The sequence below is a fragment of the Lentzea sp. NPDC020367 genome (assembly GCF_044387305.1).
Classification (GTDB): domain Bacteria; phylum Actinomycetota; class Actinomycetes; order Mycobacteriales; family Pseudonocardiaceae; genus Lentzea.
In genome coordinates this window covers 1-115,343 of the sequence record NZ_JBIRVV010000016.1, presented here as the reverse complement: position 1 = coordinate 115,343, position 115,343 = coordinate 1, and the positions used below count along the sequence as shown (strand labels likewise).

General features: G+C 67.7%; 109 protein-coding genes and 3 pseudogenes (1 of these 112 running past the window's edge). 50 read left to right on the top strand and 62 right to left on the bottom strand.

Annotated features, from left to right (window positions below; translation table 11 throughout):
• Both ACH413_RS40815 and ACH413_RS40810 read right to left on the bottom strand, forming a co-directional pair.
• Positions 1-258: the start of an STAS domain-containing protein gene (locus tag ACH413_RS40815; protein ID WP_360046410.1), read on the bottom strand. It extends 291 nt beyond the left edge of the window; the window shows 258 of its 549 coding nt (coding positions 1-258); its start codon is at positions 256-258; its stop codon lies beyond the left edge, outside the window.
• 459 nt (positions 259-717) lie between these two features.
• A complete protein-coding gene (locus ACH413_RS40810) occupies positions 718-1,056 on the bottom strand; it encodes a DUF1330 domain-containing protein (protein WP_360046409.1) in 339 nt (112 codons plus the stop codon).
• 271 nt (positions 1,057-1,327) lie between these two features.
• Here ACH413_RS40810 and ACH413_RS40805 point away from each other — a divergent pair, with 271 nt between their 5' ends.
• Positions 1,328-1,660 carry an iron-sulfur cluster biosynthesis protein gene (locus ACH413_RS40805; RefSeq protein WP_360046407.1) on the top strand — a complete coding sequence of 111 codons (333 nt, stop codon included), beginning with the start codon at positions 1,328-1,330 and terminating at the stop codon, positions 1,658-1,660.
• A gap of 193 nt (positions 1,661-1,853) precedes the next feature.
• Here the strand turns inward: ACH413_RS40805 and ACH413_RS40800 are convergent, their stop codons facing one another.
• Positions 1,854-3,311, bottom strand: a complete 1,458-nt coding sequence (locus ACH413_RS40800) for an oligopeptide:H+ symporter (protein WP_360046405.1) — start codon at positions 3,309-3,311, stop codon at positions 1,854-1,856.
• A 437-nt stretch (positions 3,312-3,748) separates the two neighbouring features.
• Here ACH413_RS40800 and ACH413_RS40795 point away from each other — a divergent pair, with 437 nt between their 5' ends.
• The 3 genes from ACH413_RS40795 (at position 3,749) to ACH413_RS40785 (ending at position 7,677) form a co-directional block, all read left to right on the top strand.
• A complete protein-coding gene (locus ACH413_RS40795) occupies positions 3,749-5,089 on the top strand; it encodes a hypothetical protein (protein ID WP_360046403.1) in 1,341 nt (446 codons plus the stop codon).
• A gap of 116 nt (positions 5,090-5,205) precedes the next feature.
• Positions 5,206-6,450 carry an alpha/beta fold hydrolase gene (locus ACH413_RS40790; protein WP_360046401.1) on the top strand — a complete coding sequence of 415 codons (1,245 nt, stop codon included), beginning with the start codon at positions 5,206-5,208 and terminating at the stop codon, positions 6,448-6,450.
• Between the two features lie 9 nt (positions 6,451-6,459).
• Complete coding sequence (locus ACH413_RS40785) at positions 6,460-7,677, top strand: alpha/beta fold hydrolase (protein WP_360046399.1); 1,218 nt, start codon at positions 6,460-6,462, stop codon at positions 7,675-7,677.
• Positions 7,678-7,687: 10 nt separating this feature from the next.
• Here the strand turns inward: ACH413_RS40785 and ACH413_RS40780 are convergent, their stop codons facing one another.
• Positions 7,688-9,007, bottom strand: coding sequence for an FAD-dependent monooxygenase (locus ACH413_RS40780; RefSeq protein ID WP_360046397.1), 1,320 nt, complete (start codon positions 9,005-9,007; stop codon positions 7,688-7,690).
• A 30-nt stretch (positions 9,008-9,037) separates the two neighbouring features.
• Positions 9,038-10,915 carry a fatty acid--CoA ligase FadD11 gene (gene fadD11 / locus ACH413_RS40775; RefSeq protein WP_360046395.1) on the bottom strand — a complete coding sequence of 626 codons (1,878 nt, stop codon included), beginning with the start codon at positions 10,913-10,915 and terminating at the stop codon, positions 9,038-9,040.
• Between the two features lie 508 nt (positions 10,916-11,423).
• On the opposite strand from fadD11, the gene ACH413_RS40770 reads away from it, so the two are divergent.
• From ACH413_RS40770 to ACH413_RS40750, 5 genes are all read left to right on the top strand, one after another.
• Positions 11,424-12,482 carry a hypothetical protein gene (locus ACH413_RS40770; protein ID WP_360046393.1) on the top strand — a complete coding sequence of 353 codons (1,059 nt, stop codon included), beginning with the start codon at positions 11,424-11,426 and terminating at the stop codon, positions 12,480-12,482.
• A 194-nt stretch (positions 12,483-12,676) separates the two neighbouring features.
• Entirely contained in the window at positions 12,677-13,969 is a 1,293-nt protein-coding gene (gene nhaA, locus ACH413_RS40765; RefSeq protein ID WP_360046391.1) for a Na+/H+ antiporter NhaA, read from the top strand.
• Positions 13,970-14,014: 45 nt separating this feature from the next.
• Positions 14,015-14,599, top strand: coding sequence for an NAD-binding protein (locus ACH413_RS40760; protein WP_360046389.1), 585 nt, complete (start codon positions 14,015-14,017; stop codon positions 14,597-14,599).
• Positions 14,600-14,703: 104 nt separating this feature from the next.
• A complete protein-coding gene (locus ACH413_RS40755; protein WP_360046387.1) occupies positions 14,704-15,261 on the top strand; it encodes a redoxin domain-containing protein in 558 nt (185 codons plus the stop codon).
• Positions 15,258-16,145 carry a cytochrome c biogenesis protein CcdA gene (locus ACH413_RS40750; protein WP_360046385.1) on the top strand — a complete coding sequence of 296 codons (888 nt, stop codon included), beginning with the start codon at positions 15,258-15,260 and terminating at the stop codon, positions 16,143-16,145. The genes ACH413_RS40755 and ACH413_RS40750 overlap by 4 nt, the downstream gene beginning before the upstream one ends.
• A gap of 92 nt (positions 16,146-16,237) precedes the next feature.
• Here ACH413_RS40750 and ACH413_RS40745 read toward each other — a convergent pair whose 3' ends face one another.
• Positions 16,238-16,915 (bottom strand): response regulator, encoded by a 678-nt coding sequence (locus tag ACH413_RS40745; protein WP_360046450.1) that lies wholly within the window; start codon positions 16,913-16,915, stop codon positions 16,238-16,240.
• Between the two features lie 187 nt (positions 16,916-17,102).
• Between ACH413_RS40745 and ACH413_RS40740 the strand changes: the two genes are divergently transcribed.
• Positions 17,103-17,603, top strand: coding sequence for an isoprenylcysteine carboxylmethyltransferase family protein (locus ACH413_RS40740; protein WP_360046383.1), 501 nt, complete (start codon positions 17,103-17,105; stop codon positions 17,601-17,603).
• Here the strand turns inward: ACH413_RS40740 and ACH413_RS40735 are convergent.
• On the bottom strand, positions 17,555-18,772 hold the full coding sequence (locus ACH413_RS40735; RefSeq protein WP_360046381.1) for an FAD-dependent oxidoreductase: 1,218 nt from the start codon (positions 18,770-18,772) through the stop codon (positions 17,555-17,557). The two genes, ACH413_RS40740 and ACH413_RS40735, sit on opposite strands and share 49 nt — an antisense overlap.
• Positions 18,773-18,929: 157 nt before the next feature.
• Between ACH413_RS40735 and ACH413_RS40730 the strand changes: the two genes are divergently transcribed.
• Both ACH413_RS40730 and ACH413_RS40725 read left to right on the top strand, forming a co-directional pair.
• A complete protein-coding gene (locus ACH413_RS40730) occupies positions 18,930-19,988 on the top strand; it encodes an FAD-dependent monooxygenase (protein ID WP_360046379.1) in 1,059 nt (352 codons plus the stop codon).
• Positions 19,901-20,191 carry a DUF3040 domain-containing protein gene (locus tag ACH413_RS40725; protein ID WP_360046377.1) on the top strand — a complete coding sequence of 97 codons (291 nt, stop codon included), beginning with the start codon at positions 19,901-19,903 and terminating at the stop codon, positions 20,189-20,191. Before ACH413_RS40730 ends, ACH413_RS40725 begins: the two co-directional genes overlap by 88 nt.
• 54 nt (positions 20,192-20,245) lie before the next feature.
• Here the strand turns inward: ACH413_RS40725 and thpD are convergent, their stop codons facing one another.
• Genes thpD through ectA form a run of 4 tightly spaced genes read right to left on the bottom strand, consistent with a single transcriptional unit; the run spans position 20,246 to position 23,355 of the window.
• A complete protein-coding gene (thpD, locus tag ACH413_RS40720; RefSeq protein ID WP_360046375.1) occupies positions 20,246-21,145 on the bottom strand; it encodes an ectoine hydroxylase in 900 nt (299 codons plus the stop codon).
• Entirely contained in the window at positions 21,142-21,543 is a 402-nt protein-coding gene (locus tag ACH413_RS40715) for an ectoine synthase (protein WP_360046373.1), read from the bottom strand. Before ACH413_RS40715 ends, thpD begins: the two co-directional genes overlap by 4 nt.
• A gap of 10 nt (positions 21,544-21,553) precedes the next feature.
• Positions 21,554-22,801, bottom strand: a complete 1,248-nt coding sequence (gene ectB, locus ACH413_RS40710; protein ID WP_360046371.1) for a diaminobutyrate--2-oxoglutarate transaminase — start codon at positions 22,799-22,801, stop codon at positions 21,554-21,556.
• 26 nt (positions 22,802-22,827) lie between these two features.
• Positions 22,828-23,355, bottom strand: a complete 528-nt coding sequence (gene ectA / locus ACH413_RS40705) for a diaminobutyrate acetyltransferase (RefSeq protein WP_360046369.1) — start codon at positions 23,353-23,355, stop codon at positions 22,828-22,830.
• A 274-nt stretch (positions 23,356-23,629) separates the two neighbouring features.
• On the opposite strand from ectA, the gene ehuB reads away from it, so the two are divergent.
• From ehuB to ehuA, 4 genes are read left to right on the top strand one after another with little or no spacing between them, the layout of a single operon-like run.
• A complete protein-coding gene (gene ehuB / locus ACH413_RS40700) occupies positions 23,630-24,511 on the top strand; it encodes an ectoine/hydroxyectoine ABC transporter substrate-binding protein EhuB (RefSeq protein WP_360046367.1) in 882 nt (293 codons plus the stop codon).
• A gap of 21 nt (positions 24,512-24,532) precedes the next feature.
• Positions 24,533-25,213 (top strand): ectoine/hydroxyectoine ABC transporter permease subunit EhuC, encoded by a 681-nt coding sequence (gene ehuC, locus ACH413_RS40695; protein ID WP_360046365.1) that lies wholly within the window; start codon positions 24,533-24,535, stop codon positions 25,211-25,213.
• The gene (ehuD, locus tag ACH413_RS40690) at positions 25,210-25,869 is read left to right on the top strand and encodes an ectoine/hydroxyectoine ABC transporter permease subunit EhuD (protein ID WP_360046363.1); all 660 of its coding nucleotides are present in this window, start codon (positions 25,210-25,212) and stop codon (positions 25,867-25,869) included. Before ehuC ends, ehuD begins: the two co-directional genes overlap by 4 nt.
• Positions 25,866-26,648 carry an ectoine/hydroxyectoine ABC transporter ATP-binding protein EhuA gene (gene ehuA / locus ACH413_RS40685; RefSeq protein WP_360046361.1) on the top strand — a complete coding sequence of 261 codons (783 nt, stop codon included), beginning with the start codon at positions 25,866-25,868 and terminating at the stop codon, positions 26,646-26,648. Before ehuD ends, ehuA begins: the two co-directional genes overlap by 4 nt.
• 17 nt (positions 26,649-26,665) lie before the next feature.
• On the opposite strand, the gene ACH413_RS40680 is transcribed toward ehuA, so the two are convergent.
• The 4 genes from ACH413_RS40680 to ACH413_RS40665 form a co-directional block, all read right to left on the bottom strand.
• Positions 26,666-27,280 (bottom strand): NAD(P)-binding protein, encoded by a 615-nt coding sequence (locus tag ACH413_RS40680; RefSeq protein WP_360046359.1) that lies wholly within the window; start codon positions 27,278-27,280, stop codon positions 26,666-26,668.
• Positions 27,281-27,337: 57 nt separating this feature from the next.
• Entirely contained in the window at positions 27,338-27,703 is a 366-nt protein-coding gene (locus tag ACH413_RS40675; RefSeq protein ID WP_360046357.1) for a hypothetical protein, read from the bottom strand.
• 3 nt (positions 27,704-27,706) lie between these two features.
• Positions 27,707-28,324, bottom strand: a complete 618-nt coding sequence (locus ACH413_RS40670) for an NAD(P)-binding protein (RefSeq protein ID WP_360046355.1) — start codon at positions 28,322-28,324, stop codon at positions 27,707-27,709.
• Positions 28,325-28,557: 233 nt separating this feature from the next.
• The gene (locus tag ACH413_RS40665; protein WP_360046353.1) at positions 28,558-29,349 is read right to left on the bottom strand and encodes a DUF4142 domain-containing protein; all 792 of its coding nucleotides are present in this window, start codon (positions 29,347-29,349) and stop codon (positions 28,558-28,560) included.
• 553 nt (positions 29,350-29,902) lie between these two features.
• Here ACH413_RS40665 and ACH413_RS40660 point away from each other — a divergent pair.
• From ACH413_RS40660 to ACH413_RS40645, 4 genes are all read left to right on the top strand, one after another.
• Positions 29,903-30,586 carry a response regulator transcription factor gene (locus ACH413_RS40660; RefSeq protein ID WP_360046448.1) on the top strand — a complete coding sequence of 228 codons (684 nt, stop codon included), beginning with the start codon at positions 29,903-29,905 and terminating at the stop codon, positions 30,584-30,586.
• 2 nt (positions 30,587-30,588) lie between these two features.
• Positions 30,589-31,950, top strand: a complete 1,362-nt coding sequence (locus ACH413_RS40655) for a sensor histidine kinase (RefSeq protein ID WP_396425733.1) — start codon at positions 30,589-30,591, stop codon at positions 31,948-31,950.
• 276 nt (positions 31,951-32,226) lie between these two features.
• The gene (locus ACH413_RS40650; RefSeq protein WP_360046349.1) at positions 32,227-32,646 is read left to right on the top strand and encodes an SRPBCC family protein; all 420 of its coding nucleotides are present in this window, start codon (positions 32,227-32,229) and stop codon (positions 32,644-32,646) included.
• Positions 32,647-32,677: 31 nt separating this feature from the next.
• Positions 32,678-33,160, top strand: coding sequence for a MarR family transcriptional regulator (locus tag ACH413_RS40645; protein WP_360046347.1), 483 nt, complete (start codon positions 32,678-32,680; stop codon positions 33,158-33,160).
• On the opposite strand, the gene ACH413_RS40640 is transcribed toward ACH413_RS40645, so the two are convergent.
• Positions 33,161-33,553 (bottom strand): hypothetical protein, encoded by a 393-nt coding sequence (locus ACH413_RS40640; RefSeq protein ID WP_360046346.1) that lies wholly within the window; start codon positions 33,551-33,553, stop codon positions 33,161-33,163.
• A 159-nt stretch (positions 33,554-33,712) separates the two neighbouring features.
• Between ACH413_RS40640 and ACH413_RS40635 the strand changes: the two genes are divergently transcribed.
• The 4 genes from ACH413_RS40635 (at position 33,713) to ACH413_RS40620 (ending at position 35,742) form a co-directional block, all read left to right on the top strand.
• The gene (locus ACH413_RS40635; protein ID WP_360046344.1) at positions 33,713-34,006 is read left to right on the top strand and encodes a hypothetical protein; all 294 of its coding nucleotides are present in this window, start codon (positions 33,713-33,715) and stop codon (positions 34,004-34,006) included.
• A 128-nt stretch (positions 34,007-34,134) separates the two neighbouring features.
• A complete protein-coding gene (locus tag ACH413_RS40630) occupies positions 34,135-34,428 on the top strand; it encodes an iron-sulfur cluster biosynthesis protein (protein ID WP_360046342.1) in 294 nt (97 codons plus the stop codon).
• A gap of 10 nt (positions 34,429-34,438) precedes the next feature.
• Positions 34,439-35,389 (top strand): universal stress protein, encoded by a 951-nt coding sequence (locus tag ACH413_RS40625; RefSeq protein ID WP_360046340.1) that lies wholly within the window; start codon positions 34,439-34,441, stop codon positions 35,387-35,389.
• 107 nt (positions 35,390-35,496) lie between these two features.
• Positions 35,497-35,742: a hypothetical protein gene (locus ACH413_RS40620; protein ID WP_360046338.1), complete on the top strand. Its 246-nt coding sequence runs from the start codon at positions 35,497-35,499 to the stop codon at positions 35,740-35,742.
• Between the two features lie 31 nt (positions 35,743-35,773).
• On the opposite strand, the gene ACH413_RS40615 is transcribed toward ACH413_RS40620, so the two are convergent.
• From ACH413_RS40615 to ACH413_RS40570, 10 genes are all read right to left on the bottom strand, one after another.
• Positions 35,774-36,985, bottom strand: a complete 1,212-nt coding sequence (locus tag ACH413_RS40615) for an alpha/beta fold hydrolase (protein ID WP_360046336.1) — start codon at positions 36,983-36,985, stop codon at positions 35,774-35,776.
• Between the two features lie 87 nt (positions 36,986-37,072).
• Positions 37,073-38,686 (bottom strand): FAD-dependent monooxygenase, encoded by a 1,614-nt coding sequence (locus ACH413_RS40610; RefSeq protein WP_360046334.1) that lies wholly within the window; start codon positions 38,684-38,686, stop codon positions 37,073-37,075.
• Positions 38,687-38,753: 67 nt separating this feature from the next.
• Complete coding sequence (locus ACH413_RS40605) at positions 38,754-39,596, bottom strand: class I SAM-dependent methyltransferase (RefSeq protein ID WP_360046332.1); 843 nt, start codon at positions 39,594-39,596, stop codon at positions 38,754-38,756.
• 29 nt (positions 39,597-39,625) lie between these two features.
• Positions 39,626-40,237 (bottom strand): dTDP-4-dehydrorhamnose 3,5-epimerase family protein, encoded by a 612-nt coding sequence (locus ACH413_RS40600; protein WP_360046330.1) that lies wholly within the window; start codon positions 40,235-40,237, stop codon positions 39,626-39,628.
• A 32-nt stretch (positions 40,238-40,269) separates the two neighbouring features.
• Positions 40,270-41,379 carry a DegT/DnrJ/EryC1/StrS family aminotransferase gene (locus ACH413_RS40595; protein WP_360046328.1) on the bottom strand — a complete coding sequence of 370 codons (1,110 nt, stop codon included), beginning with the start codon at positions 41,377-41,379 and terminating at the stop codon, positions 40,270-40,272.
• On the bottom strand, positions 41,376-42,344 hold the full coding sequence (locus ACH413_RS40590; RefSeq protein ID WP_360046326.1) for an NAD-dependent epimerase/dehydratase: 969 nt from the start codon (positions 42,342-42,344) through the stop codon (positions 41,376-41,378). The genes ACH413_RS40595 and ACH413_RS40590 overlap by 4 nt, the downstream gene beginning before the upstream one ends.
• Position 42,345: 1 nt before the next feature.
• Positions 42,346-43,779, bottom strand: a complete 1,434-nt coding sequence (locus ACH413_RS40585; protein WP_360046324.1) for an NDP-hexose 2,3-dehydratase family protein — start codon at positions 43,777-43,779, stop codon at positions 42,346-42,348.
• Positions 43,776-44,966: a cytochrome P450 gene (locus ACH413_RS40580; protein ID WP_360046322.1), complete on the bottom strand. Its 1,191-nt coding sequence runs from the start codon at positions 44,964-44,966 to the stop codon at positions 43,776-43,778. Before ACH413_RS40580 ends, ACH413_RS40585 begins: the two co-directional genes overlap by 4 nt.
• Entirely contained in the window at positions 44,954-47,986 is a 3,033-nt protein-coding gene (locus tag ACH413_RS40575; protein WP_360046320.1) for a ferritin-like domain-containing protein, read from the bottom strand. Before ACH413_RS40575 ends, ACH413_RS40580 begins: the two co-directional genes overlap by 13 nt.
• The gene (locus tag ACH413_RS40570; protein WP_360046318.1) at positions 47,983-49,458 is read right to left on the bottom strand and encodes an NAD(P)/FAD-dependent oxidoreductase; all 1,476 of its coding nucleotides are present in this window, start codon (positions 49,456-49,458) and stop codon (positions 47,983-47,985) included. Before ACH413_RS40570 ends, ACH413_RS40575 begins: the two co-directional genes overlap by 4 nt.
• A gap of 287 nt (positions 49,459-49,745) precedes the next feature.
• On the opposite strand from ACH413_RS40570, the gene ACH413_RS40565 reads away from it, so the two are divergent.
• Together ACH413_RS40565 and ACH413_RS40560 are read left to right on the top strand one after the other, a co-directional pair.
• Positions 49,746-51,044 (top strand): glycosyltransferase, encoded by a 1,299-nt coding sequence (locus ACH413_RS40565; protein WP_360046446.1) that lies wholly within the window; start codon positions 49,746-49,748, stop codon positions 51,042-51,044.
• On the top strand, positions 51,041-52,264 hold the full coding sequence (locus ACH413_RS40560) for a cytochrome P450 (protein ID WP_360046316.1): 1,224 nt from the start codon (positions 51,041-51,043) through the stop codon (positions 52,262-52,264). The genes ACH413_RS40565 and ACH413_RS40560 overlap by 4 nt, the downstream gene beginning before the upstream one ends.
• A 17-nt stretch (positions 52,265-52,281) precedes the next feature.
• Here the strand turns inward: ACH413_RS40560 and ACH413_RS40555 are convergent, their stop codons facing one another.
• The 8 genes from ACH413_RS40555 to ACH413_RS40520 all read right to left on the bottom strand — a co-directional run bounded on the left by ACH413_RS40555 (position 52,282) and on the right by ACH413_RS40520 (position 61,980).
• Positions 52,282-54,903, bottom strand: a complete 2,622-nt coding sequence (locus ACH413_RS40555; RefSeq protein WP_360046314.1) for a LuxR C-terminal-related transcriptional regulator — start codon at positions 54,901-54,903, stop codon at positions 52,282-52,284.
• A gap of 441 nt (positions 54,904-55,344) precedes the next feature.
• Positions 55,345-55,944 (bottom strand): NAD(P)-binding protein, encoded by a 600-nt coding sequence (locus ACH413_RS40550; protein WP_360046312.1) that lies wholly within the window; start codon positions 55,942-55,944, stop codon positions 55,345-55,347.
• Between the two features lie 371 nt (positions 55,945-56,315).
• Positions 56,316-57,182, bottom strand: coding sequence for a hypothetical protein (locus ACH413_RS40545; protein ID WP_360046310.1), 867 nt, complete (start codon positions 57,180-57,182; stop codon positions 56,316-56,318).
• A gap of 47 nt (positions 57,183-57,229) precedes the next feature.
• Positions 57,230-58,882, bottom strand: coding sequence for a choice-of-anchor B family protein (locus ACH413_RS40540; protein ID WP_360046308.1), 1,653 nt, complete (start codon positions 58,880-58,882; stop codon positions 57,230-57,232).
• Positions 58,883-59,034: 152 nt separating this feature from the next.
• Complete coding sequence (locus tag ACH413_RS40535) at positions 59,035-59,832, bottom strand: hypothetical protein (protein ID WP_360046306.1); 798 nt, start codon at positions 59,830-59,832, stop codon at positions 59,035-59,037.
• 10 nt (positions 59,833-59,842) lie between these two features.
• Positions 59,843-60,082 (bottom strand): hypothetical protein, encoded by a 240-nt coding sequence (locus tag ACH413_RS40530; protein WP_360046304.1) that lies wholly within the window; start codon positions 60,080-60,082, stop codon positions 59,843-59,845.
• Positions 60,083-60,090: 8 nt separating this feature from the next.
• Positions 60,091-61,302: a cation:proton antiporter gene (locus tag ACH413_RS40525; RefSeq protein ID WP_360046302.1), complete on the bottom strand. Its 1,212-nt coding sequence runs from the start codon at positions 61,300-61,302 to the stop codon at positions 60,091-60,093.
• 207 nt (positions 61,303-61,509) lie between these two features.
• Positions 61,510-61,980 carry a hypothetical protein gene (locus ACH413_RS40520; RefSeq protein WP_360046300.1) on the bottom strand — a complete coding sequence of 157 codons (471 nt, stop codon included), beginning with the start codon at positions 61,978-61,980 and terminating at the stop codon, positions 61,510-61,512.
• Between the two features lie 66 nt (positions 61,981-62,046).
• Between ACH413_RS40520 and ACH413_RS40515 the strand changes: the two genes are divergently transcribed.
• Positions 62,047-62,655: a TetR family transcriptional regulator gene (locus ACH413_RS40515; protein ID WP_360046298.1), complete on the top strand. Its 609-nt coding sequence runs from the start codon at positions 62,047-62,049 to the stop codon at positions 62,653-62,655.
• Positions 62,652-63,902: a glycosyltransferase gene (locus tag ACH413_RS40510; protein WP_360046296.1), complete on the top strand. Its 1,251-nt coding sequence runs from the start codon at positions 62,652-62,654 to the stop codon at positions 63,900-63,902. Before ACH413_RS40515 ends, ACH413_RS40510 begins: the two co-directional genes overlap by 4 nt.
• Here ACH413_RS40510 and ACH413_RS40505 read toward each other — a convergent pair.
• Genes ACH413_RS40505 through ACH413_RS40495 form a run of 3 tightly spaced genes read right to left on the bottom strand, consistent with a single transcriptional unit; the run spans position 63,890 to position 66,428 of the window.
• A complete protein-coding gene (locus tag ACH413_RS40505) occupies positions 63,890-64,669 on the bottom strand; it encodes an ABC transporter permease (protein ID WP_360046295.1) in 780 nt (259 codons plus the stop codon). The two genes, ACH413_RS40510 and ACH413_RS40505, sit on opposite strands and share 13 nt — an antisense overlap.
• On the bottom strand, positions 64,666-65,577 hold the full coding sequence (locus ACH413_RS40500; protein WP_360046293.1) for an ABC transporter ATP-binding protein: 912 nt from the start codon (positions 65,575-65,577) through the stop codon (positions 64,666-64,668). Before ACH413_RS40500 ends, ACH413_RS40505 begins: the two co-directional genes overlap by 4 nt.
• Positions 65,574-66,428, bottom strand: coding sequence for an SAM-dependent methyltransferase (locus ACH413_RS40495; protein WP_360046291.1), 855 nt, complete (start codon positions 66,426-66,428; stop codon positions 65,574-65,576). Before ACH413_RS40495 ends, ACH413_RS40500 begins: the two co-directional genes overlap by 4 nt.
• A gap of 240 nt (positions 66,429-66,668) precedes the next feature.
• On the opposite strand from ACH413_RS40495, the gene ACH413_RS40490 reads away from it, so the two are divergent.
• Positions 66,669-67,040 carry a MerR family transcriptional regulator gene (locus ACH413_RS40490; RefSeq protein WP_360046289.1) on the top strand — a complete coding sequence of 124 codons (372 nt, stop codon included), beginning with the start codon at positions 66,669-66,671 and terminating at the stop codon, positions 67,038-67,040.
• Positions 67,041-67,044: 4 nt separating this feature from the next.
• Here the strand turns inward: ACH413_RS40490 and ACH413_RS40485 are convergent, their stop codons facing one another.
• A complete protein-coding gene (locus ACH413_RS40485; protein ID WP_360046287.1) occupies positions 67,045-67,275 on the bottom strand; it encodes a hypothetical protein in 231 nt (76 codons plus the stop codon).
• An 80-nt stretch (positions 67,276-67,355) separates the two neighbouring features.
• Complete coding sequence (locus ACH413_RS40480; RefSeq protein WP_360046285.1) at positions 67,356-67,484, bottom strand: hypothetical protein; 129 nt, start codon at positions 67,482-67,484, stop codon at positions 67,356-67,358.
• Positions 67,485-67,748: 264 nt separating this feature from the next.
• On the opposite strand from ACH413_RS40480, the gene ACH413_RS40475 reads away from it, so the two are divergent.
• The gene (locus ACH413_RS40475; RefSeq protein ID WP_360046283.1) at positions 67,749-69,245 is read left to right on the top strand and encodes a SulP family inorganic anion transporter; all 1,497 of its coding nucleotides are present in this window, start codon (positions 67,749-67,751) and stop codon (positions 69,243-69,245) included.
• Between the two features lie 199 nt (positions 69,246-69,444).
• On the opposite strand, the gene ACH413_RS40470 is transcribed toward ACH413_RS40475, so the two are convergent.
• On the bottom strand, positions 69,445-69,708 hold the full coding sequence (locus ACH413_RS40470; protein WP_360046281.1) for a metal-sensitive transcriptional regulator: 264 nt from the start codon (positions 69,706-69,708) through the stop codon (positions 69,445-69,447).
• 350 nt (positions 69,709-70,058) lie between these two features.
• On the opposite strand from ACH413_RS40470, the gene ACH413_RS40465 reads away from it, so the two are divergent.
• The 4 genes from ACH413_RS40465 (at position 70,059) to ACH413_RS40450 (ending at position 73,967) form a co-directional block, all read left to right on the top strand.
• Positions 70,059-71,414 (top strand): MBL fold metallo-hydrolase, encoded by a 1,356-nt coding sequence (locus ACH413_RS40465; RefSeq protein ID WP_360046279.1) that lies wholly within the window; start codon positions 70,059-70,061, stop codon positions 71,412-71,414.
• On the top strand, positions 71,414-72,202 hold the full coding sequence (locus ACH413_RS40460) for a sulfite exporter TauE/SafE family protein (RefSeq protein ID WP_360046277.1): 789 nt from the start codon (positions 71,414-71,416) through the stop codon (positions 72,200-72,202). The genes ACH413_RS40465 and ACH413_RS40460 overlap by 1 nt, the downstream gene beginning before the upstream one ends.
• A gap of 113 nt (positions 72,203-72,315) precedes the next feature.
• Positions 72,316-72,795 carry a cation:proton antiporter regulatory subunit gene (locus ACH413_RS40455; RefSeq protein WP_360046275.1) on the top strand — a complete coding sequence of 160 codons (480 nt, stop codon included), beginning with the start codon at positions 72,316-72,318 and terminating at the stop codon, positions 72,793-72,795.
• 2 nt (positions 72,796-72,797) lie between these two features.
• Positions 72,798-73,967: a cation:proton antiporter gene (locus ACH413_RS40450; RefSeq protein ID WP_360046273.1), complete on the top strand. Its 1,170-nt coding sequence runs from the start codon at positions 72,798-72,800 to the stop codon at positions 73,965-73,967.
• 52 nt (positions 73,968-74,019) lie between these two features.
• Here the strand turns inward: ACH413_RS40450 and ACH413_RS40445 are convergent, their stop codons facing one another.
• Positions 74,020-74,454: an SRPBCC family protein gene (locus tag ACH413_RS40445; protein WP_360046271.1), complete on the bottom strand. Its 435-nt coding sequence runs from the start codon at positions 74,452-74,454 to the stop codon at positions 74,020-74,022.
• 134 nt (positions 74,455-74,588) lie between these two features.
• Between ACH413_RS40445 and ACH413_RS40440 the strand changes: the two are divergent.
• A pseudogene (locus tag ACH413_RS40440) lies at positions 74,589-74,804 on the top strand (SulP family inorganic anion transporter); the annotation flags it as partial.
• 79 nt (positions 74,805-74,883) lie between these two features.
• Here the strand turns inward: ACH413_RS40440 and ACH413_RS40435 are convergent.
• The 4 genes and pseudogenes from ACH413_RS40435 to ACH413_RS40420 form a co-directional block, all read right to left on the bottom strand.
• A pseudogene (locus ACH413_RS40435) lies at positions 74,884-74,979 on the bottom strand (hypothetical protein); the annotation flags it as partial.
• A gap of 257 nt (positions 74,980-75,236) precedes the next feature.
• Complete coding sequence (locus ACH413_RS40430) at positions 75,237-75,599, bottom strand: HPF/RaiA family ribosome-associated protein (RefSeq protein ID WP_360046269.1); 363 nt, start codon at positions 75,597-75,599, stop codon at positions 75,237-75,239.
• Positions 75,600-76,016: 417 nt separating this feature from the next.
• Positions 76,017-77,858 carry a glycoside hydrolase family 15 protein gene (locus ACH413_RS40425; RefSeq protein ID WP_360046267.1) on the bottom strand — a complete coding sequence of 614 codons (1,842 nt, stop codon included), beginning with the start codon at positions 77,856-77,858 and terminating at the stop codon, positions 76,017-76,019.
• Positions 77,758-78,291 carry a Na+/H+ antiporter NhaA gene (locus tag ACH413_RS40420; protein WP_360046265.1) on the bottom strand — a complete coding sequence of 178 codons (534 nt, stop codon included), beginning with the start codon at positions 78,289-78,291 and terminating at the stop codon, positions 77,758-77,760. Before ACH413_RS40420 ends, ACH413_RS40425 begins: the two co-directional genes overlap by 101 nt.
• Before the next feature lie 438 nt (positions 78,292-78,729).
• Here ACH413_RS40420 and ACH413_RS40415 point away from each other — a divergent pair, with 438 nt between their 5' ends.
• From ACH413_RS40415 to ACH413_RS40405, 3 genes are all read left to right on the top strand, one after another.
• Positions 78,730-79,902 carry a helix-turn-helix domain-containing protein gene (locus ACH413_RS40415; protein ID WP_360046263.1) on the top strand — a complete coding sequence of 391 codons (1,173 nt, stop codon included), beginning with the start codon at positions 78,730-78,732 and terminating at the stop codon, positions 79,900-79,902.
• Positions 79,903-80,082: 180 nt separating this feature from the next.
• Complete coding sequence (locus ACH413_RS40410; RefSeq protein ID WP_360046261.1) at positions 80,083-80,514, top strand: NfeD family protein; 432 nt, start codon at positions 80,083-80,085, stop codon at positions 80,512-80,514.
• Between the two features lie 3 nt (positions 80,515-80,517).
• Positions 80,518-81,600 carry an SPFH domain-containing protein gene (locus tag ACH413_RS40405; RefSeq protein ID WP_360046259.1) on the top strand — a complete coding sequence of 361 codons (1,083 nt, stop codon included), beginning with the start codon at positions 80,518-80,520 and terminating at the stop codon, positions 81,598-81,600.
• 20 nt (positions 81,601-81,620) lie between these two features.
• On the opposite strand, the gene ACH413_RS40400 is transcribed toward ACH413_RS40405, so the two are convergent.
• From ACH413_RS40400 to ACH413_RS40350, 11 genes and pseudogenes are all read right to left on the bottom strand, one after another.
• The gene (locus tag ACH413_RS40400) at positions 81,621-81,833 is read right to left on the bottom strand and encodes a hypothetical protein (protein WP_360046257.1); all 213 of its coding nucleotides are present in this window, start codon (positions 81,831-81,833) and stop codon (positions 81,621-81,623) included.
• A 581-nt stretch (positions 81,834-82,414) separates the two neighbouring features.
• Positions 82,415-83,035 (bottom strand): hypothetical protein, encoded by a 621-nt coding sequence (locus ACH413_RS40395; RefSeq protein ID WP_360046255.1) that lies wholly within the window; start codon positions 83,033-83,035, stop codon positions 82,415-82,417.
• 2 nt (positions 83,036-83,037) lie between these two features.
• On the bottom strand, positions 83,038-83,724 hold the full coding sequence (locus ACH413_RS40390; protein ID WP_360046253.1) for a hypothetical protein: 687 nt from the start codon (positions 83,722-83,724) through the stop codon (positions 83,038-83,040).
• Positions 83,721-84,857, bottom strand: a complete 1,137-nt coding sequence (locus ACH413_RS40385) for a hypothetical protein (RefSeq protein ID WP_360046251.1) — start codon at positions 84,855-84,857, stop codon at positions 83,721-83,723. Before ACH413_RS40385 ends, ACH413_RS40390 begins: the two co-directional genes overlap by 4 nt.
• A complete protein-coding gene (locus tag ACH413_RS40380; RefSeq protein WP_360046249.1) occupies positions 84,854-85,183 on the bottom strand; it encodes a hypothetical protein in 330 nt (109 codons plus the stop codon). Before ACH413_RS40380 ends, ACH413_RS40385 begins: the two co-directional genes overlap by 4 nt.
• Positions 85,184-85,193: 10 nt before the next feature.
• Positions 85,194-85,703: a YbaB/EbfC family nucleoid-associated protein gene (locus tag ACH413_RS40375; protein ID WP_360046247.1), complete on the bottom strand. Its 510-nt coding sequence runs from the start codon at positions 85,701-85,703 to the stop codon at positions 85,194-85,196.
• Positions 85,704-86,251: 548 nt separating this feature from the next.
• Complete coding sequence (gene tatA, locus ACH413_RS40370) at positions 86,252-86,521, bottom strand: Sec-independent protein translocase subunit TatA (RefSeq protein WP_396425730.1); 270 nt, start codon at positions 86,519-86,521, stop codon at positions 86,252-86,254.
• A 374-nt stretch (positions 86,522-86,895) separates the two neighbouring features.
• A pseudogene (locus ACH413_RS40365) lies at positions 86,896-87,144 on the bottom strand (GlsB/YeaQ/YmgE family stress response membrane protein).
• Positions 87,145-87,204: 60 nt separating this feature from the next.
• The gene (locus tag ACH413_RS40360) at positions 87,205-88,266 is read right to left on the bottom strand and encodes a sporulation protein (RefSeq protein WP_360046243.1); all 1,062 of its coding nucleotides are present in this window, start codon (positions 88,264-88,266) and stop codon (positions 87,205-87,207) included.
• A gap of 28 nt (positions 88,267-88,294) precedes the next feature.
• Positions 88,295-89,347, bottom strand: coding sequence for a hemolysin family protein (locus ACH413_RS40355; RefSeq protein WP_360046241.1), 1,053 nt, complete (start codon positions 89,345-89,347; stop codon positions 88,295-88,297).
• On the bottom strand, positions 89,344-90,642 hold the full coding sequence (locus ACH413_RS40350) for a hemolysin family protein (RefSeq protein WP_360046239.1): 1,299 nt from the start codon (positions 90,640-90,642) through the stop codon (positions 89,344-89,346). Before ACH413_RS40350 ends, ACH413_RS40355 begins: the two co-directional genes overlap by 4 nt.
• A gap of 132 nt (positions 90,643-90,774) precedes the next feature.
• On the opposite strand from ACH413_RS40350, the gene ACH413_RS40345 reads away from it, so the two are divergent.
• Entirely contained in the window at positions 90,775-91,173 is a 399-nt protein-coding gene (locus ACH413_RS40345) for a MerR family transcriptional regulator (RefSeq protein WP_360046237.1), read from the top strand.
• 3 nt (positions 91,174-91,176) lie between these two features.
• On the opposite strand, the gene ACH413_RS40340 is transcribed toward ACH413_RS40345, so the two are convergent.
• Positions 91,177-92,445, bottom strand: coding sequence for a hemolysin family protein (locus ACH413_RS40340; RefSeq protein WP_360046235.1), 1,269 nt, complete (start codon positions 92,443-92,445; stop codon positions 91,177-91,179).
• Between the two features lie 104 nt (positions 92,446-92,549).
• Here ACH413_RS40340 and ACH413_RS40335 point away from each other — a divergent pair, with 104 nt between their 5' ends.
• Positions 92,550-93,464, top strand: a complete 915-nt coding sequence (locus ACH413_RS40335) for a cation diffusion facilitator family transporter (protein WP_360046233.1) — start codon at positions 92,550-92,552, stop codon at positions 93,462-93,464.
• A gap of 951 nt (positions 93,465-94,415) precedes the next feature.
• On the opposite strand, the gene ACH413_RS40330 is transcribed toward ACH413_RS40335, so the two are convergent.
• The 3 genes from ACH413_RS40330 to ACH413_RS40320 form a co-directional block, all read right to left on the bottom strand.
• Positions 94,416-95,282, bottom strand: coding sequence for a helix-turn-helix transcriptional regulator (locus ACH413_RS40330; protein WP_360046231.1), 867 nt, complete (start codon positions 95,280-95,282; stop codon positions 94,416-94,418).
• Between the two features lie 7 nt (positions 95,283-95,289).
• Entirely contained in the window at positions 95,290-96,126 is an 837-nt protein-coding gene (locus ACH413_RS40325; protein WP_360046230.1) for a helix-turn-helix transcriptional regulator, read from the bottom strand.
• A 646-nt stretch (positions 96,127-96,772) separates the two neighbouring features.
• Positions 96,773-97,114 carry a hypothetical protein gene (locus tag ACH413_RS40320; RefSeq protein WP_360046228.1) on the bottom strand — a complete coding sequence of 114 codons (342 nt, stop codon included), beginning with the start codon at positions 97,112-97,114 and terminating at the stop codon, positions 96,773-96,775.
• A 686-nt stretch (positions 97,115-97,800) separates the two neighbouring features.
• On the opposite strand from ACH413_RS40320, the gene ACH413_RS40315 reads away from it, so the two are divergent.
• Positions 97,801-98,820: a hypothetical protein gene (locus tag ACH413_RS40315; protein WP_360046226.1), complete on the top strand. Its 1,020-nt coding sequence runs from the start codon at positions 97,801-97,803 to the stop codon at positions 98,818-98,820.
• Here ACH413_RS40315 and ACH413_RS40310 read toward each other — a convergent pair.
• Positions 98,784-99,845: an NAD-dependent epimerase/dehydratase family protein gene (locus ACH413_RS40310; RefSeq protein WP_360046224.1), complete on the bottom strand. Its 1,062-nt coding sequence runs from the start codon at positions 99,843-99,845 to the stop codon at positions 98,784-98,786. The two genes, ACH413_RS40315 and ACH413_RS40310, sit on opposite strands and share 37 nt — an antisense overlap.
• 279 nt (positions 99,846-100,124) lie before the next feature.
• On the opposite strand from ACH413_RS40310, the gene ACH413_RS40305 reads away from it, so the two are divergent.
• Positions 100,125-102,464 carry a LuxR C-terminal-related transcriptional regulator gene (locus ACH413_RS40305; RefSeq protein ID WP_360046222.1) on the top strand — a complete coding sequence of 780 codons (2,340 nt, stop codon included), beginning with the start codon at positions 100,125-100,127 and terminating at the stop codon, positions 102,462-102,464.
• Positions 102,465-102,491: 27 nt separating this feature from the next.
• On the opposite strand, the gene ACH413_RS40300 is transcribed toward ACH413_RS40305, so the two are convergent.
• Positions 102,492-103,709: a cytochrome P450 gene (locus ACH413_RS40300; protein WP_360046220.1), complete on the bottom strand. Its 1,218-nt coding sequence runs from the start codon at positions 103,707-103,709 to the stop codon at positions 102,492-102,494.
• 565 nt (positions 103,710-104,274) lie between these two features.
• On the opposite strand from ACH413_RS40300, the gene ACH413_RS40295 reads away from it, so the two are divergent.
• From ACH413_RS40295 to ACH413_RS40260, 8 genes are all read left to right on the top strand, one after another.
• Positions 104,275-106,707 (top strand): LuxR C-terminal-related transcriptional regulator, encoded by a 2,433-nt coding sequence (locus tag ACH413_RS40295; RefSeq protein ID WP_360046218.1) that lies wholly within the window; start codon positions 104,275-104,277, stop codon positions 106,705-106,707.
• An 832-nt stretch (positions 106,708-107,539) separates the two neighbouring features.
• A complete protein-coding gene (locus tag ACH413_RS40290) occupies positions 107,540-108,844 on the top strand; it encodes a hypothetical protein (RefSeq protein WP_360046216.1) in 1,305 nt (434 codons plus the stop codon).
• 340 nt (positions 108,845-109,184) lie between these two features.
• Complete coding sequence (locus ACH413_RS40285; protein ID WP_360046214.1) at positions 109,185-111,128, top strand: S53 family peptidase; 1,944 nt, start codon at positions 109,185-109,187, stop codon at positions 111,126-111,128.
• Between the two features lie 142 nt (positions 111,129-111,270).
• On the top strand, positions 111,271-111,585 hold the full coding sequence (locus ACH413_RS40280) for a hypothetical protein (RefSeq protein ID WP_360046212.1): 315 nt from the start codon (positions 111,271-111,273) through the stop codon (positions 111,583-111,585).
• A gap of 75 nt (positions 111,586-111,660) precedes the next feature.
• Positions 111,661-112,710, top strand: coding sequence for a DUF3558 family protein (locus ACH413_RS40275; protein WP_360046210.1), 1,050 nt, complete (start codon positions 111,661-111,663; stop codon positions 112,708-112,710).
• Positions 112,707-113,444 carry a hypothetical protein gene (locus tag ACH413_RS40270; RefSeq protein ID WP_360046208.1) on the top strand — a complete coding sequence of 246 codons (738 nt, stop codon included), beginning with the start codon at positions 112,707-112,709 and terminating at the stop codon, positions 113,442-113,444. The genes ACH413_RS40275 and ACH413_RS40270 overlap by 4 nt, the downstream gene beginning before the upstream one ends.
• 32 nt (positions 113,445-113,476) lie before the next feature.
• Positions 113,477-114,097, top strand: a complete 621-nt coding sequence (locus ACH413_RS40265) for a hypothetical protein (RefSeq protein WP_360046206.1) — start codon at positions 113,477-113,479, stop codon at positions 114,095-114,097.
• The gene (locus tag ACH413_RS40260; protein ID WP_360046204.1) at positions 114,094-115,173 is read left to right on the top strand and encodes a hypothetical protein; all 1,080 of its coding nucleotides are present in this window, start codon (positions 114,094-114,096) and stop codon (positions 115,171-115,173) included. The genes ACH413_RS40265 and ACH413_RS40260 overlap by 4 nt, the downstream gene beginning before the upstream one ends.
• Positions 115,174-115,343 lie beyond the last annotated feature (170 nt).

The following is a 115,343-nucleotide window of genomic DNA, read 5'->3' as shown; positions in this document are numbered from 1 at the left end:
GGCCCCCACCCGTGCGGAACACACTCGCAGGGCCGGAATACCCGCCGGGACGTTGGGAGCCGTCAGACCTGGTTGGGCGCGGTGCACGGGTACCTGACCAGATACCAGGGCAGGCGGATGGACCAGGTGGTCGTGCATGGGCCACCCGTCTCGAGGAACGGCGATGAACTCCGCCGGGAGATTCCCGGTGGGCGTTGTGGCAGCGTCCAGGATGCGGGCGCGGGGAATGTCGCCGGGGACGAACTGATGCTCAGGCACGGGCCAGTGCTCCGGTGGTCGAGTCCAACAACGTCGACTGCCGGGGGCCGGGGCAGCTCCCAACCAAATGAGAGGGCATCAGTATGCGCTGCGTGAACATCCCCGACAAGACTGGCGGTCGCGCACGGTAACCATTCGGATTCAGCGCGGGTTCAGTCCAGAGGTCGGTCGGCGAAGCGTCGGCGAGTATCCGCACCTGGAAAGCCCGAACGTCCGAAGCACACGGATCAGTTCATCCACAGTGGACCCTTTGTGTTCGGCAACCGGCTCGGTGGCACCCCGACGTTCACTCTCGTGCCCAGGGCTGGCCGTCAGGCGGGCGACTCGGTGAACGAACGCTCCTGCGGGTTCGATCACCGGCCGCGTCGCGACTTCCCTTCTGTCCCAGCGTTGTCACGCCCTTCAGCCCTCTGGCCGCATGCTGAACGCCACCTTCGCCCGTGAGCGACCGAGTTCGGATCAGCTCCAAGGGGTCGTGGCCTGGAGGACCGCCTCGGTCAGCGCCGCCGTGCGCAAGCGCGTCACCTCCTGGTACTCGGGATCGGCCACCATACGACTGAACGCGGTCCTGTCCGGATAGCGCACGACGATCACCGCGTCCCAGCTCTGCCCTTCATCAGCCACCAGCACCGTGGATCCCGTTCCGGCGTAGAGGACCTCGCCGCCGTGACGAGGCAGGAAGGTCTCGCTCAGATGGCGCGCGTATTCGCGGTATGAGTCGGCACCGCCTTCGGCGAACCGCAGCAGGTTCAGCATCACCACCGGCCCGCCCGAGTCCTCGGCGAGCAGTCGTTTCAAGTCCGCACCACGTGGATCAACGGCCATGTGCACAGCATGCCTCGCGGTTCGACGACCCGCATCGGTTGATCCGCCTGTCTGAACTCGCGGCATCGCGAGCGGACGCGGCCGATCGCCGGAAACCGGAAGGCTTCACCCCGGTTCGCAGCGTGATCACCGCTCAATCTTTCGTCTGCCCAACATTTGTACCGACCGCGTATTCAGCCGCAGGCTCGGGGTATCCGGTGTCGAAGGTGAACCAGTCAGAGCCAAGCCGACATCAGGAGCCAGGATGCTCGACGTCAGCCTGCGAGCGAGTCAGGCGATCAGCACACTCATCTCGCTGCACAGCCGCAGCTCCGCGGGCGGGCTCAGGATCTCGCTGGCCAGGAGGCGCCCTGAGCACAGCGCAGGCTTCGCGCTGTCGGTCAGGGAACGGCCCGTGCAAGGAGACCAGGTCGCGGCGGGAGACCTCGGCTCACGGGTGTTCCTCGACCCCACCACCGCTCGCTGCCTCACGGATCAGGTGCTCGACGTCCAACCCGACGACAACGGGAAGTTCCGCTTCACCGTGCGCCGCAAGTCGCGAGGTGGACGCCGGGTGTGCCGCAGACCCGTCCGCTGAAGTGCGCAGTCGGGGTGGGTGGTCGTCGGTTCGACGGTTCCGGCCATGCGGGACACTGCCCTGTCCGGCGCGATCAGCCGCACAGTGCTCGAACACGCATCGTGTGCCGTCGCTGTTTCCAACACTCCAGCGACCAGGGCGCCCATCAGAAAGCAACCTGCTGTCCGCGCCGGCGTGCCTTGGCCCGTAGCGATCAGCGCACCCCGCTCATCAGCTTGCGGATGAACGGGCTGGCCAGTGCGAGCAGCACTCCGAACACGACCGCCGTACCACCGACAGCGCTGAAGTACGCCGCCTCGTTGTCGACGCTGTAGTAACTCGCGAGTGCGCCCGCGGTAGCGGTGCCCAGCGCGATCGAGAGGAAGTTCAACGCGACCATCTGCGTGCGGAACGCCTTTGGCGCCAGCTTCGTCGACAACGACAAGCCCACCGGGGACAGCAGCAGCTCCGCAACGCTGAAGGTCAGCAGGATCAGCACGAGCATCAGCAACGGCGTGGTGTTGCCGGTACCTGTGGCGAAGGGCAGGAACATCAGGAACGCGACACCCATGATCACCGTGCCGAGCGCGAACTTGACCGGTGCGGACGGCTGACGCGGCCCGAGCCGCGTCCACATGGCCGCGAACGCTCCCGCCAGCAGGATGATGAAGATCGGATTGATCGAGTTCGCCCACGCCACCGGCATCTCCCAGCCGAACAGCGTGCGGTCGAGCCGCTGGTCGACGTAGAGGACGACGACCGTGAACTGCTGCTGGAAAAGGGAGAAGAACACGAAGCTGGCCAGGAACATCGGGATGAAGCTCAGCACCCGCCGCCGTTCCACCCGCGTGATCTTCTTGCTGCTCAGGATGACGGCGAAGTACGCGACCGCCGCCACCGCCACGACCAGGACCGTCACCGAGGCGAGGTTCCCGGCCGTGATCACCCCGGCAAGTACGAACAGGACCACACCGGCGACAACAGCCACCGCACCGGCACCGGCGACCGCGCGTCCCTTCGCCGGCAACGGGTTCGGCACGACGTTCGCGTCCTGCGGCAGGTTCTTGCGGCCGATCGTGTACTGGACGAGCCCGGCCGCCATGCCGATCGCGGCCAGTCCGAACCCGAAGTGGAACCCGAGCTGCTGCTGTGCGAGGCCGGTGAGCAGCGGCCCGATGAACGCCCCGAGGTTGACGCCCAGGTAGAACAGCGAGAACCCGGCATCGCGCCGCTCGTCACCCTCGGCGTAGAGGGAACCGACAAGCGCGGTCGCGTTGGCCTTCAGCCCACCGCTGCCCAGCGCGACGGCGCACAGACCGAGGCCCACACCGGCCAGCCCAGGTATCACCGCCAGCGAGATGTGCCCGAGCATGATGAGAACGGCGCTGTAGAAGAGTGTCCGCTCCGAGCCGAGCACGCGGTCGGCTGTCCAGGCGCCGACGATCGTGGACAGGTACACCAGACCGCCATAGGCGCCGACGATGCTGGTCGCGGTGGTTTCAGAGAGGCCGAGACCACCTTCCGTGGCCGAGTAGTAGAGATAGATCGTGAGAATGCCCTGCATCCCGTAGAAGGAGAACCGTTCCCACATCTCCACACCGAACAGGTTCGCCAATCCGCGTGGGTGTCCGAAGAACGCGGTGCCCGTGTTGTCACGGGTGGAGGTGCTCATCGTCCCTGCCGTCCTTCCGTTGGGCTGCGTGTCAGCCGACCCCGTGGTCCGCGGCGCGAACGGCGAGTCCATGTCCGGGTAGCTCGGCCCGGGGTCGCAGAAACCCGTCGAGGGGACGGACTCGACCGGCGAGCGGTTTTCGCCTGCCTGCCGGTGATGCCGACGCAGCGGGTGGCGCCGACCTGCGGGCAGCCCGCCATGTTCAGGCGGCACGGCGTTGCCCGGACCGCAATGAGAATCCCGGTTGTTCCAGACATTCGGCCAGCTGACGGACATCCTCCTCGAGGACCACGAGGTGGTGGGACGACCCGCATCGGCTGGTGGACCCCTTGCCCAGGTTGGCGGTTGCCGCCTCGAACAACACAACCACACCAGGACCACCACGATAATCCCAGCCACACCACATCGACTACATCTCGCTCATTTCCGCTCATATATTGCCCAGAGTTCGCTCATGTGCCGAACACCGAGTTGCACCTACGATTATCTCTAGCAAACAGATTTCATCTCGCCTAAAAGCGCAAGCGAACGGAAGGAATGTGTCGAGAATAATGCGCGAAAGCATTATAAGTGGGCGACAGAAGGACAGCGGACGCCGACTCTTCAGGCCCACACGCTGGGTAGCGGTGGTGGCGGCGCTCGGGGTCGTGAGCGCAGGCACACCGGCGTTCGCAACGGCGCCACAGGCAAGCGAAGAGGGCACGCACTGCGTCAGAACCGCGTCCGGCTATTCCGACCAGATCACACGTTGCTTCACGAGTCTGCGGACCGCGATCAGCCTCGCGACCGACGGGCGGGTCGCCGATGGGCCCGAGAGCGGGGCCGAACTTCTGGACGACAACGCGTGGAACGCGCTCCTGGCGAAGGTCAACGTTGCCGGGAACCAGGCGAAGCAGGCCGGCGGATCGAACCACTTCCTGACCGGAATCGTCTTCGTCGGCGAGGACTTCAGCGGGACGAGCCACCTGATGTCGACAACGCCCTCGTTCGCGACGCTGTCGGGCCCGGTTGCACCGTGCAAGAACTACACCCAAACAGCGACTTTCTCGCTGCCTCACGTCATTCCCAAATCGGTGGCGACCTTCAACGGCTGCTACTATAACACCTACGGTATCGAGTGGTACGCCAACGACCGCCTTCGCCGTCTCGGCTCCCCCGTCATCACCCCTATTCCGAACAACCGCTTCGTCCGGGTCGAGGGCGGTCCGACGAGGCTCGAACTGCTCCAGAAGTGCGGCAAGAGCTGCAAGTTCAAGTTCGACGACGAGGGCCGGCCTTCTGAGCGTTACGGCTCATGGCGTGCGGGCGACGGATTGGTCAACTGCTCGACGTCAGTGGGCACCTACGGCACGGGATGGGAGGACACGGTCGGTGGCGCGATCGACATCGGGGTCGAGATCGGTGTCTCCGCGAGCGGCGGGTTCCCCGGTGCGGTGCAGGTCGAGGCATCGATGAGCACCAGCTTCAACCAGCAGTGGAACTGGTCGTCGACCCTCTCGAAGTCGGTCGAGGTGACCGTGCAGCCCGGTGACTACGCGCAGCTGTGGGTCCGGCCGTTGCTCCTGGACTACAAGGGCCACTACGAACTGAAGTTCAGCAACAACTTCCACGGCCGGAAGACCTGGAACATCCAGGACGTCACGGTGACCCAGCCTGGGCCAGAACGTGCTCTGCAGCATCGCATCGACGGCAGCGCAATCGCCGGAAGCCCGTTCGAGAGTTGGTGTGGCGACACTTCCAAGGCAGGCCGCGTCGGCGGAATGACCATCGTCAAGTGACCGGTCGGGTGGGTCGTGCGAAGGCGTGGCCCACCCGGCGTGCGTCGCGGACGCAGCAGTGCGCATCCGGCATCCGGCGGACGAGTCGGCGACTGCCGAGACAGTAGGCTTGGGTGGTGAGCTCGGCGATCTACCGTTTCGGACGGTTCGACCTCGACCCGGGCCGTGGCCGGCTCCGCCACGACGGGCAACCCGTCCGCATCGAGCCCAAAGCCTTTGCCCTGCTGTGTTATCTGGTGGCGCATCGCGACCGGGTGGTGTCCAAAAGGGAACTGCTGACGACCGTGTGGAGTGGCGAGCCGGTCTCCGACGCGGCTCTCGCCACCGGACTGCGCACCGTTCGCTTGGCCATCGGTGACACCGGCAGTCAACAACAGTTGATCCGCACCGTACACCGGCGCGGCTACCAGTTCGTGGCTTCGACGAACACAGAGGTAACCGAGCCCCCTGCTTTGACCGATGCCGCTGTCGACACCTCTTGGTCCCGCGACGTCATCCGGTTCTGCCGGACGGCTGACGGCACGCGCCTCGCCTGGGCCGTCACCGGCGAGGGACCTCCTCTCATGAGAACCGCCAACTGGCTGAGCCAGATGGATCTGGAACGAACCGTGCCCGAGTTCGCGCACTGGTTCGAGGGCCTCACTCGTGGTCGCCGCCTGATCCGGTACGACGAGCGGGGATACGGCTTGTCCGACTGGACAACGACTTTCACGCTCGAGGAGTGGATCGAGGACATCGACGCGGTCGCCGACGCGGCGGGGCTCGGCCGCTTCCCGCTGCTCGGCGTCTCCCAGGGTGGTCCTCTGGCGGTGGCCTATGCCGCGCTCAGGCCGGAGAGAGTCAGCCGTCTGGTGCTGAACGCGGCCTACGCGCGTGGCCGGCTGGCGCAGGCACACGACGCCACCGAGCAGGGCGAGGCCGCTCTCGACCTGAGGCTCACCCTGGCCGGCTGGCACGCGCAGAACCACAGCTATCAGCGGTTCTTCGGTTCCCAGTTCTTCGCCGACGACTCGCCTCAGAAGTGGGACATGTTCACGAACTTGCAGCGGCGCTCGGTGTCGGCGGCCAACGGTGCCCGGTTCCTGGAAGAACAGTCCCGCCTCGACGTCGCCGATCTGGCGCGGCGGGTCCCCTGCCCGACGTTGATCGTGCACTCCCGTGACGACACGCGGATTCCGCTCTCCCAGGCGATGGAACTGGCCGAGCTCATCCCCGACAGCAGGGTGGTCGTGCTCGACGGACGCAACCACCTGCTGACCGCCGATGAACCGGCGTGGCCCCGTTTCCTGGACGAGCTCCACACCTTCCTCGCCGAGGAGGACTCCCACCGCGGTGGGGGCTCAGCCGGGCAAGATCAGTAGGCTGGGCTGATGGCTGGGGAAGTGGTGCGCTTCGGCGAGTACGAACTCGACGTCACCGGCCACCAGCTGCGTCGCGCGGGCGCGCTGGTGCACGTCGAGCCGCGAGCCTTCGACCTGCTGTGCCACCTGGTGACGCATCGGGATCGGGTGGTGCCGAAGAACGAACTGCTCGACCTGGTGTGGGGTGACCGCTTCGTCAGCGAGGCCGCGCTCACCACGGCGTTGAGGACCGTGCGTCTCGCCATCGGTGACACCGGCGAACAACAGCAGTCGATCCGCACCGTGCACCGGCGCGGCTATCAGTTCGTCGCCCCCGCCGCGGTGTTCGGGCCTACGCCCGCGGAGAAACCCGAGGGTTCCGCCGACCCGTACGCGCCCGTACGCCCCCATCGTCAGGTGATCCGCTTCTGCCGGTCCGAGGACGGCACGCGGATCGCTTACGCCACCACCGGAACGGGACCGCCGCTGGTGAAGGCGGCGAACTGGATGAGCCACCTCGACCTCGAGTGGACCACCCCGGTCTGGTCCCACTGGTTGTCCGGACTCGCCCGCCACCGCCAGCTGGTCCGCTACGACGAGCGGGGGTGCGGGCTGTCGGACTGGGACGTGCCCAGCTTCACGTTCGACGACTGGGTGGACGACCTCGACACCGTGGTCGAGGCTGCCGGACTCGACCGGTTCCCGCTGCTCGGGGTGTCCCAGGGCGGCGCGGTGGCCATCGCCTACGCGGTACGTCGTCCCGAGCGGGTCAGCCGGTTGATCCTCGCCGGGGCGTACGCCCGAGGCCGTCAGGTGCGCGCCCGCGACGACGCCGAACGCGAGGCGGCGGACATCGACCTGGAGGTCGCCCGAGTGGGGTGGAGCCACCAGGACCCCGGCTTCCTGCGGATCTTCGCTTCACAGTTCCTGCCCGACGGCACGACGAGCGACTGGGACGACTTCACCGCGTTCCAGCGGCAGACGACCTCGCCCGCCAACGGAGTCCGGTTCCTCGAGGAGTTCGCGAAGATCGACGTCTCGCACATCGCCCACCGGGTGCAATGCCCGACGCTCATCCTCCACTCCCGCGACGACTCACGCGTCCCGGCCTCCCAGGCCAGCGAGCTCGCCGCGCTCATCCCCCACAGCCAGCTCGTCATCCTCGACAGCAGCAACCACCTGCTCACCGCCTCGGAGCCCGCCTGGCCGGAGTTCCTGTCCCACATCGACGACTTCGTGGGTGGATGACCGTCCGGCACTACCTCGTCCGAGCCGGTGAGAGGTACCCCGACAGCAGGACCCGAAGGATCATGGCCGGAGTCATCAGCGTCGCCGGGCTGGCGCGCAGTTGCCGCACCCGCAACGCTTGGCGCGCCACAGGAACACAGGTGCGGCCGGCTCGAAGCGCCCGGCCGAGGTAGCGGTCGAGGAGGTCGGTGCCGGCCGGTTCCGATGCGCCGTCTCCGACGGCTGCCTCCTCCTGCGCCGCAATCCGCCAGGGCACGTCGATGATCCTGGCGACCCGCCGGTAGAAGTCGCGGGGCAGCGCGGCAGAGGACGGGCCGTGCCGGGCGACGGCGTTGCCGAGGGCTTGTGCCTGAAGAGCCGCGGACGACACCCCCTGCGCGTGCAGGGGGTTGAAGCTGCAGACGGCGTCGCCGAGCACGAGGAACCCGGCAGGAGGTCGTGTCAGTCGTTCGACGTGGCGGCGCCTGCTGACCGGCATCCGGTAGGTCATGACCGGTGTCACCACCTCGCCCCGCGCGAGAACCTCGGCGATCAGCGGCAGGGGCATCGACCGGGCGAAAGCCTCGAAGGCCGAAGGTTCCGCCGAGGGCTCTTCACTGTGGGAGGACGCCAGGGAGACGATCCACAGGTTCCCCTCCGCCGGGACCATCATGCCGATCCGGTGGCCGGCCACCGGATCGTCGACCGCGACGGCGAGCGCGCCGCGGAAGTCGTCCGGCCGCCGGGACACGACACACGTTCCGCACGTCACGCCGATGTCCACTTCGGACATCGGCGGCGCCGAGAACCCCTTTTCGGCCAGCTGGTCGAGGAAACGGGTGTGGCGGCCGGTACAGGCGACCACAAGATCCGCCCGGTGCCGCACGCCGTCGACCTCGACACCGGTCACCCTGCCGTCCTCGACCAGCAGTCCGTCCACCGCTGTCTCGTCACCGACCGACACGGCGTCCCGCTGAGAGGTCAGCAGTGCGCGGATCGTCCCCTCCAGCAGAGGCCGACTCGTGGACAACGAGAACGATCCGGGATCGGCGAGGACCCGTCGCCCGCGGCTCTGGTGTCCCAGCAGGGCAGCGGCGTTCAGCGTGACCGCGCCGCCTGCCTCCAACTCGGCGGTCAGTCCCGGAAACCAGGTGTCCAGCAGCCGTTCCCCGACCTCCAGCAGTGCATGGGCGTGGCGTCCCTGCGGGACACTCGGGCGGGGGACCCTCCGCTGGGGCAAGCGGTCCCGTTCCAGGATCCGCACTTCGTCGACGTGGTCGCTCAGGACGCGTGCGGTCGCCAGTCCCGCGATGCCCGCTCCGATGATGATCGCGCTGGTTCGCGCACGCATGCCCATCGTGTCCACCCCTCCAGTACGGGCTCAGGCCAGCGCGGGCGTCACTGCGGGTTCGTGCACAGCTGTTCCCTGCGAGTCCGCGTACAGCGAGTCGATCTCGGCCGCGTATTTCTGTGCGATGGGCTTGCGCCGCAGTTTCGAGGTCAGGGTGAGTTCGTCTCCGCCCGGCTCCCAGAAGACGGGCAGGATCTGGAACCGCTTGACCTGTTCCGATCGGGACAGCCGGATGTTGCCTTCGGCGATGCCCGACCTGATCCGGCCGATCACGTCCGCGTCGGCCGACAACGCCGCGGCGGAGGAGTCCGGAAGCCCGCACCGGGCGGCGTGAGCGGCGGCGCTCTCGGCGTCCAGCACGATCAGCGCGGTGTTGTAGGGACGCCGATCACCGATGGTGGCGATGCCACCGATCAACGGACAGGCCCCCTTCATGACGTTCTCGATGTGCGCGGGTGACATGTTCTTGCCCGCGGCGCTGATGATGAGTTCCTTCTTGCGATCCACGACGGAGAGGTAGCCGTCGCCGTCCACGGTCATCACGTCACCGGTGTGCAGCCAGCCGTCGCCGTCGACCGCCTCGGCGGTCTTCGCCGGTTCCTTGCGGTAGCCCTTCATCACCAGTGGCCCGCGCACGAGGAACTCACCGTCCTCGGCGATCCTGCCCTCCATGCCGGGGAGCAACCTGCCGACCGTGCCCAGCCTGTGCTCGGCGGGCGACACCACGCTCGCCACGCAGCTCAGCTCGGACATCCCCCACAGCTCCGAGATCGGGACCCCGAGCCCGCCGAAGAAGGCCAGCACCTCCTTGGGAATCGGTGCCGCTCCCGACACCGTCCACCTCACCTGGTCCAGTCCGATCCTGGCGCGCAGCCCGGACAGGACCAGTTCGTCCGCCTTGGCGTAGGCCGCCCGCTCCTCGGCGGACAGCTCCACGCCGATCAGGTCTGCGTCCGCCTTGCGCGCCGCGATGTTCAGTGCCCACTGCAGGCCCTGTCGCCGCGTCTCGTCCTGCTCGGCCGCGACCGCAGCCTCGATGCCGGCCTTGAGCTTCTCCCACACCCGCGGCACCGCTCCCCAGATGGTGGGACGGCAGTCCGGCAGCGCGGCGGCGATCTGCCGCGCGTCGGGCACCACGGTGATCTGGCTGCCCATCACCTCGTGGAGGTAGAGGCAGAACACCCGGTCCGCGATGTGCGCGGAGGGCAGGAAGGACGTGATTCGATCACCGAACTCCACCGGCAGCACACCGGTGAGAGCGTGCACCTCGTAGAGCAGGCTTTCGTGCGTCATCTCGACGCCCTTGGGTTCACCCGTCGTGCCCGAGGTGTAGATCAGCGTCAGCACGTCCTCCGAACGCACCGATCGCCAGGCCTCCTCGAAGTCGAACTCCGGCGCACCGCGACCGATCAACTCCTCGACGGTGATGGTGCCCGCAGGTGCGCCGTCGACACACACCACGTGCTCGACCTCGACCCCGCACCGCCGGACGAGGTCGACGTACTGCTCCTCGCACAGCACCACCTTCGCGCCGGCGTTGGCGAGCACGTGGGCCAGCTGCTCGGCGGACACCGTGTTGTACACGGAGAACGAGGTGGCGCCGAGGTGCTGTGCACCGACCTCCAGCGGGTAGAACTCCATCCGGTTGGCCATCATCAGTGCGACGGTGTCACCGCGGCCGACACCGAGCGCGCTCAGCCCCGCAGCGACCGCTCGCACTTCCGCGGCGTACTGCTTCCACGTCATCGACCGCGTACCGCCTACCGTCCGCAAGGCCACCGCGTCCGGGTCCACCGCGGCGGTCCGCTGGAACGCTTCGCAGAAGGTGCTCGCCCGCCCCGAATCGTGTGCGGGTTCCGGCATCGCCGTCCCGGCTCCGGCCGCCGTCGCACCGATGTCCGTGTACATGCTCAATTCCAGCCCTCTCGTTCAACGCCCTGGACCTGCCTGGTCCGTGCAGGCCCATCCTCGGACCGCACGTGGGGTCGTGGCTTGGTCGAACTCTGAGGAATCGATGAGCGATGTGAGGAGGGAGCGCGGACTCGTCGGCCTTGCTCGGCGCGATGTGATCGCGCAACACCAGGTTCACACGCCTGGACGTTTGCGTTGAGCACACTTTTACGGCATCTTGATGGGTGGAGCGCCGGGAAGCCTGGTCGGCCCGCTCGTCACAACACGGTGGCGGCGGATACGCGACTAGAGGTGCCATGCCCCGGCTTCGATCAGTCTCCGCATCCCCCTTTCCCCAGTCCGGCAGGCCAGGACACCCTCCCGAAAGCTGACACCCGCGTCGGTTCGGTTCTTTCTGGGCGCCCGAACACCGGCAGCCCGGATTCCGCCTGTCCAACAACGCTTTTTCGTCGTTGGACCACGTTGGGTGAGGTGTGCTGTAGTGCTTGTTCCCCGCATGATTCCGATGATCGACAACCCTCAGGTCGCCATGGCACTGGCAGCCAGGTGGCGTCACGCCAGGACCTTCGTCCTCACCGCGATGGTCGGGCTTCCGCTGGTGCTCGGCCTGGTGTGCCTCGCGTTCGCGGCGCTACCGCACTTCCAGATCTCGGAGGTGCCCTGGTGGTCGGCGATTCCCGTTCTCGTGGCGGCGGCCGCGGGCATTTCGCTCGTGGCGTGGTTGCGCCACGACGGCTTGACAGATCCCGCGTCGTGGTTTCCCGCCACCGTGCTGATGACCGGCACGCAACTCTTCTTCGGCGTGGTGCCCGGTTTCGGCATCGCCGCGCGCACCGCGACAGGCACGGCCGTGGTGATGAAAGCGTTGCTGGCACTGGGATTCCTGAGCGCGGGCTCGGCGTGGACGCTCGCCCGGCGCGCGTGCCGCTCCCTGCTGGCCTCCCCCGTCGCGGAGTTGGGTTCCACCCCTCTCCAGTTGACGTTCCGCGGTTCGTCGTCCCGCGTCGTCATCGGCGTGGACCGGGTCGACTGGGAGTTTCGCGCGGCAGGCGGACGTCTGGAGGCCGGAGTCTCATTCCGTCACCTCCACGAGGTGTCCGTCACGGTCGACCGCGCCGACGGCGGCACCGCGCTCGCGCTGCACACCTCTACTGGGACCTGGGCCGTGCCCTCGGAGGACGCGGTCGTGGTGTGCGACGTGCTGCGGCTGCGCAAGGCCAGGTGGGAGCAGCGCGTCGAAGCGGCGGTCGAGCAGGAACGCGAGCGCTACCACGAGATGGCACTGCTGCTCGCTTCACTGCACGCGACCTCCTCCACAGATGACGGCTCCGTGTCAGTCACGGTGAACGCGGACGGGATCACCACACACGTCGAACTCGGCGAAGGCACTCGCGACAGGAACCCGCAGGCCCTCTCCGCCGAGCTCATGACATGCCTGGACCAGGCGAGGACCACCGTCCGGGCCCAGGCCCGGGATCTCGTGCTGGACGAGTACGTCACCAGACCGACGAAGGAGGATCTCGCCCGCATCGCCGGGCAGATGCCTGAGCGGTTCGCCGCCTGAGAAACCACAAAGGACGGTGAGCGGACGCAAGCAGGAACAGCCGAGGCCACATCGGGGAACGCTCGCGGACAAGATCACACGACCGGCCCGCAATCCCCGATCGTGAGGTACGGTCGGTGAGTTGCCGCGCCCCAGCGGCATGGTGTGCCGGGAAGTCTGGTCGGCGTCGCGGCCGACGACACCCGGAGTGCGCTGTGAACCAAGTGAAGACCCAGCTGTTCAGCCGCGGTTCCTGGCCGGAGACCCGGCGCATCGCCGACCTCCTCCGCCTCGAGACCGTCGGCGGCGTCATCATGCTGGTCGCCGCGCTCGTCGGGCTCGTCTGGGCCAACTCCCCCTGGGCACCCGCCTACGAGACACTCCGTTCGGTGGAGTTCGGTCCCGAATCACTCCACCTGCGGCTGAGTCTCGCCGAATGGGCGTCGGACGGGCTGCTCGTGATCTTCTTCTTCGTGGCGGGGCTCGAGCTCAAACGAGAGTTCGTGGCCGGCGACCTGCGCGACTCCCGACGTGCCGCGATCCCGATCGCCGCCGCTTTCGGCGGAGTCGCCGTCCCAGCGCTGATCTACACGGTGGTCAACCTCGGTGGCCCCGGCCTGTCCGGCTGGGCCATCCCCACCGCGACGGACATCGCGTTCGCGCTCGCGGTGCTCGCGGTGATCGGCCGCTGCCTTCCGTCCGCCCTGCGGACGTTCCTGCTCACCCTCGCGGTGGTCGACGACCTCATCGCGATCGTGATCATCGCCCTCTTCTACACCGATCACCTGTCGCCGCTGCCGCTGGTGTTGATGTTCATCCCGCTGGGCGTGTTCACGGTCCTGGTCCAGCGCAGGGTCCGGGCGTGGTGGCTGCTCGTTCCCCTGGCCGTGGCCACATGGGCGCTGATGCACGCTTCGGGCGTGCACGCGACCGTCGCCGGTGTGCTGCTGGGATTCGCCGTGCCGGTGATCCGCAGGTACGGCGAGGGCCCCGGACTCGCCGAGATCTTCCAGCACCGCTGGCAACCCCTGTCCACCGGAGTAGCCGTCCCCGTCTTCGCCTTCTTCGCCGCAGGTGTGTCGGTCGGTGGCCTGAGCGGCTTCGTCAGCTCGCTGACGGACAGCGTCACGGTGGGCATCGTGCTCGGCCTGCTGGTGGGCAAACCGATCGGCATCACCATCGCCACCTACCTCATGGCCCGGTTCACCAAGGCAACGCTGAACGAGGACTTCGCGTGGATCGACGCGATCGGCCTCTCGATCCTCGCCGGCATCGGCTTCACGGTCTCGCTGCTGGTCAGCGAACTCTCGTTCGGTGAGGGCAGTGACAACTACAGCAACGCCAAGGTCGCCGTCCTGCTCGGCTCGGTGCTGTCGGCTCTGATCGCGACGGTGATCCTGCGCGCACGCAACAGGGTCTACCGCCGCATCTACGACGAGGAGAACCGCGACTCCGACAGAGACGGGATCCCGGACGTGCACCAGCAGAACGCAGCGGAGAACAGCTAGCGCCTCGTCAGCGCTCGAACTGGCACACCGTCACCTGGGAGCTTCGTGATCTCACGGACCGTGATCATCGGGCTGGGCCGTCGCGGCCACGAGGTGCTCGACAGGATGTCCAGTGCACAGCGCGCGGCCACCGTGGTGATCGACACGGACCTCGCCGTGGCCGCGCTCGGCACGTACCACGGGGCACGCCCCGTCATCGGCAACGGCGCTGACGTCGCGGCTCTGCGCGATGCGGACGTCCCGCGGGCCACGCGGGTGATCGTGACGGTCGCGGACGACGTGGTGGCCCTGCGAATCCTGTCCGCGGTTCGCTGGATCAACGAGCAGGCCGTCCTCGTGGTCGCCTTGCACGAGACTCAGTGGGAAGAGGTGGCCCGGTATCTCGGCGCCGACCACGTCGTGGCGCACAAGGCTCCTTCGGAGTTGGTCACGTGTGATGACGGTGGCCTCAGGCTCGTCGACAGGGCGGTTCGATGGAGCGAGATCGGCCAGTACCTCGTCGAGTGCGCACCAGCGGTGCTCGCCGCCGTGCGCGGCGATGCTCATCGTTGGCGGGATCAAGAAGAGCCACACGTGCTTCGTGCCGGAGATCGAGTGCTGGAAGTCGCCTGTGCCCAGGAGAACACCTGACCTCGTCGCCGACGCACGTCAGCACTTCGTAATGTGTCATCACCCGCCGCTTCTGTCCGTTTGAGGCACTATGTCGGTCACACGCAGCCGACGAAGGGCACTCGATGTTCGCCAAACGCGTGGCCACTGCAGCAGCAGTGATCGCACTGATCACCGGGTGCGGCACGCAGACCGCCGCCCCGCAGACCGGTCCCACGTCCAGCGCCGCATCGGCCACCTCCACGTCGGTGAGCACGCCGGCTCAGTCCAGTGCCGCGGTGCCCGAACAACTCGACTTCACCGCCAGAACCGTGGACGGCGCGGAGTTCTCCGGTGCGAGCCTCGCCGGCAAGCCCGCAGTGCTCTGGTTCTGGGCGCCGTGGTGCCCCAAGTGCCAACGCGAGGCTCCCGGCATGGCGAAGGCCGCCAAGGAACTCGGATCCTCAGTCACGTTCCTCGGTGTCGCTGCGCTCGACCAGGTTCCCGCGATGCAGGGCTTCGTGGACAGGTACGACCTGAAGTCGTTCCAGCACCTCGCCGACACCGAAAGCGCGGTGTGGAAGCGGTTCGGTGTGACCGCCCAGCCCGCCTACGCCTTCGTGTCCAAGGACGGCAAGGTCGAGGTGGTCACGAGCCAACTGTCCGAACAGGACCTGCGCGACCGCCTGTCCAGGCTCGCGTGAGCGAGATCCTGCTGCTCGCCGTGGTCGCCGGCATGGTGGCCACGGTCAATCCCTGCGGGTTCGCCATGCTGCCCGCCTACCTGGCCCTGGTCGTCACCGGGTCCGCCGATCGCACGCAGCGCCAGCAACTCGGACGCGCACTGGGTTCCAGCGCTTTGATGACAGCGGGCTTCGTCACGGTGTTCGGCTTGTTCGGAGTGGTCATCGCGCCGATCTTCGCCTCGGTGCAGCGCTACCTGCCGTTCGTGACCGTTCTCATCGGTCTCACCCTCCTCGTGGTGGGCGCGTTCCTGATCACCGGACGTGAGATCAGTCTGCTCGTGCCCAAGCCGCGCAAGGGTGCCCCGGATCAGCGGCTGAGCACCATGTTCGGCTACGGCGTGGCCTACGCGATCGCCTCGTTGTCCTGCACGATCGGGCCGTTCCTCGCGGTGTCGGGAGCCGCGTTGCGCAGTGGTGAGGTCGGCGAGGGTGTGCTCGCGTTCGTCGCCTACGCCGCCGGAATGGGTCTGGTCGTCACCGCACTCGCGGTCGCCACCGCACTCGCCAGCGCCGGTCTTGTCAGCCGCGCACGTGGCCTTCTCCCCCACGTCTCGCGTCTGGGCGGAGTGTTGCTGGTGCTCGTGGGGCTCTACGTGACCTACTACGGCGTCTACGAACTGAGGCTGTTCCTGGGCGAGGCCGATCCCGCCGACCCCGTCATCGACGCCGCGTCCGCCTTCCAGAGCACTCTGGTCGACTGGCTCACCGCGATCGGACCGCTACCGGCGCTGATCGTTCTGGCAGTCCTGCTGGGGCTCGGTTTCGCTGCGGTTCACCTCCGGCGCGTGGCACGTGGGCGCTACGATCGAACGCACCACCGTCGTTCCCAGGAGCAGGAGTGACGCCGATGTCCGGCCTCGCCATCGCGCTGCTGATCGTCGCGGGTTTCGCGATCATCGCACTGGCAGTACGCGCGCTCGGGCGGCGTTGACCGTCACGGCTCGAAGCGGTGCCCCAGTCCCGGCTCGGTGATGAGGTGCTGAGGATGCGAGGGATCGTCCTCCAGCTTGCGGCGCAGTTGCGCCAGATACACCCGCAGGTACTGGAGTTCGCCGGTGCGGGACGGCCCCCACACGTCGTGGAGCAGCCGCCGGTGGGACACCAGCCGGCCTCCGTCACGAACCAGGACCTCGAGGACGGCCCACTCGATGGGAGTGAGATGCACCTCGACGCCGTGCCGGTGCACCTTCTTCGTGGCGAGATCGACCGTGAAGGCCTTCGCGACGACGACCGGATCCTTCTTCGCTCCTGATGTCGACCTGCGTACGAAGGCCCTCAGGCGAGCCAACAACTCGTTGAGGTCGAAGGGTTTCGTCACGTAGTCGTCCGCGCCGGCGTCGAGCACCTTCACCTTGCGCCGCGACTGCGCGTGCGGCGACAGCACGATCATCGGCACTGGAGTGCGTTCACGCAGACCCGCGACCAGCTCGACGGGATCGGCCGACGAGAGCGCGGGGTCGACGACCACGACGTCCGGCCTGCCACTGGCGGCGACATCGAGGGCGGTCTGCTCGTCCACTGCCACCAGCACTTCGTGTCCGCTGGCGGTGAGAGCCTTCTTCAGGGTGCGGACAGTCCTCGGCTCACGATCGACCACCAGGACCGTGACCATGTCGAGCACTCCTCGCGAACAGCGCACCGACAGCGCCGTGGTGAACGACATACCGTAGCCGATCATCGCGCACAGGAGTCGGCGGACCTCCCGATCCGCCGCAGCCTCCGTCGAACGGGTGAAACAGAGCCGGGTTGTGCGACACAGCCCTACCAAGAGTGGGCAGCTTCCACGAACAATCGCCGCCATGCAGATCCGAAGAGCCGCACTCGGTTCCGCCGTCTTCCTCGTCATCGCGCCCGGAACGGTGGCGGGGCTGATCCCCTGGCTGCTGACGGGATGGCGGACGGCAGATGCTCCCACCTCGTGGCTGCCCGCCCAGGCGCTGGGAGTCGTGGTCCTGGTGGTGGCAGTGGTGGTCCTGCTGTCGGCGTTCACCCGTTTCGTCGTCGAGGGTTTCGGCACCCCGGCGCCGATCGCGCCGCCGGACAGGCTGGTCGTCGGCGGCCTGTACCGCCACGTGCGCAACCCGATGTACGTCGCTGTGCTCGGCGCGATCGCCGGCCAGGCCCTGTTGTTCGGCCAGCTCGTTCTGCTCGGCTACGCGGCACTGGTCGCGGCGGCATTCGTCACGATGGTGCGTCTGCACGAGGAACCCGCTCTGCGGCGCAGCTTTGGCGACCAGTACGTCGCCTACCGTCAGGCAGTACCGGGGTGGATTCCCCGCCTCACGCCTTGGCGTCCATGATCCTCACGCTCGCAGCGAGCGAACAGGTCGTCGGCGACGGGAGTCGCCGATCGGACCATCATCTTGTTCAGGAACCTCCATCGGGACAGGCGGAGGAGCCAGTCGCGCGCCAAGATCCGCCATCGGGTAGACGGCGCCATCCACTCGGTGAAGCGACGGCCGAACTCCTGCGTCCGCACCACAACAGGCTTCATCCGCATCTCGTAGTTCACCAACGCGGAGATCATGTCCTTTTCCCGAGTCAGCTCCTGAGCGAGCACACAGGCCCCGGACATGGCGAGTGAAGCGCCGTGCCCGGCGAACAGCGACACCGCTCCGCAGGCATCGCCCACGAGCACCACCCGTTTGCGGTGCCACAGATCTACCTCCACCTGAGCGGCCTGGTCGAAGTAGAGGTCGCCCGGCAACGCGCGCAACAGGGCCGGCGTCACCCAGCCCAGATCGCCGAACTCGGATCGCAGCGCGCCCACCGGGTCCGGGGGAAGCACACTGTTCTCGTTGCGGTACAGGAAGTACGCGGAGACGTCGTCCTGTCCGGCCGAGTGACAGCCGACCGTTCGGTTCGGCGTGGTCAACACCTGGTAGCTCTCCCCGAGACGGTCGCTGAGCGTGCGGTCCCGCACCGAGACGGCGGCCACGTGGAACCCCAGGTACCTCAGGAACCGCTGCTCTGGACCGAAAACGAGTTCACGCACCCGTGAATGGACCCCGTCGGCACCCACAAGAAGGTCCGCTTCGTGGACCGTGCCGTCGGTCAGCAGCACGCGCACTCCGCTGCCCGTGTGCTGCCACGCCTCAACGGTCATGCCGTAGCGAACCTGGGAACGCACGGCACCGGCGAGCACCTGGACGAGATCTCCGCGGAGAAGGCTGATCACGTCGCCGGTCTCGTCCTCTGCCACGACCAGCTCGCCACGTCGCCGACCGCGCTCGTCGACGGCGGTGACGCCCCTGATCGGCGCACGATGCCGCTCCAGAGCGGGCACGATCCCCATCCGGGCGACCACCTCACGCCCAGGACCGAAGAGATCGATCATGTACCCGTCCAGGCGGACACCTTGGGCCTTCTCTATCAGCAGCACGTCCCAGCCTGCCCGTTCCAGCCACCAGGCCGTCGTCAGCCCGGCGACGCCGGCACCCGCCACCACTGCTCTCCTCGACCTGGCCACGGCTTCAGCCTAGGTCCGACTATTGCACTCTGCAAATGTTGTGGACCGTCATCACCCGTCCTCCGGCTTTCGGAAGTGAGCTCCACGACCTACCATGGTGCTCAGGTGTGCCGGGAAGTCTGGTCGGCGTGATGTCGTCGACTCGAAAGGATTTTCCGTGGCCGCCAGAAGAGCCCTTGTCGTCGGCGCGAGCGCCGTCGGCCTGGCTTGCGCGTACCGCCTGCTCAGAAGCGACTGGGACGTCGTTCTGCTACCCGGTCCATCCTCGCCGCCCGATCTTCCCGAGGTGCTCACCGGGACCGGCCTGGACGCCGCCCGTCGGCTCGGGCTGCTGCCTGAGCTGTCCGAACGCCGGCAACCACGCCGTGACCTGGTGCGAGTCGACACGGCCGGGGTACCTCTCGGAGTCAGACCCAGACCCAAAGCGCACCAGCTCGTGCTACGCCAGGCGGACGTCGTGGAGGTGCTGCGCGGCGCAGTCCGGGACTCGGTGTTCCGGCGCGACGCTGACTTGGCCGCGCTCTCCTCCGACCGCTACGGCACGACCGTCCAGTTCACCGACGGCGATGACGACTGGTTCGACCTCGTCATCGGAGCGGGCGGGAACGAATCCGGAGTCGGAGCGGCCATTCCCGCCGCACAGCACACATCCGAGTGGTCGCTGGCCTCCGGCGTCATCGACGTCCCGTCGACCTGCGCCGTGGCAATGGACACCTCCACCAGGTCGGTGCGGCTGCATCCGTTGCACGAAGGCCGATCCGCGGTGTCGTTCGCGTGGCAGCACGGACCCGGCACGTCCTGGCCCGGGACGTTCGCGGATCTCGGTTGGCTGGTTCCCGAGTTGGTGGCTCGCGTGGACGCCAGTGAAGCCGTCCACCGCCACACCGTTTCGCTGGCCGAGACGAATCGTTGGACAGAGGGAAGTGTCGTCCTCTTGGGAAACGCCGCCTGGTGTCTTGGCCCTCACTCCGGCCAGGAGATCTCGCTCGCCCTCGGCGCCGCCGAACTGCTGGGCGACGCCCTGGACATCCACAACGACACGAACGAAGCGCTGGCGTGGTGGGAACGAGTCCTCGTCCCGTTCGTCCGGCGCGCACGTGCCCGCAACCAGTACGAACGGGAGGCGACGTGGGACTTGCCGAGCACGAGAAGCGAGAACTCGACGCGATCGCGCACCATCTCAAGGAGGACGATCCCCAGTTCGTCACCAAGCTGAGCAAGCCTTCCTGGCACGTTCGGTTGTCCGGCAACGCGTTGTTCGTCCTGGGCCTGCTCTCGACCTATCTCGTCGGCCTGACGATGGTCGTCACCGGCGTCACCATGTCTTTGTGGCCGTTGCTGGTCGCCGGGGCAGTCGTCACCGCGATCTACCCGGCGAAGACCATCATCGGACAGTTGCGGAAGAAGAGGCCCTCCTGACGAACATCGGCTGCCGGGCGTCCGCTGTGGACGTCCGGCAGCCGACGGACCCGGTCAGCGTCGCGCGACCGGCTCGAAGTCCCGCGACGCGACGAAATCCGGTCGCGGTTTCGCCGACGCGAACGGCTCCGCAAGTGTGTTCTCCACGCTGTTGAAGACCAGGAAGATGTTCGACCGGGCGAACGGCGTGATGTTGCTGCCGGATCCGTGCATGCTGTTGCAGTCGAACATGAGCGCGGCCCCCGCTGAACCGGTGAACTGGTCGATGCCGTGCTCCGCGGCGAGAGCCGTCAGGTGCGCCCGGCTCGGCACACCGATCTCCTGCTCCTTCAACGACTCCTTGTAGTGGTCGTCGGGAGTCTCTCCCGTGCACGGCACGAAGGTCCGGTGCGCACCGGGCATGAGCATGAGCCCGCCGTTGTAGGCGTGGTTGTCGGTCAGCGCGATGGAGATGCTCACCGCCCGCATCAGCGGCATGCCGTCCTCCGCGTGCCACGTCTCGAAGTCCGAGTGCCAGTAGAAGCCGGTGCCGGTGAAACCCGGCATGAAGTTGACGCGACTCTGGTGCAGGTACACGTCGGAGCCGAGGATCTGCCGCGCCCGGTTGGCGACCCTGCTGTCGGCAGCCAGGGCGGCGATCATCTCGCTGGTGCGGTGCACCTCGAAGATCGAACGCACGTCGTTGGACTTCTTCTCGATGATCGTCCGCTCGTCCGCCCGCACGGCGTCGTCCGCCTTCAACTGGGCAAGCTCCTGCCGGTACGCGAGGACCTCGTCCGGGCTCAGCAGTGCGTCGACGGTCAGGAAACCCTTCTCGTCGTAGGACTCCAGGGTCGCCGGCGCGATCGGCCCGTCGGCGTTCCCCCTCCACACCACCGGATCGGTCCTCGGCAGCAGCGGGGACTCCGACGCCGTGCGCGTGGGGTACCGGTCCTCGGTCGTGGTCGCAGTCATGCGGGTGTCTCCTCCTCTAGTACCAGCGGGTACACACCGTTCTCGTCGTGCACCTCGCGCCCGGTCACCGGCGGGTTGAACACGCAGATCGCGCGGATGTCCGTGCGTGGCCGGACCTGATGCCTTTCGTTGCCGTCCAACAGGTAGAGCGTGCCGGGACGGAGCTGGTGCGTTTCACCGGTCTCCTTGTCCGTGAGCTCGCCCTCGCCTTCCACGCAGAGCACGGCCTCGACGTGGTTGGCGTACCAGAAGTCGTTGGTGCTGCCCGCCTTCAGCACCGTCTCGTGCAAGGAGAACCCGACGCGATCCCCGGCGAGGATGATGCGCTTGCTGCGCCACTTCGGCGTGACGACATCTCGGTCGGTGCCGTCCAGGTCGCTCAGCGTGCGAACGATCACGATGTTCCTTTCAGGCCGCCGTGCAGGCGAGCACGGCATCGGCGAACCGGGTGAGCCCGTCCTCCAACTCCCCGTCCGTGACGGTCAGCGGCGGCATCAGCTTCACCACCTCGTCGGACGGTCCCGACGTCTCGACCAGCAACTGCCGTTCGAACGCGGCGGCTGCCACCCGCCCTGCCACCTGCGAGTCCTCGAACGCAAGGCCGCGAGCGAGCCCTCGCCCACGCGGCGCCACTCCCCCGACGGAGGTCGCGATACCTTCCAGCACCGTCTCGATCTGCTCCCCCTTGGCCAGGGTGCCCTTCTCCAGACGGTCGTCCGTCCAGTAGGTGTCGAGCGCGGCGGCCGCGGTGACGAACGCGGCGTTGTTGCCGCGGAAGGTCCCGTTGTGCTCGCCGGGTTCCCACATGTCCAGGTGCGGGCGGACCAGCGTGAGCGCCATCGGAAGCCCGAAGCCTCCGATGGACTTGGACAGGCACACGATGTCCGGCTTGATCTCCGCGGGTTCGAAGCTGAAGAACGGGCCGGTGCGGCCGCAGCCCATCTGGACGTCGTCGACGATCAGCAGGATCTCGTGTTTGCGGCACAACTCGGCGAGACCGGCCAGCCACTCGAACCGCGCGACGTTGATGCCGCCCTCACCCTGCACGGACTCCACGATCACCGCCGCGGGCTTGTTCAGCCCGCTGCCGCTGTCACTGAGCAACCGTTCGAAGTACAGGAAGTCCGGGTAGCGCCGATCGAAGTAGTTGTCGTACGGCATCGGCGTCGCGTGCACGAGCGGAATGCCCGCCCCACCGCGTTTCATGGAGTCGCCGCTGACCGACAACGCTCCGAGTGTCATGCCGTGGAACGCGTTGGTGAAGTTGACGACCGACTCCCGCCTGGTCACCTTCCGCGCGAGCTTGAGCGCCGACTCCACGGAGTTCGTCCCGGTGGGGCCGGTGAACTGCACCTTGTGGTCCAGGCCGCGGGGCGTGAGGACGAGCTCGTCGAACTTCTCCAGGAACTCACGCTTGGCCGCGGTGTGCATGTCCAGGGAGTGGATCACCCGGTCTTCCGCGAGGTAGTCCATCAGCGCACGTTTGAGCACAGGGTTGTTGTGCCCGTAGTTGAGCGCCCCCGCGCCGGCGAAGAAGTCCAGGTAGCTCTGTCCGTCCTCGGTGTGGAGCCAGCTGCCCTCGGCCCGGTCGAACACGACCGGCCAGCTCCGGCAGTAGCTGCGGACTTCGGATTCGAGGCTGTGAAAGATGTTCACCAGGTTCCACCAGAGGTTCGAGGTCGTCAGCGGCCCGGCCAGGGCCCGAGGCGGTAGAGCGTCTCCGTGTCGTGCCCGTCGGGGAACAACTCGGAGGGGAAGAGCAGGTGGCGCTCCAGCCTGACGCCGGCGTCACGAGCCAGCGCCGTGAAGAGGCGGATCGAGGCGGAGTTCGCCGTCGTGATCGTGGTTTCCAGGAAACGGGCGCCCTGTTCTCGCCCGCGTTCGACGAGAGCGTCCAGCATGGCTCTGGCCACTCCTCTGCCACGATGGGAGCGATCCACCGCGACCTGCCAGACGAACAGGACCTCACGCTCGTCCGGCCGGAGATACCCCGTCACGAACCCGATCGGTCGTCCGTCCTGCCTGGCCACCACGGAGGTGGCCGCGAAGTCGCGCACCCACATCAGGTAGGAGTAGGACGAGTTCAGGTCGAGCACACCCGTGTCACGGGCCAGCCGCCACAGCTCTGCGCCGTCACCGGGCCGCAGGTGATCGATCGTCGTCGCGGACGACAGGGCGTCGTCGCCGTGTTTCGTTCGATTGCCGAACATGCTGCTGGAACGTAACAGCTGCCGTCCGGCGCGAACACCATTGCTCTGTGCAACATTTGCCTGATCCACCCGATCGGCCCATCTGAGCTGCGAAGAGATCACGACTTGTGATGCCCGCCATAGACTTCCGCCATCTTGACTGTCCTTTGAGGATTATCTTGCGTTCACCTTTCTATGTCGGACTTCCCTCCGCACAAGTCCGTTTTGGATTGCGCGGCCCGGCATGGTGCCGTACGTTCGGGCCGCCCTGTAGTCGAAGTTGGGACACCGCTTCGTGTCTTCACCTCACCTGAGCCGCCGCTTGTTCCTCGGAGCCGGACTGCTGGCGGTGACCGGTTGCAGCACGATCGATCTGAGCACCGAACGAAACGGCGGCAACCTGCTCGACCGGCTCCGCGCGAGCGGGCAGGTGCGCATGGGGTTCGCCAACGAGGCCCCCTACGGGTACATCGACCGCGACGGCGAGCTCACCGGCGAGGCTCCCGAAGTGGGCAAGGCGGTCTTCCGCAGACTGGGCGTGGAACGCTTCGTCCCGGCGCTGTCCGACTTCGGCTCGCTGATCCCGGGGCTGCGCGCCGGCCTGTTCGACGTCATCGCGGCCGGCATGTTCATCACACCGGCCAGGTGCGAGCAGATCCTCTTCTCCGATCCCGACTACAACGCTCCCGAGGCGCTGCTCGTGCGCTCGGAGGACGGCGCACCGCGCACCCTCGAAGACTTCGCCCGGCAGGACCAGGCACGTCTGGGAGTGCTGCTCGGCAGCGTCGAGGTCGACATCGCCGCCGGCTACGGCATTCCGGCGGAACGGGTCGTCACCTTCGCCTCGCAGGCGGGCGGCATCGACGGCGTTCTCGCCGACCGTGCCGACGGTCTCCTGCTCACCGCGATCTCACTGCGGGACGCGCTGTCGCGCCGGCCTGGAGTGGCCCTGGAGCTCACCGAACCGTTCGTCCCGGTCGTCGGCGGCGTTCCCCGGTACGGCGCTGGAGGCTTCGGGTTCCGGCCCGATCAGCACGACCTCCGCGACGCGTTCAACCGGGAGCTCACCGAGCTCAAGGCGAGCGGGGAACTGCTGAAGATCGTGCAGCCCTTCGGGTTCACCGAGTCCGAGATGACCGACCTGACGGCCGAACGGCTCTGCCGTCCCGGCTCCTGACTCAGGAAGGACGTCATCGACGTGTCCTCTGGCCTGTGGCTCCGTCTGCTCGACGGTCTGCTCGTCACGCTGCAACTGACCGCCTACGGCGCTGTCCTCGGTCTGGTCTTCGCCTTCGCCGCGGGCATCGCCCGGCTCAGCTCGAACCGGTTCGTCCGCGGCATCTCCTTCGGCTACACCGAGGCGTTCCGCGGCCTGCCCGCGCTCGTGGTGCTGTTCTGGCTGGTGTTCGCGCTGCCCGGACTGGGTTTCCAGCTGGTTCCCCTGTTCGCGGGCGTGGTGGCGCTGTCTCTCAACATCGGCGCCTACGGCGCGGAGGTCGTCCGCAGCGCGATCCTCGCGGTACCAGCCGCACAGCTCGAAGCCGCCACCGCGCTCAACTTCACCCCGTGGCAGAGAATGCGGCTGGTCGTGCTGCCCCAGGCCGTGGTGACCATGGTGCCCCCGTTCGGGAACCTGCTCATCGAACTGCTGAAGGCGACCGCGCTGGTGTCCCTGGTCTACCTGCAGGATCTGACCTTCCAGGGGCAGATCGTCCGGGCCGCGACGGGGGACACGGCGATGACCTTCCTCGGCCTGCTCGTCGGCTACGGGGTGATCGCGCTCGTGCTGACCGTCCTCATGCGACTACTGGAACGACGGGTCGCCGCGTCGATCGGTCGCGTGGCGCGGCCCGGTCTGTTCTCGGGGAAGGCGTCATGAACTTCGACTGGAACACCGTGTGGGACTCCCTGCCCCAGTTGCTGCGAGGACTTCTGACAGCACTGCAGGCGACCGCGCTCGGCTACCTGATCGCCCTGGCGCTCGGGCTGGTGTTCGCCCTGTTGCGCCGGTCCGACCTGGCGTGGATCAGGCTGCCGGTGGCGCTCGTGATCGAGTTCATCCGCTCGACCCCGTTGCTGGTCCAGCTCTTCTTCCTGTTCTTCGTGCTCCCGACGATGGGCGTTCAGCTCTCACCGCTGGCCACCGGCGCTATCGGGCTCGGAGTCCACTACGCGACCTACACCTCGGAGGTGTACCGCGCCGGCATCGACGGGGTGCCCGCCGGGCAGTGGGAGGCCGCAACGGCGTTGAGCCTGCCCAGATGGCGTGTGTGGACCAGGATCGTGCTGCCGCAGGCCGTCAAGCGGATCCTGCCCGCCCTCGGCAACTACGCGATCTCGATGTTCAAGGACACGCCGCAGCTGACCGTGATCACGGTGATCGAGGTCCTGAGCGTGGTCAAAGGCGTCGGAGCGCAGAACTTCCGCTACCTCGAACTCATCACCGCGGCCGGTGTGCTCTACCTGGTGGCCGCGCTGCTCATCGCCTGGCCGGTGCGGATCGTCGAACGCCGGTACCGAAGGGAGACCGCATGACCACCGGACGCGACCAGATCGAGTTCCGCTCCGTCACCAAGAGGTTCGGGGACACCGTGGTGCTCGACGACCTCACGTTCGGGGTCGGCACGGGCGAACGCGTCACGCTCATCGGACCGAGTGGTTCGGGCAAGACGACGATCCTGCGCATGCTGATGACGCTGGTCCGGCCGGACGACGGCGTGATCACCGTCGAAGGGGATCCGCTGTTCCACGAGCAGCGCAACGGTTCCCTGGTCCCCGCGACCGAACGGCACCTGCGGGTGATGCGCCGCAAGATCACGATGGTGTTCCAGCAGTACAACCTCTTCCCGAACATGCGAGTCCTGCGCAACGTCACCGAGGCGCCCGTGCACGTGCTCGGGATGGGCAAGGACGAGGCCGAAGCGAAGGCACGCCAGTTGCTGGAGCTCGTCGGCCTCTCCGACAAACTGGACGCCTACCCCGCGCATCTCTCCGGAGGTCAGCAACAGCGCGTCGCGATCGCCCGTGCCCTCGCGATGAGCCCGGAGGTGTTGCTGCTCGACGAGGTGACGTCCGCCCTGGACCCGGAACTCGCCGCCGAGGTGCTCGACGTGCTTCGCGACGTCGCGAGCAGCACGGACGTCACGATGCTCTGCGTCACGCACGCGATGAAGTTCGCGAAGGACGTGTCCGACCGCGTGCTCATGTTCTGCGACGGCAGCATCATCGAGTCCGGCCCGCCCTCACTCCTGCTGGAGTCACCGGAACACGAGCGCACGCAACGCTTCTTGCGTTCGGTACTCGGCGAGAGCTGACGTACCGCGTCTGCGGGTCAGGCCGGAGACTCCCGGTTGAGGACGACCAGAAGGTCACCTTGTCGCAGGCGGTCCGCCGACGGGTCCTCCGTCCACACCCGCCTGCCGTCCCTGATGACGGCGAGCACTTCGGGTCCGCACTCGTAGGGCAGCAGCCCGATCTCGTGGTGCTGGACCGCTCGTTCCAGCACCACGATCTCGTTGTCGTCCGGCAGCGGCTCGACGGGATCCGGGTTCAGCTCCGCGAACCACACCTCGACCTCGTCCTCGGTGAGCACGTGATCGGCGCCGAGGTAACGGAGCAGTTCCACGAGGTCGGGGCTGCGCACCACCGTCGTCACGGTCATCTCCTCGTTCAGGCTTCGCACGACCGACGTGATCCGCAGCGCGAGCGCGTCGTCCGACACCGCGACCACCGCGTGACTCGCCTCCTGGACACCGGCCTGGCTCAGCGTCTCCAGCCTCCAGCCGGGACCGGCCACGGCGTCGGCACCGTCCACTCTGGCCTGTTCGGCACGCGCCGGGTTCGCGTCGACCACCGTCGGCCTCGACCTCCGCGGATCGAACCGCAACGCCCTGAGCACCACCCGCCCGCACTCGCCGTACCCGATCAGGACGACGTGTGAAACCATCCGAACTCCCGTGAGGCGCAGGTACGACCGTTCCGTTGGCCGGTTCGGTCCGCTGGATCAACGAATCGGCGCTGGTCTCAGGGACACGGCCGCCACCGATCCGAGCGCGATGGCGAACCCCACCACGACCTGGTTCATCTGCACCAGCAGGCTACCGCCACCCCACCGCGACACCATCGGCTCGACGACCAGGACGGCTGCGAGCGCGACTGTCGCGACGCTCAAACCGGGTAACCGCAACGGTGCGGAAGCACGAACACCTCCGGTCACCGCGATCAACGACCCGAGGAGCACCGCCGCCCAGTAGGAGCTCACTCCGTCCGGGTCGAGCAGCAACGCTCCTGCGGCGATCCACAGACCCGCCAAGCAGGTGGCGACTCCGGCAAAGCTCTCGATCCTCCTGGCACGAACGAGCACGTCCATCGTTCAGCCTTCGTCCTCGCTGCTGAGCACGAGCAACCTGTCGTCATCGCGCAACGTCGCCACCGACGGGTCCTCCGCCCAGATCCGGCGTCCGTCGCGCACCACCGCGAGCACCTGGTTCCCGCATTCGAACGGTGAGCACCCGATCTCCTGACGTGCGACCGGCCGTTCCGCCACCACCCACTCGAGTTCCGGCAGTCCGCCGTCCTCGGGGAGATGTCCGGACGTCCCGAAGCCCCACTCGGCCGCTTCCACAGGACCGAGTACGTTGTCCGCTCCGATGCAGCTGACCAGTTCGTACAGCTCCGGGTCGCGGACCACGCAGATCAACCGCACGGTCTCGTTGAGAGAGCGCACGACCGAGGTGATCCGCATCGCCATCACGTCGTCTCTCACGGCGATCACCACGTAGTCGGCGGTGTGCACACCGGCCGCCCACAGCACGTTGAGACGCCACCCGAGGCCCACCACCCCGTGGACACCGTCCACTTCGGCCTGTTCCACCCGCTCGGGGTCGGCGTCCACCACGGTCAGGTCCGTCACGAACCCTTCACAGCGCAGCGCCGAGACGACGGCACGCCCGCGGGCGCAGTAGCCCACGAGCACGGCGCGCGAACTCATCTCAAACTCCTCGGTCTGTCCACTTCACGGCGGTTCACCCCGTGCGACATGCCGAGCGAGTGGCTCTGCCGCAGACGGCGCCGGGCGGGTGCCGGCCGCGCCGATCCCGCCGGCCGGCACCCGATCTCCCCGGTGTGGTTGGCGCGGACATCCGCCCCGACCGGTGATGTCCGCGTGTTCAGTCTGCGGTAAAACCGCATTCCACGACCTTGCGAGGTCCTTTCGAAGATGTGTTATTGCCGTGAAGAACGCCGAGGCCTGCCACCGGTCCACAGGTAGATCCCGCCCGCGACCGTGGCGAGCACGAGGAAGCCCAGCAGACCGTCGGAGAAGCCGTCACTCTCGTCCTGCTGGGCGATGTTCTGCGTCCTCGGCACGTTCGGCACCGCCTGAGGCACCGTGGGGACGGGCGCCGGCGTCGAGGCCGGTGCGGCGAGCGCGGCGAGCGGAATCGCCGTGGTGTCCTCGAAATCGACCATGCCGCTGGCTTCGAGGACCTGGATGTGGTCGAGCACGACCTCCATGCAGCGTTTGGCGAAGTCGCGGATAGCGGTGTTGCGGGTACCGGTGCGCACGACGGCGAGGAACTTGTAGACGCCGCCGTGCGCCGCGCGGAGACGGTTGGCGAAGACGCGGTCGAACTCCTGGCTGCCCGCCGGGGCGTTGGTCATCTCGGCGATCCAGCCCTGCTGATCGGTGTTGGCCTGGGTCGGCAACGGGACGTTCAGCGTGCGGCCGAGTTCGAGCACCTTGGCGTCGAGTTCCGCATGACCACCGATCAGGTGCCTGCCCGCTTCCTTGATCTGCGGGTTCGACGACTTCTCCAGGCCAAGGCGGCCCGCCGGGCCTTCCCACAACCCGGCGAGCCGCACCTTGACGAGCATGTCCCGGCCAGCCGGCCCCAGTGGTCCGAACTGGGTTGGCGTGTAGTCCGGACCGAAGTCCGGCTGCGCGGAGGCCGGGGAGAACGAGAGCGAACAGATGACCGCCAGCGCCGCCACCACCTGGGCGAGACGTGTGGGCACGGTGAGACTCCCTTCGCGAAACAGCGGCGAACTTGTGCTCCGACGCGGAGGGATACGGATGTTTCGGACGAGCAGGATCATTGCATTGTGCAATGGTTATCTATTCGTTACCCACGCACACAACGCAGTAGTGCGGACCGAGCGGCCGGTCCGAACCCGTCCAGCCGGCGAGGTCGGCCTGGGTCCACAACAGGTCCCAGGCGATGGGGCCGGTACTGCTGGTCCTGCGCGAACGACCGCAGCTGTCGCACACGAGAATCGTTCCCGTGACGCCTTTGTCAGTGGTCGGCATGCCTGTCACGACTGTGCAAGTCCTTCGTTGCTCGGCGGCAGGAACCGGCCGCGGATGACGACGACCGGACCTGACCTTCCCCGGAAACACCGTGGGCGCGCGCCCACACAGGGCGCGCACCCACCGTGACAAGAATGCCGGACGCATGCACTGTGCAACCTTACGAGCTCCTTCCGAAGCCAACCGTTCCGTTCCGAATGCGGTGACCATGAGAGCGTGATAGAAGCAGCAACGCAGAAGCCCTACGACGAATTGCAGGACATGGATTTCTCCGTGCTGCTCGTGGACGACGACGAGCGAATCCGCCAGGCTCTCGGGCTCGCCCTCGCCGACGAAGGTTTCGCCGTCGACGAGGCAGTGTCCGGAGAGGACGCCATGCGACGGCTCGGTGACAACGAGTACGACGTCGTGCTGCTGGATCTCATGCTTCCCGGCGTGGACGGTCTGCAGGTCTGCCGAACCCTGCGTACCCAGGGGGATCTGCCGATCATCATCGTCACCGCGCGCACGGACACCCCCGACGTCATCGCGGGCCTGGAGGCGGGCGCTGACGACTACGTGACCAAACCGCTGGTGGCCAGCGAACTCGCCGCCCGCATACGAGCTCTCCTGCGCAGACGCGGAGGTTCGAAGCAGAACATCTCCTACCGCGTGGAAGATCTGGAGATCTGGCCGGACGAAGGTGTTGTGCACCGGGGTGGCGAGGAGATCCGCCTGACCCGCACGGAGTTCCGCCTGCTCGCGGAACTGGCTGCGGCGGGAGGGCGCATCGTCACCAGGGAGCAGCTGTTGCAGAAGGTGTGGGGCTACGACTACTACGGCGACACGCGACTGCTGGACGTGCACGTCCGCAGGTTGCGCATGAAGGTGGAGCACAACCCCGACGACCCGGTGTTCGTGCTCACCGTGCGCGGTTCCGGCTACAAGTTCGGACCCCCTCGGTGACGGTGCCACGTCCGTCGCTGCGCTGGCGCGTGGCCGCCGCGCTCGGCATCGGTTCTCTGCTGGTGACCAGCCTGCTGGCGCTCGCGACCTGGAATCTCGCCTCCGACTACATGCTGCGCCAGCGCGTGCAGGCGACGACCCGGCAGGCCGAGGTCAACCTCAGGCTGGTCGACGAGACCCTGCGGAAGGGATCCGACGGGCTCACCGAACTGCTGACCGGCCTGACGACCGACCCGGACTCCACGATCATGCTGTTCCGCGCCGACAAGGTGCTGACCAGCGGACGTCAGGTCGACCCGGCGGTCCTGCCGGCGGATCTCCTCTCCATGGCACGAGATGGTGTCCCCGCCCGCCAGCGCCTTCGTGCCGAGGGCATCCCCGTGATGGCGGTCGCACAGCCCCTCGCGGACGCGCAAGGGTTGTACGTCGAACTCTTCCCCCTGGTGCAGCTCGACCGCACGTTCAGGTTCCTCAGCGGCGTGCTGATCGGCGTCACCGTCCTCAGCGGCCTCATCGGCACCACGCTGGGATCGTGGGCCAGCAGACGGGCGCTGAGACCCCTGATCGCACTCACGGCCGCCGCATCGCGCATCGCCGGCGGCGACCTCAAGGCCCGTCTGCCGGACCAGGCCGATCCGGACCTCGCACCGCTGGCGACCACGTTCAACGCGACCGCAGACGCACTCGAGCAGCGAGTTCTGCGCGACGCCAGGTTCGCGAGCGACGTCAGCCACGAACTGCGGTCGCCGTTGACGACCATGGTGAACGCCGCGGCCGTCCTGCGTCGCAGACAGGCTGAACTTCCCGGGACTGCCGGAAAAGCGCTCGGCCTGCTGACCTCCGAGGTGGACAGGTTCGCCCGCATGGTGATTGATCTGATGGAGATCAGCCGGGCCGACCAGGTGGGCGACCAGGAGGACTTCGAACCGCTGAACCTCGGCGACCTCGTGCGCGGCGCGGCAGGTCATCGACTCGGCGGTGAGGTGGAGGTCGTCGTCGCCTCACCGCCTCCGGTGGTGTTCGCCGACCGTCGCCGGCTGGACCGTGTGATCGGAAACCTCATCGAGAACGCGGAACACCACGCGGGAGGTGCCGTGCGGCTTGCTGTTCTCCATCACGACGGCCAGGTCCGGCTCGAGGTCGACGACGCTGGTCCCGGAGTTCCCGAGGACATGCGCACGCAGGTGTTCGAACGGTTCACCCGTGGCGTCAGGGCCGGCAGCAGGGGTGCGGACTCCGGTAGCGGCCTCGGCCTGGCGCTGGTGGCCGAACACGTGCGCCGGCACCACGGCAGGGTGTGGGTGGAGGACCGCCCGGGCGGAGGAGCGCGGTTCGTCGTCGAGATTCCCGGGATCACGCCATGAGAAACTCGTTCACCGCCTTCATAGTGCTTCTGTCGGTCTCCGCCTGCGGCGTGTCCACACAGGACGAACCAGAGCCACTCGGTCCGCACACCACGAGCGGTGAGGCGCCGACTCCGGTCATCACGCAGCGGCCCCATCCGTCGTCCGCGACGAGCACCCCGTCCACCTCCACCGCGCCCACTCCGACGCCGTCGACGAGCGATCGTTAGCGACTCGTCAGGTACGTACGAGCTCTCTTGCCAAAGGATTGGGAGAAATCCGCCGGAAGGATCAACCTTGACCCGCAGCCGTTCCATGCCCGCCGACGCCGAAACCGTCTTCGAAGTGGTGTCCGACCTCGAGGACGCGAACACCTGGCTCCCTCACCCTGTCGAGATCGAACTGTCCAGCCCGGGGCTTCTCCGCGTGTGGTTGTCCGGTCGCACCGACGAGCTGAGCGCGGAACGCCGGGTCGCGATCGACTGGGAGTCGCTGCGCATCACGTGGGGCAGCGACCCGGCGGCCAGCTGCTCGGGAACGCTCCAGGTGCTCAGGCTCACCGCGACCCGCAGCGCGGTGACCGTGCGGATGACCGGTCCGCCGGGTGTGGCGTCCAGCCGGGTCGACACCTGGATCGAGACCGCTCTCAACGCCCTGGAAACGGTCATCGCCACCGAATACGACAGAAAGCAGCAGGCACTGCCCGCTGCGACGTGATCAAAGCCCGCGGCTGCGGTAGAAACGTCGCATGTCCAGGCTCAGGGTCGACACGACCGACGTCGACGCACTCACCGACGCGGTGCTCACCGCGTCGCGGCTGCTGGTCGCGGTCTCCGCGCGCTCGCTCGCCGCGGTCGAGGAGACCATCACGCTGCCGCAGTTCCGGATGCTGGTCCTGCTGGACAGCAGAGGCGCGATGAAGCTCACGACCATCGCTGACCTGCTCGACGTCAACCCGTCCACCGCGACCCGCATGGTGGACCGCCTCGTCACGACCGAAATGGTTGCGCGCCAGCAGAACCCCGTGACGCGCCGGGAGGTCGTGATCGAGCTGACCTCGGAGGGCCGCCGGGTGGTGCGCGGCGTGACACGCCGCCGCCGGACCGCGATCGGCCGGATCGTCGCCAAGATGTCCGTGGAGGAGCGCCGTGACCTGGTCGACGCACTCACCGCCTTCACAGAGGCAGGCGGCGAACCGTCCGTGACCGCGGGAGACCTCGGCTGGATCTGATCAGTGCTGGGTCCGGTCTGCCCTGTGCAGCCAGTCGCCGCTGTCGACGGCGACCACAAGTGACACCACGGCGATCACTCCGCCGACCAGGACCTGGTTGATCAGGACCTCGGTGCTGACCTGCGCGCGGGACAGGAGGACGACGGCGACCTGCCCCGCGGCGAGCAGCACGGTGAGCGTTCTCAGCCACGGCACGTCGAGTGGTGCCACCGCCCGCAACATCCCGGCCAGCAGGATCAGCACGGCGATGCCGAGCGCCGCCCAGTACGGCCGGAACAGGTGCGCGGACGCGCCGAAGTCGAGCAGGGGCGGCGCCATGACCAGCCAGAGCCCGGCGAGGAACGTGAGCACACCAGTCCTGGCTTCCGCTGAGCGGCGTTGCTTGTCGCGCACAGCGCAATCTTTGTCCTCTGCAACCTCGACATCGCCGTCTCACGCGCTTTGTAGGGAGTTCGAAAGGACGAACACCGATCCGCGCTTGTCCGACCGTCGACAGGCGGGTGTTCACCTCCTACCGTGACGAGCAAACCACAGCAGCTCCGTGGAGAGGTCATGCTCATCGTCACGAGGTCCGTGGAGGTGGCGGCTCCGTTCGCCCGAACGGTGCGACAGTGGTCAGAGCACGAACGCACATCGCGGTCGCTCTCCGGTTCGCTGGCGAGCTTCCAGCGGGTCACCGACGAGACGACCAGGGTCATCCTCGCCAAAGATCTTCACGTCGTCACGGCCGCTGACGTCGTGAAGCTGATGCTCGACAACGATCTGCGACGGTTCAAGCGGGCGGTCGAGAGTCGACGGTCGTTCCTGCCGGGTGTGGTGGACTGGATTCGCACCCACCTGTCGTGAACCGGCACCCGCCAACCTTTCGTCTGGACAACATTTGCTCTGAACAAGGATCTGGGCCGTGCGCCGGAACACCATCGGCACCTACCGTGGGCTGAGAGCAACCACCGTCGACCGAGCGAGGAGCGATCGTGCTCGACATCAGCCCACAGGCGAGTGAAGCCATCAACTCGCTCACCGCGCAGGCCGGTCACGCAGGCCTGGGTGGCATCAGGATCTCCACAGCGGACGAGCCCTCGACGAACTCCGGCCTCACCTTGATGGTCGCCGATCGCCCGATCCTGGGCGACGAGATCGTGGCCGGCGCCCTCGGCTCACGGGTCTTCCTCGACGACACCGCCGCGCACGTGCTCACCGACCTGGTGCTCGACGTCCGGAGCGGCGACGACGGAATTCTCCACTTCACCCTGCGCGACAAGCTCTGAAGGCCTCCTCATGAGCCCTTTCACCGAGTTCTCCCGCCACACCGGCCGCGGAGGACTGGTCGTCGGCTTCGACGGCTCGGACAGCGGCCAACGAGCGATTCAGTGGGCGACGGCGGAAGCCCACCTCCGTGAGCACCCGCTGCTACTCGTCCACGCTCATCTCGCGGGCAGCACGTCCGGCTGGGGAACGATCGCGGCACCCGGCTGGGGTGTCGCGGCGGCGGCGTTCGACGACGCCCACGTCCGCAGCGAGATCCAGGCACAACTGGACCGAACCGCCAGGGAATGCCGGATGCGGGCGCGGGCACTGGACGTCGCCGCCGTTGTGGCAGAAGGACAGTCACCGTTCGCACTGGTCGACGCCGCGAACACGGTCGACGCCGAACTACTGGTCGTGGGCAGTTCCGGTCTCGGCCCCCTGCTGCGCGCCATGTTCGGTTCCACCGCGGCAGACCTCACCGACAGGACGGACCGGCCGGTGGTGGTGGTTCACGATCACCCCGCCGCGGAAGGCCCCGTCGTCGTCGGTGTGGACGGCACCGGCGCGAGCTTGCCCGCCCTGCGGTTCGCCTTCGACCACGCGCTTCGCCATCGGTGCCGCCTGCACGTGGTGCATTCGGTCTCCGGGGTCACATCGGACCTGATCGCCTCAACGCGCTTCTCACACAATGGATCCGTTGCCCAGCCGCTGAGCGATGAGTTCCTCGGCGCCTGGCGGGACCTCTATCCCACGGTGCCCGTCGAGGTCGACGTCGTCGACGAGCGACCTGTGGATGCCCTTCTCAGGCGGTCCGCGCAGGCGCGGCTGCTCGTGGTGGGTGGCCGTCGTTCGACCCGCCGGAGCTTCTCCCGTTCGGTCAGCCGCGCCGCGATCCACCGGGCCTCCTGTCCGGTCGCGGTGATCCCGGGAACCCGGCTCGCCACCAGGACACAGAGCGTCCCAGCACCTCGTGGAGGGTGACTTGGGAGAAACCTTGCTCACTGCACAGATAGTCAGTGAGTCGTTAGGTCATGCGGGCGGCGACCGGCGGACGATGGAGAAAGAAGACCGTGCGAGGAGGACTCGGAATGCCTGCCGAAGTGGCGAACGCGGAAGAGCACGTGCTGGAAGTGACGAACGGACTCGCCGCGGAGTTCAGCGAGACGATCTCCAAGCCGATCGTGTCGAGGACGGTGCTCGAAGCGCGGCGAGACCTGGAAGGTCAGATCGTGCCCGAGGCTCTCGGCGAAATGCTCCACCATCTCGCCCGGCACCGCCTGACCACACTGCGCGCGGCCCGGAAGTCGTTGGCCAGGTCCATGCGCGGTTCGTGATCAAGACGGCGGACCGCGAACCGTCGCCAGGTCATTCGGCCAGGAAGGCGTCGACCTGGGACAGGAACTCGGACCAGGCAGGCTCGGACGAGGTGAGCAGGTGGTTCCCGCTGTCCAGCAGGGCCAGCCGGCTGTCCGGGATCATCGCGGCCAGTTCCAGCGCCTGCGACACCGGCACTCGTGCGTCCCGACGTGAGTGCAGGATCAGCGTCGGGCAGCTCACCCGGTGTGCGATGCCGGAGACGTCGATGCGGGCGAACTCCTCCAGGAAGCGCACTCCGTTGGCGGGCGACGTGGTCCGGCGCTGCAACTCGGTGAAGTCGTCCCATTCCTGTGCCGTACCGGTCTGGAGGAACTGAGAGGCGAACACGCGCAGGAAGCTCGGGTCCTGATGGGTCCACCCCACCCTGGCCAGGTCCAGGTCGAGAGCTGCCGCATCGCGTTCGGCGTCGTCGCGGGCACGGACCTGTCTGCCCCTCGCGTAGGCACCCGCGAGGATCAACCGGCTCACCCGCTCGGGATGACGCGCCGCGTACGCCACGGCCACCGCACCGCCCTGGGAGACACCGAGCAGGGGGAACCGGTCGAGTCCCACCGCGTCGACCACGGTCTCGAGGTCGTCGACCCAGTCCTCGAACGTGAAACCGGGCACGTCCCAGGAGGAGAGCCCGCAGCCGCGCTCGTCGTAGCGCACCAGTTGCCGGCCTCGGCCTAGACCGCTCAGCCAATGCGCCCACACCGGTGACTTCCACTCCAGGTCGAGGTGCGTCAACCAGTTGGCCGCCTTGAGCAACGGCCTGCCCGTGCCCACCGTCGCGTACGCGATCCGCGTGCCGTCCGCGGCGTGACAGAACCTGATGACCTGTCCGCCTGGGCCCGGCCTGCTGGACGGACCTCCGGCAGGTACCGGACGGGGGTCGCGTTCGGAGACGGTGCCGGTACCGACGAACTGGTAGCCCCGGCGGTGCACGGTGCGGATGAGGTGCTGCCTGCTGCCGGAGTCACCCACCGCGAGGCGAGCCGTGCGCAACGCCGTCGTCAGCGCGGCCTCACTCACAAACCTGCTGCCCCACACCGCATCCAGCAGTTCGGCCTTCATGACCACCCGGTCGCGATGCGCCACCAGATGACACAACAGGTCGAACGCCCGCGGTTCCACCGCCACCGTCGCCCCAGCCTTGCGCAACTGGTGCCGGACGGTGTCCAGTTCGTAGTCTGCGAAGCAGTAGATCTTCCTGGCCATCAGAAGCAGCGTACCGCTCGTAGCGGACGAAACGAGTCCGTCGTTCGGACCCGGCGCCCTTCCGCGAACGGTGACGAAATTACTCCGTCACACCGGTATCTGAAGCCGGTCACCTCGCACTGTGTCGACGAAGGACAGTGGGTCCGCGGGCAGCTGGTCGCCGCGCCAGGCCACGTGGCCGTCCGGACGCACCAGAACGAAACGCCGGCGGTACAACCGCGCGATCTCCTGGTCGTGGCCGCGGTGCACGGTCAGCGGCACGACGCGCTCGGCGAACGCGTCTCGCAGCGCCCCCAGTCCGTCCTCCTCCCCGAAGCACAGCAGGACGAACCCCTGGCCGAAGAGGTCCAGGGTCGAGGTGCGGCCGTCCCACCAGGCGTGTGCGGCCCGGCTTCCTGGTTCGCTGCCGGGACGCCACCGCGCTCCCGGCTTGCCCACGTGCGCTGGCTCGTCCGGATCGTCGAGCACCAGCGGCGATCGGTAGCAGAGTCCGAAGTGGATCTCCGGAGCGTCGAACTCCCGTTGTGCCCCGGATTTCTCCAGTTGCCGGGCCATCTCCGCTCTCGCCTGTTCACCCTCCTGCCCGTCGAGGTGGATCTCGGGTGACACCGGCCTGTCCAGGGTGCGCCGCAGGTTCTGGTTGGCCTCCCGCAGGCTCTCGACCGCGATGGGACGTCGTTCGGCCTCGTAGGTGTCGAGCAGGTGGTCCCCGCCCCAGCCCCGCAGCGTTGCGGCGAGCTTCCAGCCCAGATCGGCGGCATCGGCGATGCCCGTGTTCAGACCGAACCCGCCCGAGGGCGAGAGCGTGTGCGCGGCGTCCCCGGCGAGGAAGATCCGGCCGGACCGATAGCGGTCGGCGACGCGATGTGTCAGGTGCCAGTCGCCGTCGCTGACCAGCTCGACGGGGGTGTCGAGCGCGATCGCCTTCGCGACGAGGGCCAGGGCGTCGGTCTGTTCAAGGCCGGGATCGGCACTGACGACCAGGTTGTAGAGGTCGCTGCCGTTCAGCGCACGCATCGGGAAACGCAGCGTGGAGGACAACATGAGGAAGTGCACGAGCGCGGCCCGGTCTCCGAGCTGACGCCGGAGCTCGGGAGCCCGGAACAGGATGTTCCGGAAGACCTGGGTCTCGTGCCGCGGCGGTGCGTCGATACCGCAGGCCTGCCGGATCGGCGAGGAGGCACCGTCACAGGCGACCAGGAACCGCGCCCGGACGACGCTGGTCTCGCCCGTGTCGAGGTTCGTGATCGTCGCCTCGACGTGGTCGTCGGACTGCCGCACGTCCCGGACCGAGGTCCGGAGGCGGAGCGGGCCGGCCGGGTGGACCCCGACCGCCCCCATCAGCACCGGATTGAGCCAGTGAGCAGGACAGACCTGGTCCGGTTCGGGGGTGTGCGTGTGGTCCGGCCGCTTCGCCCCGGTGCCGCGGTGGTACCGGTGCACCTCGTGTCCGCCGACCCTGGTCACCCACGCGACGTCCAGCGGGTGGTCGGACGGCCATCCCGCGTGGCGAACGGCCTCGCCGACGCCCCAGCGGCGGAACAGCTCCATCGAGCGGGGGCCGATCGTGCTCACCTTGGGGTGCCGGACCTTGCCGTCCCCCGCGTCGGCGACCACGCAGTCGATCCCGCGGTAGGCCAGGTCGAGCGCCAGAGCCAGCCCGACGGGGCCGCCGCCGACGATCAGCACTTCGGTGTCCATCGTGTCGTCCTGTCCTTCTCGGGGGTCGTGGGTGGTGGCCGACAGGTCGGCCACCACCCACCGGGGGCTAGCGGGGGCGTTCCGCGGTCACCAGCAGGCAGCCGAAGTCGTCGACGCCCGCCAGGTCGGACGGCTTGAAGTCGTCGTCGGAGAAGTGGAAGTTCCCCTCGTCCAGCGCGGCGGGACGCTCGCCGCCGAGGGCGAGCTTCGCGAGTTCCTCCGCGAGACGCAGGGTGGTCTGCTCGGTGACGTCGAGGACCTCGCGCACCCGGAGCCCGGCGCGGTGCAGCATCGGGACGTAGTCGTCGATGTCGGCCGTCGTCGACATGAGGTCGCGGCAGAACTTGTCGATCCCGCTGTGCCGGACCTCCTTGCGCGGGAAGCGCTCGAAGATGTCGGTCAGCACGAGCCGGCCACCAGGGGCGAGCACACGGCGAACCTCCCTCAGCACCTGCTGCCGGTCGGGCATGTGGCACATCGACTCCAGCGCCATGACGACGTCGAACGAGGCGTCCGCGAACGGCAGCTTCATCGCGTCGCCGTGCTCGAAGACGGCACGGGCGGCCAGTCCCGCCTCGGCCGCCAGCCGGTTCGCGGTCCTGATCTGCTCCTGGCTGATGCTGATGCCGGTCACGCGCGCACCGGTGCGTTCCACCACGCGCAGAGCGGGTCCGCCCACTCCACATCCCAGGTCGAGGACGCGGGAGGTGGAGTCCACCTTCATCCTCTCGATGAACACGTCGGTCAGGCGGTCCATGGCCTCGTCGACCGTCGCCTCGGAGTCCGGCGAGTCCCAGTATCCGATGTGGACGTTCGGGTTGAAGCTGCCGTCCTTCATCGCACTGAGCGTCAGCCGGTCGTAGAGCTCACCGACCGCGTTCGGCACAGGGAGGGTCTGGGCGCTGTTCATCGTTGCAGCCTTTCGGTTCGTTGATCGGGTCATCCGGCCAGCGGGACGGTTTCCCGCTCGAGGCGCCGGCATCGGTCGTAGTCGGGCAACAGGCCTTCGGCCCGTGCCTCGGCGAGCGTGATCGCCGCGCGATCACGCTGGGAGAGAACAGGTTCGAGGTCTTCGGGGAGTTCGAGCCGGAGGTCCTGGTCGAACACCGACAGCGCCAGTTCGTTCTCGGGCACGTAGCTGCCCGAGAGCATGTAGGACATGACGGTGTCGTCCTCCAGAGCCACGAACGCGTGGCCCACTCCCACGGGGAAGTAGGTCGCGCGGTGGTCGTCCTGGTCCATCGTCACCACGTCCCAGCGTCCGAACGTCGGTGAACCGATCCTCAGGTCGACGACGTAGTCGAGCGCCCTGCCCCGCGCGCAGTAGACGTACTTGGCCGAACCCGGAGGCGTCGCGGTGTAGTGGACGCCGCGCACGACGCCACGGCGGGATACGCTGTGGTTCGTCTGCGCCACGCGGAAGATCGGGTGGCCGAGTGCCTCGACGAAGGCGTTCTCCTGGTACGGCGAGAGAAACCGGCCCCGGTCGTCGGGGTGGAAGGTGGGCGTGAACTCGAACGCCCCCTCGACGGCGAGCTCGCGGGTTTTCACATCTGCTCCTGTGGGCTTGACGGGACGGTGGTTCAGAGAGTCGCCAGCACGTCGAGGACGGTGTCGATGACGCGGTCCTGCACGGCGGGGTCGAGCGAGGGGTACATCGGCAGAGAGAAGATCTCGTTCGCGAGCGCCTCGGTGACCGGCAGCGAACCCCTGGCGTACCCGAGGTGGGCGAAGCCGCTCATGGTGTGCACCGGCCACGGGTAGCTGATGTTCAGGTGGATGTCGTGGGCCTTGAGGCGTTCGATGATCTCGTCACGCCTGGGGTGGCGCACCACGTACACGTAGTAGACGTGGTCGTTGCCCGTCGTGGTGCGGGGCAGGACGAGGTCGGTGCCGGCGAGGCGCTCCGCGTAGCGGTTCGCGACGGCGCGGCGGCCGGTGACGTAGGCGTCGAGACGGGTGAGCTTGCGCCGCAGGATCTCGGCCTGCACCTCGTCCAGCCTGCTGTTGTGGGCAGGTGTCCGGACCGTGTAGTACCGGTCCTTCATCCCGTAGTACCGCAGCAGCCGCAGGCTTTCGGCCACCGCCTCGTCCGAGGTGAGGACCGCGCCGCCGTCGCCGTACGCGCCGAGCACCTTCGTGGGGTAGAAGGAGAACGCCGCGGCGTCTCCGGTCGAGCCTGCGAGGGTGCCGTCCTGCCTGGCTCCGTGGGCCTGGGCGCAGTCCTCCAGAATGGACAGTCCGTGTCGCTGGGCGAGTTCCCTCAACGGGGCCATGTCGACGCACTGCCCGTAGAGGTGCACCGGCAGCAGGCAGCGCGTGCGTTCGGTGATCGCCGCCTCCACCTGGCCGGTGTCCATCAGGAAGTCCTCCTCGCGGACGTCGACGAAGATCGGCGTCGCGCCGACCGAGTCGATCGCCACCACGGTGGGGGCGGCGGTGTTGGACACCGTGATCACCTCGTCGCCCGTCCCGACTCCCAGCGCCTGCAGCCCGAGCTTGATCGCGTTCGTGCCGTTGTCGACGCCGACGCAGTGCCGCACACCGTGGTAGGCCGCGAACTCCTCCTCGAAGCCGCGCACACTCGCCCCGAGCACGAGCTGGCCGGAGTCGAATACCGTCTCCACGGCGTCCAGCACGTCCTGCCGCTCTGCCTGGTACTCCTCCAGGTAGTCCCACACCCGCACGGTCATGCGCGCACCTCTTCCTCGCTGTGGTCGGTCAGAGCGGCCACGACGCGGCGCACCCCTTCGGAAAGCGGAACTCGGGGACTCCAGCCGGTGAGTGCCTGGAACGCCGAGGAGTCGATGGTCACGCTGAGGAAGTCGGTCACCGGCGCGTGCTCCGGTGGCGTCACGGAGGTCACCTCGACCGGGCGACGGCCCGTGCGCTCGGAGACGGCCTCGGCGAGCAACCGGAAGACCTCGCCGAGCTCGTCTCCCCTGCCGGCGCCGATCAGCCAGCGGCCGCCCACCAGGGAGTCCGGGTGGGCCAACGCGGCGAGGAAGGCGGTGGCGACGTCGTCGACGTGGACCAGGTCGCGCCGCACCGTGCCGTCGTGCCACATGGTGATCGGGTCGCCGTCGAGTGCCCTGCGCGCCATCGCGCTCACGACGCCGTTGCCGTGCGGGCCGAAGACCGTCGGCAACCGCAGGCTGATGCCGTGCACCCGGCCCTGCGCCGTGGCCTTCATGAGGATCTCCTCGGCCATGAGCTTCTGACGGTCGTACGCCGTCTCCGGGTGGTCGGGCTCCGTGCCGTCGAGCGGTTCCCGCGGCGGGGCACCGACCTGGGAGGCCGCCCCGGCGTACAGGACCAGCGGCGGGGAGTCACCGCGAGGGCGCAGCACGTCCACCATGTCCCGCATCACCCCGACGTTGACCCGCTCCGCCGTGGGATCGGTCTCGGCCGCGCGCCAGCCGCCGTCGCCCAGCACCAGGTACAGCACCGCGTCGGAACCCGCGACCACCTCCGCGAGTGCCGCTCGATCGGTCAGGTCGGCGGTGACAACGGTCGTCTCGGCCTGGCCGGCGGGTGGCGTGATCGTGCCGCGCGCCACCACACGCAGGTGGATCCGCAGCTCCGCCAGCAGCGCGGTGACGGCCGACCCGATGAACCCGGACGCGCCGAGCACCGTGACGACTGGTTTTCCGTCCACTTCAGACTCCTTTCTTCGACTGATCGACGGTGGCGTTCAGGCAGGCCAGCAGGGTGCGTGCTTCCACGTTGAGGTAGTGCCCGTGTCTGGTGAGCTGGGTCAGCTGGGCGACGCTCGCCCAGGCGTAGCCGGGTAACGGTTCCAGCGGCGTCTCGGCGTCGTTCGTGTCGACGAGGAGGTAACGGCTGCTGGCGTTGAGGAACCGCCCGCCCTCCTCGGAGTGGACGGCCTCGTAGCGGATGTTCCGCGCGGAGGCGTTCCGCACGAGTTCGAGGTACGGCGGCTGGTCCACGGTGGACAGATGGGCGTAGTTGCGGGGCGTGCACTGGACGGTCGGCGCGAGCTCGACCGTGTCCAGGAATCCGCCGTCCGCACGTGCGTGCACCAGCACGTGCGGGGTGCCGCCGAAGTCGCGCAGGAGGAACGCGACCACGCCAGGCCCCACGGCCTCGAAGAGCGGTTGCGTCCACTGGACCCGCTCGCGGTTGCCGGCCCGGACCTCGACCGCCACCGCCTTGAAGTAGCGGCCTTCCTCGTGCTCGATGCTCTCGGGCCCCTGCTTCCAGCCGAAGACCGACGTCAGCGGGACGCGCTGGGCCCGCACGTCGTGGCGGCACCGTTCACCGGTGAACCACGACAGGAGCTCGGTGTCGGAGCGCAGGGCCGCGGGCGCGTCGTCCCGGTGGGGCAGGCAGGACAGCACGCTCCTGGCGTTCATGTTGACCGTCAGGTCGTCACGCAGCAGCGCGGAGATCTGTCCCAGGGTGAGCCATCGGAAGTCCTCGTCCGCCTCGATGTCCTCGAAGGTCTCGACGATCATGTTGCGGTTGACCTTGCGGAAGAACCACGACCCCTGCTCGGACTGCAGCACGTCGGCGATGACGTGCCCGGGGCGGAAGAAGTGCTCGATCAGCTTGACGTCCGAACCTCCGTGCGCCCCGGTGTAGTTGCTGCGGGTGGCCTGCACGGTCGGGGAGAGCTGGACGAGGTTCGGGTTGCCCGGCTCCATCTTGGCCTGCATCAGGAAGTGCAGGACCCCGTCGAACTCCTTGCACAGGATGCCGAGGACACCCGCCTCCGGTTGCCTGATGACGGGCTGCCGCCACTCGCGGTGCGGCCCGTCCCCGTGGGGCCCGTCGCGTTCGACGACGTGCAGGCCCTCGATGGTGAAGAACCGACCGCTGCGATGCCCGAGGTTGCCGGTGCCGGGTTCGAACCGCCACTGGTCCAGGGCGGCGAACGGGATGCGTGCGACGTGGAAGTCGCCTGCGTGACGGCGTTCCTCCAGCCAGGCGCGGACGTCCTCGGTGCGCAGATCCGCCCCGTGCGTGGTCGCCGCCGAGAGAGCCAGGCGGTCCGCCTGACCGTGGTCGACGCGGGGACGCACGACCGACCGTGACGACGCGAGCCGGGGCGCGGTGGCCAGCTGGGTCATGGTTGCTCTCCTTCCGTGCCGGACAGGTCCAGGACCAGGCGGGAAGGCCCGTGGAAGACCATGTCGTCGGCGTACTCGACCTGCTGGTCTCCGCGTCCCAGTCCGGGAACGCCGTCCAGCAGCGCCCGCAGCCCGATCTCGAGTTCGGCGCGCGCCAAGGTCGCGCCGAGGCAGTAGTGGATGCCGAAGCCGAAGCCCAGGTGGCGGTCGGCGGGTCGGCGCACGTCCAGGGTGTCGGGGTCCGGGAAGCGCGCGGGGTCCCGGTTCGCGGAGCCCAGCAGCGCCACGACCCGGCTGCCGCTCGGCACGTCGTGCCCACCGAGGCGCACGTCCTGACGAGCCCATCGCGTCACGGCCTGCACGGGCGGGTCGTACCGCAGCAGTTCCTCGACCGCGGGTCTCGTCAGCTCCGGGTCCTCCCGCAGCGCGGTGAGCACCGCGGGGTGGGCCCGCAGCGCCAGCACCGCCTTCGTCAACGAGTTCGTCGTCGTCTCGTGGCCGGCCGTGAGCAGGTGGACGCAGGTCCCCACGATCCCTTCCTCGCTCAGCGGCACGCCGCGGTCCTGAGCACGGACGAGAACCGAGAGGAGATCGCCCCGGTCGTTCCCTCGCCGCAGTCGCACGAGCTCGCCGAAGTAGTTCGTGAACTCCTGGGCCGCGGCCTCCGCCCGTGCCTGGCCCGCTGGGTCCCTGCGCGAGGTGCTGCCTTCCTGCAGTGCCACCGCCGTCTCCCGAAGCCAGCCGCGGTGCTCGGCGGGAACACCGAGCAGGGCGGAGATCACGAGAATCGGGAACGGCGCGGCGAACCCCTCGACGAGATCGGCCTCTCGCCGCCCGCGCAGACGCTCCAGCAGGTCGTGCGCGATCCGTGCGACGCGGGGCCGCAGCGCCGTCACCACCGCCGGCGAGAACTCGCCGGCGAGCTGGGATCGCAGCTCGGTGTGGCGGGGCGGGTCCATGAACACGAGCCAGTTCTCGACGATCGACCGCAACGCGGTCAGCTCGGCGGGGACCGGGACCTCCCTGCCGAAGCTCCTGTTCGTCAGCACCCGGACGACCTCGTCGTGGGAGAACGCGTAGAAGGTGCCGGACTGTCCTCTGTGGACCGCGGCGGCCTCGCGGTGGCGCCGGTAGACCGGGTAGGGGTCGGCGATGTCGTCCCGGCTCCAGCCGGTCAGCTCGAACACGGTGTCGCTCCCTCCACACGGAAGTGATCGGCCCAGAAAGCGCTCATCTCCCCGACTCGCACGGGGACCAGCGGGCACTTGGCGCAGTCCGTCGCGAGGTCGTCCAGCCGCCGCACGAGCGCACGCCTCGCCACGTCCGGTCGCGACACTGCGGCCGGCTGCTCGGTCAGTTCGAACGACGGCCCCGCGGTTCTGCCTCGCCGCCCCGACGGCATGGTGACCAGCAGCTCCGCCAGCGGGCGCATCAGGCCGGTCATCATGTCGATCGCCGCGTTCATGAGGTCGGACCGCCGCAGGCTGCCGTCCGGGCGCTCGCCGAAGTGCTGCGCCATGAGCTGCAGGGTCAGGAAGTACGCGCGGTTGAACAACTCCATGACCGTCCGCGCGTCCGGGTCGGTCACCGTCTCGAGCGCGTGGTCCCCGTGCCGCAGCGTGGGGTTGCGCATCACCGGGTACGCCGGGCTCCACGCGCCCGCTCCGTTGGACGGTCCTTCCCGCAGCAGTTCGGCGATGCGCAGGAACGACCGGTAGTGCGACGCCTCGTCCGCTCCGGGATCGGACCCACCGCCCTCGCCCTGCTCGGTGATGACGTCGATCGCGAACAACGCGCTGGGCAGGTCGTCGACCTCGAGCTGGTAGTCGGGATGACGCTGGTCGACCGACTCCCGCAGGAACAGGTGGTGTTCCCCTCCCCCGCGGCCCTTCTCGACCAGGAAGAGGTCCGGAACGTCCCGCAGCCCGTCCCGGATCGCGGCGTACAGCTCGCTCAGCGACGCGTAGGGGTGCGTTCCGGTCGCGGTCGCCAGGTCGCCCCGGCGCACGTCGTCGACGAGATCGTCCGGCTGCTCGATCAACGTGAACCGCTCGACGCTGCCGAGCCCCAGCCGTTCGAGGGAGAAGTCCAGCGGCACCGGCAGTTCGTGGTTGATGGTGCCGAAGTCGACGCGCGGCACGGGGAAAGGTTCGCCCAGCGCCATGAGGATGTTGCCGACCAGCAGGAAGTGGATCATCTCCTCGCGGGCGATGCCGAGCAGCATGCTGCGCAGGCCCTCGTCGAGCGTCTCCCCGCCGTCGCCACACGCGAGCCGGAGCTGCTCGGGCGTCCAGAGACCTCGCCGCACGTACTCCGCGCCCGCGCCGTAGGTCGGCACCGAGTAGGCGGCGTAGAGGTACTGGAGCATGACCGCGAGCTCGACGGTGGCGGCCTCGCGCAGAAGGCGGACGAGCTCGTCCCTCGTGCTGATCCTGGGGCCGCCGCGTTCCGCGCGAGGAACCTTCAGGAGGACCTCTTCCGGTTTCTGCTGGGCGCGCAGGTACTTCAGCAGCAGTCGCGCCTTCGGTTCGGACAGGTCGCGCGTCGGCGGCATGTAGTAGGTCATCGCCTTGTTGCGCGGATCGCACATCTGCCAGATGAGCTTCGCGTAGGTCTCGACCTTGCACTGGTCGGCCAGGCTGAACACCTCGGCCTTCATGAACGAGAACAGGTGCTCGTAGAAGGCGAAGACCTCCCGGTGCACCAAGTCGAAGGTGACGTCGGCGGCGTCGATCGCGTCCAGTTCCCAGTCGTCGGGCAGGACCCTGACCGACGACGCCCCCGCGCCGTCCAGCAGGATCGTCGTGGTACCCGGCTTCGCTCCGCGCAGGGCGAGCCGCGCCTGTCCGATGTGGTCGGTGCTGACGAGACAGGTGTCCGACCAGGTCCCGCGTTCGTCCGACAGACGAATGGCGCCGATGTCCTCGCACCGCACCTCGATGTCGTGAACGGCCTGGGAACGGCCGCGGACGTACGAGCGCACGAGCACCTCGGCGTCGTGCTCCGAGTCGTTCTCCGCACGCGGGTGTTCCAGGATCAGGCTCGCGTCGTCCGTCTGGACGTTGATCTCCCTCTCCCGCAACGGCTTCGACCGGTGCGCGGTCAGCACCAATCCCTCGTCCGGCGTGGCACTCGCGGGCACGGTCACCAGGCCGGAGGTGAGGTCGTACTGCTCCCCGAGATAGGCCTCGGCGGGAACGGTGGCGACGAGCGTGCCCCCGGTGGTGCGCAGTTCGAGATCACCGAGGTCGACCGGCGCGCCGCCGGGAGAGGTGGGCAGGGCGGTGATCAGGTTGAGCGTCACGTGATCGCCGGTCGTCCGGACGGACGCGATGTGCAGTCCGCCGGTCTCCTCGGCGTCCGGGACGAGCAGCCGGCCGGCGGGGTAGGTGCGCAGTTCGTCGGGGTACCAGGGCGCGATCGTCCCGCGCAGCCGCCAGCGGGAGGGCTGGTCGGGTGCGGCCGGGGCGGTCAGGCCGCTGAGCGCGAACTGCACCACGAGCCCGTCCGCTCCGGACGCCCGCAACCGTTGCGCCGCTGGGGAGATCGCGGCGTCGTCGAACCACCGGAGGTCGTCCTCGGTCACGACGAACTGGTGGACGACGGACCGGCGCAGCACCGTGGCGAGCCAGTGGTCGCCCGCGTCCGGGCCGTGGAAGTCGTTGAGCCACCTGGGCGGCTGGAACCCTCGCACGGTTCCCGTGGCCAGATAGCCGATGTCGTGGGACCGTCCGGCACGGCCGAATCCGAACTGCCCGACGACGAGCGTCGTGGTCCGGTCGGAGGTCGGGTCCACGTCGAACACGCGGGCGCGGTTGACCGTCGTCGCGAGGTACGGGTTGTGGTGACCCCAGAGGTCGACCGCGCGTCCGATCAGCGGGTCCGCGGTGTCGATCGCTCCCGCCGCCAGCTCGGTGGCGACGATCCGCGCCTGCACGGCGAAGTGCCCGCTGCCGGAGAAGTTCGTTCCCCTGGTCTCGCTGAACGGGCCGTCCGCTTCCGGCAGGCCGCTGACGCCGAACCGGCGTCCCGTCCGCTCCAGCAGGTCGTGGTACTCCCCCGCCGGGCGTTCCGGGGGGAAAGGCGTGCCGTCCGGGGTGAGTGCGGTGTTGGTGGTCAGGTCCACGAGTCCGCCGCGCGGTCCGGTGGGCAGGTGCGACACGGCCGTTCCGCCGAAGTGCAGCCTGGGCAGGTCGAAGACGCTCATACGGGCCGCTCCCAGCTGCTCGCGAACACCCGGCTCGTCGCGGGCTCGTACCACTCGATCTCGTGCGCCGCGTCGATCGCCGACTCGATCGCGCCCTCGATCCACGCCGGCTTGGACGAACAGTGCTCACCCGCGAAGAAGAGCCGGTGCTGCGGACGGGTCGCCTCACGCCGTTCGGCGTCGCGCACCGCGGCGTCCTGGCCCCAGCGGACGGTGGCCGCTCCCAGGGACCAGCGGTGATCACCCCACGAACGCTGGGCGGCACCGAGGATCATGCCGGGCCTGCGCAGCTCGGGGTGCATGCCGCTGAGCTCCTCGATGACCAGCGAGGTCCGGTCCGGCGCGCTCAGCGCGCCGAGCGCGTCGGCGTCCGGCCCGATGCTGTAGCTGGCGAGCAGCACCGCGCCGAGCCCACGATCCCCCTCGACGGGCGGGTAGTAGGTCTGTCGCACGTGGCCTCCGGTGAAGGATCCGCCACCGCTGATCCCGTCGGCCTCCCAGAAGGCCTCGCGGCAGTGCAGGGCGATCTTCGTGGCCGCCCAGTACTTCGTCTGCTGGACGATGTCGAGCTTGTCGCGGTCGAAACCGTTCAGGCGCATGGTTCGCAGCACCGTGAACGGCACGGTGCAGACCACGTAGTCGCAGACCCTGGTGGACGTCCGGCCGCCGTGCCGCAGCTCCAGCACCACGGCGTCGTCCCTGACGTCGATGCCCTCCACCACCTGACCGGTGGAGATGGGGCCCTTGATCCGGGCGGCGAGTCCCCGCGGCAACTGGTCCATCCCGTCGCGCAGCCGGACGATGCCCGGCCCGGTCTCGTCGAGCACGTCGTCGAGGAACCGCTCGAGGTGCGACGGGCAGAGCTGCCTGATCAGGGGGTTGGCCGCGTAGAAGGCCGACAGGTCGATCCGGTTTCCGTTGCTGCCACGGAGGAAGGGCGAGAGGTCGAGGCCGTCGATCAGGTCGAGCAGTTCCCTGCCGATCTCGTTGTGCATGCCCTCGTAGAACCGGCGGGGAGCCACCGCCTTGATGGTCGCGTCCAGCCAGGCACCGAAGAGCAGCGTGTTCTCCTTGTACCCCAGTCCTTCGAGGCCCGCGGCGAACTCCCGGACCAGGCTCTCGCCCGCGTCCCTGACCCGGACGTGGCCGGTGGGGCCCGGCAGGTACGCGGCGTCGTCGGAGAACAACGTCCGGAACGGCAGAACCTGCTGCTGCAGGCCGAGTTCGGCGATGTAGTGCCTCGTCAGCCGGTGCCCGGCGGGAATGCGCATGGCCCCGAGTTCGGCGAACGGCCCCGCACCGCCTCCGACGGCGAACCGGTGCGTGGCGATGCGTCCACCCACGTCGTGACTCGCCTCGACGACCTCCACCTGGTGCCCGAGCCGCTCCAGCTCGTAGGCGGTCACCAGTCCGGCGATGCCGGCACCGATGACGGTGACCCGCTTTCGCCCGTCACTCTCCTTCAGGGGCATCACTCAGATTCCTCCGGTAAGCGCTGCTAAGCCTTGAGCGGCTTGGGAAAAGACGTTCCTGGAACGGCCTGCCCACAATCCTTCGCGCCGCGAGCACGCGCCCACATCACCTGCCGGACGGGGAAACAGGTGATTCAACGCAGGCTCGACGGCGTTGCGGAGGCTGCTGCCGCGCGTTCACCTCACCTGGTCGCATGAGGTTTCACCGCGGCTGCTTCCGCCGGCGGCGCGCGCGGTGAAACTGGCCCAGGACAAGCCGAATCCCGACGGAGGCGACGTTGACGCGAGTGTTGATCGCGACCACCCCGGCACCGGGCCATGTCGTCAGCATGGTGGAGGTGGCACGGGAGCTGACCCGGCGCGGGCACGAGGTCCGCTGGTACACCGGCAGGGCCTTCCAGCGGCAGGTGGAACAGGCCGGGGCGACCTTCGAACCGATGACCGCAGGACTGGACTTCGGTGGCAGGAGCCGGGAAGAGGCCTTCCCGGAGCACGCCGGCCTGACCGGGCTCGCCAGCTTCAAGATCGGTGTCCGGGACATCTTCTACCGGACGGCACCCGGCCAGCTGGACGACCTGCTCGCGCTCCTCGACCGGTTCCCCGCCGACTGCATCCTCTCCGACGACATGTGCTACGGCGCCTGCTTCGCGAGCGAGCGCACCGGAGTTCCGCTGGCCTGGCTCAGCAACTCCATCTACATCCTCGGCAGCAGGGACACCGGCCCGCTGGGCATGGGTCTGCCTCCCAGTTCCTCGCCGCTGCGCCGGTTGCGCAACGCAGTACTGCGGTTCAGCGGAGACCAGGCGGCCCTGCGGGACCTCCGCCGGGAGGCGGACCGGACCAGAACCGGGGTGGGCCTGCCGCGGCTGAGGACGCACGCGATGGACAACATCGCGCGGCCACCGGACCTGTACCTGGTGAGCACGGTCCCCTCGTTCGAGTTCCCCCGCCGCGATCTGGCGCCGGGCACGCACTTCGTCGGAGGTCTCTTCGGCCTTCCGCCCGAGAGCTTCGACCCGCCCGGCTGGTGGGAGGACCTGCGCGGCGACCGGCCGGTGGTGCTGATCACCCAGGGCACCACGGCCAACGACGTCGAACGCCTGCTGATGCCGGCCGTCAGGGCGCTGGCCGAAGAGGACGTGCTCGTAGTCGTGACCACCGGCAGCGATCTCGACGTGGACCTGTTGCGACCGCTGCCCCCCAACGTCCGGCTGGAACGGTTCGTCCCCTACCACCACCTTCTGCCGCACGTGGACGTCGTGGTCACCAACGGTGGCTACAACGGAGTCAACGCCGCCCTCGCGCACGGCGTGCCTCTTGTCGCTGCACCGGCCACCGAGGAGAACCCCGACGTCGCGGCGCGGATCGACTGGTCGGGCACCGGTGTCGTGCTGCCGAAGCGAGCGGTGTCCGAGAACAGCCTGCGGCACGCGGTGAAGACCGTCCTGCACAACGACAGCTATCGGCGGCGGGCACGCGCGCTGGCCGAGCAACACCAGGAGCTCGACGCCCCGCAGCGGGCCGCCGAGCTCGTCGAGTCCCTGGCCGATCGAGGCCGAATCCCCACTGGAGGTACCGCACAGTGAGCGTCAGCACCAACGCCGATCCGGCCGAAGCCCCCGAGACCACGATGCCGATCGATCCCGGTCCGTTCGACTGCATGCCACAACTGCTGGCGGCGGCCAGGGTGGCTCCCGTCGTGCGAATCCCCTACCTCGACCAGCACGCGTGGGTCGTGTGCGACCGCGAGCTCGTGAAGGCCGCGCTCACGCATCCCCTGATGGGCAAGGACATCACCCTGGTCCCCGACTGGATGCGCAAGCCGGGCCTGATGGTCGGGTCGCAGCCGCCGCCGGAGTACGCGCGCGCCATGATCATGAGCGACGGCGCGGACCACGCGCGCATCCGGCGGATCCACGCGCCGGTGCTGAGCCCCCGCAACACCGAGCGGTGGGGCGAGCGGGTCGCCGTCAAGGTGGAGGGGTTCCTCGACGAGCTCGAGCGGATCGACGCGACCGAGGTCAACGTGGTCACGGAGTTCACCCACAAGATCCCGCTGGCCTTCATCTCCGAGATGCTGGGACTGCCGGAGGAGGCGGAACGGCGGCTGCGCGGGATCACCGACGTCATGCTGTACTCCTCCGACTACCCGGCCCGCCGCGAGGCGATCGGTGCCCTGTTCGGTGCCGTGGAGGACTGGGTGCGTGATCCGTCCGCGCTGCGCGACGGCGTGATCACCGGGCTGCTCGCCTCGTCCGGCGGGCCGGACGCCGCCGTCACCGAGGGCGAGGTGATCGTCTGGACGCTGGGAATGATCATCACCGGCTACGAGACGACCGGCAGCCTGATCTCCGCCGCGCTGTACGAGGCGCTGCGCCGCCCCGCGGGCGAGAGGCCGGCGACCGAGGAGGAGATCCGGTCGTGGATCGAGGAGACGCTGCGGGTGCATCCCCCGTTCCCCCATCCGACCTGGCGCTTCCCGCTGGAGGACATCGAGCTCGGCGGCTACCTCATCCCCAAGGGCGCCCCCGTCCAGGTCAGCATCGCGGCGGCGAACCGCGAGCCGGGAGAGGGCGCCGACAGCTTCGACTCCGCGCGCGGAGGGATGGGGCACCTGTCGTTCGGGCTCGGCGCGCACTACTGCATCGGTGCCTCGCTCGTGCGGCTGGAGGCACAGCTCGCCGTCAGCGGCTTCCTGTCCCGGTTCCCGAAGGCGCGGCTGAGCACGGACACCGCCGTCGAGTGGGAGTCCGAGTGGATGATCCGCAGGCTGAACATCCTGCCGGCGCTGCTGAGCGGCGCCTGAACCAGGACGGCAACCGACTACGTCGCGGCGCCGGACATCCGTGAGGTCTCCATCCTGATCAGCGCCGATCGGGATCGGATGCCCAGCTTGCGGTAGACCTGACGCAGGTGGGTGCCGACGGTGTTCGGCGAGACGAACAGATGGCGGGCGGCCTGCTGGTTGGTGAGCCCGCCCGCCACGACCTCGGCCACCTTCCGCTCGGTCTCGGTGAGGCTCTCCCAGCCGGAGGTGGGGCGCGTCGCATGCTTCCAGTGCCGCCGCGACACCCCAAGAGCACGGAGGCGCGCACGCACCCTGACCACGTCCCGTTCTCCGCCGAGCGCGGCGTAGTCGCTCATGGCGCGGTCCAGCTCCAAGATCGCGCTTCGGTGCTCCCCTCGGCCGGAGAGGAGGTCGGCGTGGTCTTCCGCGGCCGCGGCCCGTGCCCACGGATCACAGTACGACCGGGTCGCCTCGGCAACGGCTTCCACGTCTCCGTCGACGAGGGCGCGGACGTGCTCCGCCGCCACGCGCACGGCGGAGAGCTGGGGGTTGCGCAGGCTGATGTCCGCCATGGCCTCGATCACGGCGTGGGCGACGTCGCGCCAGCCCACCTCCAGAGCACAGCGGGTCAGCCAGGCCGCGCTACCGGATTCCTCCAGCACCAGCCAGCGCAGAACACCCTCCCGCACGCCCGCCGCGAGCAGTTCGACCGCCGCCGCCGGACCTTCCTGCGCCGCGGCGACTCGCATCCTGAGCCACAGGCAGGCCGCCTGCCAGGGATCGGTGCGAAGCTGCCAGGCTCCCTCTTCCACGGTGCGCAGGCAGTTCTCGGCCTCGGCCGGAGTCCCCCGGCGCAACGCCAGGTGGCCCAGCGCCAGCCACGCCTGCGGAGCGAGCAGGGACGGTTGACGATCGTCCGTGCCGACCACGATCCGCGCGGCCGCTTCGACCTCGTCGAGGCGACCGGTGACGAGGTGCACCCTGGCCTTCAGCGCCGCCTCCGCCACCGGGGTCGCGGCCTGCGCGAATCCCCGCACGACAGCCTCGGCCCTCTCGTGCTCGCCGATCTTCGCCAGGAACAGCGCCAGGTACCACCGCGGGTCGAGGATCTGTGCCTCCCCCTCCGCGTGGTTGAGCACGACGGCATCGTGGAGGACACCCAGCGCGTCCGCCAGCTGCCCGCTGCCCCACCGTTCCAGCCCGAGAACCGTCATGGCGCCGACGCGCACCGCCTTCTCGTGACGATCCGGAGCTCTCACGATCTCCCGGGCGAGGTCGACCGCCGCGTCGTCCCCGTTCAGGTGCGAGGCGGCGAGGTGAGCGATCACAGTCTCGCGGGACTCGGCTCCCGACCGCACCAACGCCTGGTCTGCGGTGCGCGCGGCGGAGTGCGTGTCGCCCTGAAGCAGGATCGCGGTCGCCAGAGACGCGCGCAGTCCCGCCACAGCTTCGACCGGGGCACGGCCGGCCGGTACCGCGGGATTCGTCGCGTCCTCGATCACGTTCTCGGCCAGGGCGACCGCCTCTTCCAGGTCACCCGCCCTGGCCAGGGCCTCGACGGCGGTGCTTGCCATGCGCATGCGTTCCGCGCGCGTGGGTTCGAGCAATCGCACGCAGCGGGTCGCCAGCGACGCCGCGGCGGCCGGATCACCGACGATCATCCGGCGAGCCCCTTCTGCGATGACCTCCAGGTCGTCCGCGTCCCCCGGCCTCACCACGTGCGCGAGCTGCACCGCGGCCCGGGTCACGCCGTCCGAACGCGTCAGCATCAACGCCGCCGCCTGCCTGCGCAACAGGGCCCGGACAGGAGGAGGCACCGAGTCGAGCAGCACCCGCCAGATCGGCTCGGCCCGGAACGCGAAGGTGTCCTCGTCACAGACCAGAAACCCTTGTCGCACCGCCTCGTCGACGGCCGACAGCAAGACCGCCGGCGACTCACCGAGCATGGCCGAGAGCTCTTCGGGAACGACCGGAGACCCCAGCACCGCCGCCAGCCGGAGAGTTTTGACAGTGCGCTCGGACAGTCGCCGAAGGCTGTGCTCGATCCGCAGGGACACACGTCTCGGCACGGGCGAAGGCCCGCCGAGGTCACACGCGGATGGCGTCGCCACCGCCCGCGCGTGACCGTCCGCAACATCGATGTCACCGTCCTCCAGGAGGCCCCGCACCACCTCGATCACCGCGCAGGGCGTCACGTTGACACTCTCCACCAGGGTGAGCAACGCTGTGTCGGGTCTGGCGTCGACGTGGTCGGCGACCAGCTGCGCCAACGCATCGCCGCTGACCGGCCCGAGCCTTCGGACCGGCTCCACCGCAACCCTGCCGCGAAGTCTGTCCAGACAGATCGACACCTGGCTGGACGACGCGTCTCCCGGTTCCGACGTGAATGCCAGCAGCCACACCACCGGGCGGTCCGCTGCCGCGAGAACGAGATCGCACAACACGGCGAGAACGGAGTCGGCCGACAGGTGCAGATCGTCCAAGGCGACTAGAACGGTCCGATGTTCGTGTACCTCGCCCAGCAGCTTCTGGATCGACTCGACCACGTCCGTCGCCGTGGCGCCGGCGACGGCGAACCCCATGCCACGTGCGACCTCGGCCACCTCGGCGAGCAGCCGGGTCTTCCCGCCCCCAGGAGCGGCCTTGACCAGCAGCACCCTGCTCCGCCGCTCGGAACCGGCTTTCCTCAGGTTCGCCTTGATCTGCTCGAGGTGCTCCTCGCGCCCACGTAGCGCCCATCTGTCACGGCTGACCGCGGCAGCGGCAGCGCGCTGTGCTGAACGCCGGACCGTGTGTGGCGCCTCGGTCCGCCTGGCATCGGCCCTCCCGCAAGGACGGCCGGTCACCAGTGCACCACGTTGTCCAGGTACAGCCTTGTTCACAGCGTTGTCTCCCCTTGTGCCTCTGCCGTTCCCGGGATGCCCCTGATCCGCTGGGGGAACGGTCACCGGTCACCGATGCCTTCATCTTCTGGCACGGGAACCGGGAAGACTTGGGGGATTTCTGAGCGAGATGTCGGGACCCGCTGAGGGGCTGGTGGACCGAGGCCTGCCACGAACTGAGACGACGTGCGACCTGCCGGAGGCAGACGCGTCGTGCTATACGTCGCGCAGCACGAGAAGCCGGTCGTTCTCGACGAGCCGCGCGACCGCGGGATCCTCCGCCCAGAGACGCTGACCACGCCGCAGCACGGCGAGCACCTGATGTCCGCACGTGCGCGGCGAAAGACCGATCTCTCGCTGCTCCACCGCCCGTTCCACCACGGACCACTCCGGGTCGCCCGACTCCTGTCGGCGGTGTCGCCCGCCAGGAACCCATTCGGAGACCTGACGAACGGCGACGACGTGGTCCGCTCCGGTGCGTGTGGTCACCTCGTGCAGTTCCGGGTTCGACACGACGGTGATGACCGTCGCGAACTCGTTCACGGAACGGACGGCAGAGGTGACCCGCAGCGCCAGATCGTCGTTCGTCACCGCGACCACGACGTGATCAGCGTCGTGGACGCCGGCGAGCCACAGCGTGCGCAGCCTCCAGGCCGGCCCCACGACGGCGCGCAGGCCGTCCATCACGGCCTGTTCCGCCCGTACCGGGTCAGCGTCGACGACAGTGCAGGAGTGGGTGCATCCGCTTTCGCGCAGGGCCGTCACGAGGACTCGACCCCGGACGCTGTAGCCGATGAGAACGGTCTTCGAACCCATCCACACTCCTGATCACGGCCTCTGCTGGCACGGTCCCGTTCCCGAGGCGCAGACCTCGACCGATTCGGATCCGTACCAGCAGTGTGCAGGACTCGTGCACACTGCAACCTTGCGAGGTCCTTTCGATCCGGCACCGTCATCGAGAGCGTCCACAAAGGACTTCTTCACTCGCCGCGCAGCTACGGCGCGCCGTAGCGGTCGACTGTCGTCTCGGCGAAAGCGGCGATGGTGTCCCTTTCGCACTTCACCAGGGCACCATGCCTGCGCCCACCTTCGTTCCGCGGGGAATTCCGCACTTTCGCAAACACTCGACTCGGGCGAATCGTCGGCAAGCCCGCAAGAGCGCGGACATAGGCGTGCGAGGTGCGAGGTCATGCCACCGCGAAGGTGAGCGCGGCGGTGTGCAGGGCTCCGCCGTGGGAGAACTCGAGGAACAGCCGGTACTCGCCGCGTTCGGCGAACACCGAGCGGAAGGTGAGTTCGCCGTCGATGAGCGGTGCCCCTGCCGGTTCGACGGGGTGCAGATGGGTGGCGGAGAGCAGCATGGTGTGGAACCCGGTCATGTGCCCGTTGGAGCCCAGGTGCGGTTCGAGCTTCTCCACAGGTTTGCCGTCCGGGGTGCGGATCGCCAACCTGATCCGCCGCTCGGCCATCAACGGCAGCACGGCGGGTTCATCGACGCGGGTGACGGTGTAGCCGGACGTGGTGACGGTGCTCGCGTCCGGTGCCGGCACGGGAACCAGGTCGGTGTCGCCGGCGAGACTGAACGGAACACCGAGTACCACCGGGTGCAGCGGATCCTTGGTGTCCAACGGGATGAACTCGGAGAACATCCGGTACGCGCCGCCGTCGGGAAGGTTGACCGCAGTGTGCCAGGTGTCGCCCTCCAGCACCGGGTGGACGTGGCGGAACACGTGCATGTCGTCGCGGACGACGAAGAAATGCATCTGCTTGGTCTGGTTGTCCATGAACCGGGTGACGGGTTTGCCATCCTTGCCGAGGATCCGGAACGCCACTGCAACCGAGTCGCCGCGTTCGGCGGGCATGACGACACGTTCGATCCGGTAGTCGCCCTCCACTTCGGACAGTCCGTCGCTGTGGCTCGCGGGCACGACGGCGGCGGCCTGCTGGTGGTGCACTGGAGCGGAGGTGGAGCGGAACAGCATCACTCCCCCGCCCACCACGACCAGGACGGCCACCAGCGCGAAGATCAGGTCGGTGGGGCTCGGCTTGCGCATGGTCGGCTCCTGGGTGGGGTGCCCCGGTGAAGGGGCACCCCGGCCGGTCAGAACTGCAGGCTCCACGAGTCGATGTAGCCGGTGTCGGCGCGGGCGACGTCCTGGACCTTGAGCTGCCAGGTGCCGTCCGCGGTCCTCGCCGAGGCGTCGACCGTGTAGGTGGTGATCACGTTGTCCGCCGAGTCGTTGCCCGACCCCTTGAGCCGGAACGAGGTGCCGTCCGGCGCCACCAGGTCGATGACGAGGTCACCGCGGTAGCTGTGCTTGATGTCGACGTTCACCTTCAGCGCCGACGGGGCCTTGCCCGTCACGCCGGACACGGTGACCGGAGAGGTCACCGCCGCACCGGCGTCCGGGATCTGCACGTCCGCCGTGTTCTCGAACTTCTTGCCGGCGGGCGGCGGTTCGGTGGTGCCGAGGTTGGGCTTGACCACGACCAGGCCCTGCTCGATGCCGTTGACCAGCACGATGCCGCTGGCGAAGTACGGGTAGTTGCTCCACGCCCCGTTGAACTTCGCCTCGTTCGCCGCCGGGTAGATGTCGAAGTACCCGGCCTCGGACAGCTGCGCGTTCGCGACGCCGCTGACGTCGAGGATCCGCAACCCGGCCTGGTAGTTGGCCTGGTAGGAGTACTTGCCCTTGATGTACTGGTTGTGGTCGATCGCGCTCGCGGGCGAGTTGTAGACGCCGGTGTGCACGGGGTTCGCCAGCGACGCGAGGTCCCAGATGTAGGTCTTGGTGCGCTTGTCGGTGCCGCGCGACTCGTCCAGCTCGTCGTCGAGCAGGAAGTAGCGCTGGTCCTCGGTCAGCCAGCCCTGGTGCGAGTACTGCGCGCCGGAGTAGCCCTTGCGCGAGATCTGCTTCGGGTTGGCCTTGTCGGTCACGTCGACGATCGTCAGCGTGTCCTCGTTGGAGTTGAAGCAGATCTCGCGTCCCTTGTAGGTGGCGTCCGGGCCGCGGTAGACCACGCACTGGTTGTCGTGCGTGTAGCCGTCCTGCGACACGCAGCCCGCGTTCTTGGGCTGTTTCGGCGTGCGGATGTCCACCATGTGCGGGCCGCCGCTGCACGTGTTGGAGCCGATCGCGTACGCGTACCCGGTCTCCTCGTTGATGGCGATGTTGTGCGCCGGCCCGAAGTCCTTGTACAGCGCGTCGGTGGTGAACGTCTGCGGGCTCGTCACGGTCCGCAGGCGCGTCAGGTCGAACACCTGCATGCCGTGGCCGGTGATGAAGTCCGCGACGATGAACGCGTGGTCCTTGTAGACCTTCATGTCACGCCACGAACTGCTGCCGCCGTTGGACGGCAGGTTGCCCAGGAACCTCGGCGCCGTGGGCGTGCTGACGTCGACGAACGCCGTGCCGTTGGTGCGGCCGACGATCGCGTACTCCTTGCCGGAAGACGGATCGGTCCAGCCCCAGATGTCGTTGCCGTTGCCGCCACCGATCTGGGCCAGCGGCAGGACGCTGAGCAGATCCACGTTCTTGCACGGGTAGATGTCGGCCTTGCCGTTGACGCACGGCACACCGGCCGCGGTACCGGTGACGGCATGCCGCTCGGCGGGCAGGAAGTCGGCCATGAACGTTCTGGCCGCCGCCTGTCCCTCGGGAGTGTCCGGGTCGTGCGCCGAGGCGCCCGACATCGTGAGGGCGATCGCCGATGCCGTCAGCACCGCGAGCGCCCCCAGGCGCAGGGTTTTCATGAAGTTGGGCTCCTCACGGAAATCCCGGCCGCTCAGGACGCGGTCGGGTGCAGGGTTTCCGATCAGTCACCGACGGTAGAACTACCTGCTGCCTGACGTGCACCGTCGTTCGTCTGGTCTGTGTTACAGCTGGGCAACACCCAGGCCGGTGTTCAGTCCCGGCCCTGCGACCACAGCGCTCTGCGGCGGTTGATCAGTTCGGCGACGAGCTCGGCGTCGTGGACCGGCATCAGCCGTTGATCGTGAGTGGCTGTCAGCAGAACGGCGGGTCCGGCTTGTGCGTACAACGTGATCCCGCCTGGCAGGGTGATCCACGGCCGCTGTTCCGGAACGACGGGGAGCTGCACTGGCGTGACTTGCAGGAGTTCGCGGAACGGAACGGACATGTCGATCTTGGCTTTGCCGTCGCCGCTCACGGGCAGCCGCACCGTCCACTCGACACGGTCGCGCTCGATGGTGATCCGAGCAGACACGAGTTCGGATCCCTCGACCACGGCGCGTACAGGGAGCGTCAACCGCAGGTCTGCCGATCCCAGTTCCGGTACCAAGGGAACGAGAAGGGCTTGGGCGGCGAGGTGGGCGGACAAGCCGGTCGCCACCGCCACCACCCAGCACAGGCAGAACAGGATGGACGGCGTGACCTGTGCTTCGGACGTAATGCTCGTCGCGATGCCGTAGGCGGGGATCGCGCTGGACAGCAGCTGCACCCCGGCGGTGAAAGCGGCCGCGAGAAGCCAGACCGACGGGTCGAGGGGCGCTTGGCGCCGGAGCCACTGGCGCAGCGCCACCGCCGCGATCGCGACCGGAATCAACGCGATCGCGGACGACGACACGATGTCGTCCTCGTTCAGCATGACGATCGCCGTGCACAGCAGCACTTGCAGCCCCGGCAGGATGACGGAGAACGCCGTGATGTACCGCCGGCTGCGTGACCACCGTTCACGCAGCACCGCATCAGCGTCAAAGGTCACGTCGATCTTTTCGCTCGACGTCGCCGGACGGAGTGACGAACCACAGCCCCAGCATGCTGACCCCGGTGACGGCCAGTCCGAGGGAGTCCGTCCAATGGCCGGTGAACTCGCCGTCGAACCACACCAGCACCCAGCCGAGGACGGCGGGCAGCTGGAAGCGCCAGTGGCGTCGCGGAATCGCGAAGAAGGACAGCAACACGAGCGCTGCCCACACCCAGGTCAAGTTCACTGATGCCGTCACAACTGCTCGCGTTCACGCCGATCGTCGGGCCGGCCGGTGGGCAGCCCGTCCGGGGGTTCGAAGCTCAGCGCCTTGGCCACCGGCACGTCGGTCGAGGAGTGCAGCACGATCGACAAAGCGATGGTGATCGCGACGAGATCGAATACGTGCTCACCCGCGGGTATCCCGGCTTGCAGCACGAGAAGCCCGTAGACCACGGACGCGAAGCCCTTGGGACCGAACCACGCGGCGGCGGAACGCTCACGTGCGGGTAGCGGAGTGCGCAGCAACGACAACATCATCGCGGCAGGCCGCACCAGCAGGATCGCGATGACCGCGACCGCCCAGTCCCCCACGCTCAGGTGCGAGATTCGTTCCGGTGTGATCAACGCGCCGAAGACGAGCAGGGCGGCGAACTTCGTGATCTCGGACAGCAGATCGCCGAAGTGCTCGAAGTGCTCTGCCGCGACACGGTCCAGCGTCGCGATCGTCGACCCGGCGGCGAACGCGGCGAGATACGGGTTGGCGTGGGTGAGATGGCAGGTGGCGTACAACATCACCGCGATCGCCAACGGTCCAAGAGCCTGCAGGCGAGGCTCGGCGGTGAAGATCCGCAGCCGCCAGGCCAGCACCACGACAGCGGGGATCACCACACCCAGCACGAGGCCGGCCGCCAGTTCGATGCCGATGGTGAGGAAGTCGGTGTCCCTGTTCACCGCGGTGGCCAGGAAGATCAGCACGAACGGCAGCGCCAGGCCGTCGTTGAGACCGGACTCGATGTTGAGAAGCCGCCGCAGCCTCATCGGCACGTCGGTGCGGCCGACGATGGCTGAGGCGAACACCGGGTCGGTCGGCGAGAGGATCGCGCCGATCAGGAACGAGGTCGTCCAGTCGAGTCCGGTGAGGAAGTGCGTCGGCACGGCGATGCCGATCATGGTCAGCGGCATCGCGAGGCCCAGAGCCCTGCCCGAGAGCCGCCACCCCTGTTTCAGGTCGGGCAGGCCCGCGCGCTGGCCGTCGGTGAACAGGACGGTGAACAGCGCAAGATCAGCCAGAACGGTGACGAACGTGCTGTTGGACGGGATGGCGACGAGCCCGAACCCGCCCTGTCCGATCAGAGCGCCCGCGACCAGGAACATCAGGGCGGTGGACAGGATCGTGCGGGCGGCGAGCCCGGACAACGAGACGCTGATCAGCAGGACCAGTCCGAATGCCAGCACCAGCGCCATAGAGGAATCCCGTCCACGTCGTCCAGGCCCACCACGAGGTTCGTGACGGGCGTTGCCGACCAGACTTCCCGGCGCACCGCGCGCAAAGATGCCGCAAAGCCGCGCTCAAAGCAAACCGGGGGCCGCGCCTCGGCACTCTGCCGTGACGCACGGCGTGAACGTCGGTCGAAGCACAGTGCTCCGCACTCCGTCCACAGCAGACTCACATCAAACAGCCGCAGGCTCGACCGCGGAGGTCCGTCCGGCCACGACCAGGACATCTCTCCTGTTCACCACGGTGTCGGCGGTGGCCTGGGTGAAGCTCTCGCCTTGCCGCTTCACCTTGACCACCATCGCCGCGTACTTGGACTGCGGCCGGCTCTGATTCAGCGGCGACCGATGGTCTCTTCCAGGGCTCGGGGTCTTGATCATCACGTAGTCGTCCTCGAACTCGATGTAGCCGAGCAACCGTCCGGTGACCAGGTGAGCGACCCGTTCGCCCATCTCGTGCTCCGGCAGCACGACGTGATGCGCGTCAATGCGTTCCGGGATGCCGGCTTCCAGGTCGGTTCCATGCCCACCACCGCTCGGCGGGACTGGTCGGCACCGAGTCGCCGCATCACTACTAGATCGGTCGCGTCGGCTACGACCACGTGGGTGAGCTCGCGCGCGAGTCGTTCCTCCCGCGATCAGCGCCATCAGGACCAGCTTCCTCGCGACACGGCGGCCTGGACAACGACTAAACAGTTGTTCAATACTCTGTACATGCGTTCAGCATCAGACTTGACCGCTCGTGCTCGCATCCGCGATGCCGCGCTGACCCGATTCGGCATGGACGGCATCGCGGGCACCTCCGTGCGCGCGGTGGCCTCTGATGCCGGTGTGTCACCTGCGCTGGTCGTGCACCACTTCGGTTCCAAGGACGGCCTTCGAGCAGCGTGCGATGACTACGTCCTCGATGCGATCCGTTCCGGAAGCGACGCGGCAACCGATGCACTGGGCGAGGTTCTGCATGCCGCGACGCCGGTCCGGCGTTACCTGGCACGAGCGTTGCTCGACGACACGGCGGCGGCGGGTGCGTTGTTCACCGAGATCGTCGAGCGCACCGAGCAGTGGCTCGCGCAGGGCGAGTCGGAGGGCTGGGCACGACCTGCCTCCGACACCAGGGCCCGGTCTGTCACCTACGTGTCCTGGTTGCTGGCGCCGCTCCTGCTCGGCGATCACGTCGGCCGCCTGCTCGGCGGAGATCCGGCCGAGACCCCGACTGCCGTGCGGGGCGCGCGGGCCGGGTTGGAGATGCTGACCGACGGCCTGTTCGTGGACGACCGCTGGCTCACCGCTTTCGCGGCAGTCGAGGAAAGGTCAAGCCGGTGAGGGTTCTGCTTGTCGCACACGGCACGCGCGGCGACGTGCAACCGTTGCTCGCGCTCGCCGTGGCGCTCAACGACGCCGGGCACGAAGCGCTGCTCGCGGCGCCGGCGTCGTTCGGCACGAGCGTGCTGGCACAGAACGTCGAGTTCGCGCCGTTGGACGACGGGCCGAACCGGCTGCTGGACGACCCGCTGTTCAAGGAGGCGATCGAGGGCGGGTACCGCGGCCTGCGGGGCAAGATCACCGCGCTGTCCACGATCAACCGGATCAAGCCGTTGATGGGCGACGTGTTGCGCGATGTCGGTGCGGTCGCCCGGTCGTCCGGCGCGGACGTTGTGGTGCACACGCCGAGCGTGCCGGCGCAGCACGCGGCCGAGATGCTCGGTGTTCCCGCGGTGCTGGCCGCACTGCAACCAGGCTGGGTTCCGACCTCCGCGTTCCCCTGCCCGATGGTGCCGTTGCCGCGCCTGCCGAGATTTCTCAACAGGGCGACCTATCTGACCGTGTCCGCGACGCTGCGCGCCTACGCCGGCGTGATCACCAAATGGCGCACGGAAGAACTCGGCCTGCCGCAAAGCAAAGGCCCCGGCGACGCGATGGTGTTGCAAGCGTTCAGCTCCAGCGTCACACCGGTCGACCCGCAGTGGCCGGACTCGGTGCGCACCACCGGTTTCTGGTACCTGCACAGGGCTTCGAGCTGGACGCCGGATCTCTCCCTGCACGAGTTCGTCGCGGCCGGACCGGCTCCTGTCTACATCGGATTCGGCAGCATGGCAGGGCGGGACGCCCAGCGGACGGGTGACATCGTCGCCGCGGCGGTGAGCCGTGCCGGGGTGCGTGCGGTCGTCGCCACCGGGTGGGGCGGACTTGCCGCGCGCTCGTCGAGCGATCTGCTCGTCATCGACCAGGCGCCGCATGACTGGTTGTTCGGCAAGGTGAGCGCGGTCGTGCACCACGGCGGCGGGGGAACGACCGCCGCGGCTCTGGCAGCAGGAACCCCTCAGGTCGTCTGTCCTTTTGTCGCGGATCAACCGCACTGGGCTCAGCGGATGCATGTCGTCGGTGTGGCTCCGGCGCCGTTGTCGCACAAGAAGCTCACGGCGGAGACGCTGGCGAACGCGCTCAGCCAAGCCGTCCACGATCCCGCGCTGCGCCGACGCTCCGAAGAACTCGGCGACCAGATCCGATCCGAGAACGGCACCACCGCGGCCGTACGTGCTCTCGAAGCCTTCACACGTCAACGATCCTGATCAGCTTGCCGCCACCACAACGCGGTCGCCGCCACCCCCGCCACACCCATGAACAACACGAGGAGATAGCCGAGCAGTCCGGGAGCAGGATGGTCAGGACCCGCCAGCCCGCTCAGCAACGCGGGCACCGACCACGGGAAGAACTCGCCGTAGCCCAGAGCGGCGATGATCTGAGCGCAGAACACCGCGACGATCATGACGCCCACTCCGGGCAGGTAGCCACGGCCGACGCAGGCCGCAAGCGCCACGGGCGTGGTCAGCAGGACGGTCATGACCGCGACCACCGCGATCCTCCCGAGCCCCGTCAGTACGACGGCCGAGGACCAGCCCGACAGCCCGAGCACGGACCCGATCACCATTCCCAGCACGAAGAGCTGCGCCGTCAGCACGAGGCACCACGACGTCGTCACGGCGAACTTGGCCGCCACGATCGCGACCCGGGGAGTCGGCAACGCCAGCAGGTCCTTCACCGTGTTCTGGCTGAACTCCCGGCCGAAAGCCCAGATGGATACCAGACCGAACACGATCATCCCGCCGACCGCGGTGGTCTGGGACAGGAACGCCAGGTAGGTCGGCCAGTCCGCCTCGCCTCCCACCAGCGATGCCTTGGTGCCGATCAGACCGAGGGATCGAGCGCGGTCCTGGTCCTGCAGGATGAACATGAACAGGCCGCCCACCAGTGCAACGACCGTGAACGCCACCACCGTCATCCACGGCATGTGCGAACGCCGCGCCTTGATGATCTCCGTGACCAGGGCGTCGATCACGACCTCACCACCCGCAGGAAGAACGTCTCCAGGTCGTCCTGCTCGACCACCAGACGGTAAGGCGGACAGCCCGCCGCCACGAGCGCGGTGACCACCCCTTCCGGCTCGCCAACCGACCGGGCGTCGGTCAGCACGATCTGGTCACCATCGCCCCTCAGAGGGCGAAAACCGGCCGCCAGCAAGGCGTTCTTCGCCGTAGCGGAGTCACGAACGGACACGGTCAACCTCTGCTGGGCGTGCTCGGCGAGGTGGTCGGCGGCGAGCTCACGGACAAGTCGTCCCTGGTCGATCACCCCGACACGGGTGGCCAGTCGCGCGACCTCGGTGAGGATGTGACTCGACAGCAGCACAGTCACACCGTGCTGCTGATTCAACTCCAGCAGCAAGTCGCGGATCTCGACGACTCCCGCGGGGTCGAGGCCGTTCGCCGGCTCGTCGAGGATCAGCAGTTCCGGTTGGTGCAGCAGGGCTTTCGCCAGTCCCAGACGTTGGGCGTTGCCCAGCGACAGAGTGCCAGCGCGCTGCCCCGCGTACTGCGTCAGCTTCAACCGGTCGATCACGTCGTCGACCTGCCCGCGGCCGCGCAACCCGCGCAGACGCGCCGCGACCACCAGGTTCTCCACCACCGTGAGCTCCGGATACGCCGAAGGCGTCTCGACCAGATAGCCGACGCGCGACCACATCGCATGAACGCCCGGACCCACAACAGACCCCAACACGGTCACACTGCCCGCGGTGGGCCGCACCATACCCAGCAACATCCGGATCGTCGTCGTCTTGCCTGCCCCGTTGAGTCCCAGCAACGCGTAGATCTCACCAGGAGCAATACAGATCGACACGTCGTCGACCACGGCGACAGTGCCGTAGCGCTTGGTCAAACCCTGCACCTCGATCACGGCGACGCTCATGCTCCGACTTTCACGCAGTACACGGTGCGTTCGATCTCCGACACCGGCAGCCCACGGCCGGACGGCTCCACGTATCGGGCGGTGAACTCCTGCGGGCCGAGCTGCTCCACCTGCGCCCACCCGTACGGTTCGAGGAACTCCGCCACCTCGTCCGGCATCAGACCGAACTTCCACATGCGCCGCTTCGTCACGAACTCGCGGTAGCCGGCCTCGGCACCGAACATCGCGGTGCCGTCCAGAAAGTCGTTGCGCAGGTAGGTGAACACCAGTTCACTGCCGGCCGGGGCACTGGAAAGGAAGTCGAAGGTGGCGCGAACGGCGTCCTCGGTCAGGTACTGGGTGACTGCCTCCCACACGAAGAACACCGGCCCATCACCGCCGTACCCGTGCTGCGCCAGTTCCTCGGCGAGGTCCTGTTCCTCGAAGTCGACCGGCACCAGAGTTAAACCCGAAGGCAGAGAACCGAACACCGCCAGCAGCCGATCCCGCTTGGCTGTCACGTTGCCCGGCAGATCGACCTCGAACACATGGCCTTCCCACCCACCACAGCCCCGCGTGTCGAAACCGGCACCAAGCACGACCGCCGTACGGGCATCCGTTGCGTCAAGACGATCGTCGATGTAACGCTTGCGGCACAACATGCTCGCCCACAGGCCGGGGATCTTCTTCTCCGTGGCGGAGACCAGCATGGCGCGAATCGGCCGCCACCGGGCAGCCGCGACGGCCCAACGGCCGGACGCGGGCAGGACTCTGGCAGCGAGCTCGTCGTGCACCAATCGGTGTTCTTCGAACTGGTCGACGGCAGCGATGACCATGGGGCCGATAGCCGTACCGGTGACAGCGGTGTCCACGAAAACTCCTCGAAGTCAGCGTCGTACAACACGCCGACCAGACTTCCCGGCACACCTTGGGGAAAGTCTACCGCCACGGCTTCCTCTGGCCAGCGCGAGTTTCTTCCGCTTCGACCTGCCGTACCCGTCTCGGTCACGTCAACGCGCGTGCGCCGAGGTTCACGGCTCGCAGCAGGACCCGCCTGACATGCCAGAATGGGGGATCAGGTCCAGTGCGGAAGGGACGTTGTGGGCGAACACATGCAGATCGGTGAGGTGGCAAAACGGACCGGTCTGTCGTTGCGCACGATCCGCTACTACGAGGAAGTCGGCCTGGTCGTGCCCAACGCCCGCAGCCAGGGTGGGTTCCGCCTCTACACCGAGCCTGACGTGCAGCGGCTGGGCGTGATCATGCGGATGAAGCCGCTGGGCTTCCAGCTCGACGAGATGCGCGAACTGCTGGGCATCCTCGACGCGCTGGCCGTCGGTGACGCCCCGGACCGCGACGAGCAGTTGCATCGCCTGACGAGGTTCTGGACCGCCGCCGAGGAACGCTGCCAGGCGTTGCGCACGCAACTGGGCATCGCGGAGGCCTTCGCCGCTGCGCTGCGCTCGCACCTGTCGGCGAACTGAGTGCTCAGTCCAATCGGGCGATCCCCTGCGGTGTCCGGTCGTGCTCCAGTCGTGTCCACAGGGCGGCGTACGCGTCGGCACGGGCGAGGCCATTCGAGCGTGGCGGATCAGGCATCCGGTCGAGCACCTTCGTGGGGTCGCACACCCACACCGGCACCCCGGCCAGTTCCAGCCGCGATACGCCTTCCTTGAGCCGGGTGTAGGTGCCGGTGAGATTCGGCGGGATGCCGACCATGCCCAGCCGGGTGACGAACAGATGGTCCAGCTGTTCCAGCGTCAGCGGTTCCGATCACCATGTCCCGCACTGCTCGACCGTCACCCCCTGTGCCGGCTCGGATCGCGGGCGGGCACGGACTCCAGGCTCACCAGAAGGTCCGCGAGTCGTCGCAGGTTGGCCGGGTCTGGTGGCGGCACGACGTCGAGGTCGTTGGGTTCCACGTCCACGCCGTAGACGGCGAGGACCGTGGATCATGCACGCCGCCCAGGCCAAGGGGTCCCGGCGACAGGTTGGAGACGTTGCTCACGATCAGTCCGATCACCCACAACTCTACTCTCACGTTACGGTAGGATTTGGTTCCGTTGCGCCGGAGTAGCCGCAACCACTCCCACGACCACACTTCCTGGGCAGTTCGACAGCACCAGGACATTGGCCCATGCTCATCACACGAGCAACCGCCGCGCGGTCTCGTGCCATCTCCTGAGGTGTTGATGTCCTCGTTCCAGGCTGCCCCGCGGCCGTCCCTGCTGCAGCGCGTCCGCACGACGTGGTTCGCGAACCCGCGCGCCGACCTGCTGTCCGGCTTGGTCGTCGCGCTCGCGCTGATCCCCGAGGCACTGTCGTTCTCCGTCATCGCCGGCGTCGACCCCAAGGTCGGCCTCTACGCCTCGTTCACCATCGCGATCATCATCGCGTTCACCGGCGGCCGACCGGCCATGATCTCCGCCGCGACCGGCGCCATGGCGCTGGTTCTGGTGCAGTTGGTGCGTGATCACGGCGTCGAGTACATGTTCGCCGCCACTGTCCTCACCGGTGTGTTCCAGATCCTGTTCGGACTGCTCGGCGTGCACAAGCTGATGAGGTTCGTGCCGCGCACCGTGATGGTCGGCTTCGTCAATGCTCTCGCGGTCCTGCTGTTCGCCGCGCAGATCCCGCACATCACCAGTGGCGGCTGGCCCGTCATCGCCCTGGCCGTGCTCGGCCTCGCGATCATCTACCTGCTCCCCCGCCTCACCAAGGTGATCCCCGCGCCGCTGGTCGCGATCGTCGTGGTCACCGCACTCACGGTGTTCCTGCACATCACCGTGCCCACCGTCGGCGACCAGGGCGAACTGCCCACCGCGCTACCCGGATTCGGCCTGCCGATGGTCCCGTTCACGCTGCAAACGCTGTACATCATCGCCCCCTATGCGCTGACGCTCGCCGCGGTCGGCCTGATCGAGTCGCTGCTCACCGCGCAACTGCTCGACGACATCACCGACACCGGCTCCAGCAAGGGCACCGAGGTCCGCGGCCAGGGCATCGCCAACATCGCCACCGGCTTCCTCGGCGGCATGGCCGGCTGCGCCATGATCGGCCAGTCGATGATCAACGTGAAGTCCGGCGGCCGCACCCGCCTCTCCACCCTCGCGGCTGGCGTGTTCCTGCTGGTCCTCGTCTTCGTCCTCGGCCCGGTCGTCTCGCTGATCCCGATGGCCGCGCTCGTCGCGGTCATGGTGTTCGTGTCGGTCAGCACGTTCGACTGGAGAAGCATCAAGATCTCCACGCTGCGCCGCACCCCGAAGAGCGAGACCGCGGTGATGGTCGTGACCGTCGGCACCGTCGTCGCCACCCACAACCTCGCACTCGGCGTGCTCGCCGGCGCGCTGCTCTCCGCGATCTTCTTCGCCCGCCGCGTCGCCCACCTCGTCGACGTCTCCAGCGTCCTCGACCCCGACGGCGACATCCGCGTCTACGCCGTCACCGGTGAGCTCTTCTTCGCCTCCACCAACGAACTCCTGCACGCCTTCGACTACACCGACACGGTGTCCAAAGTGGTCATCGACCTCTCCGGCGCCCACGTCTGGGACAGCTCCGCCGTCGCCACCCTCGACGCCGTCACCGCGAAGTTCACCTCACGCGGAATCGACGCCGAGATCATCGGACTCAACCAGCACAGCGAACAGCTGCACACCAAGCTGTCCGGACAGCTCACCGGCTCCCACTGATCCGCCCGACAGACCCGGCTTCGCAACGGGGCCTTCACGGCAATCCGCCGACCCCTTCGACGATGTGGGGCATCCGCAACGTCGGGACGCTCGCGGTCGGACGACCGGCGCCTCCGCGTCCCTCTTCGCCGATCCCGGATTCGCGCAGGCCCTGTCACCTGCGCGTCTTCACCGAAACCCGAAGCTCCCGGCCTCCGGGTCAGGCCAGCGCGAGGAAGAGTCTCTCCAGTTGCGCGCGGTCGGCCAGAGCCTGCTCGGAGCCGTCGGAGATGCACTGCTCCAGCCCGCTGGCAATGAGCTTGAAGCCCGCACGGTCCAGCGCCCGGGAGGCGGCGGCCAACTGCGTGATCACGTCCTTGCAGTCCCGCCCGGACTCGATCATCTGCACGATTCCGCCTACCTGTCCCTGGACGCGTCGCAGTCGCTTGACCACGTCCGCGAGGGTGTCCTCGTTCAGCTCCACCCGAACCTCCTTCGATACCCCCTAGGGTACCCGGACCACGGCGCCACGTCCGTCAGCGACGCCCGAAAGGCCACCACGACCGACGCTGCGGCGATTCGGCCGGGCAGGAGCAGCGCCGGGCGGCGGGCACATCACCCAGCACCTGCTCGACATGGTTGCCACAACCCCGATAGGACGGCTTGCCACACCGGGAACAGGTGACCCGTTGACACACGACGATCCTCTTTCCTCGATCCGGGAGCTGGATACCCCCTGGGGTATGCCAGGTTTATCACATACCCCCAGGGGTAGTCGAGACGAGCCGCTACGGTAGAACCGTAGATACCCCCGGGGGTACAAGGAGTGAGGACATGACTCAGGTCATCGCGATAGACACAACGAGTTTGGGTGATCGCAGCTATCTGGTCGGCGATGGCTCGGTCGCGTTCGTGGTGGATCCGCAGCGCGACGTAGACCGAGTGCTGGATCTCGCCGCGCGACACGGACTGCGGATCACCGACGTCTTCGAGACGCACATCCACAACGACTACCTCACCGGCGGTCTGGCGCTTGCTCGCCTGACCGGCGCGGCCTACCACGTCAACGCCGCCGATCCGGTGTCGTTCGACCGGACACCGATCCACGACGGTGGCATCGTGGAAGTGGGCGACCAGATGCGCGTACGGGCCCTTGCGACGCCGGGGCACACGTTCACGCACCTGTCGTACGTGCTCGAGACACCTGATCGCGCCCCGATGGTCTTCACGGGCGGATCGCTGCTGTTCGGGTCGACTGGACGCCCTGACCTGCTCGGTCCCTCGCACACGGACCGGCTGGCGCGGGCACAGTACGCCTCAGCGCACCTGCTGGCCGACGTACTGCCCGACGACGCCGAGGTCTTCCCCACCCACGGATTCGGCAGTTTCTGCGCGGTCACGCAGTCCGCGGCCGACCGGTCGACGATCGGCGCGGAGAAGCGGACCAACCCGGTGCTGACCAGCGACGAGAAGTCCTATGTGGATGCTCTGCTCGCAGGCCTCGACGTCTTTCCCGCCTACTACGCCCACATGGGTCCTGCCAACACGGCGGGACCGGCCGCTGTCGACCTGACCGAGCCCAGGGCCGCCGAACCGGCCGAACTGCGCGCCCGCATCGACGCCGGAGAGTGGGTGGTCGACCTGCGTTCCCGCACCGCATTCGCGGCAGGGCATCTCGTGGGCAGCCTGAACTTCGGCCTCGACGGCAGCTTTGCCACCTACCTGGGATGGCTCATCCCCTGGGGTACTCCCGTGTCACTGCTCGGCGACTCCGCGGCACAGGTGACCAAGGCCCAGCGGGAACTGGTGCGCATCGGCATCGAGCGGGTCGAGTCCGCCGCGACCGGCACGCCCGAGGAATGGTCGGGCCCGGCACCACTCGGGACCTTGCCTCGGGCGAGCTTCGCCGATCTGGCCGCGGTGCGGCACCACCGGCCAGTCGCGATCCTCGACGTCCGCCGCAACCTCGAGTGGGCGGGCGAGCACGTCAACGGCGCGGTGCACGTGCCGTTGCACGATCTGCTGCATCGCCTCGACGCGGTGCCCCGGGGCGAGGTGTGGGTGCACTGCCAGTCCGGTTACCGCGCCTCCATCGCCGCATCGGTGCTCGCCGCCAACGGCCGCCGCGTCGTCGTGATCGATGACGAGTTCGACCAGGCCGCTCGTGCCGGTCTGCCCATGGTCGCCTGATGCTGCCGGCGGCGATCTTCGGACTGATCGTCGGCGCCGTGCTCGGTGTGCTCGGCGCCGGCGGTTCGATCCTCACCGTTCCCGCGCTCGTCTTCGGCGTCGGGATGCCCTTCTCCACCGCCGTGCCGACATCCCTGGTCGTGGTCGCCGTCTCCGCGCTGGGCGGACTCGCCGCGCGCTGGCGGACCGGTGCCGTCCGCTGGCCCGTGGCGCTGGTGTTCTCCGCAGGAGGCGTGCCCGCGGCGTTCGCCGGAGCCACGCTCGGACGACTGATCCCCGAACGCTGGGCGTTGCTCGCTTTCAGCGTGTTGATGGCCGTGGCGGCCATACGCATGCTGACCGCTCCCGCCGAGTCCGGGAGCGCGTGCCGCACCCGTGGTGGCGCGGTCGACTGGCGCGGCTGCCTGCCCAAAGCGCTGGCCGCAGGAGCCGCCGTCGGCGCGCTCACCGGGCTGTTCGGTGTGGGCGGCGGGTTCATCGTCGTGCCGGTGCTGACCGTGTTGCTCGGCTTGACCGCTCCCGAAGCCGTCGCCACCTCCCTGGTCGTCATCACGATCACCGCGCTGGCGGGCCTGACCGCACACGCGACCACCGCTCCCAGCCTCGACCTCGGCATCACGACGATCTTCGCGGGCGCAGCCCTCGTGGCCGCCGTGATCACCGGACGCCTCGCCCACCGCCTGCCCGCCGACACGGTGCGCCGCGTGTTCGCCTGGACGGTACTGATCATCGCAGTTGGCACGGCCACCTCCGCGGCTTTGTTCCCCTCCGCACTCCACGCCACGTGAAGCCGCACCGCCCCACTTTTCTTCACAGTGGACAAGCTCGGCCTCCGGCTGAGCACCGGCCGGAGTTGCCTGGGCCCGTTGGCGAGGCACGTCCGGGCGGACATGATGATCCGATGGACGTGAACGAGGTTCTCCTGCCCGGAGTGGGACTGCGCTACGAGTTCACCAACGCCGACGGTGACCACATCGGCATCGTCGCCCGCCGGGAAGGCAGCTTCGAGGTGATCCGCTACGCCGCGGACGACCCGGACGAGGCACAGCCTCTGTTCAGGCTCACCGTCGCCGAGGCCGACACCGTGGCCGAGATCCTCGGCGCTCCGCGCATCGCGGAGCGGTTCGCGGACCTCACCAAGGAGGTACCCGGTCTCGGCGCGGCGCAGGTGGTCGTGCCCGCCACGTCGTCCCACGCCGGCAAACCGCTCGGCCAGACCCGGGCACGCACCCGTACCGGGGCGTCGATCGTCGCGATCGTGCGCGGTGAAGACGTGCTCGCCTCTCCCCCGCCCGACGAGGTGCTACGCCCAGGAGACGTGCTGGTCGTCATCGGCACCCACGACGGCATCAGCGGCGTGCGGCAGATCATCGAGACCTGACGATGCGCACCTCTCTCGCCTTGCTGCTCGAACTCGGCGTCATCCTCGTCGGGCTCAGCGTGCTCGGCGCGGCCGCGAGACGCTGGTCGTTCTCCCCCATCCCGCTGTACCTGCTGGCAGGCCTCGCACTCGGCAACGGCGGCCTCGCCCCCGTGCCGGCGGCCGGCGAGTTCGTCGAGGCAGGCGCCTCCATCGGCATCGTCCTGCTCCTGCTCACCCTCGGACTGGAGTTCAACACCGCCGAGTTCACCCACAGCCTGCGCCGGCACGTGCCGTCCGCGGTGCTCGACCTCGTTCTCAACGCGACCCCCGGCGCGCTGGCCGGCTGGCTGCTCGGGCTGCACTGGACGGGGATCCTCGCTCTCGCCGGAGCCACCTGGATCTCCTCCTCCGGCATCATCTCCCGGCTGCTGAGCGACCTGCGCCGGCTGGGCAACCGCGAAACACCGGCCGTCCTGGCGATCCTCGTCATGGAGGACTTCGCCATGGCGATCTACCTGCCGGTGCTCGCCGTCCTCGCCTCCGGTGGTACCTGGTGGCAGGCGGCAGGCGGCGTGGCGGTCGCGATCGCCAGTGTCGCGGCGGCCTTCACCGCCTCGCACCGCTGGGGCCACCACGTCAACCGCTGGCTCGCCCACCCCGACGACGAGCAGCTCATGCTCCGCGTCCTCGGCACCACCCTCGTCGTGGCCGCCCTGGCCGAACTCGTCTCCGTCTCCGCCGCCGTCGGCGCGTTCCTCGTCGGGCTCACCCTGACCGGACAGACCGCCGAGCGAGCGCGCGCCGTGCTCGCGCCTCTGCGCGACCTCTTCGCGGCCGCGTTCTTCCTCGCCATCGGCTTCGCTGTCAGTCCGGCCGACCTCCTGCCTGTTCTGCCGGCCGCCTTCGCGCTCGCCGCCGCCGGAGCCGCCACCAAGCTCGCCACCGGCTGGTACGCCGCCCGCCGCGACGGCATCGCTACCCGCGGACGACTACGCGCAGGGACCGCCCTCATCGCACGCGGCGAGTTCTCCATCGTGATCGTCAGCCTCGCCGCGGCCGCAAGCCCAGAACTCGGACCTGTTGTCACCAGCTACATCCTCATCCTCGCCACCGCGGGCCCGCTGCTCGCACGCTGGTCCGGCGACTGGTTGCGCAAAGTTCCGAGCCCCGAACCGCCTCCGATGCGATGACCGGGTCGCAGTGAACATCACGAACGAAGCCTCTGACCGGAGCGAGAGCCAATCAGAGCCGCTCGAGCCGGTCACGCAGACGTTCAAGGTCCGCGGTGATGCTCCTGCTCACCTGGCGGGCCATCAGTGGCGTTGCCCAGCCGAAGAACCTCCCCGGCGAGCCGGTCGCCCGGATCGCGACGAGCGTGCCGTCCAGGGCGTCAGCCAACTCATAGCGCACGGCCATCGGAAACGGCCGCTCAACCTTCATCTCCACGAGCCGATCCGGTTCGTACTCGGTCACCACGTAGCAGTAGACGAACTCGCGGCCGAGGAACCTGGCGGTGCGTGCAACTTTCGCGTCCTGTGCGAGCGGACCAGGCTGGGACGGCTTGCTGGCCGTGATGCCGCCGGTCCATTCAAGGTCGTGCGCGGGGTCGAACATGAACGCGGCCACCTCAGTACGTGGGCGGCGCACAAGTATCTCGGGACGAACGTCAACCGCCACCTGTCACCGCCTGACCTGTTTGCTGGTGCGTTTCGCGCCACTGCCCACATCATGCCCGGCGAGGCTCGAGCCCGCGCGGGAGCAACCAGTCGCGCCTTGCGGGAAACGGCCCCCACGGGCTCGGCACCGCGTTGGTGTTCGCGCTCATCGCCTCGGCGGAAAGTCTCTTCGGTGCCACCGCGGTCGACCGGATGCACGACGGACCGAAGACCAAGTACGGTCAAGAACTGATAGCGCAAGGGACCGGAAACATCGTGTCCGGGTTCCTCGGCGGTGTACCACTGGCGGCTGTCGTCGTCCGCAGCGCCGCCAATGTGCACGCCGGCGCAAAGTCAAAGCTTTCCCGTGTACTACACGGGGTATGGATGCTCGCGTTCGCCGTGCGTCGAACGCCTCCTCTGCAGACCACGAACGTATCAACATCAACATGCCTTTTGCCTGCTCAATCGTGGGCTGGCTCGCTAGCGCCACTTGCAGCTGCTCGACCCTACGAACCGGATCAACGGACTCATCGCGGCCTCGCATCAGTCGATTCCACTCGAACTACCCCCATGACGCCAGCCGCATCTCGTCAACACGGTCCTGGACGAAGTCCGCGGGACCTGACCGACGCCCCGGTGCCGATTCTTTGACGTCAGAAGTGTCTCCACGCGCAGGGGAGCAGATCACCGGGCACGCTCGGCACGCGGACCTGTACCGCGATGTGCCTCCCGCGTCCCGGCGTCCGTCTCATGTTCGTCACTGGTCGAGGCAGTTTCAGGGGCGAGCACGGGGTGCAGCGCTCATGCCAGTTCCTCGTCGACCGCCATGGTGCGGATCGTCTGGCCGCCCTTGCGGTGGTCCGAGCGGTCGTACTTGCTGTCGAGCAGATGAGCGAGTTTGTCCGCCGCGCCGCGGCAGGCCTCGTCCACCGACGCGGCGTGGTGGGTCACGGCGACTGGCCGTTGCCCGGCGGAACGAGCCTCCAGCACACAGCGTTTGTCGGTGTCGTCGGACTGGCCGGCGGTGTCGTCGCTCAGATGAACCTCGACGCGGGTGATCCGGTCGCTGAAGCGTGACAGGGTGGCATCGAGTTCACGTTCGACCCACTGGATCAGATGCTCACTGCCGTGGACGTTGTTGTCGGTGTTGACTTGAATCTGCACGTGTATCCCCTGTCATCAGTGAAATCGGCCGGCCGCTTCGCCGTGGTTGTGGTCAGGCGTACTCGCGTTCGTCGAGCTCCGGGAGCGCACTGTGCAAGATTCGAGAAGATGTCGTCCCTCCCATGTGGACCGTTCGCCGGCAACGGTGGCGCTGCCTGATGGTTTCAAGTCGCCGTGTTCTGGCGTTCCGCCGATCTCATGACGACGGCCTCGGTCAGAGCGAGCGGCGCCGTCCAACACGGTGATGGTCGGGAGACATGTGACACGACGAATGTCCGTTCCCGCTGTTCCTGAACAGTAGGCAAGGCCAGGCCGTGGTCGAAGGGGCCCATCGGGCAGAGGCGGACGATGTCGAGTTGCCCGGATCCGGAAACAGCATGGCCAACGGGCGTGCTCGATCCCGGTCGGGCCGCACCGTCAGCCGGGCCGGGCGCGAGTGGACAGTTCGGAGCGGGCGCCGTGCAGCGCTCGGGTCAAGGCCACCCCGCTCGAGATCACCCCGATGTGGCTGAACGCCTGGGGATAGTTGCCCAGGAAAGCCCCGTCCGCGGGGTCGATCTGCTCGGGCAGCAGCCCGAGCGGGTTGGCCCTGGCGCACAGGCCTTCGTACAACTCGGCTGCCTCGTCGACACGTCCTTGGCCGATCAGGTTGTCGACCAGCCAGAAGCTGCACAGCAGGAACGCCCCTTCACTCCCCGGCAGCCCGTCGGGTGAGTCGCCGGGCAGGTACCGGAACAGCAGGCCACCCCCGGCTCCGAGCCGGTCCCTGATCGCGCGGGTGGTTGCGAGCATCCGCGGGTGGTCGGCGGGCAGGACTCGGCGCAACGGCAGGGCGAGCAGACTCGCGTCCAGCCCACCTCCGGGCCCCAGGTGCTCGGTGAGGCTGCCGAGATCCTCGTCCCACGCCTCGTCCAGAATGCGTTTGGTCAGTTCGTCGGCAGTGGCGGCCCATCCGGTGGCGTCGCCAGGCAGGTGCAATCGGGTGGCGAGCCGGGAGGCCCGGTCGAGCGCGACCTGGCACATGGCCACGGAGTAGGTGAACGGGCGGGCGGTGGAGCGCACCTCCCAGATGCCCTCGCCGGGCTGCCTCCACACCGTGTCGGCGGTCTCGGTCAGCCCCACCAGGTGGGCCCAGAGCGTGTCGTCGACGGTGCCGCCGCGGGCGGCCCACTGGTAGGCGCAGTCGAGGATCTCGCCGTACACGTCGTGCCGGACCTCGCCGGCAGCGCCGTTGCCCCAGCGGACGGGCCCCGATCCCCGGTAGCCGGCCAGGTCGTGGTCCAGGCGCTCGAGCGGGGGTTCCCGTCCGTCGAGGTCGTAGAACACCCTCGGTTTGCCGCCCTCGACAGCATCCAGGACCCAGCCCAGGAAGCTGTCGGCTTCGGTGGTCAGCCCGATCCGGCGCAGCGCGTACACGGAGAAGGCCGCGTCGCGGATCCAGGTGTAGCGGTAGTCCCAGTTGCGGGCGCCGCCGATCGATTCCGGCAGCGAGGAGGTAGGAGCCGCGACGATGGCACCGTTCTCGATGTTGTCGAGCAGCTTGAGGGTGATCGCGGAACGCCGCACCAGAGCAGCCTGCGGCCCGTCGTAGGAGATCCCGGCGGTCCAGCGGCGCCACGCCGCCGCCGTCTCGTCCAGCAGCCGGCGGGGGTGGACAAGACGAGCCCTGCGCGCGCCGGGTTCCCACCGCAGCAGCAGCCACAGGTCCTGGCCGGCCTCGACTCGCACGGTCGTGTCGAGACCGGCCAGTGGCTGTTCGGAGAACAGGTGCAGTTCCAGGTCGGGCCGCGAGCAGCGCAGCCGCAGACCGCCGCCGTGGCGGTCGACGCCGACGCCGCCGCGTGGACGAACCGCGATCCGGAGCGCGGCCCAGCCCTGCAACACCCGGACCGAGCGCAGCAGTTCACCGCTCGCCGCGGGCACGTCGGCGGCGAGGTCGGCGCCGACGCGCAGGACGAACGCGTCGGTCACCTCCACCAGGCCGGTCGCGCAGCGCATCTCGGTGACCAGCACACCGGTGTCGGGCAGGTAGTACTGGCGGCTCGACACCACTGCCTCGGGGGCGAGGAGGAACTCGCCCCCGAGGCAGTGGTCGAGCAGCCCGCAGAACAGCGGATCGCTGTCGAAGCGGGGAACGCACATCCAGCTGATCGCTCCGTCACGGCCGACGAGGGCGCTGCCTCGCCCATCGCCGATCAGGCCGTGGTCGGCCAGCGGCAGGTAGCCGCCGTGGCGCAGCAGTGGCCGGGACGCGTTCATGTTCTCGCCTTCTCGGGATGTCTGGTGGATTGGAGCAGCGGCGTGACGCCCAGCGCCGCACCGACCTCGGATCCGACGAAGGTGCCGATCTCGGCCATGTCGACCGATGCCGGGTGGCATAGGCGAGTTCGGCGATGAAGAGCGAGACGATGAAACCGATCCCGGCCAGCGCAGCCAGTCCCCACACATGCCTGGTACTCACGCCTGTTGGCAGGCTCACGATCCGCGTGCGGTGAGCCAGCAGGGTCACCACGGCGATGCTGAGGATCTTGCCCACGACGAGTCCGGCGGCCACTGCCCAGGCGACGCGGGAGACCACCGCATCGGCGAGGACCCCACCACCCAGGTCCCCTCCGGCGTTGGCCGGCGCGAACAGCGGCACGACGAAGAACGCCGTCGCCGGGTGAAGCCAACGCTCCGGAGTGAGCAACACCTCGCGGCCGTGGCTCGGCCGGGATGGGACAACAGGCTCGGGCCCGCTGGCGACCGGCCACGACCTGCGCACGGCGGCCAGCCGGCGGACGGGTTTCCCCACTGCCCCGGTAGCCGCTGGTGAACGGGCTCTTCGACCACACCAGCGTGAGAACCGCAGCCACCGACAGGACCATCCGGCCCGCGGACTCCGCGTGCAGGAACTCCCGCAGCGGTTCGACGACGGCGTTGCGGGCCCGTCGACGGATGGGCCACCTTCGGGACATGGGCGACCTCCACGTTCGCGACGGGTCTGTGCGCGTGTCGCGGAGAGCCTGCACGCACCTGCCCACCTCGACGGTTCACCACGCACTGGAGGAGTGACAAGACACGAGTCTGGCTACCCTGAGCAGACCGGATTGCCGAGATCTGGCAACGGCGGTGCGGAGGGAGCGGTCCGATGGCGACCGAGCGTGAGCTCACGGCCGCGGACGTGGCCGCCATCGCCGCCAAGGCCGCCGTCCGCTCCGGCGTCGAGTCACCGGCGTTTCTCGACGGCTACATCGAGATGCTGGTCTCGGTGAGCGTGACCAATCGCAGGCTGGCCCGTGACGAACTCGACACCCGGCGTGTCCTCGGGGCCACCGCAGCAGAGCGGAATGTCCCTCTGCGTGCTCTGGTCGACCTCTACCTCACCGCGAACTTGCTGGTCTGGCCAGAGCTTCCCAGTGTCACCGGCGCGAGCGGCAGTACAGTGCGCGCCATCACCGACAGCGTGTTGCGCGCCTGCGCCGACGCCGTCGTCGCACTCGCCGAAGGCTACGAAGGAACCCAACGACTGGTGATGCGCCAGGAGGAGACGCGGCGCCGGGAGTTCATCGACGACCTGCTCAACGGCCGCAGCGACCTCGGCCGGCTGGCCGAAACGGCGGAACGCTTCGGTGTTCAGCTCGCCGGTCACCTCGCCGTCGCCGTCGCCATCACGGACCACGGCTTCGTCGACGGCGATCCCGTGACCCGCCGCGTCGAGTCCGCCATGCTGGCGCGCTTCGGCACCCGTGATCTCTTGATCACCACCAAGGACGAGTTGCTGATCTGCATCGCCGCAGGCACGGCCGACGACCTGATCGAGGAGTTCGCCCGGCAGGTGGAGTTCGTCCTGGGAGCCGACACCCGCTGGCGCCTCGGGGTGGGCCGCACCCACGCGGGTCCGGGAGGCGCGATGCGCTCCTACGAGGAAGCGCGCGGAACGCTGGACCTGGCCGAGTCGCTCGGCCTCACCGCCAAGGTGTTGCTAGCCGCCGACCTGCTCGTCTTCCAGGTACTGCTCCGTGACCGCGTGGCCATCACCGACCTGGTCACCACCGTGCTGGGCCCGCTGGAGCAGGCACGAGACGGCGCGCAACCGCTGCTGGACACCCTTGCGGCGTATTTCGCGTCGGGTGGTGTCCACGCCGCCGCCGCCCGCCGTCTGCACCTCAGCGTCCGAGCCGTCACCTACCGCCTCGACCGGATCAAGCGGCTCACCGGACACGACGTCTCCGACCCGACGCAGCGGTTCACGCTGGAAGCGGCCGTGCTCGGGGCGCGGTTGCTCGACTGGCCGCGTCACCCGTTGCCCCCGGTCGACTGAGCAGACGAGCACAGGACGATCCGGCGGTGGCTCACCACCACTGCGACATTGCCGGAATCCGGAACGTGGAACCAGGCCAGCGTGGCCGACCAGGTGCCTTACCCGTAGGTGGCGGGCCGAGCACGCTGGGGGCAGAGCGGAATTGCCCCTACGTTCCCGCACCCGGCAGGAGGCCGTCCCATGAGCCTGTGGCTGATCTGGTTGATCCTGGCCGTGGTGCTGGGTGTGGCTGAGGTCCTCACTCTCACCGCCGCGCTCGGAATGCTCAGCGGCGCCGCACTGGTCACGGTGGGCTTCGCGGCCATCGGACTTCCGCTGCCCGTGCAGCTGCTCGTGTTCGCGGCCGCCGCCACGACCGGTCTCCTGCTCGTCCGCCCCATTGCACTGCGGCACATGCTCCGGCCCCAGTCGCAGCGGTTCGGCGTGGACGCCTTGGTCGGCACAGCCGCCCACGTCGTCTCAGAGGTCACCGCCACAGGTGGCCGGGTCCGCATCGGCGGGGAGGAGTGGACCGCCCGCACCTACGACCACATCCTCGTGATCCCCACCGGAGCGACCGTCGCCGTGATGGAGATCAACGGCACCACCGCACTCGTCTACCCCCAGGAGTAACCGATGGAAATCTCCGCGCTCCTCATCGCCGCACTGCTCATCGCCCTGTTCGCGGTCTTCACCGTGCTGCGCGCGGTGCGCATCGTGCCCCAGGCACGCGCGCGTAACGTCGAACGACTAGGCCGCTACCTTCGGACGTTGAAGCCCGGCCTCAACTTCGTCATCCCCTACGTCGACCGCGTCTACCCGGTGATCGACCTGCGGGAACAGGTCGTCTCGTTCCAACCGCAACCGGTGATCACCGAGGACAACCTGGTCGTCGAGATCGACACCGTTCTCTACTTCCAGGTCACCGACCCGCGCGCCGCGGCCTACGAGATCGCCAGCTTCCTGCAGGCGGTCGAACAACTCACGGTCACCACTCTGCGCAACGTCGTCGGCTCCATGGATCTGGAACGCACGCTCACGTCCCGCGACACCATCAACAACCAGCTGCGCGGCGTTCTCGACGAGGCCACCGGCAAGTGGGGCCTGCGGGTCAACCGGGTCGAGATCAAAGCAATCGACCCGCCGCAGTCCATCAAGGACGCGATGGAGAAGCAGATGCGCGCCGAACGCGACAAGCGCGCCGCGATCCTCGGGGCCGAAGGACAACGCCAGTCCCAGATCCTCACCGCCGAAGGTGACAAGCAGTCCGCCGTGCTCCGCGCCGAGGGCAACCGGACCGCGACGATCCTCAAGGCGGAAGGGCAGTCCCGCGCCATCGACGAGGTCTTCCAGGCCGTGCACCGCAACGACCCCGACCCCAAACTGCTCGCCTACCAGTACCTCCAGATGCTGCCCCAGCTCGCTCAGGGTCCTGGCAACACGTTCTGGGTGATCCCCAGCGAGGTCACCTCCGCACTCCAAGGCGTGTCCCGCGCCTTCACCGAGGCCCTCCCCCAATCACCCGCCACCCGCGAGACCCCCTCCGACGACCAGACCGACCACACCGCCAACGACACTGCCCAGGCAGCGCAAGCCGCCGCCGAGGCCCTCGCCGCCGCGGCCCAGGCCGACCGCCCCGGCATCACCAGCCCAGTTCCCAACGGGGACAAGGGACACCAGAACGACAACAACCCGAACGCGGTGCCGGCTCGCCCATGATCTTGTACAGCTGACTCATGTCACCGGTTTCGAACGGAGGCTTCCCGGTGCGAACGTTCCAAGTTGGTGCGGTCGTCGTCGATCATGACGTCGAAGGTGGGCGACGAGCGCAGCAACTCTGACGTGTACTCCTGGACGGAGACAGCCCCACAGTCCTCTCCCTGCGACTCGACGGTGCGGTCGACGCCGTGGTTCGAGGGGCCGGTCGTCAGGCGACAGAAGACGATCGCCAAACACGAACAGGTTGGTGGCCAAGGCGAGTTTTCAACGACCCGGTGGTGTTCGTCGGAGACGGCGTGAACGACGCACCCACATTCGCGACTGCACATGCCGGAATCACTTTGGGACGCAGGGGTTCCGCGTCGGCGGCGAACACATCGACTCGGTGGTGATCGGTGACGACCTCACGTTGTCCCGGCGGTGGTGGCGCTGGCCCGGCCATGCACGGCAAGTCGTGATCGCCAACCTCGTGATCGCGGATCGTTCATCCTGGTGCTGCCGGCTTGGAACCTGTTCGGAACGCTGCCGTTTCGCCACGGCGTCGCGGGCCACGTAGGCTCCGCGATCCTCGTCGCACTCAACGGCGTGAACTGGTCACCCTTCGCACGGCAAGACCGCCGTAGGTTCGGGTCAGTAGCGCACGCGGTCCGTCGCGCAGCCCACCAGAATCATCATCGTGACGACTGCGAGCACGTGGTCACCGCTGAGCGCGCACATGCACGCCAGCATGAACCACAACAGCAGCCTCATGAAATGAGGCTAGAGGTTGCGTGATGGCAAGAACAGCGGACTTGGCCAACGCTTGAGGGAGCGGCTACGAGTCCACCAGGTTGTCGTAGGCCGTGCGGACGGACTGCTCCGCCTGTGGATCGCGGAAGTCGAACGTGGAGCCGTCGGCGAACTCGATCCGCACGAACCATTCAGGCTGGACCTGTCTGCCCAGCGGCACGGCCACGAATCGCCGGGCCGCGCTCACCGGCGCCTCCCACCACGTGACCAGCGGCGGGACCTCGCGCTGTGGTCCGCGCACTCGGCCGAGCAGACCACCACGCGCCGGCCCGAGCACCTCCCCCTCCACCACGAGACCGAGGCGCTGGTTGCTCAGCAGCAGCCAGCACTCATCACGTCCCGCGGTGAACAGGTCAGCCCACCGCACGGAGATCTGCTCGGGACTTTGCGCGTGCGCCCAGCCCCACACTGCGGGGTCGTGCGCCCACTCGTCGGTGCTGAACTGGGCGCTGCTCACCGCCGCGGTCGGCAACGGCCACTCGGGCTCGGCGATGTCGGCTTCCGGTACGCCACCGACAAGCGTGTGCGGCGCCCTGCCCGCCGAGCCGACGTGTCCCTTGCGTTCGACGGCCCACACGATCTGCTCGCCGGTGCGCACCCAGTGCTTCTGGGCGATCTCCGCGAGTTTGAACCTGTCCCTGGGCATGATCACCCTTGTCCGTTGGCCATGGCGAGCAACCGGTGTGCGTTCCCGGCCGACGAGGTGAGCACGTCGATCCCGGATCCGTCCACAAGAGACACACGAAGAGCGTGCACGTCCCGGACTTGATACTGCCGAGGCAGTTTCCGCTCAGCGATCGACACGGACCCGATGTGTTCTCGCGCCGCCTCAGCGACCGTCGTGATCCCGGAAGTCACGATGGGCTGATGAGGCGGGTACGGGCTCTTGCCGCCGAACACGTCACGAGCGCTCTTCGCGAAGCCGCTCACACGATCGAGCAGGCTCCTTTCCTCTTCGGGCGCTGCGGGTTCCTCCACCAGGGTGACCTGGGCGAGCCTGTACGGCGTGAGCACCAGCCAGGAGATCGCGGACACCGGCTGACAGAGCCGGGTGGCAATCCCGGCGGCGTGGGGTCCCCAGGCCACCACGTGCGGCGCGTCGGCCCCACCGTCCTCAGGACCGCTCCCCGCGAACGCGGCGTCCACGACGCCCGCGGCCGCGTTGCCGAACGCCCCGGCGACCTTGCCCAGAGCGCCACGTTCCGGTCGGCCCTGCCAGTCCAATCCGGCGAGAGCGAACCTGGTGCTGCTCGGATCGACACCCACGCACAGCAGGATCGGTTCGCCGGGTCGGCACCAGGACTGCCGGATGGCGAGAACGCCGTCGAGCTTCACCAGTTGAACCCGCGTTCCTGAGCGTCGCGACGCTCCTCTTCGGACGGTGTGTTCTGGGCGGCGTCGTAGGCCTCTTGGCTGCCGAACTTGATGGCGCCGTCGACCGCGGAGTCGACGCCGGCGCTGAACAACGCACCGGTGATCCTGGTCTGCCCGCCGAGCGCGCCGGTGAGCACGGTCTGCGCGACGTTGCCCGCCAGCGCACCCTCGCCGGTGACGCCCTGCATGAACCGGTTGGCGGTGGTCGACGCGAGCGAGGTGCCGTCCGCTCGGGTGAGAACGTTGACGATCGGGTTCGAGCCGAGGTGACGGCCTGCGAACTGCTGGGCCATGTTGCCGCCGCGAAGGCCGTTCATCCTCTGGATGACCTGGCGCAGCGGGCCACGCAGGCGCACCAGGAGCTTCTCGATCTGCTGGACCGCCTTGAACAGCTCCATCTGCAGCTTCGTCACGCGCATCGAGATCCGCACACCGGTGCTGCCGACCTGCACGGTCGTCGTCGCGCCCGCCGCTGCCACCGACCCGCCAGCGGTGATCCATGACGCTGCCAGCGCCGCGAGCCACTGCACGATCAGGCCGATGATCAGCTCGGTGAGGACGTCGATCACGAACTCGACGAACATGTCGAAGAGCTCGGCGATCGTGTCCAGGGTCTGCTTCAGGCCGCGGATGTCCTCGGCCAGCGCCTCGACTCCGCCGGCGAACTCGTTGATCTGCTTGCGGAACCCGTCGCCCGCCGCGCCCGTCCACATGCCGGTGGTGGTCTCGGCACGCTTCTTCTCGGACTCGGCGACCTCGTCGAGCCACTTGGCGACCTCGTCCCAGCCCTCGCCGGTCGCGCGCATCTGCTCGGGGTCACCGATCGCCCACTCCGCGAGCTCGATCAGCGGGCTGAGCACGATCGAGACCAGGAAGCCCAGACCGTTGTCCATCAACGCCTGACCAGGGCTCGCCAGCGTCTGCAGCAGCTCCAGGCGGCCGGAGATCGTGGCCGCGGTCATCTGCGGCGGCGAGGTAGCGTCCGCCAGGTCTGCGATCGCGCTGTAGGCGGAGCTGCCACGGCCCGCGGCCTGCTCGAACCAGTTCTTCTGATCACCGTCGTTGAGATCGGCGAACGTGCCGGGACCGGTCACTGGGCACCTCCCCCGAGGCCCTTGCCGAGCTGCCCGAACCCCTGTGAGAGGCCCTGGTCGACGCCCTGGTAGACGTCGAAGCTCTCCTGCAGCTGCTCACCGGTCTGCTTCAGGAACCCCTGCGCGTCGGTCGCGAGCTGCTGGCACTCCTGCAGACTCTTGAAGTAGCCGCTGCTCAACCCGACCGCGTCACCGATCGGACCGAAGCACTGGTCGTCAACCCTGGCCTGCTCAAGCAGCTTTGCCAGCGATCCGAACTTCTCCGCGAGGCTGTCGCTGCCCTTGGCGAACGCGGTCAGTGCCTCCGGCTGAACGTGGAAATTCACCTGACTCCCCCTACCTCAGGTATGTGCTGGGTGGTTCCTCGTCTTCGACGTGATCTTGGACCGGACGGTTCCGCGGCGCGGGCCCTGGTGCGGCAGCCGGCGGGAACGGTGACTGCGCCTGCGGCGGTGACGGCTGCTGCGGTGCACCGGGCGGAGGCGGCGCCGATGGCATGATCGGCTCGACACCCGAGGCAGCCATACCGTCCTTGAACTGCTGCAACCGGTCCCCCAGGATCGGCGCGACGACCTGCTCCAGCTGCTGCGCGGCGTTCTGCGTCGCCATCCTGATCGCGTCGAGGATCTCCTGCTGCAACTGCACGTGCGAGCGGTTCATCGCGTTCGGCGCCAACTGCAGCCCGAGCACCGCACCCGAGGTCGCGGCAGTCACGGTCACAGCACCGTCGCGGCTGCGGCCGACGCCACGCAGGTCTTTCATGGCCTCTTGCAGCGCGCCTGCCTTTTTCGCCTGTTCCTCGAACGAACGCATCAGCCCCTGCATCCGCTCCTGGCGGTCTGTCACAGCGCTTCCCCCGAAAAACTCATCGACTCGACGCGCCGAGGCTACGCGAAGCGGCGGTAGGCTTTGGCGCGCTGGGAACATTTCGTGGTGAGCCTGGCATCGCGGACAGGTTCCCGTTACCACTCCCGAGGTGTGCCGGGGGCCTGTCCGCATCCTTCAGTTGGCGCAGCGAACCCCGTCGGTTGTGATGAGGCTGCAGCTCGTCGCGGTACCCGCCGCCGCAGTGGTCGCCGCCTGTTCGGTGAGCCCCGCACCACCGCAGGTCCGCGCCCATGCGGAAGCGGCAGGTATCAGCCCGCAACTGTTGATGGGGAATCCTCTGCAACGAGTCCTGCAAGCCGCACGATCCCGCACCCGAACGGGCCTGGCAGAAGAGTGAACCCGGAAGCCCGCATTCGGTGTGGCGAACATGCACAAGGCCGCGTTCGACGACACCGAACAGGGACGCGACTTCGCCGACCCTGGATGACACCTGCGCGATCTCGCCGCACAGCTCCCACAGTCATGATCGCCGCAGGTGCGAGCACCCTCCACAGGACGGCACGGGCTCAACTTGTTGGGTTCGTGCCCTGCTGGGCGTTTTTCAGTTGCCGCTGAAGATCATCGATCTGCTGCTGCAGCCGGTCGACCTGCGAGACGTCTGCCGGCGTCGCCTCCATCCGGGTTTCGTCGTCCTGCCGCAGTCCCGAGGACTCGGCTTTGAGGATCTTGGCCGAGCGACCCAGCGATCGGGCCATTTCCGGCAGTTTCTTGCTCCCGAACAACAACACGATCACGACACCGATGATCAGCAGCTCGGTCGCACCGAGGTTGCCCATGCGCCCACTTCCTCCAGTCGAACCTGAATCGACGATATCGCTGCCCCGCAGACAGATCAGCCCGACGACGACCACCGTTACATATTGTCCACATTGGAGGTCGCAAAGTTGTGCGGTTGCTTCCCAATCCCGCTTCCAAGCGACAAATGTCCGATTCAGCTTTGTTCGATCCGAGGTTTCCCAGAGCCAGGGCAGGCCGTTCATGGGAGCCGTCCTGGTCTGTCACCGCCCACTCCGGCACACACCGGCGACCATGCGGTTGTCGCGCGGCCTGCTCAGCGTTGTCAGAGCCACTACGACGTGCGTGGGAGAGCGGCGCGGCGGGCGAGACACTTGGGAGTGGTGATCGCCTGCCGCGCCGGTCCTGGTGGCCGCTAGGCCTTCTTGCGGCCGTACATGCTCGCCACGAGGCTCACGCCTCCGACGGCGACCGCGATCTGGATGATCACTTCGATCCAGTCGATGCCACGGGTGTCGCCGACGCCCAACGCGTTGGCGACAAGATGCCGAGCAGAGCGGCAGCGATGCCGCCGGTCAGCCAGATCGGGATGTTCTGCTTACCGGGCAGGATGAACCTGCCCAGCGCACCGATGATCAGACCGAAGAATGAGGGCACTGAAGATTCCGGACCCCCGCCACTCCTTCGTGCTGGTCGCTCCGCTGACACTCCGGCCGGACGACGATCACTCGTCGAACGCGAAGTCCTCACCACCACCGTCGTCCTCGAAGACCTCTTCCACAACTTCACCGAGGATCATGCCGCCGACCACACCAGCCGCACCCGCGGCGACCATGCCGCCGATGCCGGGACCGCTGCGGTGGTGGCCACCGTGGTGGCCGTGCTGGTCGTAGCCGTGGTGTCCGTAGCCCGGCTGACCGTGGCCGTAACCCGGCTGCGCGTGGCCATAGCCGGGCTGGCCGCCGAACGCCGGGTTGTAGCCCGTGTGTCCGCCGCCGAAGGCAGGGTTGGCATGACCGCGCTGGGCGACCTGGGCGAGCCATCCGTTGATCGCCGACGCCCAGTCGGTGCCCTGGGCCTCCTGGTGGGACACGTGGAAGTGACCGAACGCGTCACCGCCGGAGGAGAACATGCCGCCGCGCTTGTCGGCCTCCAGGATCACGTACAGCTCGTGCGGGTTCGCCACGAAGGTCAGCTCGACCTGCGAGACCTGCCCGGCGAACTGGGCCGGCGGGAAGAACTCGATCTCCTGGTAGAAGCCGAGCTCCTGCGGCACGCCGTGCAGGCGGCCGGCTTCGACGTCGGCGCTGCGGAACGAGAAGCCGAGCTGCCCGAAGGCGTTGAGTACCGCGTCCTGCGACGGCAGCGGGTGGACCAGGACCGGGTCGAGGTCGCCCTTGTCCGGCGCGCCCGCGATCACGAGCTCGGTCCGCACGCCCACGGTCATGCCGGGCAGCTGACCGCCGCCCACCGCGGTGATCGGAGTCTCCCACGGCATCGGCAGCTGGAACGGGATCGAGATGAGCTGACCGGCAGGGACGCGCACGCCCTGCTGCACGATCATGCGGAAGAACTCCGACACACCGCCGTACTCGTGGTCACCGCGCTCGACCTCGACGCGGGTGACCAGGGACAGCACGACCTGGCCGATCTCGGCATCCGCGCTGCCACCCTGGATGCGCACCTGGCCGGTGACCACCTGGCCTGGCGCGGCGTGCGGCGAGTCCAGCACGGTGTCGACGGACGGTCCGCCGACGCCGAACGCGCCGAGCATCCGCTTGAACAAGTCTCCTCCTGTGGGGACAAGGTGTGAGTTAGTTCTGACGCACCGCAACGCGCGGTGCGTCGGTCTCGTCGTCGAAGTCGCCGATGAGCTCTTCGAGCAGGTCTTCCAGCGCCGCGATACCGACGACGCGATCGTCATCGGACACCAGCGCGAGCTGGGCGCGGTCAGCCTTCATCGCGGTCACCGCCGCGGCCACCGGCATTCCGGCTTCCAGCGTGAGCACCGGGCCCATCAACGAGCGCGCGTCCGGATCCTCGCCGCGGGCCGTGGCGCGCATGGCCTCGCGGATGTGCACCAGGCCGACGTAGCGGCCGTGCGGATCGATCACGGGGAACCGTGACCGTCCACACTGGAGGCTCCGGCGCTCGATCGCGCGCGCCGTGGTGTGCTCGGCGACGGTGGAGGTCTCCTCCACCGGCACCATGACCTCGCGCAGCGTCGTCTTCTGCACCTGCAGCATGCGGGTCAGCAGTCGTTGTTGATGCTCACCGATGAGCCCGTGCTCGGCGGACTGCCGCACGAGCAGACGCAGGTCCTCTGGCCGGTGGGCCTGAGCCAGTTCGTCCTGCGGCTCGACCTTCATCAGGCGCAGCAGGCCGTTCGTGGTGCTGTTGAGTCCACTGAGGATCCAGCGCACCGAATGAGCGAACGCGCGGAACGGCAGCGCCAGCATCAGGGCCGACTTCTCGGGGTGCGAGATCGCCCAGGACTTCGGCGCCATCTCGCCCACGACCATGTGCAGGAACACCACCAGCACCAGGCTGATGGCGAAAGCGATGCCGTACGCGACACCATCCGGCAAGCCCACGCCGGTCAGCAGCGGGTCGAGCAGGTCAGCGACGGCGGGCTTGGCCAGCGCGCCGAGTCCGAGCGTGCACAGCGTGATGCCGAGCTGGGCGCCCGCGAGCATGAGCGACAACTCGCGCACACCGGCGACCGCCGCCCTTGCCGCCCGGGACGTCTCGGCCTCCTGCTCCAACCGGTGCCGCTTCGCCGCGATCAACGCGAACTCGGCGGCGACGAAGAAGGCGTTGAGCGCCAGCAGGACGAAGGAGATCGCGAGGGACATTCCGGTACTCATCGAGCCTCCTCCCGAACCCGTGACGTCACAACGACGGTCTCGGGCACGTTGCGTGCCACGGCGGTGACGAGCACCGTCACGCCGTCCAGCTCGATCTCGTCGCCCACCTCGGCGGTCCGGCCGATCCGGTGCAGCACAAGGCCGGAGACTGTGTCGTACGCGTCGTCCAACGGCAGCGCGACACCGGTCGTGTCCTCGACCTCGTCCAGCCGCATGCGTCCGGGCACCTGCCACCTGGTGTCGTCGAGACGCTCGATCACTTCTTCGATCAGGTCGTCCTCGTCGTGGATCTCTCCGACGAGTTCCTCGGCGAGGTCCTCCAGCGAGACGATCCCGGCGAAACCACCGAACTCGTCCAGCACGCAGGCGAGCTGGCGGCGCTCTGTGCGCAGCCGTTCCAGCACGGCCGGCAGCGGCAACGTCGCGGGCAGAACGAGCGCGGGTGAGGCGATGTCGCCGATCGGTGTGGCAGGTCGCTGTTCCGGGGTGAGGGTCAGGACCTCGGCCAGGCCCACGACACCCCGGATGTCGTCCAGGTCGTTGCCCACCACAGGAAAGCGCGAGTGGCCGGTGTCGAGCAGTTCCACCACACGGGAAGCGGGCTCGTCGAACCGCACCGAGTGCACGTTCACGCGCGGTGTCATCGCCTGCTCGGCTGCCAGCTCACGGAAGTCCAGACCGCGGTCGAGCAGCTGGGCGAGCTCCGGGTCGAGGTGTCCCTGCTCCCCCGCGTCGCCGACGATCTGCTTGAGGTCCTCCGGCGTAGCGCCCTGCGGAAGTTCCTCCACCGGCTCGATCCCGATGGCACGCAACAGTCTGTTGGCAGCCGCGTCGAACAACCGGATCACCGGACCGGCGATCTTGAGATAGACCAGCGTCGACGAGCTGAGCCACTTGGCGAGTGCTTCGGGCTTGGCGATCGCGAGGTTCTTCGGCAGCAGCTCGCCCAGCACCATCTGCACGACGGTGGCGAAGGTCAGCGCCACGGCCATGGCCAGCGGCACGCCGAACGACTCGGGAAGTCCGAGCAGGTTCGCGAGGCCGGTACCGAGCAGCGGTTCGGCCACGTAACCGACGAGCAGCGCCGTCACCGTGATGCCGAACTGGGCGCCGGACAACATGAACGAGAGCTTCTGCGTCACGAGATAGGCACGCTCGGCGGCCTTGTCGCCGGCCTCGGCCATCTGCTGCAGCCGACCGCGGTCGACCGCCATGTACGCGAACTCCTGGGCCACGAAGTAGCCGGTGGCAGCGGTGAGCGCCACGATCGCCAGCAGGCCGGACAGGATCAACATGCCGCACTCGCGGCGGTGAGAACGTTCAGCCGGGCTCGCCCCGGCGTACTACTACAGCCGTCTACGTCGGCTTTTTCAGGCATAACTCAACAGTAGCACGCAGCACTGTATGGTTGACGAGAGGAGGTGCACATGAGCGAAGTGCTGCTCAAGATCGGCGAGCTGGCCGCGCGAGCGGGTGTCAGCATCCGCACCGTCGACTACTACACGTCGTTGGGCCTGATCAGCCCCGCCCAGCGCACCGCGTCGAACTACCGTCTCTACTCCCCCGCCGACGTGGACCGGATCCATCTCGTTCAACGTCTGGAAGTCCACGGTGTTCCCCTGGACGAGATCACCACCGCTCTGAGCACGAAATCCAGCGACGTCGCGATGATCCTCAGCCAGATCGACGTCGACCTGCAGACGTTGCAAACGGCCGCGGACGGTGCCGCACCGGAGATGCAGGGCCTGCTCGCCATCATCGCGACGCGCGTGCACTCGCTGATCACCATCGCGCTGCAGATCCCACCGGACACGATGCTGCCGTAACGGCTACTCGCCCCTGCGCATCCGCACCGAGGTGATGGCGTGGTGCGCGACTGCCAGGACCTCGATGTCCCAGCCCGACACGCTCACGGTGTCGCCCGGTTCCTCCGGGATCCTGCCGAGGAACACGAGCACCAGACCGGCAATCGTGGAGAAGTTGCCCTCGGGCGCGTCCGGTAGCTCGACGCCGATGTCGGCGAGGTCGTGGATCGGAAACGTGCCGGGCAGCACCAGCGAACCGTCCTCGGCACGCGCCACTGCCATGACGTCGCGATCGGTCTCGTCGTAGATCTCGCCGACGATCTCTTCGAGCAGGTCCTCCAGCGTGACGATGCCGGCGACAGCGCCGTGCTCGTCCATGACGAGCCCGAACTGCTCGCGCTCGACCTTGAACCGCCGCAACGCCTCCGACACCCGCACCGAGTCCGGGAACACCAGCGGCTCGCGCACGACATCCGCCAGTTTCACGTCGTCGTCGAGCAGATCGCGAAGGTTGACCAGACCGACCACGTCGTCCAGGTGCCCGTCGCGTACCACCGGTGCGCGGGAGTGACCAGTCGCGGCAAGAGCAGTGCGCGCGCTCGCGACGTCGAGATCGTCAGACAGGATGAACACCGATCGCCGGGGCACCAGCACTTCACGCAGGCGGCGCTCGTGAATCTCCAACGCGCCGAAGATTATCTCGCGCTGTTCCGGGTTCAGGCCGCGCTGACTCTCCACCAGTTCCCGCAACTCCTCCGGTGAAAGCTGCTCGGACTCGGCGTTGGGGTTACCTCCCAGGATCCGCACGACCAGGTTCGTCGACGCGCTCAGCGCCCACACCGCGGGCCGAGAGATGGCCGACAACACGTCCAGCGGCCGTGCCACGAGCAACGCCCAGCGCAGCGCGTACTGCATGGCCAGCCGCTTCGGAGCGAGCTCGCCGAACACGAGCGTGAAGAACGTCAACACGATCGTCACCAGCGCCACCGCTACGCCCGAAGCCGCTCCGCCGAGAAATCCGAGCAGCGGCACCAACGGCTCGGACAGCGAGACCGCAGCCGTCGCCGAGGCCAGAAAGCCGGCCAGGGTGATGCCGATCTGGATGGTGGCGAGGAACCGGTTCGGGTCACGGGCCAGCTTCACCAAAGTCCGCACGCCCGTGCCGCCCGCTCGCTCCAAGGCGCGCAGCTGCCCCTCACGCAGCGAGATCAGCGCCATCTCGCTGCCCGCGAACAACGCGTTGACCAGCACCAACACCCCGACAAGGGCGATGTTGAACCCGTAGCCGTCCATTCGGACCGTGTCACTCCCCCGCTGTGAAGTTCGAAGCGCACACGCTAGCGGCTGATTCCACAGGTCACCGCACGGCACGGGTGATCACGTCCTAAGGTTCGCTCGTGGCAACCGAAGGAAGCACCAAAGCCGTCGTGACGGCCATGTTCGCGAACCTGGGCATCGCCGTGACCAAGTTCGTCGCGTTCTTGCTGACCGCCTCCTCATCGATGCTCGCCGAATCGGTGCACTCCGTGGCGGACACCAGCAACCAGGCGCTGCTGCTGCTCGGCGGCAAGCGCGCCAAACGCGCCGCCACGCCCGAGCACCCCTTCGGTTACGGACGCGAGCGCTACGTCTACGGCTTCATCGTCTCGATCGTGCTGTTCAGTCTCGGCGGCCTGTTCGCGCTCTACGAGGCGTGGCACAAGTGGGCGGACCCCCACCCGATCGACTCCTGGCAGTGGGTACCGATCGCGGTCCTGCTGGTCGCCATCGTTCTTGAGGGCCTCGCGCTGCGTACGGCGGTGCTCGAATCCAACCGCGTACGGGGCACGCGTTCGTGGGCGCGGTTCATCCGCACGGCCAAAGCACCCGAACTGCCGGTCATCCTGCTCGAGGACCTGGGCGCGCTGTGCGGCCTGGTGTTCGCGTTGATCGGCGTGACGATGACCCTGATCACCGGCGAGGGACGGTGGGACGCCGCCGGCACCGGGATGATCGGTCTGCTCCTGATCGTCATCGCCGTGGTCCTCGCGGTCGAGATGAAGTCGCTGCTCATAGGCGAAAGCGCCACCCGCGAGCACCAGACCGCGATCGCCGGGGCGCTGCCGGGCGACGGTGTCGAGTCGGTGATCCACCTGAGGACCCTGCACCTCGGCCCCGACGAGCTGCTGGTCGCCGCCAAGGTGGCCATCAGCCGATCAGCCACCGGGACCGACATCGCGACGGCAATCGACGCTGCCGAACAACGGGTGCGCACCGCGGTCCCGATCGCGCAGGTCATCTATCTCGAACCAGACGTGCGCCGCACGTCCTGACAGCCCGCTACTCGCGGTGCTTTCGCCAGATCCGCACCGCGAACCAGGCGAACCCCCAGGACGACGCATGCACCGAGCGCGATGAGCACTACGGAGGACAACGTCACCCCGGCCGTCACGACGAACAGGCTGACCACATAAAGCGCAGCACCCGACGACGACAGGGTCCACCGCGGCGCCCTGGGTGCGGGCGATTGAGCTTGGCGGCCAGTTTCGGGTTTCCTTCGGCAAGGTGCCGTTCGATCTCGTCCGGGCAAGTTGGCCTCGAACATCGCCATCGCCCCGGCTCCGCACACTTGCATCAGATGACGCCAGAACCACCTGTCGCCGCTCTTCCGGCAGGAAGTCCCCGAACAAGATCGTCTGCAAGACCGCGTAGTCCTTGGCCTCAAGAGCATTTATCGCGCACGACACCAGATCTGCCGTCGCTTCAGGGACCGTGGGGACGGCGTTGATGGCGCTTCATCGGGCCATCGGCATGTACAGAGATCGTTGCAGACGCCGTTAAGGGGATGTGGTTTTTACAGCGCTCTCAAGCAAAACAGCAGCGTCAGCGAACATTCCTAGGTTAGCGCAGTCGATCCACTCCGGCAGCCGCTCTACCTCGACGCGAGACGCCGGCGCGTCAAAGGCCGTTCGGACCTCCAGCACATCGCTCTGCAGGCCGCTGCGTTACCGCTGACGAAGCGAGACCAAGCACTCCTATCGGCACACCTGACGACCACCGATCAACTCTTGCAGGGGTGCACGGCGAGATTTGGGCGACCGCGCTCTCTCCGCCCGCGACAGCGGGCGCGCGATGGGCTTCGACGTCTGGTTCGGCCAGCGTCACGCTCTACCGGGTCCTCCCGACCGGCCTGGCGACTACGGCAGCGCCCTCAAGGTCACAGGCCAGATCGACTTCGCCTCCAACTGTCACGCACTAGCCTTCCGACCACGCTGTTCACTCGTTCAGGCCCTCAGCTGCGTAGGACTTCCAAGCTTGGCGGCGGCCTCAGCTATGAGCTCCAGTGACTCCCCGGCACACAGGGCGACCTCCTGCAAGGTCGCAAACGATTGGGAGCACAGACCAGTCAGAGCGGGTTCCTCGATGTACTCGCCACTGACGAGGGTGTCCATGTAAACCACGTCGTTGTGCTGCCGGTGAGGAAATCTCAGCAACGTGAACGGCGAGCCCATCGCCGGGTACGCTCCAGCGCCCCGCGGCACCACCTGCACGCTCACCGCCGGGTGCTCTGACACCTCCATCAAGTGAAGCATCTGCGCCTTCATCACCCGCGGCCCTCCGACCACCGGCCACAGCACCGCTTCCGGAAACACCGCGTGCACCGTCAGCGGATCCTTGTCCGAGAGCCGCGACGCCCATGCCTCCCGCGCCATCGCCAACCGCGCCGTGCGAACTGGATCGTCCGACTGCTCCACAGCGTTCGTGTACTCAGGAAGCTGCAGCATCGTCGGAACCAGATCTGTCGTGAACACCTGCAGCAGCGTCGCCTCGAACACCAGATTTGGGAAGTCCGCCGCCGGATCGAACACCCTGCTGTTGCCCGCCGAACATGCCCGCATCCGTTCTGCGTACTGGGCGCGCACCAGCAGGGCCTGCCATTCCGGAGTCGGCACTTTGTAGACGTAACCGAGCGCCATGATGTCCACGGGCGCCGACGGCTGCACCGCGTTCTCCATCATGGACAGCTTGGCACTGCTGAAACCCACGCGCTGACCGGCCTCGGTGAGGCTCAGCTCGCGCTCGTCGCGCCACCCGGCCAGCTGCCGCCCGATGGCGCGTTCGAGCGTCGTGGCCCGGAAATCCTTCGGCACGAGGAGATCACCAGACCTGCAGTTTGTTGATCATCGCCAAGGACTCGTCTTCGCTCAGGCTCGCCTCATCAAGCTTCACGACAACCGCGTCGTAGCCGGCGATCGAGTCCCTCATCTCGACGAAGATGCTTGAGTTGAAGTTTTCCAACCAGACCACCGGCTCGTACATCGGGAACTTCAACTGAGTGAACGCCCCATCAATCCCGGCGTGCGCACCGGCCGCGGCGGGCACGACCCGGATCTTCACGCGTGACCAGTTCGCCATCATCGTCAGGTGAAGCAGCTGTTCGGCTTGGACCGCGCAGTCTCCCACGAGAAGCCGCAAGGCGAACTCGTGGATGTAGAAGGTGCAGCGCGGGCCGTTGTGGAGCAATTCCCTCATCTCGGCCTGAACACGCAGCCGTTCCTCCATCTCCTCCCTTTCCGGCACAGCAGCGGAAGCGATCAACAGCTCGCGCGCGTAACCGTCAGTCCGCAAGAACACCGGAAGCACGAGCGGCTGCCAGTCGATCAGCTCGTTCGCCTTGGCCACGTGAGCGAGCGCGGTGGACGGTTGAACGGGCGCGAACTTCCCGTGCTGCTGCCACCACCCTTGCACGTTCCGAGTCGGATACAGCGCGAGCAGCCGGTCACGCTCAGCGGCCTCCGGCCGACACACGCTCAGCAACGCCACGACCTCTAGCTCACTGAGATACACCTTGCCGTTCAGAACCTCCGAGACCTTGCTGTCGTCGCAGTCGAGCAGTTCGGCGACCTGACGCGAGCTCAGTCCCGAGGCCGCAACCACCGCGCGTACCCCCTCACCGAACTCGCGTCCGCGTACGGTGGAGATCCTTCGTGGCATGCTTTTCCTTGTACTAGTGCGGTAGTTGGTCCGATGAGGACTCGTTGGCATTGGTAGACCGTGCTGGCACGAACACGGTCATGGAATCGAGGTCCCTGCACACGAAGTCGCGTCGTGGAACTAGTGAGACTCGTCGTTTAGGAGCGCGGTGCTGCTCCGCCGACGACGGCGAGGATCAGGTTCTCCCCCACTGAGCAGGTCACGTCCCTTCTCGGTGAGCAAGAAAACAGTGGCCCCCGGTGACGCCCGCAACCGTCCGCGCTGGGCACTGATCGCGCCGGCGAGGACGAGGTCGTTCAGGGCCATCTCCACCAGCTCCGCAGGACTCAGCACTGCGGCCGTGATGACAGGTAGCGCTACGCGTTCGCCTGGTCCAAGTCGCCCGAGAAATCTCAGGATCGCGGGCCCGCACTCCCTCGCAGCGCCCATGCGCTTGTCCGCACGTTGCCGCAACTCCTGCCCGATGAGCATGAGGTGGCGGCCCAGTTCACTTTCGTCGGCCGCGGTGTCGCCGTGAGTGGGGTCGTCATGCACCCAAAGCATGCGTTTTTGAGCGTACGAGCTCAATGACGCTGACACGTTGGCAAGGCGACGCAGTTCCTCTGAGTCGAAGTCCGCGGTCCAGGCGTTCCCCCGTGCGTTCTCCTCAGTCACCCCGCGTCACCTCACGGCCGTCAGCACGGCGGGCGTCTCCAGACGAACTGGAGTCGCCTCGGAAGGAGTCGTTTCGCCGCAATCGGGCCAGAACGCCAACGACACCCTCGGTCGCGTCTCGGCAGGCGGCCCAAGCGAAGATGCCGCTCGGCCAGGCGGCAGCGAATCCAAGGCCGAGGAGAGCGATGCCCGTCGTCGTTTCTCCAGCCAGCGCCAGGATCACGCCGAAAATTGCCAACAGCATCGACATGACCAGACCCGGTCCCGCCCAAGTATGCGCACGTTGAAGCGCGCCAAGCGTCGAGCTCTCGGTACCGATTCGCTTGGCAGCCATCTTTCGGTCAGCTTCACAAGTCTCGGCGTAAAGTCCACGCCCGCGATCAAGCGCCGTCAGTACGTCAGCGGAGGATTCCACGAAACTACCTACCTGTTCGTCAGGCCGGATTCGGGCTCGGCGCGTGCGGGAAACTCAGCTACATCACTTGGACAGCCACGAAAATCTGGCCTCAGGACGAAATCGTCACAACCAGACCGGGACAGCCACGTTGCAGATGTAGGGAGGCCCACACGAATCGAGAGAAATCGACATGCTTAGACCTTCGCCAAGCTCAGGGGCGCAGCAGGAGATCATCACCGGCCCACCAGGGGCGCACTAGGGGCGCACGCGTCCATCAGCGCTCTCTGGAAGGTCCCGGAGCCTCTACCCTGGAGGCAGAGAACGGAGGTCCGGTCTTCATGTCGTCACCACCGCCGCCGCGTATCCGGCTCGGACAGTTGGCGCAGCAGAGTCATCTGAGCAAGTCGGCCTTCGTTCGGGAGTTCGAGGCCAAGGCCCGAGAACTGGGGCTGAAGGTAGGACTTACCGAGTCGACGCTGAAGCGCTGGTATGCCGGGCAGAGGCCCCTACCGGATTCGTGCCGGGTGCTCGTCCACTGGTGGAAGGAGCCGATTGACCGGCTTTTCGGCCCACCCACCGGAGGAAGCCCTGCGCACTGCGGAAACACACCAAGGGAGCGACTTGTGACAGCTGGTCGTGAATCGTCCAGCCAGGCGTTGAGGGCAGCGGCCGTGGTGAACCCCCAGGCGATCAAGAACCTTCGCTCGGACACGCGGGATGCAGCGCGGAGCTACCTGACGACCGCACCTGAGGAGATGCTGGGCGAATTTCTCCACCTGCGTGATGAAGTGAACGAACAGATCAGCCTGACGGAGAAGGTGGCCCAGAAGGCCGAGCTCTATCTGCTCGCCGGCGCCGCGAACGGCCTGCTGTCCGTCGCGGCGTGGGATCTCGGCGCTGAAGACGTCGCGAGGCGCTTCCTGAACTCCGCTGATCTGTACGCGGAGAACGTCGAGAACGAGTCCCTGACTGCTTGGCTCCGAGCTCTCGAAGCCACCGTCGAACTGTGGTCCGACAATCCGCGGAAGGCTGTCCAGATCGCCACCGCGGCCCTTGAGCTGGCTCCAGCAGGCACCGCACGTGTACGCCTGCACTCCATCCGTGCCCGAGCACTCGCGCTTGTCGGTGCGCGGCAGGAGGTCATGATGGATCTGGGGCGAGCCGCCGAGGAGCTCGGCCGCGCCGGGCAGGACGAGTTCGTGGACTACCTCGGCGGCGAACTCGGCTTCGACAAGCCTCGTCACGCTCTTTGTGCGGGTGCCGCCTATGTGGCTCTCGGAGATGGAGAGCGAGCTGAGACTGCCGCATTGGAAGCTCTGGAGCTGTTCGCAACAGCTCCAGAGTCCCAGCGATGGAGCGCCGGCGCACTCGCAGCCACCATCGACCTCGGCATCGCTCGGACTCAGCGAAATGATCTAGCTGGAGCTGAAGACGCGCTGCTGCCCGTGTTCGACCTCGATCCGCAGTGGCGGACCGAGGCGTTGAGCCGCCGTCTCAGCAAGTTCGGCCGCCTCCTGAACACTCAGCGGTACGCAGGCTCGGTAGAGGCCGGCCGAATCGGTGACCAGATCCTCGTGTTCACAGCCGAGGTCGAAGAACGAACAGATCAGCTGTCCATCACCACTGGCGAGGAGAGCCGGTAGTCGTCCCAGGCCTGCAAGAGCTCTCGCTCGCGTTCGGCACTGATGCCGAGTTCGCGCGCCCGCTCGTGCTCGATCATCTGCCCGCTTTGCAGCAGCCGCCACGTGTCCCGGACGGTTTCCTCCAGCGGCCTTGTCACAAGTCCGTTGGCACGCGCACGCGAAGCGTCGACTGCCCAGGTGCCCGCGTAGGTTCGCCACATCGGCACTCCGACCCACTGCGGAACCTGTTGCTGCACGAGGAAGTCGTCATCCACCCAAGCAATCTCGGCCTCTGATTTGGTCACCTCGGCGCAGGCCTTCACGAACGAGCCGAAGGTCGCCTCTCCCGTGCCCGCGACGTTGAACGTCCCCGAGACCGAGTCCAGCCCGCAGTGCAGTACGAACTCCGCGACATCTCGCACGTCGACAGGCTGGATAGAGCGGGCCGGATTCCCTGGGGCAAGCACGCGCCCACCACGCTCCAGGCGCCGCAACCACCACGGCAACCTGCCGACATACTCGTTCGGCCCGAGAATCACGCCTGGACGGATGATCGTGGTGCGGTCTCGCCCGAAGGTCTCCAGCACAGCACGTTCACTGCCCGCCTTGGTGAACCCGTAGATCGACGGCCCTGGATCGCCGTCGTACCCGTAGTCCGGGCCGGCGTCGGGCGGGCACTCGAGCACTGCGGAATCCTCCGACAGGGGCTCGGTCGGCCACCCCTCGTAGGCCGACACGGTCGAGATGAACACGTAGCGGCCAACGACCGGTTCAAGCGCCTGCGACATCGCCAGAACCTCGCGCGGCACGTATCCGAGCGAGTCCACGACAAGGTCCCACGGCCCCTCGGCCGCCAGGCGCTTCAAGTCTTCAGGCTTGGTCTTGTCTCCGCGCACCAGCCGTACGCCTGCTACGTCCTGTCCGGACTGGCCACGACGGAATGTCGTCACGTCCGACGTCCGCTTCAACGCCGCAGTGGCGAGAGCGACACCGAGGAACCAGGACCCTCCAAGGAGCAATACGCGCATGGTGACCATCTTGCTCATTTGACCGAGGGGCTCGCCACGTGGGTCACGCTGAGCCTGAACGTCAGATGTCGATCATGACCTCAGAGACCCCCGGCCGCATCGGTACAGCACTTGAAGTGCACCGATCAGGCTCTTGCTCGCTCTCAGCGTGTCGTAGACGTCGCAGCACTGGATCACCCGTTCGGTGAGCTTGGAACTCCTCCAAATGTCCAGCGAACCAGACCACCTGTGTCGTAAGTTGATGAAATGCCTGGTAAACGGGGGGACATCGGGACGGAACAGCGACTACCGGCTCGGGTGTCGTCGTTCATCGGCCGCGAACGTCTTTTGACGGATCTGCAAGATGCAATCGCTCATATGCGGCAGCTGACGCTGACCGGCGTAGGTGGTGCCGGGAAAACCACCCTGGCGCTGGAGCTGGCCAGACGAACTCAACACCTTTTCGACGATGTTCGGCTCGTCGAACTGAGGACGTTGACGAAAGCGGACCTGTTGATCTCGGAGCTGGCCAGGTTGGTGACCGGGCGAGACCAGGCCATCCCCAACTCGATAGACGCGCTGGTCGACCTTCTGATGAACCACGGCAAGCTGCTGCTGATCGTGGACAACTGCGAACACCTGGTCGACCACCTAGCTCCGGTGATTGCCGACCTGTTGGAGGGCGCCCCCTCTCTGCACGTGCTGGCCACGTCACGCGAGCCGCTGGACATTCCCGGCGAGATGACCAGGCGGGTGCCTCCGCTTGAGCTGCCGACGAGCAACAACCTGCTGATCGCGAAGAACTCCGAGGCGATGCAACTGCTGCTCGACCGTGCAGCGAGCAAAGCGCCGGAGTGGAAGCTCACGCCGGAAAACGGGCCGGACGTGCTGGCCTTGCTCCGCTGGACCGCCGGTATCCCCATGACGATCGAGCTGGCGGTCCCCCAGCTGTTGTCGATGTCCGTCAGGGATCTGGTAGCCCGGCTGCAGGCGAGCTCGAAGCTGCTCGGTCGCAACAACCGGTCTGGACTGCGGTATCACCAGTCGAACGACCTGATGATCCAGTGGGGCTACGACCTCGGCACTCCGCAGGGCCAGCTTCTCTGGGCGAGGGTCTCCGTGTTCGCCGGCGGGTTCACACTTCAGGCAGCCGAGGCGGTCTGTGCTGATGAACGACTGCCCACCGAGGAGATCAGCGTCGTGCTGGCTGACCTGGTGCACAAGTCGATGGTCATCCGCTCGCAGGCGGACGATCGCTACGAGTTGCTGACCCCGATGCATCAGTTCGCCGCCGAGAGGTTGCGGGAGTCGGGTGAGGAAGGCGTTCTGCAGGAGCGATACCGCGACTTCTACCTTCGGATGGCGATGACCGCGGCTGACGAATGGTTCGGCCGTGACGAGGTTGGCATCATGCGGCGTCTGGACGCCGATCTCGTGAACCTCAGGTCAGTCATGGAGACAGCCACGAGGTCGCCGGAGACGGCCGAGATCGCACTCGTCATCGCGGTAAGCCTCAGCCGCTGTCGCTTTTTCTTCTTCACGGGCAAGCTCGACGAAGCCCGGCTTTGGCTGCAAGACGCAATCAACGCCGTGCCTCCCGGACAGAGGATCTCGTCGCTCTACGTGGGTGCGCTCGCGATGGACGCGTTCGTCGCGCGCTGCACGGGAGCCGATCCTGACGAGGTGGCTGCAGCGATCGGCAGGGCAGCTGAGATCGCTGAACAACTGGATGAACCGACGCCGGCCTTGACCTTCATTCAAGGCTGCTACATGCACTTCAACGACGGCACGACTGACAAGGTGATTCCCGTCTTCGAGCAGGCGGTCGCCGAACTCGACGAGCTCGGCGAGTCCTTCGCTGGTGATCGGAACATGGCGCTGATGCTGGTCGCGCTCAGCGCCGCACTGTTGTTGGACGACGAGGACACCCCGGCAGGGCGTGAGGAGGCCTTGCGGCTCGCCCGGCATTTCCTGACGGAGTGCGAAAGGGCCGGCGCACCCTGGGCGACCAGTTGGGGGGTGTGGGCGGTCGGGATCGCGCAGATCCGCGCCGGCGACCTTGAGCGCGGCACCGAGGCGGTGATCGAGAGCCTGCGGCAACAGCGGGCCTTGGAAGACAGCTGGGGCCCGGCTTTCGGTGTACCCGTGTTGGCATGGGCGCTGTCCAAGCAGCCCCAACTGACAGTGGAGAACGCGCGCCTGGCCGTGAGTCTCGTGGGCGCCTCATACGAACTCGAGCAGCTCACAGGCATCAGCATCAGCACACACGTTCCCCACACGCGGTTTCGGGATGAGGCCATCGCGCGCTTGAAGAACCAGTTGTCCGAGGAGAAGTACGAGGAAGCGTTCAGGATCGGCGAGTTGGTGCAGGACATGGACGAGGCGGTGGCTATCGCCCTCGACGGAGTTCTTCCCAAGCGTGCGACGCAGTCAGGCTCGGCGGCGTCGGACGACACGCCGCCTGGTTGGACCGAGAGGCAGTGGGTGGTCGCACAGATGGTGGCGCAAGGCATGACGGACCGGCAGATCGGGAACGAACTCGGTCTGTCCCACCGCACCATCGAGAGCCACGTGCACGCCGGTTATCGCGTTCTCCGCCTGCCCCATGGATCTCGGGTTGCGATGACCACATGGGTCCACGAGTACAAGCAGGACTGACCGCGAGGTGAATGCTTGCCGACGCGCCTACTCCAGTACCACCTGCAGCTTGGAAACGCCGCCGACGATCGAGGCGTCCATCCGCGGTGGCATGGGGTCGAGCAGCCGCGCGTTCGGGAACCGCTTGGCGGTCTCGGTCAACGCGGTCACGCCTTGGAGGTGGGCGAGATTCCGGCCGAGGCAGTTGTGAGGTCCGTGGCCGAAGGCGAGGTGCCGACGGTCGGTGCGGTGCAGATCGAACTCGTCAGGGCGATCAACGGTGGTGCCGGGATGACGTCCAGCGGCGCTGAGCGACACGAAGACGATCGCTTTCTCCGGAACAAGGATGTCGTCGATCCTCATCGCCTCGAGGGTGACCCGGTGGGTCGTGTTCCTTGTCGGCGCGTCGTAACGCAGTGTCTCGTCGACCGCGGCGCGGGCCAAGGTCGGGTCTTCGACCAGGCTGCGCCACCGGGTGGGCTGAACCAGAAGCGCGTACATGGCGTTGGCGATCAGGCCCGCGGTCGTTTCGTGCCCACCCACCACCAGCAAGAACAACTGAGCCATCAGCTCGTCTGCGGTCAGCACGTCGCCATCGACGCTGGCGTGGACCAGCCCCGAGATCAGGCCGTCGTCGGGCGCCGCTCGAACGCGGGCGATCTGCTGAACGAGATACGCCTCCATCGCATCCGACGCGGGCATCGTCTGCTGAGGGTCGTCGAGCACAAGGGCAGAGCTCCACTCGTGGACCCGTTCGCGGTCTTCGACAGGCAGGCCGAGAAGCTCGCACACGACCGTGATCGGCAGTTTGTACGCGAGCTCATCGACCAGATCGAGCGGCACACCAGTGGGAAGCTCAGCCAGCAGCTCGCCGGTCAGCTTCTCAATCAGCGGCTGTAACCGGTTCACCTGTGCCGCGTTGAAGCTCTTCGACACCAGGCGTCGCAGCCGGGTGTGATCCTCGCCGTCCGAGTACATCATCGACGGCCCGAACATTCCGGACAGCTGCACTTCGTCGGCTTCCTGACCGGCCTCAGCGAGCTGAGCTCGGATCACGTCCTTCAGCAGCGCGGACTTCTTGCTGAGCCGGGGATCGGCGAGCAGCTCCTTCGCTTCTTCGACATCGACGGTGAACACATAGATCCGCAATCCCCTCGGTACGTGCGTCAGATGCACCTTCCTGACCGCGGTCAGCGAACGCTCTGCCGCGTGGTTGCCGTACCCAGGCTGATTTGTGACAAGGGTGCTCGTGTCCAGTGGCGCCATGCCCGCGCTACTCCTGTCGTGTGTCGTGAAGTCTTCCCCAGTACCCGTTGACCACGTGAGTGATCACAGGCGTTCCTGCATCGTGCAGGGCCGAACGCGGGCTGTCTTCAGTAGTTGCTTCAGTAGGGCCTACTGAAGCAACTACGTACTGCGGGTTGACCCACCTCACCAGGCGTGCGCGCGCATCGGACGAAGACGGGTAGCCGAGTCAGGGGTTCTACGGTTGTGTCCGATCCATCCAATGATCCAGAGTAGAAGTTCGGCTACGAATAGTGATTTCTAGTTGAAGGACCTGGCTGGGAAGACGTGGGCGACATGCGGGATTCGGTCAGCGGGGAGGCCGGCCGAATTCCGACATAGTCCCGTCAACATGTCTCCCTGACAGCGAGAGAGCGAACATGTAATCCGCGACCGTGCCGCAGGCCTCGGCTCTAGAGCCGAACAGCCCGCCGCCCTGAGTGTCAGCATGAGCTCCGTTAGGTGTCGGACCGTCAAGTTGGCGGCCCGACACCTAACGGAGCTCACACCGGCACGACGCGGAACGCACCACGTGTCTGGGAGAACAATGACTACCGAGCGGCCGCTCTCCGATGAGGAACTCGACGCAGGCTACGCCGTTCCTGCTCCGCGCCGGTCTGTCACGGCGGACGAGACCCTGGTGGCCGGCGAGCTCACCAGTCTGATCGGGCGCGAAAGCCTTCTGCAGGAAGCCTCGCAGTGCTTCGAGTCGGCTCGGGTGCTGACATTCATCGGGCCTGGTGGTGTGGGCAAGACCAGAGTGGCCGAGCGCCTCTTCAACGCGGTGGCCACAGGTCGCTCTGTTGAGTACGGCCGGGTGCATCTCGCTGACCTTCGCGACGGCGAGGACCGGCTTGCGCCGATGATCGCGCAGGCGTTCGGGCTTCGAGAGAACTCGCCGGCGCCGGCTGAAGATCTCCTCATCGACTACCTGCGGTCACGCCAGGCGCTATTGCTACTCGACAACTGCGAGCATCTGGTCGGGCACCGTCCTGGCAGCGGGCCCGTCCCGAAACTGCTACGCAGGCTTCTCCTGGCCGCTCCAGGCCTGAGGGTGCTGGCGACCAGCCAGATCCGGCTCGGTGTCGAAGGGGAGCATCTGCTGCAGGTTCCTCCGTTGTGCACGGGCTCAGAGGAGTCTTCCGACCCCAGCGCACTCAACGTCGTGCACGAAGCCCTGCGGCTGCTCATCGTGCGTGCCCGCGCAGCCGGCGTCGAGATCGCCGAATCCGCTTTTCCTCTGGCCAACAGGCTGTGCAGAGTACTCGACGGCCTTCCGCTGGCAATTGAGCTCGCCGCCGGCCAACTCGATGTCATGAGCCTGCACTCGATCGTCGAGCATCCTGACCTGCTTGAGCTCCTTGTGGACGGCCCCTCACAGGAGGCCCACCACCGCACGCTGCGGACGATGCTGGACTTGTCGCAGAAGCTGCTCGACCGTGATGAGCAGCGCATGTGGGCACTGATGACGGTGTTCGAAGCCGGGTTTGACCTCGACGCGGCACAAGCGGTGTGCGGCGGTCAGAACATCGGCCGTGCACAAGTTCAGCCGTTGCTCTCTCAGCTGGTCCGCAAATCGCTGCTGCGCGTCACCCACCGGGACGGCTTCACCCGCTACCGGATGCTTTACGTGATCCGGCAATACGGGCAAGAACTGCTCGACACCGACACACACCACACTGTCGGGCAGGACGTGTCAGCCGTACAGGCGCACCAAGATCACGCCGACTACTTCGGTGAACTCGCGCGACAGGGCGCCCAGTCATGGCTCGAACACGGCGAAGTCGAGTGGATGTATCGCTTGCGCGCGGAACTCCCGAACCTGCGTTCTGCGCAACGGCATTACCTCACGCACCTTGACCAGCGTCCGCGCGGACTCGAACTGGCGATCAACCTGACGCGAACGCGATGCCACATCTTCGCCGGTCAGATCAACGACGCTCGTAGGATGCTGAAGCTAGCTGTTCAAAGCGCCAGCCCGCCGCCAGAGCCTGTCCACATCGCGGCTGCTTCAGTTCTCGCGTGGATTGCGTTGCTCCAAGGGCATCATGACCTGGCCAGGCCGCTTCTCGAACAGGCTGAACGGGACGCGGCCGCACTCGGCGTGCGGGAGACGATCACGCCGCTGCTGTACGCGTCGGCAACGTCGATCTTCCTGTGTGAACGCGATACGACGAAAGCCCGGGAGGCTCTGCCTGCGTTGGAACGCGCGGAGGCGGCATTTCAGCGTGAAGGCAACGCCGGTGACACCTACATGGCCACCCTGTTCAGGGCGATGGCGGTCGCGTTCTTGGGTGAGCGAGAGCAGGCATTTCTGCTGTGTGATCGCCTGATGTCCCTGGCAACCGCTGCCGACGCACGCTGGTCCATGTCCTGGGCGATGTGGACTCGCGGCCTGACCGAGTTCGTCCACGGCAGCGCGAAACGCGCCGTCACACTCGCACAGGACGCGCTCCGCACACAGCGCCGGATCGGCGACACCTGGGGCCCGACGTGGAGCACCTGGCTGATCGCGGTCGCCGCCGCGAAGATCGGCGATCACGAGCTCGCAGGCCGGGTTCTCGGCGTCGTGAACACCGTCCAGCAGGACTCCTCGACGCGCGTGCACAACATGCAGCCGTTCCTGCGCGTGGACCGTCAGGTCCGGGAGCACGGCCGCCACATGATCGGCGCCGACCGGTTCGATCAGGCGATCGCGGACGGGGAAGCACTGTCCGTTGAGGACGGACTGGCTCTGGCGTTGACACCGCCGCAGGACATGCACCGCACGCGGGCCGGCGAAGATCTCCTGACCGCGAAGGAACGCGAAATCGTCGAGTACGTCGCGCTGGGCAAACGTTACGCGGAGATCGGGGACGAGCTCGACATCTCTGATCGCACAGTCGAGGTCCACGTCCGCAACGCCAAGCGCAAGCTCGACATCAGCAGCAAGAACGAGCTCATAGCCTGGTTCCTCGAACCGCTCGGCACGTCTGCCTGACATCACGCATCGCCTGCGGAACCGTGCAGCACCGCTCACGCGGCGGCAACGCCAAGCGCACCGATCAAATGGCGCCAAATATAATTCGATGGCGCCCGCGTTCTCCCGGACACCTCACCCGTAGCGGCCTGATGCGAAACCCTTAGATGCACGCGCCGCACGACCGTCGAGCACTTGGCCGACACGAGCACGCGACAGCGAAGAACACGCAAGCCCCACCACAAAGAAGTCACTTCCGCACGCACGAAAGTCTAGAGGTACAGCCTTTCCGGCAGCCATCTACGCAGCTCAAGCTACCTCGAAGCACACGCCTACGGGCCCACGAGGACTCGCCTACGGGTAACCACGTAGACATATTCATTGATACGGGAAAACTGACTCGAACCATCCCAACAACTACGCATTGACAACTGAAATAGTTCCAATAGTGTTTGCCTCAACGAGTTGCGGACCAACTGAGCAAGAACCAGTCGTGAGTCCATTAGATTTCATTCTCGCTCCGAGCAATCGGTGACAAACGGTCTCACTTACGCCACTGCTCCGCTTCCGTTCCGACGTGCACCTTGGGGGTGAGTGGGATGAGTGCGCGGACGATGCCGCCAAGCAAGCAGATCATGCACTCAACGGCCGCGGTTCGTCACACCACGACCTCACTCACGACTCGATGTGCGCCAAACCCTCGCCGCCGGTTCACCAACGTCGGCGAGGCGGTGGCCGAGCGGCGGACCTGGGAGGGATCCGCTGCTCGGCCGCCGACCACCGCATCGCAATCGCCCGATAGGCGTTTGACGGTGCCGCGACCGACATCTCAACGCCCTGGGGGAGGATTGCGTTGCCGAAAAATCAACTGCGCTGGGCACACAGCAGCGCAGGGCTTGCAGTCGTGCTGGGCATGCGATCAGATCCTGTACCGCCTGCACTGATTGCACACCTGCAGAACGTGACCACGGCTGATCCAGCTGAGGATCTCGTCGGGCTCGAAGGCAAGCTCCGCGCCATCGTTGCCACACTGACGTCCCGCACCAACCATGTCGAGCGCTCCATCGCCGACTCTCACCGGAAGATCGCGGACGCGGGACGCAGTTGGAGCCCGGTCGCTTGGTTCCGTCGGCTAGGCGCGAAGACATCACGGTCGAGCGAGATCGCGAGGCAAGCGGACCTGCGCCAGTCGCTCGACGCAGCTGTCAGCGCTCGGGACACCTTGCGACAGTTCGTCATCGGTCTCGACGCGCCGTCCGGCCTGTTGCGAGAATCCGCCGCGGGCTGGCAGCGCTCCCCGGACGTACCTCCGAGCGTCGTCGCGTTCGGGCCAGAGGACAGCTTCGTCACCGCGGACTCACGTCGCCTGGAGAGAGGCTGGGCGAGCGCACGCGTCGCCGGGGACATCTACGGCGAAGGTTGGCGTCGCGACGGCGACGATGACGGCCCCTACAGCCAGCCGATGGACCGCGCTGGGCCGTGGAGGATCGGGTTCATCCCCCGCACCGGCGAGGTCTACGCGTCACGGCACTGCGGCTATCTGCCCCAAGAGGTATGGCTGCTGGGCAAAGATTTCGAAGCGCAGCACGCTCACACGATTCTGGATGGCCTGCTGCCGCGAATGCGCGAACCGAACTCATTGATCTTGGCGGCGGGAGTCGTGCACGCCGAACGGAGCCTGCGCAGCACTCGAGAACGCACCGCGCTCCGACGCCCAGGAGTCACGAGCCCACGCGACCGAGGCGGGAGAACTGGGATGACCATGCGGCAACTGGCCGTCGCCATCGGTATCACCATGGCTGCGTCCGTCGGCTGCTCGGCACGGTCCGGTTCAGTGCAGCCATCTACTCCAACATCCGAAATCGTTCTGTCCGTGCAGATCCCTCCACCGGAGTCGCGGAGCCCTCAGGCCACGGTCGAAGGTGAGGCCACCTGGCTGACGGGCCGGCCAGGATGCATCTCACTGGTCACCGAGGCCGGTCAGCGTTTTCAGTTGTCCGGCAGCGTCGTGCTGGACAACGAGCACCGGGCCCGCATGGGTGAGCAGCCACGGGCACAACGGGTGCGCGTGACCGGGTACGTGCCTGAACGCGGCACCTCGCCCTGTCATCTCGGCCCCACATTCGTCGCGGAAAAGGTAACCGCCATGAACAGCTAGAAAATAACATCAACACGATCACCGAGACCCGTTTGTCGTTGGGTTCGGGCACCCTGCAATGCCCTAAAACTGGTCGAATAAATAAGACAAGAAATACTCCGGAACACGTTGACATCTGCGATCACCGCATTGCAGCCTAGGAGCTACCAGCACATCTGGGCAGGTCACGAGCATGGTCGAAGGTCCTGATCTCACGCAAGACGACTTCGCCATCGCGACGGGTTCACATTCCTAGACACAAGCCAGTCGCCTCGTTCCGCACGCATTTCACTAATGACATTGAGATTGCCGTCATACCCGGCCGAGTCCGGGTGAAGCTATGAATTCGGGGGCTTTGAACATGGCAGTACGTCCATCCCGCGCATCGGCACTCGTCGGCTGCGCGGCACTGGTCGGGATCCTTGGGACATCCGCCGCTCAGGCGGACCCGAGCCTGGCCGGCGACCGCGCGGCGATCGAGGGCAACACGCCGAGCTGGGCCACCCCAGCGGCGAAGGTCGGCGAAGTCGCCGGTGACGAGGTCCGTCGCGTACGGATCGCGTTGACGCTCAAAGATCGGCGCGGCGCCGAGGCGCTGGCCAAGGCGGTGTCCATGCCCGGCAGCCCGTCGCATCGCAAGTTCCTGTCCTCGCAGCAGTTCGTGGACCGCTTCGCGCCCGCGCAGTCCACTGTGGATCGGGTGACCGGCTGGTTGCGCGGCCAGAACCTGACGGTGTCGGAGGTGTCGGGCAACCGGCACTTCGTGACCGTCGAGGGCAAGGTCTCGGTACTGGAGTCGGCGTTCCGGGTGCGACTGAGCAAGTTCAAGCTCTCGACGAAGGCCGGTGCGCTGGAGTTGGCTGCGCCGGAGTCCTCCGTGTCGGTGCCGCGCGAGCTGCGCGGCGCGGTGGAGGCGGTGCTGGGCCTGGACGACAGCGAACGCACGATCGCCCCGAAGCAGGTGGCGATGCGCACGCCCAATGGCGCACCGGCCCGGCCGCGCGCCGACGTCAAGGCCGCGGGCGACCCGAACAGCTGCGCGCTGTACTGGGGCGAGTCAGTCAACACCGCAGTCCCGCGGAAGTTCGCCGGCGACCTGCAGTCCAACGCGCTGTGCGGCTACGACACCGCGCAGATGCGGGGCATCTACGGCCTGGGCGGGGGCAACACCGGTGCCGGCCAAACGGTCGCGATCATCGGCGCCTACAACCACGAGCCGATCGTGTCCGACACCAACCGCGCCGCCGCAACGTTCGGGTCCCCGCAGCTGACGGCAGGCCAGTACTCGGCGGTGCTCGCCAGCCGCTGGGACGACATCCAGCAGTGCATCCCCGAGTCGTGGGCGGGCGAACAGGCGCTCGACGTGCAGGCGATCCACACCATCGCCCCTGCTGCGAAGATCATCTACTACGGGGCGTCGAGCTGCCGGACGCTCTACGACGCGCTGAACAAGGCCGTGCAGGACAACAAGGCCAGCGTGCTGTCGAACTCGTGGGGCGCCTCGGGTGAGAACCAGCCCGCCGCGGTGCGGCAGCAGATGGACAGCATCGCGCTGCAGGCCGCTATCCAGGGCCAGGCCATCACCGTGTCCTCCGGCGACGCGGGCGACAACGCCGGCAACCCGGACGTGCGCCGCGCCGCCACCGACTTCCCGGCCTCGCACCCGTGGGTGACCGCGGTCGGCGGCACGTCGGTCGCCGTGGACAGCAACAACAAGGTCAAGTTCCAGACCGGCTGGGAGATCTCCGGGTACACCCAGTCCGGCCAGAACTGGACGCCGCAGCAGGGCGTCGACGGCAAGTTCGCCGGCGGCGCGGGCGGCGGCGCGAGCTCGCTGTACGAGCAGCCCGACTACCAGAAGGGCGTCGCACCGGGCACCGGACGTCGCATGCTGCCGGACGTCTCCGCGCTCGCGGACGCCTACACCGGCATCGGCGTCGGCTTCACCACCCCGGACGGCTACATCGAGTACCCCTCCGGCGGCACGTCCGCGGCCGCGCCGATCATCGCGGCGCTCGTCGCGGACGCCCAGCAGGCCCAGGGCGTCGAGCGGTTCGGGTTCCTCAACGGCGCGCTGTACCAGATGGCGGGCAAGGCCGGCATGACCGATGTCAAACCAGTCGCGGCCGGTGTCTGGACGCCGTACATGGTCACCTACGGCCACGTCGACGTCCCCGGCAACCAAGGCTCCTACCTGGCCGAATTCGACGGCAAGCCGCAGTCGCTGCAGAGCGGCACGGGCTGGGACAACGTCACCGGCGTCGGTACCCCGGCCGCGGGATTCCTGACCGCATTCGCCAAGTGACCCACCAGCATCAGTCCACAAGGGACTGATCCCCAGGGCCGCGTCGCCCGTCTCCGCACCCCCAGGGCGGACCCGCAAGCGCGGGCGGCGCGGCCGCCCCTCCCGGCTCGTACCGGCTCTTCTCGGATCTGGAGCAGGACCATTGATCGCTCGCAGGATCGTCACCCGATTGCTGGCCACCGCGACCGTCGTCTCGGCGATGACGCTGACCGTGCTGTCCGGCACTACCTCCGCGCAGGTCTCCCCCCGCACCGGCGGGGCGGAGTCACCGACGCTGGTTGCGGTCGCCGTCGACGCGCACGCCGCCACCGGATTGCACGCGACCGGATTCGGCGCGGTTGACGTGACCGTCCGGACGCGAGCTGGCACCGACCAGCCGCTCAGCCCGGCCTGGATCACCGGCCTGCGCACGGCTGGTTTGCAGTTCTCCCGGGCCGTTCGGCTGCTGCGCCGCTGACCGGCCCTGACTTCCACTCCCATCAGTCTCTCGTGCCACCGGGCACATCCCGTTCGGATCAGGGGGATCACGAACATGGCTCTACGACAGCGTTTCACCCTCGTGCTGGTGCTCGGCACGGCGCTGCTGGCCTCCGCGTGCACCGAGGACGCCCCCAGCGCTCCCGAGGGCGCTGGGGAAGCTCAACCGGCGAAGATCGAGGAAGCGATTCCGCAGGAGTACCGCGCACTTGCCGAGGCCGCGGCGGGCTACAGGGCGATCGACGCGTGCGGTCTGCATGATCCGGACGCCGCGAAGGAAGTCACCGGTGACGAACTCGATGAGCTCGTGCCGTCGCAGGACGGCATGCAGGAATGCGTGCTGCGCACCCACAAGGGTGAGTTCAGGGCCAGCTGGACGATCTATCTGGAGGTCGGCGAGGCCTTCGACGCGTCGCAGCGCAAGGATGCCGCCCCGGAGACCATCGGCGGCGTGGAGGTGTTCGTCTCCGAGGACGAGCGGACGTGCACGCTGGCCAAGCCGCTCGACGCCGACCGGGCGATCGTGCTGCGCACCAGCCCGTCGGGCACCGGGGAGGACAAGCCGGCCAAGACCAGCTGCCAGCTGGCCAAGGAGTACGCGAGCAAGCTCGCTCCGCTGTGGAAGGACTTGCCCAAGCGCGGTTCCGGGCGCACGACGCCGGAGCTGACGCTGGCGAAGCTCGATCCGTGCACGGTGGCGTCGGGTGCGCTGGAGCTGTACGGCAAGGACGCGGTGTTGCAGCCGTCAGGGCCGTTCGCGTGCACCGCGAGGCCGCTCAACCCCGGGCCGCCCTCACGCGACAAGGGTGTGGGCCGCAACGAGGTCGGCATCACGCTCATGGTCGATGACGACCCGTCGGCGCTGGTCAAGCCGGGCGATCAGAGCGCCCGTGAGGTGACGGTCGCCGGCTACAAGACGGTGATCTTCCAGGGTCGTTCGGGCTGCACCAGCTACATCGTCTACGACCCGGACACCAGCATCGTGCAGGACAACCGCGCCACCGAGGGCGGCGTGCTGTACCAGCAGATCCGCATGTCCACAGCGACCTGCGACGTCGCGCAGCAGGCGGCGGAGAAGGTGCTGTCGAAGGTGGGCAAGCGATGAACGCCCGCCGTCTCACCCTGGTTCTCGCGGCGACCGCGCTGGCGGCCACGGCGCTGGGCGGGTGCAGCACCGTCGTGCCCGGCGCCGCGAGGCCGGAGTCCGTACCCAGCAGCGGCACACCGACCGGGACGTGCGCGCGCAGCAACGAACCCGAGGTCTGCCAGGAGTGGACGGACATCAGGCCGAAAACCGGCCAGGACTTGCTGCGCATCGCCGAGGAGGATCCGGTCGCCGCGGCGCAGATGCTGTGCTCGGCGTTGTCAGGTGAAGTGCTGGACCGTTTCCTGGGCACCGGCCACTACCGGGTCATCGCCGACGGCCCGCGTAGCCCGACGTGCACGATCAGTTCCGATGACAACAAGAAGAGCGCGGACGGCAAGTACGAGTCCGTCCTCGAAGTCGAGATCTTCTTGTCGACCAAGGAATCCCTGGCTCGCGATCTGTCCATTTTGCAGTCCAGGCCGGATACCGCGGCGAAGGTCACCGAGCTGTCCATCGCGGGCAGGCCCGTGATGCGCGTCGGCGATCCAGACGACGCGAACGGGCAAGGCCGCGACAAGGAAGAGCTCTCCGTCGCGGCGCTGGGCGACAAGGAGAAGCCCGGCGCGCTGCGGATCCGGCAGAGCCTGCGGCCTCCACGCGGCAGCAAGGTCGACGCCCCGGTGGACCGGGCCCGTCTGGACAGCATGCGTGACCCGCTGATCGCCGAACTGCTCACAGTCCTTTTCCCATAAGCCTCAACGCATCCTTGTCGGGGGACAAGATCATGACGACCATCAGGAACCTGACGCGCGGCGTGCTCACGCTCGCCGCCGCGGCCAGCCTCACCACCCTGCCCATCGCCCACGCCACCGCCACGGTGGCCGCGCAGGACAAGCCCAAGCAGATCACCTTGGGTGACCTCGACCCGCGTGTGGATGCCAAGACAGTCGGCGCCCCGTACGACCCGTGCGCACTCGGCTGGCAGGCCTTCCCCGCGGAGGTGAGGCCGGACAAGGACATCAAGCCCCGGTTGCGCGCGCCGGGTGCGAACGATGTGTTCCGTACCGGTTGCAGGTATGACAACGGCGCGGTGTCGGACCTTACGGCGTCGCCCGAGAAGCGCGGGCAGCTGAAGAACTTCTTCGCGCTGGTGGTCTGGGCGAAGCCCGGTGAGATGAAGACCGCGCAGGCCGATCAGCCTGGTTCGCAGCTGCACACCTTCGGCGGCAAGACCGGGCTGATCATCTCCGGGACCAACAAGTCGAGCAACGAGCCGCTGTGCACCGGGATCATCCCGCTGGCCAACGGCACCGCCGCGATCGCGATCACCAACGGCCGCTTCGGCATCGACACCTGCTCGATCGTCAAGCACGTCGGCGAGGTCATCGCCGGGAAGACGCCGTGAGCGCGCGCCTGGGCGACGACGTCGTCATCGTGCCGCTGTCCGACCAGGTGGCCGTCGTCGGCGCGAGCACCGCGCAGCTGACCGCCGGGCCGGAGACCGACACGGAGAAGACGCAGCCGCTCTCGCCGCTCACCCCCGCAGCGCTGTTCCGCCACGCCGTGCTCTTGCGGCTCGTGGACTGGCGCCGGCCCGGTGTGCTGGTGACGGTGCTGCTGGCCGCGATCCTGATCGTGCTCGTGACGCTGCTGCTGCGCTTGCACGACAACACTCGCACCGGTGCGGCGCCCACACCGCAGACCGTGACGGTGACAGCCACCCCGGCACCGCCGATGCGGGACCGACTGCCCGCCGCCGCGCAACTGGACGCGGCCGCACCGCGAGCGATGAGCGACGCGGAGCTGGCGGCGCTGCCGCGCGCGGCCGTCGGCGAAGCCTTGACGGGCGCGCCGGTCGATCCGGCACCCGGTGCCGATCCGGGCACGGTCGTGTTGCACCCCACCGTCGACACCCCGGTGTATGCCGAGCCCGGCGGGTGCGCGTTCGCGGTGCTGCCGCCCCGGCAGCTCCTCACCCCGACGTGGACCCCGGTACTGGAGCGCAGGCCGGGCTGGGCTCTGGTGATGCTGCCCTCGCGGCCGCATCCCAACGGCGCGGCGGCGGTCGGCTGGGTCCACCTGCGGCCACAGGTCGAACTCGCGCACGGTGACCGGCGGGTAGAGATCGACACCGCTACCGGCAAGGTCACCGTCCTCGCCGAGCTCGGCCACGGCACCACAGCGGCCTCGGCCCTCACCGGCACACCGGCATCGGTCGCCGTAGCCGCCCGCACCGGCGGCCGCAGCTTCGTCGCCGCCGGCCCGGTCGACGCACTGCCGTGGCTGCTGCAAGTGCTGTGGCCGTTCCACCTCGACGCCGACCAGCTCTGCACGGGCCCGATGGGCGGGATCACGGTGCCGGGCTTGCCCGCGGCGTCCCCGCTGGGCGAGGTCGACGCCGCTGGCTGTGTCCCCACTCCCCCCGGTGTGCGCGACGCCCTGCGTGAGGTGCCCGCCGGCACGGCGGTGCTCCTGCGCTGACCCCAGCCGCGGGTGCGGCGGACCGCCGCTCGGGGGCGACCGGCACGCCGCACCCGTACCCACCCCCACCGAGAAGCAGAAAGACATCTCAGGTTTTTGAAAGTCAAGCCGCCGTGGCGAGAGGAGGTGGAAAGGCCCGATGTTCGGTGAAGCTGTGTCGATGCTGAAGG

Coding starts and splice junctions, on each gene's coding strand:
- ACH413_RS40805 (WP_360046407.1), top strand. CDS start 1,328: ATGCTCGACGTCAGCCTGCGAGCGAGTCAGGCGATCAGCACACTCATC.
- ACH413_RS40800 (WP_360046405.1), bottom strand. CDS start 3,311: ATGAGCACCTCCACCCGTGACAACACGGGCACCGCGTTCTTCGGACAC.
- ACH413_RS40785 (WP_360046399.1), top strand. CDS start 6,460: ATGGCTGGGGAAGTGGTGCGCTTCGGCGAGTACGAACTCGACGTCACC.
- ACH413_RS40780 (WP_360046397.1), bottom strand. CDS start 9,007: ATGCGTGCGCGAACCAGCGCGATCATCATCGGAGCGGGCATCGCGGGA.
- fadD11 (WP_360046395.1), bottom strand. CDS start 10,915: ATGTACACGGACATCGGTGCGACGGCGGCCGGAGCCGGGACGGCGATG.
- ACH413_RS40770 (WP_360046393.1), top strand. CDS start 11,424: ATGATCGACAACCCTCAGGTCGCCATGGCACTGGCAGCCAGGTGGCGT.
- ACH413_RS40755 (WP_360046387.1), top strand. CDS start 14,704: ATGTTCGCCAAACGCGTGGCCACTGCAGCAGCAGTGATCGCACTGATC.
- ACH413_RS40745 (WP_360046450.1), bottom strand. CDS start 16,915: ATGGTCACGGTCCTGGTGGTCGATCGTGAGCCGAGGACTGTCCGCACC.
- ACH413_RS40740 (WP_360046383.1), top strand. CDS start 17,103: ATGCAGATCCGAAGAGCCGCACTCGGTTCCGCCGTCTTCCTCGTCATC.
- thpD (WP_360046375.1), bottom strand. CDS start 21,145: ATGACTGCGACCACGACCGAGGACCGGTACCCCACGCGCACGGCGTCG.
- ectA (WP_360046369.1), bottom strand. CDS start 23,355: ATGTTCGGCAATCGAACGAAACACGGCGACGACGCCCTGTCGTCCGCG.
- ehuD (WP_360046363.1), top strand. CDS start 25,210: ATGAACTTCGACTGGAACACCGTGTGGGACTCCCTGCCCCAGTTGCTG.
- ehuA (WP_360046361.1), top strand. CDS start 25,866: ATGACCACCGGACGCGACCAGATCGAGTTCCGCTCCGTCACCAAGAGG.
- ACH413_RS40680 (WP_360046359.1), bottom strand. CDS start 27,280: ATGGTTTCACACGTCGTCCTGATCGGGTACGGCGAGTGCGGGCGGGTG.
- ACH413_RS40675 (WP_360046357.1), bottom strand. CDS start 27,703: ATGGACGTGCTCGTTCGTGCCAGGAGGATCGAGAGCTTTGCCGGAGTC.
- ACH413_RS40670 (WP_360046355.1), bottom strand. CDS start 28,324: ATGAGTTCGCGCGCCGTGCTCGTGGGCTACTGCGCCCGCGGGCGTGCC.
- ACH413_RS40660 (WP_360046448.1), top strand. CDS start 29,903: ATGGATTTCTCCGTGCTGCTCGTGGACGACGACGAGCGAATCCGCCAG.
- ACH413_RS40645 (WP_360046347.1), top strand. CDS start 32,678: ATGTCCAGGCTCAGGGTCGACACGACCGACGTCGACGCACTCACCGAC.
- ACH413_RS40635 (WP_360046344.1), top strand. CDS start 33,713: ATGCTCATCGTCACGAGGTCCGTGGAGGTGGCGGCTCCGTTCGCCCGA.
- ACH413_RS40625 (WP_360046340.1), top strand. CDS start 34,439: ATGAGCCCTTTCACCGAGTTCTCCCGCCACACCGGCCGCGGAGGACTG.
- ACH413_RS40620 (WP_360046338.1), top strand. CDS start 35,497: ATGCCTGCCGAAGTGGCGAACGCGGAAGAGCACGTGCTGGAAGTGACG.
- ACH413_RS40615 (WP_360046336.1), bottom strand. CDS start 36,985: ATGGCCAGGAAGATCTACTGCTTCGCAGACTACGAACTGGACACCGTC.
- ACH413_RS40610 (WP_360046334.1), bottom strand. CDS start 38,686: ATGGACACCGAAGTGCTGATCGTCGGCGGCGGCCCCGTCGGGCTGGCT.
- ACH413_RS40605 (WP_360046332.1), bottom strand. CDS start 39,596: ATGAACAGCGCCCAGACCCTCCCTGTGCCGAACGCGGTCGGTGAGCTC.
- ACH413_RS40595 (WP_360046328.1), bottom strand. CDS start 41,379: ATGACCGTGCGGGTGTGGGACTACCTGGAGGAGTACCAGGCAGAGCGG.
- ACH413_RS40585 (WP_360046324.1), bottom strand. CDS start 43,779: ATGACCCAGCTGGCCACCGCGCCCCGGCTCGCGTCGTCACGGTCGGTC.
- ACH413_RS40575 (WP_360046320.1), bottom strand. CDS start 47,986: ATGAGCGTCTTCGACCTGCCCAGGCTGCACTTCGGCGGAACGGCCGTG.
- ACH413_RS40570 (WP_360046318.1), bottom strand. CDS start 49,458: ATGCCCCTGAAGGAGAGTGACGGGCGAAAGCGGGTCACCGTCATCGGT.
- ACH413_RS40550 (WP_360046312.1), bottom strand. CDS start 55,944: ATGGGTTCGAAGACCGTTCTCATCGGCTACAGCGTCCGGGGTCGAGTC.
- ACH413_RS40545 (WP_360046310.1), bottom strand. CDS start 57,182: ATGCGCAAGCCGAGCCCCACCGACCTGATCTTCGCGCTGGTGGCCGTC.
- ACH413_RS40540 (WP_360046308.1), bottom strand. CDS start 58,882: ATGAAAACCCTGCGCCTGGGGGCGCTCGCGGTGCTGACGGCATCGGCG.
- ACH413_RS40525 (WP_360046302.1), bottom strand. CDS start 61,302: ATGGCGCTGGTGCTGGCATTCGGACTGGTCCTGCTGATCAGCGTCTCG.
- ACH413_RS40520 (WP_360046300.1), bottom strand. CDS start 61,980: ATGGCGCTGATCGCGGGAGGAACGACTCGCGCGCGAGCTCACCCACGT.
- ACH413_RS40515 (WP_360046298.1), top strand. CDS start 62,047: ATGCGTTCAGCATCAGACTTGACCGCTCGTGCTCGCATCCGCGATGCC.
- ACH413_RS40500 (WP_360046293.1), bottom strand. CDS start 65,577: ATGAGCGTCGCCGTGATCGAGGTGCAGGGTTTGACCAAGCGCTACGGC.
- ACH413_RS40490 (WP_360046289.1), top strand. CDS start 66,669: ATGCAGATCGGTGAGGTGGCAAAACGGACCGGTCTGTCGTTGCGCACG.
- ACH413_RS40485 (WP_360046287.1), bottom strand. CDS start 67,275: ATGGTCGGCATCCCGCCGAATCTCACCGGCACCTACACCCGGCTCAAG.
- ACH413_RS40475 (WP_360046283.1), top strand. CDS start 67,749: ATGTCCTCGTTCCAGGCTGCCCCGCGGCCGTCCCTGCTGCAGCGCGTC.
- ACH413_RS40465 (WP_360046279.1), top strand. CDS start 70,059: ATGACTCAGGTCATCGCGATAGACACAACGAGTTTGGGTGATCGCAGC.
- ACH413_RS40460 (WP_360046277.1), top strand. CDS start 71,414: ATGCTGCCGGCGGCGATCTTCGGACTGATCGTCGGCGCCGTGCTCGGT.
- ACH413_RS40455 (WP_360046275.1), top strand. CDS start 72,316: ATGGACGTGAACGAGGTTCTCCTGCCCGGAGTGGGACTGCGCTACGAG.
- ACH413_RS40450 (WP_360046273.1), top strand. CDS start 72,798: ATGCGCACCTCTCTCGCCTTGCTGCTCGAACTCGGCGTCATCCTCGTC.
- ACH413_RS40425 (WP_360046267.1), bottom strand. CDS start 77,858: ATGAACGCGTCCCGGCCACTGCTGCGCCACGGCGGCTACCTGCCGCTG.
- ACH413_RS40415 (WP_360046263.1), top strand. CDS start 78,730: ATGGCGACCGAGCGTGAGCTCACGGCCGCGGACGTGGCCGCCATCGCC.
- ACH413_RS40410 (WP_360046261.1), top strand. CDS start 80,083: ATGAGCCTGTGGCTGATCTGGTTGATCCTGGCCGTGGTGCTGGGTGTG.
- ACH413_RS40405 (WP_360046259.1), top strand. CDS start 80,518: ATGGAAATCTCCGCGCTCCTCATCGCCGCACTGCTCATCGCCCTGTTC.
- ACH413_RS40395 (WP_360046255.1), bottom strand. CDS start 83,035: ATGCCCAGGGACAGGTTCAAACTCGCGGAGATCGCCCAGAAGCACTGG.
- tatA (WP_396425730.1), bottom strand. CDS start 86,521: ATGGGCAACCTCGGTGCGACCGAGCTGCTGATCATCGGTGTCGTGATC.
- ACH413_RS40355 (WP_360046241.1), bottom strand. CDS start 89,347: ATGAGTACCGGAATGTCCCTCGCGATCTCCTTCGTCCTGCTGGCGCTC.
- ACH413_RS40350 (WP_360046239.1), bottom strand. CDS start 90,642: ATGTTGATCCTGTCCGGCCTGCTGGCGATCGTGGCGCTCACCGCTGCC.
- ACH413_RS40345 (WP_360046237.1), top strand. CDS start 90,775: ATGAGCGAAGTGCTGCTCAAGATCGGCGAGCTGGCCGCGCGAGCGGGT.
- ACH413_RS40340 (WP_360046235.1), bottom strand. CDS start 92,445: ATGGACGGCTACGGGTTCAACATCGCCCTTGTCGGGGTGTTGGTGCTG.
- ACH413_RS40325 (WP_360046230.1), bottom strand. CDS start 96,126: ATGCCACGAAGGATCTCCACCGTACGCGGACGCGAGTTCGGTGAGGGG.
- ACH413_RS40320 (WP_360046228.1), bottom strand. CDS start 97,114: ATGGCTGCCAAGCGAATCGGTACCGAGAGCTCGACGCTTGGCGCGCTT.
- ACH413_RS40310 (WP_360046224.1), bottom strand. CDS start 99,845: ATGAGCAAGATGGTCACCATGCGCGTATTGCTCCTTGGAGGGTCCTGG.
- ACH413_RS40300 (WP_360046220.1), bottom strand. CDS start 103,709: ATGGCGCCACTGGACACGAGCACCCTTGTCACAAATCAGCCTGGGTAC.
- ACH413_RS40295 (WP_360046218.1), top strand. CDS start 104,275: ATGACTACCGAGCGGCCGCTCTCCGATGAGGAACTCGACGCAGGCTAC.
- ACH413_RS40285 (WP_360046214.1), top strand. CDS start 109,185: ATGGCAGTACGTCCATCCCGCGCATCGGCACTCGTCGGCTGCGCGGCA.
- ACH413_RS40275 (WP_360046210.1), top strand. CDS start 111,661: ATGGCTCTACGACAGCGTTTCACCCTCGTGCTGGTGCTCGGCACGGCG.
- ACH413_RS40270 (WP_360046208.1), top strand. CDS start 112,707: ATGAACGCCCGCCGTCTCACCCTGGTTCTCGCGGCGACCGCGCTGGCG.
- ACH413_RS40265 (WP_360046206.1), top strand. CDS start 113,477: ATGACGACCATCAGGAACCTGACGCGCGGCGTGCTCACGCTCGCCGCC.